At 43.8% G+C, this 115,343-nt stretch carries 98 protein-coding genes, 3 tRNA genes, 2 pseudogenes and 2 riboswitches (2 of these 105 cut by a window edge); of the genes and pseudogenes, 56 read left to right on the top strand and 47 right to left on the bottom strand.

Annotation, left to right across the window (positions count from 1 at the left end):
- The 4 genes from FCL46_RS02415 to FCL46_RS02430 all read left to right on the top strand — a co-directional run.
- On the top strand, positions 1-56 hold the 3' end of the coding sequence (locus tag FCL46_RS02415; RefSeq protein WP_136810841.1) for a DHH family phosphoesterase. 964 nt of this gene lie to the left of the window's left edge; the window shows 56 of its 1,020 coding nt (coding positions 965-1,020); its start codon lies off the left edge, out of view; the stop codon is at positions 54-56.
- 406 nt (positions 57-462) lie between these two features.
- The gene (locus FCL46_RS02420; RefSeq protein WP_136810842.1) at positions 463-1,716 is read left to right on the top strand and encodes a glucose-1-phosphate adenylyltransferase family protein; all 1,254 of its coding nucleotides are present in this window, start codon (positions 463-465) and stop codon (positions 1,714-1,716) included.
- Positions 1,713-2,999, top strand: coding sequence for a glucose-1-phosphate adenylyltransferase family protein (locus FCL46_RS02425; protein ID WP_136810843.1), 1,287 nt, complete (start codon positions 1,713-1,715; stop codon positions 2,997-2,999). The genes FCL46_RS02420 and FCL46_RS02425 overlap by 4 nt, the downstream gene beginning before the upstream one ends.
- Before the next feature lie 330 nt (positions 3,000-3,329).
- Positions 3,330-3,405: transfer RNA gene (locus FCL46_RS02430), tRNA-Arg, on the top strand.
- 119 nt (positions 3,406-3,524) lie between these two features.
- On the opposite strand, the gene FCL46_RS02435 is transcribed toward FCL46_RS02430, so the two are convergent.
- Positions 3,525-5,291, bottom strand: coding sequence for an AAA family ATPase (locus tag FCL46_RS02435; protein WP_136810844.1), 1,767 nt, complete (start codon positions 5,289-5,291; stop codon positions 3,525-3,527).
- A 62-nt stretch (positions 5,292-5,353) separates the two neighbouring features.
- Positions 5,354-5,971, bottom strand: coding sequence for a site-specific integrase (locus FCL46_RS02440; RefSeq protein ID WP_136810845.1), 618 nt, complete (start codon positions 5,969-5,971; stop codon positions 5,354-5,356).
- A 168-nt stretch (positions 5,972-6,139) separates the two neighbouring features.
- On the opposite strand from FCL46_RS02440, the gene FCL46_RS02445 reads away from it, so the two are divergent.
- Entirely contained in the window at positions 6,140-7,123 is a 984-nt protein-coding gene (locus tag FCL46_RS02445) for an IS30 family transposase (protein WP_136810846.1), read from the top strand.
- A 193-nt stretch (positions 7,124-7,316) separates the two neighbouring features.
- On the opposite strand, the gene FCL46_RS02450 is transcribed toward FCL46_RS02445, so the two are convergent.
- The 3 genes and pseudogenes from FCL46_RS02450 to FCL46_RS29005 all read right to left on the bottom strand — a co-directional run bounded on the left by FCL46_RS02450 (position 7,317) and on the right by FCL46_RS29005 (position 9,769).
- Positions 7,317-7,634 (bottom strand): hypothetical protein, encoded by a 318-nt coding sequence (locus tag FCL46_RS02450; protein ID WP_136810847.1) that lies wholly within the window; start codon positions 7,632-7,634, stop codon positions 7,317-7,319.
- Between the two features lie 10 nt (positions 7,635-7,644).
- Positions 7,645-8,286 carry a hypothetical protein gene (locus FCL46_RS02455; protein WP_136810848.1) on the bottom strand — a complete coding sequence of 214 codons (642 nt, stop codon included), beginning with the start codon at positions 8,284-8,286 and terminating at the stop codon, positions 7,645-7,647.
- 580 nt (positions 8,287-8,866) lie between these two features.
- Positions 8,867-9,769 (bottom strand): annotated as a pseudogene (locus FCL46_RS29005) (IS110 family transposase).
- Between the two features lie 698 nt (positions 9,770-10,467).
- Here FCL46_RS29005 and FCL46_RS28670 point away from each other — a divergent pair.
- Positions 10,468-10,593: a hypothetical protein gene (locus tag FCL46_RS28670; RefSeq protein WP_217909549.1), complete on the top strand. Its 126-nt coding sequence runs from the start codon at positions 10,468-10,470 to the stop codon at positions 10,591-10,593.
- A gap of 132 nt (positions 10,594-10,725) precedes the next feature.
- Here the strand turns inward: FCL46_RS28670 and FCL46_RS02470 are convergent, their stop codons facing one another.
- A complete protein-coding gene (locus FCL46_RS02470; RefSeq protein ID WP_136810850.1) occupies positions 10,726-12,270 on the bottom strand; it encodes a Fic family protein in 1,545 nt (514 codons plus the stop codon).
- Between the two features lie 744 nt (positions 12,271-13,014).
- Between FCL46_RS02470 and FCL46_RS28675 the strand changes: the two genes are divergently transcribed.
- The 5 genes from FCL46_RS28675 (at position 13,015) to FCL46_RS02495 (ending at position 18,851) form a co-directional block, all read left to right on the top strand.
- On the top strand, positions 13,015-13,269 hold the full coding sequence (locus tag FCL46_RS28675) for a transposase (RefSeq protein ID WP_167506111.1): 255 nt from the start codon (positions 13,015-13,017) through the stop codon (positions 13,267-13,269).
- Positions 13,270-13,612: 343 nt separating this feature from the next.
- Positions 13,613-16,804, top strand: a complete 3,192-nt coding sequence (locus FCL46_RS02480) for a toll/interleukin-1 receptor domain-containing protein (protein ID WP_136810852.1) — start codon at positions 13,613-13,615, stop codon at positions 16,802-16,804.
- A gap of 515 nt (positions 16,805-17,319) precedes the next feature.
- Positions 17,320-17,520, top strand: coding sequence for a cold-shock protein (locus tag FCL46_RS02485; RefSeq protein ID WP_136810853.1), 201 nt, complete (start codon positions 17,320-17,322; stop codon positions 17,518-17,520).
- Positions 17,521-17,607: 87 nt separating this feature from the next.
- On the top strand, positions 17,608-17,751 hold the full coding sequence (locus FCL46_RS02490; RefSeq protein ID WP_167506112.1) for a hypothetical protein: 144 nt from the start codon (positions 17,608-17,610) through the stop codon (positions 17,749-17,751).
- Positions 17,752-18,683: 932 nt separating this feature from the next.
- Entirely contained in the window at positions 18,684-18,851 is a 168-nt protein-coding gene (locus FCL46_RS02495; protein WP_153307154.1) for a hypothetical protein, read from the top strand.
- Between the two features lie 278 nt (positions 18,852-19,129).
- Here the strand turns inward: FCL46_RS02495 and FCL46_RS02500 are convergent, their stop codons facing one another.
- Positions 19,130-20,005, bottom strand: coding sequence for an AraC family transcriptional regulator (locus FCL46_RS02500; RefSeq protein WP_136810854.1), 876 nt, complete (start codon positions 20,003-20,005; stop codon positions 19,130-19,132).
- 225 nt (positions 20,006-20,230) lie between these two features.
- Here FCL46_RS02500 and FCL46_RS02505 point away from each other — a divergent pair, with 225 nt between their 5' ends.
- Positions 20,231-21,403, top strand: coding sequence for an iron-containing alcohol dehydrogenase (locus FCL46_RS02505; protein ID WP_136810855.1), 1,173 nt, complete (start codon positions 20,231-20,233; stop codon positions 21,401-21,403).
- A 130-nt stretch (positions 21,404-21,533) separates the two neighbouring features.
- Here the strand turns inward: FCL46_RS02505 and FCL46_RS02510 are convergent, their stop codons facing one another.
- Positions 21,534-22,319, bottom strand: a complete 786-nt coding sequence (locus tag FCL46_RS02510) for an NYN domain-containing protein (RefSeq protein WP_136810856.1) — start codon at positions 22,317-22,319, stop codon at positions 21,534-21,536.
- A gap of 226 nt (positions 22,320-22,545) precedes the next feature.
- Between FCL46_RS02510 and ggt the strand changes: the two genes are divergently transcribed.
- Positions 22,546-24,282 carry a gamma-glutamyltransferase gene (gene ggt / locus FCL46_RS02515; RefSeq protein ID WP_136810857.1) on the top strand — a complete coding sequence of 579 codons (1,737 nt, stop codon included), beginning with the start codon at positions 22,546-22,548 and terminating at the stop codon, positions 24,280-24,282.
- Positions 24,283-24,386: 104 nt separating this feature from the next.
- Here the strand turns inward: ggt and FCL46_RS02520 are convergent, their stop codons facing one another.
- Entirely contained in the window at positions 24,387-26,924 is a 2,538-nt protein-coding gene (locus tag FCL46_RS02520; RefSeq protein WP_136810858.1) for a transporter substrate-binding domain-containing protein, read from the bottom strand.
- 425 nt (positions 26,925-27,349) lie between these two features.
- Complete coding sequence (gene htpX / locus FCL46_RS02525; protein WP_167506113.1) at positions 27,350-28,210, bottom strand: protease HtpX; 861 nt, start codon at positions 28,208-28,210, stop codon at positions 27,350-27,352.
- A gap of 756 nt (positions 28,211-28,966) precedes the next feature.
- Here htpX and FCL46_RS02530 point away from each other — a divergent pair.
- Positions 28,967-29,692, top strand: a complete 726-nt coding sequence (locus tag FCL46_RS02530; RefSeq protein WP_167506114.1) for a M48 family metallopeptidase — start codon at positions 28,967-28,969, stop codon at positions 29,690-29,692.
- A 328-nt stretch (positions 29,693-30,020) separates the two neighbouring features.
- Positions 30,021-31,529 (top strand): IS1182 family transposase, encoded by a 1,509-nt coding sequence (locus tag FCL46_RS02535; protein WP_136810870.1) that lies wholly within the window; start codon positions 30,021-30,023, stop codon positions 31,527-31,529.
- Positions 31,530-31,989: 460 nt separating this feature from the next.
- Here FCL46_RS02535 and FCL46_RS02540 read toward each other — a convergent pair whose 3' ends face one another.
- Positions 31,990-32,196: a hypothetical protein gene (locus FCL46_RS02540; RefSeq protein ID WP_136810143.1), complete on the bottom strand. Its 207-nt coding sequence runs from the start codon at positions 32,194-32,196 to the stop codon at positions 31,990-31,992.
- 182 nt (positions 32,197-32,378) lie between these two features.
- A riboswitch (cobalamin riboswitch) is annotated at positions 32,379-32,640 on the top strand.
- Between the two features lie 133 nt (positions 32,641-32,773).
- On the opposite strand from FCL46_RS02540, the gene FCL46_RS02545 reads away from it, so the two are divergent.
- A complete protein-coding gene (locus FCL46_RS02545) occupies positions 32,774-34,675 on the top strand; it encodes a sodium:solute symporter family protein (protein WP_136810144.1) in 1,902 nt (633 codons plus the stop codon).
- A 585-nt stretch (positions 34,676-35,260) separates the two neighbouring features.
- Complete coding sequence (locus tag FCL46_RS02550) at positions 35,261-36,658, top strand: malonyl-CoA decarboxylase (RefSeq protein WP_136810145.1); 1,398 nt, start codon at positions 35,261-35,263, stop codon at positions 36,656-36,658.
- A 136-nt stretch (positions 36,659-36,794) separates the two neighbouring features.
- Here FCL46_RS02550 and FCL46_RS02555 read toward each other — a convergent pair whose 3' ends face one another.
- The 7 genes from FCL46_RS02555 to FCL46_RS02585 all read right to left on the bottom strand — a co-directional run bounded on the left by FCL46_RS02555 (position 36,795) and on the right by FCL46_RS02585 (position 44,012).
- Entirely contained in the window at positions 36,795-37,322 is a 528-nt protein-coding gene (locus FCL46_RS02555) for a hypothetical protein (protein WP_136810146.1), read from the bottom strand.
- A complete protein-coding gene (locus tag FCL46_RS02560; protein ID WP_136810147.1) occupies positions 37,297-37,731 on the bottom strand; it encodes a hypothetical protein in 435 nt (144 codons plus the stop codon). Before FCL46_RS02560 ends, FCL46_RS02555 begins: the two co-directional genes overlap by 26 nt.
- An 809-nt stretch (positions 37,732-38,540) precedes the next feature.
- Entirely contained in the window at positions 38,541-38,936 is a 396-nt protein-coding gene (locus FCL46_RS02565; protein WP_136810148.1) for an H-NS histone family protein, read from the bottom strand.
- A gap of 1,482 nt (positions 38,937-40,418) precedes the next feature.
- The gene (gshA, locus tag FCL46_RS02570; RefSeq protein WP_217909550.1) at positions 40,419-42,083 is read right to left on the bottom strand and encodes a glutamate--cysteine ligase; all 1,665 of its coding nucleotides are present in this window, start codon (positions 42,081-42,083) and stop codon (positions 40,419-40,421) included.
- A gap of 664 nt (positions 42,084-42,747) precedes the next feature.
- Positions 42,748-43,167 (bottom strand): VOC family protein, encoded by a 420-nt coding sequence (locus tag FCL46_RS02575; protein ID WP_136810150.1) that lies wholly within the window; start codon positions 43,165-43,167, stop codon positions 42,748-42,750.
- A 197-nt stretch (positions 43,168-43,364) separates the two neighbouring features.
- A complete protein-coding gene (locus tag FCL46_RS02580; protein ID WP_136810151.1) occupies positions 43,365-43,745 on the bottom strand; it encodes a redoxin domain-containing protein in 381 nt (126 codons plus the stop codon).
- 18 nt (positions 43,746-43,763) lie between these two features.
- Positions 43,764-44,012 (bottom strand): thioredoxin domain-containing protein, encoded by a 249-nt coding sequence (locus FCL46_RS02585; protein ID WP_136810152.1) that lies wholly within the window; start codon positions 44,010-44,012, stop codon positions 43,764-43,766.
- A gap of 764 nt (positions 44,013-44,776) precedes the next feature.
- On the opposite strand from FCL46_RS02585, the gene FCL46_RS02590 reads away from it, so the two are divergent.
- Genes FCL46_RS02590 through FCL46_RS02600 form a run of 3 tightly spaced genes read left to right on the top strand, consistent with a single transcriptional unit; the run spans position 44,777 to position 49,121 of the window.
- The gene (locus FCL46_RS02590; RefSeq protein ID WP_136810153.1) at positions 44,777-46,327 is read left to right on the top strand and encodes an ATP-binding protein; all 1,551 of its coding nucleotides are present in this window, start codon (positions 44,777-44,779) and stop codon (positions 46,325-46,327) included.
- Between the two features lie 20 nt (positions 46,328-46,347).
- Positions 46,348-46,788: a response regulator gene (locus FCL46_RS02595; RefSeq protein ID WP_217909551.1), complete on the top strand. Its 441-nt coding sequence runs from the start codon at positions 46,348-46,350 to the stop codon at positions 46,786-46,788.
- Positions 46,785-49,121, top strand: a complete 2,337-nt coding sequence (locus tag FCL46_RS02600; RefSeq protein WP_136810154.1) for a response regulator — start codon at positions 46,785-46,787, stop codon at positions 49,119-49,121. Before FCL46_RS02595 ends, FCL46_RS02600 begins: the two co-directional genes overlap by 4 nt.
- A gap of 193 nt (positions 49,122-49,314) precedes the next feature.
- On the opposite strand, the gene FCL46_RS28680 is transcribed toward FCL46_RS02600, so the two are convergent.
- Both FCL46_RS28680 and FCL46_RS02605 read right to left on the bottom strand, forming a co-directional pair.
- A complete protein-coding gene (locus FCL46_RS28680) occupies positions 49,315-49,587 on the bottom strand; it encodes a CBU_0592 family membrane protein (protein WP_136810155.1) in 273 nt (90 codons plus the stop codon).
- A gap of 23 nt (positions 49,588-49,610) precedes the next feature.
- Positions 49,611-50,021 (bottom strand): ACT domain-containing protein, encoded by a 411-nt coding sequence (locus FCL46_RS02605; RefSeq protein ID WP_136810156.1) that lies wholly within the window; start codon positions 50,019-50,021, stop codon positions 49,611-49,613.
- A gap of 1,111 nt (positions 50,022-51,132) precedes the next feature.
- Here FCL46_RS02605 and FCL46_RS02610 point away from each other — a divergent pair.
- The 4 genes from FCL46_RS02610 (at position 51,133) to FCL46_RS02620 (ending at position 54,735) form a co-directional block, all read left to right on the top strand.
- A complete protein-coding gene (locus tag FCL46_RS02610) occupies positions 51,133-51,822 on the top strand; it encodes a TVP38/TMEM64 family protein (protein ID WP_176371579.1) in 690 nt (229 codons plus the stop codon).
- Positions 51,823-52,012: 190 nt separating this feature from the next.
- Positions 52,013-52,849, top strand: a complete 837-nt coding sequence (locus FCL46_RS02615; RefSeq protein ID WP_136810157.1) for a sulfurtransferase — start codon at positions 52,013-52,015, stop codon at positions 52,847-52,849.
- Positions 52,850-52,852: 3 nt separating this feature from the next.
- Entirely contained in the window at positions 52,853-52,981 is a 129-nt protein-coding gene (locus tag FCL46_RS28405) for a rhodanese-like domain-containing protein (RefSeq protein WP_267313668.1), read from the top strand.
- Between the two features lie 5 nt (positions 52,982-52,986).
- Positions 52,987-54,735 carry a VTT domain-containing protein gene (locus tag FCL46_RS02620; protein ID WP_136810158.1) on the top strand — a complete coding sequence of 583 codons (1,749 nt, stop codon included), beginning with the start codon at positions 52,987-52,989 and terminating at the stop codon, positions 54,733-54,735.
- Between the two features lie 309 nt (positions 54,736-55,044).
- Here the strand turns inward: FCL46_RS02620 and FCL46_RS02625 are convergent, their stop codons facing one another.
- Positions 55,045-58,719 carry a carboxypeptidase regulatory-like domain-containing protein gene (locus tag FCL46_RS02625; RefSeq protein WP_217909552.1) on the bottom strand — a complete coding sequence of 1,225 codons (3,675 nt, stop codon included), beginning with the start codon at positions 58,717-58,719 and terminating at the stop codon, positions 55,045-55,047.
- Positions 58,720-59,116: 397 nt separating this feature from the next.
- A riboswitch (cyclic di-GMP riboswitch) is annotated at positions 59,117-59,189 on the bottom strand.
- Positions 59,190-59,523: 334 nt separating this feature from the next.
- Positions 59,524-60,201 (bottom strand): metal-dependent hydrolase, encoded by a 678-nt coding sequence (locus tag FCL46_RS02630; RefSeq protein ID WP_136810159.1) that lies wholly within the window; start codon positions 60,199-60,201, stop codon positions 59,524-59,526.
- Positions 60,202-60,766: 565 nt separating this feature from the next.
- Between FCL46_RS02630 and FCL46_RS29010 the strand changes: the two genes are divergently transcribed.
- A complete protein-coding gene (locus FCL46_RS29010) occupies positions 60,767-61,126 on the top strand; it encodes a DF family (seleno)protein (protein WP_476700520.1) in 360 nt (119 codons plus the stop codon).
- Positions 61,127-61,273: 147 nt separating this feature from the next.
- Here the strand turns inward: FCL46_RS29010 and FCL46_RS02640 are convergent, their stop codons facing one another.
- The gene (locus FCL46_RS02640; protein WP_136810160.1) at positions 61,274-62,086 is read right to left on the bottom strand and encodes a type 2 periplasmic-binding domain-containing protein; all 813 of its coding nucleotides are present in this window, start codon (positions 62,084-62,086) and stop codon (positions 61,274-61,276) included.
- A gap of 499 nt (positions 62,087-62,585) precedes the next feature.
- On the opposite strand from FCL46_RS02640, the pseudogene FCL46_RS28140 reads away from it, so the two are divergent.
- Positions 62,586-63,191 (top strand): annotated as a pseudogene (locus FCL46_RS28140) (substrate binding domain-containing protein); the annotation flags it as partial.
- A 56-nt stretch (positions 63,192-63,247) separates the two neighbouring features.
- Here FCL46_RS28140 and FCL46_RS02650 read toward each other — a convergent pair.
- Positions 63,248-64,273: a radical SAM protein gene (locus FCL46_RS02650; protein WP_136810161.1), complete on the bottom strand. Its 1,026-nt coding sequence runs from the start codon at positions 64,271-64,273 to the stop codon at positions 63,248-63,250.
- A 396-nt stretch (positions 64,274-64,669) separates the two neighbouring features.
- On the opposite strand from FCL46_RS02650, the gene FCL46_RS02655 reads away from it, so the two are divergent.
- A complete protein-coding gene (locus FCL46_RS02655; RefSeq protein WP_136810162.1) occupies positions 64,670-64,975 on the top strand; it encodes a hypothetical protein in 306 nt (101 codons plus the stop codon).
- Between the two features lie 190 nt (positions 64,976-65,165).
- On the opposite strand, the gene FCL46_RS02660 is transcribed toward FCL46_RS02655, so the two are convergent.
- Complete coding sequence (locus tag FCL46_RS02660; RefSeq protein WP_228723315.1) at positions 65,166-66,878, bottom strand: thiamine pyrophosphate-binding protein; 1,713 nt, start codon at positions 66,876-66,878, stop codon at positions 65,166-65,168.
- A gap of 283 nt (positions 66,879-67,161) precedes the next feature.
- Positions 67,162-68,082 (bottom strand): bile acid:sodium symporter family protein, encoded by a 921-nt coding sequence (locus FCL46_RS02665; protein ID WP_167506057.1) that lies wholly within the window; start codon positions 68,080-68,082, stop codon positions 67,162-67,164.
- 580 nt (positions 68,083-68,662) lie between these two features.
- On the opposite strand from FCL46_RS02665, the gene FCL46_RS02670 reads away from it, so the two are divergent.
- On the top strand, positions 68,663-69,340 hold the full coding sequence (locus tag FCL46_RS02670; protein WP_136810165.1) for a histidine phosphatase family protein: 678 nt from the start codon (positions 68,663-68,665) through the stop codon (positions 69,338-69,340).
- A 138-nt stretch (positions 69,341-69,478) separates the two neighbouring features.
- On the opposite strand, the gene FCL46_RS02675 is transcribed toward FCL46_RS02670, so the two are convergent.
- Positions 69,479-69,554, bottom strand: a tRNA-Thr gene (locus FCL46_RS02675).
- Between the two features lie 94 nt (positions 69,555-69,648).
- A tRNA-Tyr gene (locus FCL46_RS02680) sits at positions 69,649-69,733 on the bottom strand.
- A gap of 433 nt (positions 69,734-70,166) precedes the next feature.
- Between FCL46_RS02680 and FCL46_RS02685 the strand changes: the two genes are divergently transcribed.
- On the top strand, positions 70,167-70,607 hold the full coding sequence (locus tag FCL46_RS02685; protein WP_275942843.1) for a flavodoxin domain-containing protein: 441 nt from the start codon (positions 70,167-70,169) through the stop codon (positions 70,605-70,607).
- A gap of 165 nt (positions 70,608-70,772) precedes the next feature.
- On the opposite strand, the gene FCL46_RS02690 is transcribed toward FCL46_RS02685, so the two are convergent.
- Positions 70,773-71,642 (bottom strand): TraB/GumN family protein, encoded by an 870-nt coding sequence (locus FCL46_RS02690; RefSeq protein ID WP_136810167.1) that lies wholly within the window; start codon positions 71,640-71,642, stop codon positions 70,773-70,775.
- 326 nt (positions 71,643-71,968) lie between these two features.
- On the opposite strand from FCL46_RS02690, the gene FCL46_RS02695 reads away from it, so the two are divergent.
- Genes FCL46_RS02695 through FCL46_RS02705 form a run of 3 tightly spaced genes read left to right on the top strand, consistent with a single transcriptional unit; the run spans position 71,969 to position 74,126 of the window.
- Positions 71,969-72,553 (top strand): LemA family protein, encoded by a 585-nt coding sequence (locus FCL46_RS02695; protein WP_136810281.1) that lies wholly within the window; start codon positions 71,969-71,971, stop codon positions 72,551-72,553.
- A 12-nt stretch (positions 72,554-72,565) separates the two neighbouring features.
- On the top strand, positions 72,566-73,474 hold the full coding sequence (locus FCL46_RS02700; RefSeq protein WP_136810168.1) for a TPM domain-containing protein: 909 nt from the start codon (positions 72,566-72,568) through the stop codon (positions 73,472-73,474).
- A 1-nt stretch (position 73,475) separates the two neighbouring features.
- A complete protein-coding gene (locus FCL46_RS02705; protein WP_136810169.1) occupies positions 73,476-74,126 on the top strand; it encodes a TPM domain-containing protein in 651 nt (216 codons plus the stop codon).
- Positions 74,127-74,174: 48 nt separating this feature from the next.
- On the opposite strand, the gene FCL46_RS02710 is transcribed toward FCL46_RS02705, so the two are convergent.
- A complete protein-coding gene (locus FCL46_RS02710) occupies positions 74,175-74,381 on the bottom strand; it encodes an OprD family outer membrane porin (protein ID WP_136810170.1) in 207 nt (68 codons plus the stop codon).
- Positions 74,382-74,617: 236 nt separating this feature from the next.
- Between FCL46_RS02710 and FCL46_RS02715 the strand changes: the two genes are divergently transcribed.
- The 3 genes from FCL46_RS02715 (at position 74,618) to katG (ending at position 78,416) form a co-directional block, all read left to right on the top strand.
- Entirely contained in the window at positions 74,618-75,190 is a 573-nt protein-coding gene (locus FCL46_RS02715) for a TetR/AcrR family transcriptional regulator (protein ID WP_136810171.1), read from the top strand.
- Positions 75,191-75,437: 247 nt separating this feature from the next.
- Positions 75,438-75,881, top strand: coding sequence for a Fur family transcriptional regulator (locus FCL46_RS02720; RefSeq protein WP_136810172.1), 444 nt, complete (start codon positions 75,438-75,440; stop codon positions 75,879-75,881).
- A 360-nt stretch (positions 75,882-76,241) separates the two neighbouring features.
- A complete protein-coding gene (gene katG / locus FCL46_RS02725) occupies positions 76,242-78,416 on the top strand; it encodes a catalase/peroxidase HPI (RefSeq protein WP_136810282.1) in 2,175 nt (724 codons plus the stop codon).
- Positions 78,417-78,682: 266 nt separating this feature from the next.
- Here the strand turns inward: katG and FCL46_RS02730 are convergent, their stop codons facing one another.
- Positions 78,683-79,186, bottom strand: coding sequence for a lactoylglutathione lyase family protein (locus FCL46_RS02730; protein ID WP_136810173.1), 504 nt, complete (start codon positions 79,184-79,186; stop codon positions 78,683-78,685).
- A gap of 178 nt (positions 79,187-79,364) precedes the next feature.
- On the opposite strand from FCL46_RS02730, the gene FCL46_RS02735 reads away from it, so the two are divergent.
- The gene (locus tag FCL46_RS02735; protein ID WP_136810174.1) at positions 79,365-79,703 is read left to right on the top strand and encodes a winged helix-turn-helix transcriptional regulator; all 339 of its coding nucleotides are present in this window, start codon (positions 79,365-79,367) and stop codon (positions 79,701-79,703) included.
- A 263-nt stretch (positions 79,704-79,966) separates the two neighbouring features.
- Here the strand turns inward: FCL46_RS02735 and FCL46_RS02740 are convergent, their stop codons facing one another.
- The 4 genes from FCL46_RS02740 to FCL46_RS02755 all read right to left on the bottom strand — a co-directional run bounded on the left by FCL46_RS02740 (position 79,967) and on the right by FCL46_RS02755 (position 83,206).
- On the bottom strand, positions 79,967-80,581 hold the full coding sequence (locus FCL46_RS02740; RefSeq protein ID WP_136810175.1) for a DUF2284 domain-containing protein: 615 nt from the start codon (positions 80,579-80,581) through the stop codon (positions 79,967-79,969).
- A gap of 33 nt (positions 80,582-80,614) precedes the next feature.
- Positions 80,615-81,040, bottom strand: a complete 426-nt coding sequence (locus tag FCL46_RS02745) for a QcrA and Rieske domain-containing protein (protein ID WP_136810176.1) — start codon at positions 81,038-81,040, stop codon at positions 80,615-80,617.
- 242 nt (positions 81,041-81,282) lie between these two features.
- The gene (locus FCL46_RS02750) at positions 81,283-81,957 is read right to left on the bottom strand and encodes a nitroreductase (RefSeq protein WP_136810177.1); all 675 of its coding nucleotides are present in this window, start codon (positions 81,955-81,957) and stop codon (positions 81,283-81,285) included.
- A gap of 172 nt (positions 81,958-82,129) precedes the next feature.
- Positions 82,130-83,206, bottom strand: coding sequence for a uroporphyrinogen decarboxylase/cobalamine-independent methonine synthase family protein (locus tag FCL46_RS02755; RefSeq protein WP_136810178.1), 1,077 nt, complete (start codon positions 83,204-83,206; stop codon positions 82,130-82,132).
- A gap of 376 nt (positions 83,207-83,582) precedes the next feature.
- On the opposite strand from FCL46_RS02755, the gene FCL46_RS02760 reads away from it, so the two are divergent.
- Positions 83,583-83,864 (top strand): hypothetical protein, encoded by a 282-nt coding sequence (locus FCL46_RS02760; protein ID WP_136810179.1) that lies wholly within the window; start codon positions 83,583-83,585, stop codon positions 83,862-83,864.
- A 39-nt stretch (positions 83,865-83,903) separates the two neighbouring features.
- Here FCL46_RS02760 and FCL46_RS02765 read toward each other — a convergent pair whose 3' ends face one another.
- From FCL46_RS02765 to FCL46_RS02790, 6 genes are all read right to left on the bottom strand, one after another.
- The gene (locus FCL46_RS02765; protein ID WP_167506058.1) at positions 83,904-85,787 is read right to left on the bottom strand and encodes a DUF3592 domain-containing protein; all 1,884 of its coding nucleotides are present in this window, start codon (positions 85,785-85,787) and stop codon (positions 83,904-83,906) included.
- 79 nt (positions 85,788-85,866) lie between these two features.
- Complete coding sequence (locus tag FCL46_RS02770) at positions 85,867-86,526, bottom strand: alpha/beta hydrolase (RefSeq protein ID WP_136810181.1); 660 nt, start codon at positions 86,524-86,526, stop codon at positions 85,867-85,869.
- Between the two features lie 145 nt (positions 86,527-86,671).
- Complete coding sequence (locus FCL46_RS02775) at positions 86,672-87,283, bottom strand: plasmid pRiA4b ORF-3 family protein (protein WP_167506059.1); 612 nt, start codon at positions 87,281-87,283, stop codon at positions 86,672-86,674.
- A 319-nt stretch (positions 87,284-87,602) separates the two neighbouring features.
- Entirely contained in the window at positions 87,603-87,914 is a 312-nt protein-coding gene (locus tag FCL46_RS02780) for a hypothetical protein (protein ID WP_136810183.1), read from the bottom strand.
- Between the two features lie 4 nt (positions 87,915-87,918).
- Positions 87,919-88,626 (bottom strand): ParA family protein, encoded by a 708-nt coding sequence (locus tag FCL46_RS02785; RefSeq protein ID WP_136810184.1) that lies wholly within the window; start codon positions 88,624-88,626, stop codon positions 87,919-87,921.
- Between the two features lie 514 nt (positions 88,627-89,140).
- On the bottom strand, positions 89,141-89,491 hold the full coding sequence (locus FCL46_RS02790; RefSeq protein WP_136810185.1) for a DsrE family protein: 351 nt from the start codon (positions 89,489-89,491) through the stop codon (positions 89,141-89,143).
- A 531-nt stretch (positions 89,492-90,022) separates the two neighbouring features.
- Here FCL46_RS02790 and FCL46_RS02795 point away from each other — a divergent pair.
- From FCL46_RS02795 to FCL46_RS02805, 3 genes are read left to right on the top strand one after another with little or no spacing between them, the layout of a single operon-like run.
- The gene (locus tag FCL46_RS02795) at positions 90,023-90,694 is read left to right on the top strand and encodes a hypothetical protein (RefSeq protein WP_136810186.1); all 672 of its coding nucleotides are present in this window, start codon (positions 90,023-90,025) and stop codon (positions 90,692-90,694) included.
- Positions 90,695-90,716: 22 nt separating this feature from the next.
- A complete protein-coding gene (locus FCL46_RS02800; RefSeq protein ID WP_136810187.1) occupies positions 90,717-90,968 on the top strand; it encodes a hypothetical protein in 252 nt (83 codons plus the stop codon).
- Positions 90,969-90,995: 27 nt separating this feature from the next.
- Positions 90,996-92,195 carry a lytic murein transglycosylase gene (locus tag FCL46_RS02805; RefSeq protein WP_136810188.1) on the top strand — a complete coding sequence of 400 codons (1,200 nt, stop codon included), beginning with the start codon at positions 90,996-90,998 and terminating at the stop codon, positions 92,193-92,195.
- 387 nt (positions 92,196-92,582) lie between these two features.
- Here FCL46_RS02805 and FCL46_RS02810 read toward each other — a convergent pair whose 3' ends face one another.
- From FCL46_RS02810 to FCL46_RS02820, 3 genes are all read right to left on the bottom strand, one after another.
- Positions 92,583-93,233, bottom strand: coding sequence for a YiaD family glycine zipper/OmpA-like lipoprotein (locus FCL46_RS02810; RefSeq protein WP_136810189.1), 651 nt, complete (start codon positions 93,231-93,233; stop codon positions 92,583-92,585).
- A 172-nt stretch (positions 93,234-93,405) separates the two neighbouring features.
- Positions 93,406-94,494 (bottom strand): hypothetical protein, encoded by a 1,089-nt coding sequence (locus FCL46_RS02815; RefSeq protein WP_136810190.1) that lies wholly within the window; start codon positions 94,492-94,494, stop codon positions 93,406-93,408.
- Positions 94,495-94,910: 416 nt separating this feature from the next.
- Entirely contained in the window at positions 94,911-96,296 is a 1,386-nt protein-coding gene (locus tag FCL46_RS02820; protein WP_136810191.1) for an aspartate kinase, read from the bottom strand.
- Positions 96,297-96,612: 316 nt separating this feature from the next.
- On the opposite strand from FCL46_RS02820, the gene FCL46_RS02825 reads away from it, so the two are divergent.
- The 16 genes from FCL46_RS02825 to selD all read left to right on the top strand — a co-directional run bounded on the left by FCL46_RS02825 (position 96,613) and on the right by selD (position 112,905).
- Positions 96,613-96,861, top strand: a complete 249-nt coding sequence (locus FCL46_RS02825; protein ID WP_136810192.1) for a hypothetical protein — start codon at positions 96,613-96,615, stop codon at positions 96,859-96,861.
- 529 nt (positions 96,862-97,390) lie between these two features.
- Positions 97,391-97,750: an NADH-quinone oxidoreductase subunit A gene (ndhC, locus tag FCL46_RS02830; protein WP_136810193.1), complete on the top strand. Its 360-nt coding sequence runs from the start codon at positions 97,391-97,393 to the stop codon at positions 97,748-97,750.
- Positions 97,741-98,253 (top strand): NADH-quinone oxidoreductase subunit B, encoded by a 513-nt coding sequence (locus FCL46_RS02835; protein ID WP_136810194.1) that lies wholly within the window; start codon positions 97,741-97,743, stop codon positions 98,251-98,253. Before ndhC ends, FCL46_RS02835 begins: the two co-directional genes overlap by 10 nt.
- A gap of 2 nt (positions 98,254-98,255) precedes the next feature.
- A complete protein-coding gene (locus tag FCL46_RS02840; protein ID WP_136810195.1) occupies positions 98,256-99,971 on the top strand; it encodes an NADH-quinone oxidoreductase subunit D in 1,716 nt (571 codons plus the stop codon).
- Positions 99,968-100,474 (top strand): NADH-quinone oxidoreductase subunit NuoE family protein, encoded by a 507-nt coding sequence (locus FCL46_RS02845; RefSeq protein ID WP_136810196.1) that lies wholly within the window; start codon positions 99,968-99,970, stop codon positions 100,472-100,474. Before FCL46_RS02840 ends, FCL46_RS02845 begins: the two co-directional genes overlap by 4 nt.
- Positions 100,475-100,487: 13 nt before the next feature.
- Positions 100,488-101,768, top strand: a complete 1,281-nt coding sequence (gene nuoF, locus FCL46_RS02850) for an NADH-quinone oxidoreductase subunit NuoF (protein ID WP_136810197.1) — start codon at positions 100,488-100,490, stop codon at positions 101,766-101,768.
- Between the two features lie 8 nt (positions 101,769-101,776).
- On the top strand, positions 101,777-103,339 hold the full coding sequence (locus tag FCL46_RS02855) for an NADH-quinone oxidoreductase subunit G (protein ID WP_136810198.1): 1,563 nt from the start codon (positions 101,777-101,779) through the stop codon (positions 103,337-103,339).
- Complete coding sequence (locus tag FCL46_RS02860) at positions 103,326-104,612, top strand: complex I subunit 1/NuoH family protein (protein ID WP_136810199.1); 1,287 nt, start codon at positions 103,326-103,328, stop codon at positions 104,610-104,612. Before FCL46_RS02855 ends, FCL46_RS02860 begins: the two co-directional genes overlap by 14 nt.
- A gap of 11 nt (positions 104,613-104,623) precedes the next feature.
- The gene (locus tag FCL46_RS02865; RefSeq protein ID WP_176371581.1) at positions 104,624-105,148 is read left to right on the top strand and encodes a NuoI/complex I 23 kDa subunit family protein; all 525 of its coding nucleotides are present in this window, start codon (positions 104,624-104,626) and stop codon (positions 105,146-105,148) included.
- A 4-nt stretch (positions 105,149-105,152) separates the two neighbouring features.
- Positions 105,153-105,662, top strand: coding sequence for an NADH-quinone oxidoreductase subunit J family protein (locus FCL46_RS02870; protein WP_136810200.1), 510 nt, complete (start codon positions 105,153-105,155; stop codon positions 105,660-105,662).
- Positions 105,659-105,955: an NADH-quinone oxidoreductase subunit NuoK gene (nuoK, locus tag FCL46_RS02875; protein ID WP_136810201.1), complete on the top strand. Its 297-nt coding sequence runs from the start codon at positions 105,659-105,661 to the stop codon at positions 105,953-105,955. Before FCL46_RS02870 ends, nuoK begins: the two co-directional genes overlap by 4 nt.
- A gap of 4 nt (positions 105,956-105,959) precedes the next feature.
- Positions 105,960-107,879, top strand: coding sequence for an NADH-quinone oxidoreductase subunit L (gene nuoL / locus FCL46_RS02880; RefSeq protein ID WP_136810202.1), 1,920 nt, complete (start codon positions 105,960-105,962; stop codon positions 107,877-107,879).
- Positions 107,880-107,889: 10 nt separating this feature from the next.
- Positions 107,890-109,410 (top strand): complex I subunit 4 family protein, encoded by a 1,521-nt coding sequence (locus FCL46_RS02885; protein WP_136810203.1) that lies wholly within the window; start codon positions 107,890-107,892, stop codon positions 109,408-109,410.
- 16 nt (positions 109,411-109,426) lie between these two features.
- Positions 109,427-110,839 (top strand): NADH-quinone oxidoreductase subunit N, encoded by a 1,413-nt coding sequence (locus FCL46_RS02890; RefSeq protein WP_136810204.1) that lies wholly within the window; start codon positions 109,427-109,429, stop codon positions 110,837-110,839.
- Between the two features lie 125 nt (positions 110,840-110,964).
- Positions 110,965-111,405, top strand: coding sequence for a CBS domain-containing protein (locus tag FCL46_RS02895; protein WP_136810205.1), 441 nt, complete (start codon positions 110,965-110,967; stop codon positions 111,403-111,405).
- Between the two features lie 510 nt (positions 111,406-111,915).
- Positions 111,916-112,905, top strand: coding sequence for a selenide, water dikinase SelD (gene selD, locus FCL46_RS02900; protein ID WP_136810206.1), 990 nt, complete (start codon positions 111,916-111,918; stop codon positions 112,903-112,905).
- Positions 112,906-113,011: 106 nt separating this feature from the next.
- Here the strand turns inward: selD and FCL46_RS02905 are convergent, their stop codons facing one another.
- The 3 genes from FCL46_RS02905 to mrcB all read right to left on the bottom strand — a co-directional run.
- Positions 113,012-113,410, bottom strand: coding sequence for a bacteriohemerythrin (locus tag FCL46_RS02905; RefSeq protein ID WP_136810207.1), 399 nt, complete (start codon positions 113,408-113,410; stop codon positions 113,012-113,014).
- A 226-nt stretch (positions 113,411-113,636) separates the two neighbouring features.
- Positions 113,637-114,125 (bottom strand): tetratricopeptide repeat protein, encoded by a 489-nt coding sequence (locus FCL46_RS02910; protein ID WP_136810208.1) that lies wholly within the window; start codon positions 114,123-114,125, stop codon positions 113,637-113,639.
- 23 nt (positions 114,126-114,148) lie between these two features.
- On the bottom strand, positions 114,149-115,343 hold the 3' portion of the coding sequence (gene mrcB, locus FCL46_RS02915) for a penicillin-binding protein 1B (RefSeq protein WP_136810209.1). The gene runs 1,106 nt beyond the window's last position; only the last 1,195 of its 2,301 coding nucleotides appear in the window; its start codon lies off the right edge, out of view — the gene reads right to left on this strand; its stop codon occupies positions 114,149-114,151.

Consider the following 115,343-nt stretch of genomic DNA (forward strand, 5'->3'; position numbering starts at 1 on the left):
GAGACCGGGAGTTTTCTTCGGCAAGTCTCAAACGGTTTATTATGAGACACATCTGATTTTTGAAAAACATTTTTTACAGATGTCAGCATTATATGGACATTTTAATATTCGTCATTGTACCTGTATGTCTAATGTTAAAATCTCCATATGCCTCCACTGCGATCTCCAAACATTATTGTTATAGCAGGAATTTCCTTAGCAGATAAACCTCTCAATATACAGATATACAAAGAGCTGCAAATTTACAGATAATATCGCAAGACGTATTCAAAATTCTTAATTCCGGTAATTCTTTATCAACAAGCATTAAAAAATCACCGCCAGTGCCTATCTCATTGCTGGCACGGATTGACACCACTAAATAAAAATATTAGTAGTATTTCTAACAATGTGTTTGGCGTATGCCGGCAATAAAACTCAGTGAAATCTATCTGTAGTCTGGTATTTCCAACAGGAGAACCGATGCTGAAACCAACAACACTAGCAATGATCCTGGCTGGTGGCAGGGTTGATGAACTCGACGTTCTGACTTATGGCAGGCCGAAATCAGCCTTGCCGTTTGGCGGGCTTGGTCGGGTTATCGATTTTCCGCTCAGCAACCTGATGAATTCGGGCATTGAGCAGGTTGCTATCCTTAGCCAGTACCGTAGTTATTCATTAATAAACCATATCGGGACAGGTGCTGCCTGGGATATGCTTGGCCGGAACCGGGGAATTTCTATTCTTCCGCCATTTATCGGTTCTAATCATAAGGACTGGTATCGCGGCTCTGCCGATGCAATTCATAGAAACCTCGATTTTGTCCAGTATCATGACCCAGAGCAAATACTTATTCTCTCGGGCGACCATATCTATCAGATGGATTATGCTGATATGATCTCCTATCATAACGAGAAAGACGCTGATCTTACCATGGCCTTTATCAAAGTAGATAAGGAGAAGGCACATCGTTTCGGTATTGGTGCACTTACTGAGGAGGATGGTATTCGTGGAGGTCAGCTCACCAATTATTGGGAAAAACCGGCAAACCCGGAATCGCAATGGGCATCGCTCACTGTGCTCTGTTTTAAGCCTGAAGTGCTCTATAAGATGCTTACCAGTAATCAGGAGAAGACATCTTTTGAGTTTGGTAGAGATATTGTTCCTGCCATGATGGAGGAAGGTTATAAAATTTATGGGTATAAATTCTGTGACTATTGGGGATACACCCGTACAATTGATGAATACTGGCAGGCTAATATGGATTTACTTGGCGATGATCCGGTATTCAAAATGGATGGCTGGAATTTCCGCACGAACCTCGATCACCGTAGTATCCGTGATTTTCAGCCGACTATCGTTGGCGATTATGCAACGGTCCAGAACAGTCTTGTTAATAACGGGTGCCGCATAGAGGGGACTGTACGTAATTCTATTTTATTTCCCGGAGTCGTCGTTGGGAAAAACAGTATAGTTGAAGATTCGGTACTCTTTTTTAATAACGTGGTAGGCAGAAACTGCACTCTTAGTAAAGTGGTGGCTGATGTGAACACTATTTATGGCGATGGTGTTGTTATCGGTTCTGAAGTAGGGCGTCAGGCCCGAAATGTAAGCGTAATCGGCTGGAACAATAGGATTCCCGGACAGGTAAGAATAGGTGACGGCGCAACAATATGGCCTGAACTAAAACCTGGTGACTGGAAGAAACATATAGACTCAGGGGAGCTGATACGATGAAACGTTCACCCGAAACTCTGGTTCTTCTGCTCGCTGGTGGTGTTGGTAGCCGTCTTAATATACTTGTGCAGAGCAGGGCAAAGCCTGCAGTCCCTTTCGGCGGGATTTATCGCATTATCGATTTCAGCCTCAGTAATGTCGCAAACTCAGGGCTGCAAAAGGTTGGTGTGCTCACCCAGTATAAACCACTCTCACTCATGAGCCACCTCGGTTCAGGAGAAGCGTGGGATCTTACTGGCCGAACACGCGGTGTCAAGATTCTGCCCCCTCGGACAGGCTCAAAAGAGTCGGACTGGTATCAAGGTACTGCTGATGCTGTGCGTCGAAACATTGATTTTATTCAATCAAATCCATCTGATGAAGTGCTGATTCTCTCAGGAGATCATATCTATAATATGGATTTTGCGGTCATGCTTGAGTACCATCGCAGCAAAAAAGCAGATCTTACCGTCGCCATGATGGTCGTGCCGAAAAGTCAGATTAACCAGTTTGGCGCAGGCATAACCGATAAAGATAACAGAATCATTGAGTGGGAGGAGAAACCTGCAGTACCACGCACCAACCTCGCATCAATGGGCATTTATGTATTTGATAGGCAATACCTGCTTGATACACTGGAGCGCGACAAGGCTGAAATCGATTTTGGTATGCATTTGCTCCCACATGCAATCGAGCATGATAATGTTTTTGCCTATCCCTTTTATGGATACTGGCGCGATGTCGGTACAATCCAGTCCTACTGGGAAACCAATATGGATCTTCTCAAACAGGATAGCGGTCTTGCACCGCAGGAATGGGGAACAATCACCAATATTGAAGCTGACGATCAGATCTCTGACAGGTTGCCTGCACGGTTTGGCCAAAAAGCAGAACTGCAGAATTCACTGATCCCGGCAGGCTGTAAAATCTTCGGCACAGTAGTGAACTCAATTCTCTCTCCCGGTGTCGTGATAGAAGAGGGTGCCATAGTGAGGGACTCGATCCTTTTTCAGGACTGTCTCATCAAGAAGAAGGCGGTTGTTGATCTTGCAATCTTAGAGAAAAACGTGCAAGTCGGAGAAGGTGCTGTGATTGGGGCTGGTGATGGCCATAATGTGATAAACCGCGAGTCGCCCAAGCATCTCTACACTGGCATTAGTGTGATAGGTAAGAGGGTGCAGGTTCCAGCAGGTAAGAGCATTGGTCGGAACTGTATCGTGCAGGGGTATACGAGTGAGGCGGCTTTCCCTAAAGAGGATATTAGTCATGGGACAACGCTATATCCTAATGGTGAACTCCAATAACCTGGGTTCTCATGACTTTTGGTTTTGTATTGATGGGATGTTGTTCGGTGTAAATTTTCGTAGATAATGGTGAGAGTGAGGAAGTAGTAATACAAGTCACCCTGTGGGCAGACAGATTTTGGCGCAGCTGCTTCGTTTAAGGTAAATCGCGGAGGCTTTACTACAGCTTCATAACCTGCGCCTCTCATTTGCACCAAACTTTGCCAGTGAGAAACAAGGCTGGCGCAACCGAAAGATACGTAGGGACGCGGACAGGGATGTATTAGAACGAAAAGATATTGCGAATTTCAAAAACTCGGGTATTATTCCGTCCACTCAAACGCTACTGATGGCCCTGTAGCTCAGGGGATAGAGCACAGGATTCCTAATCCTGGTGTCGCAGGTTCGAATCCTGCCAGGGTCACCATCTGTATATAAAGGACTATCAAGTGATTTCAGCTTGTTAGTCCTTTTTTGTTTATAGAGTTTTGAGCAGTTCATTTCAATTCCGTCATGTTTGTGTGTGAATTTGTGTGTGAATTTGTATCATAAACTTTGGTTAGCTTTAAGAATAAAGTCGTTGAGTTCAGAAATTCTCGCCTCAAGATCAAGTATTGACAAATCAGGTTTGTTGGTTTTCACGTAGTGCTTAGCGACTTCAACTTTATTAGCGGTTACAACTTTACTAGTCCGTTTCTTTTTATATTTTAATAGATTTGACCACTGCCCCACTGCCTCAAGTTGAGAGGCCGATGGGTGAACACTCAGTACACTCTTCTCAAGGAAGTCTTCATTTAGGTAATTTTCGACTTCTCTTCCTTTTGTAATCCAAGCAAACCCAGGTCCTTGGTTGAATTCGTTTTTTAATCTAATCTTAGTCTTATTTATTTTTGCATGGGGGCTGCTTTTGTCACTATCAAAGAAAATGACACTATTTCTATTTAAGCTCCTCAGTGAAATAAAGTCATCGATTTCGCTTTCATCAGGGTCAAGAGCGGATAAATGGCTAAACAGCCTACCACCAAAAAACATTATTGAGTAGTGTATGCCATCATGTAAGTCTGAGTTATAATGGTGTAGCCAGTGTTTTAAATAGATCCTGTCTGATGGACCTTCAACCCATATTATACAGTTAGATTGCAATATATCAGATGCCCTATAACCAAGGTCGTTGCAAATTTCTGATTTTTGTTTGGTTTTAGATATTGGCACTACCTTTGTGAATTCTGTGTGTGAGATTACATGAAAAATTTCGGAATCGACCGCATCGAGAAGATGAGCTGAATGAGTTGTAAAGAAATACTGATTGCTCGTTTTCTCATACATGTAATGAATTAATTTACGCTGTAGCAATGGGTGTAAGTGCAGTTCAGGTTCTTCAACACAAAGAACTGAATTGTCTAGAATAGTAGATGCAGCTGCTAAAATTATTACCTCATGGACTCCTGTCCCTAATGATTCTAATGGTAGGGTTTTGTTGTCCATGTGGACTAAAATCATATCTCTTCCATAAGGAATTTCGATTGTTGCTTCTTGGTTGTCTAAAACGGTACGAACAAAGTTGTTAATATCACGGAATTTGTTTTTTGCTTGTTGTTGTTCAAGTGGAGGGTTTTGCAATTGCGACAACCTATCTATGATTCCTTCTCCAGAAAAATCTTCCGCCTTGCTCCCAGCTGATCCAACTTTTCTAATAGCTGGTACAACTAATATTTCGGGGGTTGTTGTAGGACTATGTGAGAGTGAATTTAGTGTTTGCGGTATCCATGCTTCATCCAGATTCCCACCCGTTTTACCAGTTAGTTGGCCCCAGAGATTACGCCACTCACTTGCATTTAAACATTTTTTGACACGTTCAGAATTATATTCTAAATGAAATGGAGTGCCAGGCTTAAGGCCTGTATAAGTAAACCAGGTTAGATTGTTATGGTCTCGAAATTCATCTGATGACAAAACTCTTAATGCTAGCTCTTTAAGAGCTGGAACATGAGGCTTGGTTGATAGACGTTCGTTAATAAATTTATTTAATTGATCAGGATCTAAACAGTATGCAATTCTATGCTGAATTTGAGAAGATGATATTGGATAATCCGTTGTTGTAAAAGAATTTTTAATATTACCACGTTGAAATTGATTGTTCGATTGTACGTTTTGAGTAAAGGTAGGGAATTGTTCAGATAAGAAATTGATTATGTTTGACTTTCCAGAGTTGTTCTGACCGATAATGAAATTTATTTTCTTTAATGGTGCAATTTTTACTAGATCATTTCCAATATTTCTATACCCTGAAAAGCCAAATCCATTAATAAGCACTTTGAACCTCTATCGTTAAACTAAATTGGTTATTATGTATTGTCAAGGTTGTGCAATCTCGACTAAGAGTCACTTTGTTTGTCGATTTGTGTTCTAGCGCATTCAAACCGCTCCATTACCTCATATTTACTCTTGTTGATGGCATGAATGTAGGTCTCAGTTGCCTTTCTATTTTCATGACCTAGGATTTCTTGAATATGAGCTATAGGGATATTGATGTTTTCCATGAGACTAGCACCAGCGTGGCGTAGCGGGTGAAACCTAAAATATCTGACCCCTGCTTTTTCACAAAGAGAGCGCATAAACTTTTTACGATCTTTAAATGGACCAATTACTACTTTACCTTCTTTTCGAGAGAAATACTTATGCCAGAAAACCCATGGAATACCTTTTCTACGCTTTGAATGCAGTCTATGCCAAAGAATATTACAAAGTTTTTTTGTCATAGGAATTTTACGAGGTGTTTTGGTCCCATATTTTTTCTTACGGGTATATAGTGTTATTGTATTATTAAGGAGGTCGATATCTTCCCATTTAAGCTGGTTGACTTCTCTAGATCTGGCAAGAGTATCTCGTAAGCACCAAAGGTAATCAAGTTGCTCTGTGTTAGCGGCTGAGAAAACCTTTTCAATATCGTTCTGTGAAGGCACATAAACTTTCTTTATTTCTACTCTCATCATGTCTACAACTGAAGCGGGGTTGGTGTAGACATATCCCTTTTTGATTCCCCAGTTAAAGAGAGAACGAAGGTGTCGGCTGGAGTAGTACAATAAGTGCAACAGACTGAAATTGAAAAGTGAGTGAGTTGAAAGTATGGTGTCAGCTCTCACACTTAACCAAGGTCTGTTATGAACAAACAAAACAAACACTACAATCAACTCACTCAAGAACCAAGATACCAGATTTCTGGGCTTCGTAAAGCAGGGATGTCATTGAGGGCCATCGCACTAGAGGTTGGCGTTCATTCTAGTACAATAAGTCGTGAACTTCGAAGAAATGCCACTGTCGACGGTTATAATCCTAAAACGGCGCATCAACTGAGTGACACTCGGCGTAAATCAGCTTCAAAAGCTAATAAACGGACAGATAAAACGAATAAAATCATCAAGGAATCGTTGGTACTTGGTTGGTCACCAGATGCCATTAGTCAGCGATTAATGCTGGAAACACCACCAGATGAACATATCTGCCACACGACGATTTACAAACGAATAGAAGAAGATCGACTGCAAGGAGGGACGCTTTATCGACAACTGCCGAGATTTGGCAAAAGGCGCTGGAAAGGTGGAAAACGCAATAAGAAAGCTGGCGTTAAACTCATTCCTGATAGAATTGACATCTCAGAGCGACCAGAAGTTGTTGACAAAAGAGAGCGAATTGGCGACTGGGAGGGAGATACAGTTCATGGCCAAAATGCTCACCTGGTAACACTTGTAGACCGATCAACCCGCTTCACGTTGGCCAAACGTGTGCTTAAGAAAACAAAAGAAGCTGTAGCTGAGGCCATGCTTGAGATGCTTCGGAAAGTTCACTCTGTTAAGACTATAACTCTTGATAACGGTGGAGAATTTGCGGCTCACGCTCGTGTTGCAAAAGGAACTGGGGCAAAGGTCTATTTTGCAAAACCTTATGCAAGTTGGCAACGGGGAACTAATGAGAATACCAACGGCAGAATCAGACGTTTTTGGCCAAAGAAGTTTGATATGGCCACCCTCACAGATAAAGAAATTGACGATCTTATTTTGTTATTAAATTTAACACCAAGAAATGTTTTGGGAGGTTTAACCCCTCTGGAAGCTTTTACTGGTAGGCGTGTTGCACTTATTACTTGAATTCAGCCGTAACTCTTTGTTTGCTGTTTGATTAGATATTTTACTCCTTTCATCTCTGAGCTCTGTAATTAGTTCAATTGTTATTTCAGCGCAAGTTAAACCAGACCACTTTTTTGCCCATCTCCTGGAGTGATAGATTGTGTCCATGTAATGTTCGTAAGAAAGACGTTGTTTAACCTCATCCAAACGAAGGTTAAGAAGCTTCAAAAAGGCCATGTCTGTTGAGATCGGTTTGTTCAACTCTGTTCTTTTTTTCTGCTCGGCCTCTTTTGCTTCTCGTTTCGTTTTGAACCATGTTTTGGTGTGTCTTTCTCCCTTCACCATGAAATCGTACCGCCATCCCTTCTTCTCTACAAAATAAACGCTCATACAATGTCTCCTTTGGAGGAAAGAACATTCGTCCTCCAATTTTCACTCCACCAAGTTTCTTGTGATTTTTGCTAACCCATGCAAGACTCTGATTAAAAATCTCTGCGATGTCAGTTGGCTTTAATGGTCTGTTGTCTGACATATAATTCCTCCTAAGATTCTAATTGGAGGGTAGGGTGTTCAGTCTTGTGGTGATGGAGAGTTGAGACAGTTTCAAATACTTCACGCTTCTTTTTATCTAATCTTCTTACAAATTCGGTTTCATCATCTCTGTAGAACGAGTGAATGTCTTCTTCGAAAATCGTCTTTCCGATATCTATAATATGATCTAAATCATCTGAATGAACATCGTGAAAGGCAGCAAGAGTCATTCCCAATCCGATATATTGTTTTCGTAGAGCACCATAGTCTTTCTTAGGGCGGGATATCTGTTTTGACTTTATTGAATTCCCTTCCCACTGAATATTAGAAACTATGTTCCAAAAATCTGAATTTGTAGCTCTGGATTGGTGATTGTTTTTGTAGTCGACTTTTTCTGAGCAGTGTCGGGCCCAATGTGAAGTGCAATGAGTCCAAATGGATTGGAAAGAGTCGCAAAGGTCTTCGAAAGTATCAACACCTGTTTCTGAATCTTCCGAAGATTTGATGTCTTTCAGAATCGGGCGTCTAAGCTGGAACTCAACTCTTGTGACTGGCTTTTCAGCGTAGAATGTAACTCCCCAGGCTTCTGCAAAGGTAGCTTGTTTAGGAGCTGATCTTTTTAGCTCAAGAATCTTATCATATATCCTGAGCATGATGTCACCCTTGCCAATTGAGACAGTTGCTAGTTGCCTAAATGTATCATGGGTTGTGATTAGTTGGGATCGAGTTATCCAGCGTTCTTTAAGAAAAATAAGGGGTCACCCATTAAAAGGCCCCGGTCAAGGAATAATACTCCCCCATTAAGGGAAAAATGAATTTCCCTTCGTAAGGTACATAGTTGCCATGGAACTCTAGCTTTACAGAATACCTGTTCTTTATTGCACCCGTTATTTCAACATTATGTGTCGGCAATATCTTTACCGCACCAGTCACCCATCAGGATCAAGGCGAAGGGAGAGATTAGGATTGTGGAACGAAGAGATCCTCAAAAAATCTCGTAGTGGAACAATTCCAATCTCGGGTCCATGCCCCTGTCCGCTTCAGCGAACCCAGAAAATTATTGGTGCCATACTATGTCCAAATGTTTGTACAAGTCTCATGGTTCTTAACCAGCCCTTTGGTGGTTCACAGTATAGGCATTAAAGAAAGTGGTATTCTATCAGACGGAACGGTTACCAATCAAATCCAGTGGTTTTACCAACCCCTTTCCGAGTTCTCCGTTCCGGCTGAATTTCAGGTAAAGAGTTTATTGCTATCAAACTCAACGTTGTCTTTCATAATGTAAAAGGCGGCCCGTGCGAGTTTGTGGGATAATGCGGCATAGGCAACTGTTGATTTGTTTTTTGCTGTTACCTTTTCCTTTACGCTTGTTATTGCTGGTCCAACTCGTTGGTACTTTCCGGCAATATGAGGAGTAGTCACCGACTTTCTTGAAGCGCTCAATGGGACCAGTCTCCAGCATTATGGTTAAGGCTAAGATCTTGCCAACTTCAGGAATGGTGAGAAGCCCGCTATATTGAGGGTTGAGTTTCATTCTTTCCTGGCAGATATTTTCTATTTTGACAATTTGTTGACTGAGGTAGTCTATACTCTGTTTTGAGACTTCACCGCTGAGTGCTAAATCTTCATTGTCTGCGAGGAGAGGTTCCACATGGTTAGTGCTCGTCTGCTTCATATTCTTACCACTGAGACTGTGACCACAATTCCTGGCAATAATTCCTTGCAGACTATTGATGAGCGATGTCCGCGTTTTCGTAAGAGATCACGTATAGGTCGTATCTCTTTGGGGTAAATGTATCCTTGTGGAAGAATGCCAAGTCGGTCCATATGTGCCAGCCAAAAGGCATCGTGTTTATCGTCAAGGAACTTTAAGCCTGAATACTGTTGCATAGCAGCAGGGTTTGCTAGGTGAACGGTATATCCAGTATCAATGAGACAATCCACAATCCAGTACCAGTTGAAGGTTGATTCAATCGTGATACTCACCATTTCGCCCCTGAATGGTTCCAATTCAGCAAGGATCACATCTTTTTGATTCGGTAACTTCTTGTGATAAACTCGCTTGTCCTCTTGGTCAATTATCCCAATGTGACTGTTGTTTGAATGTAGGTCAATTCCTGTATATAATTGTCTCATGAGGCACCTCCTCTTTGTGTTGCATTCCTCTTTAATTATACCACCATTGCTTGTAGTGGTATTGGGAGATCAACGGTGGTCTCCCGGAGGTGCCTTTTATATGATTATCAAGTCCGTTTTTGACTTTTGATAACTTTTCTTTCAATAATGTTCAGTTATTTTAGCAAGGTGCTGTTTTTCACAATGCGTCTTTTTACTCCCTGAATCACACACTACTCATGGTACTGTAATTATCGATGTCGAATGCTGCGCCCACATTTGATAATGTTTTACAGCATAGACGCCGGACAAGATGAATCGCATTATCCCGTACAGTATTCGTAGTACCCTTATTGGAATACAGCAGATCTTGTTGTGCCACGCTGTAATTCTCGTAAAAAACAGCTATCCATTTGTCAATCTCTGGTGCCAGCGCTTTCGATTCAGGTATTCCAACGCAATTAGCCAGAGGCATGAACTTTTTTTTGATGTACTCCTTGAAAGAGGAACTTCATAATATTGATGACGGGTTTTTCAGGGAATAAAATCTCCAAAGCTCTTTAGACTCTCCGAGTGAAACGAAATCTATATATGCTGATTTTTTTCTGGAAAGGACAGGATTAAACTGCGTTAATAGGTGTTCTTTCTTCAACCAGGACCATCCTTAAACTAGTGCCATTCTGGTCTGTCTCCGATAAGTTCATCTTCTCATGGCTGGCATGGATTTGAGAACGTTGGCGGAAATTCTTGGCCACAATACAATGCAGATGGTTCAGCGCTATACTCACCTCCTTGACGACAATAAACTGAAGGCGATAGATACGATTGAATATTTGGGCGTTTGAAGAGCGTCAAGGGAATCAGGAATACGTTAAACATTTGGCAAGTTATTAGTCCGGTAATACAGTATGTTGCAAAGATTTATTTTCCCGCCGGGTTAATAAAAGAGACAGAATTATTCTGGAATAACTGGATAACTAATGACCACCGAATATCTCCAGATATTTCGACTCAATGGCCTGGATTTCTTTCTCTGTCAGCTCTTCAAACTCTTTTGCTCGCTTGCGCTTCGAGAGTTTGCCGTCATTTTGGGATAAAAAGCGTATTAGCAAATCAACAAGCCTATCTGGCATGTCGATATAGTTTTTTATGAAATCGTTGAGGAGGTCGTATTTTCTAAGATACTCAACTTCTTCAGGCAGTGTTTGGGATACTGTCTTCTCAACACATTCAAAGAAGAATTCTGCCTGTTTCGTTGCATCAAAATAGCGGTACAGATCGAGCGTCTCGTTTAGGACCTCAACATTATTTTTCTCTGTTGGTCGCCACTCGATCAAATCAAGCCGTGGCTTTGAATAATGCTCCAGGGTTTTTCGGTACTCATTGATACGGTCAAGGATAACAGCGGATACCGGAAATATTAGCCCTTTGGGTACAAAACCTTTATCAGCGAGAACGTGGTGAAAGAGATAGCGGTGAATCCGGCCATTGCCATCTTCAAATGGGTGAATGAATACAAAGCCAAACGCGATGATTGTGGCCATGAGGATTGCATCAAACTCATCCTCTCGCAGTAGCTCGTAAGTTTCGATCAGTCCAGACATGAGCGTTTCCAGATCATCCGGGCGCGCTGAGATGTGAACCGGCATGGGCATACCTGATCCCCGGTCATGCTCACCGACAAAACCACCTTCCGTTCGCAAACCTGGCTCAATAAAGCGGCTATCCACTATCACTTGGTTTTGCAAGTGCTCAAGCTCTTCGAGACTGAGTGCGCGACTTCCCGCCTCACCGATAATTCTGCCCCATCGCTCAATACGGCTATGAGGCGGGGTTTCGCCTTCAATGGTGTAGGACGCTTTGGAATCTTTCAGAAGAAGAAAGGCGGCTGCCCGGCTTAAAAGATCGGGGTGCGTTTGACCGATATTTTTAACAGTTTCTTCTGAAAGTTTTTTGCTTAGAAATTGCTCAAGCTTCTTTGTTTTTCTGATCAAGGGGCAAAAGTTCCTTGTCCCGGGCAGGTTGTTCCGAACACGGTGGCGTTTGGACAAAACAGGTTTGCCTTCATACTGCAGTTTGGTATTGACTAGAGAAACGAAGTTACATTTAATAACGTCCCCAAGGTCTAATTGTTCATCACGCAGCCACTCCCACAAAAACCAGATTTTCCTGCTATAGATCCCAGTGGGCTCTGATCGAACTATGGGTTCAATCTCTTGCGCTTTAACTGCCTGGAACAAGGCATTGAGAACTGCTAAATCAATACCTTCATATTTTAAAGCAAATGTAAGATGGCCATAAAGTGTGTCATCCGGTTTATGGCGGGGCGTAAACACATTCCAACGTCCATTTACGTATTTTTTATGTATGGCCCCTATGATACAAAGGCTATCCGGCGCTGGTACTTTAAGCTCATGCGCTTCAATCAGTGCAGCGTAGCCAGCCAGAGAGGAACCTTTTTCCGGGCTAGAAAAGCCATGAAAAACGGTTCCAGTTTGTGAATTTTGATTATATATAGCCATTTTTGTGAATTCCTATTCCAGTAATTGAATTCACTATGCCATGAAAAACACTTCCAGGCCATGAAAAAAGATTGCAAAAAGTGCATTTTGTGAAAAATGATTGTGCATGGCAGGGTGTAATCTCACAGCAAGCTATACATGCACTTGTTGCACCCTGTTTCCACTGTGAAAATATCGCCGCCTATTTCCATGTCACGTTTCATGCAGTCATAGTCGATATCGAATGAAAGATGCTTATGCATTTCGCTTGAGCTTATCGTCAGCTCTTCAGCATAAGCGGGGAAGGATTCATAGCAACGAGACAATTCTCCTCTATGGCCTGTCTTACCTCTTCCAAATTGTCACAGAACTCAGACAGAAGGCGCCCCGTATTCCTGTGTGTTCTTCTAAGAAACAAGCCATTTGGGGTAATTCATAGATACCGTTCTATTCGCTGATTGAGTAACTCTCAAATCCTTCATAGTTTTGGATTGCGTACTCTTCTACATCTTCTTTTGAGTTGTTTACCAGCATTTTATTGATTTGGTCTTTGATGTTCGAAATGACAACCTAAAATTGACACCCTGTTTTTTGTTATAAGAGGTTGCTGGCTGGGGCCCTTCCCAGGTAATGGTTGGAACCCAGGTATATATGCCTCATCTCCGGTAAACCCCAACCGCATTCTGGCGCCTTTCACATAGCGGAGCACCGTCGGCTTTCAACCTGAGTAGTCATTTTCCGTCACCAATCAATTGTATGAGGGTTATGAAGATTGTTGGAATTAGTGTTTTAACCTCATATTCTCTGTTTTCAGAGATCGGTCCTGATCTTTCAAAATTCCCCTCGGCCAACCATTTCTGTTCCTGGCTCGGCCTTTGCTCTAATAATAAGATCTGTGGGGGAAAGATTTTATCTTCCAAAACTCGTCCAGGTGCAAGTAGAGCTACGCAAGCCCTAGGCTTACTGCACGTGTATTATGGAAAAGCCAATCGTATTTGGGGCATTATTACTGACGGATGAGAGCACGTCATGGAACACCTAAAGCTATCACAGCAACAGCTCATAAATTGGCCAGGATAGCTTTTCATTGAATAAAAACGGGCAAAACCTTCGATGAAACTGTATTTGCTGAACAAGAAACTCTTCATACGCAAAGACGTGAGAGAACACTTTAAAACACGCCAAATCAATGGGCTTCGAGCTGGTCCCAACAGATGTCTAGTTTTTGTTATTTAGAAGTCTATTTGACGAGTTGAATACGTTTGACTCTTTGGAATTGAAAAAGGTTTAATAGGTGAAGGTGTAATATTCGTTAGGCGTGTCTGGGGTGTAGTGCTGAGGTTTTGCATTGGGAGGATAGAATATGCTTTACAAAGCGTTTATTTCCTACAGCCACCAAGCCGATACACGACTTGCTCCTGTTCTCCAATCTGCTTTACGATCTTTTGCTAAGCCGTGGTACCGGCTTCGTTCCATGCGCGTGTTCCGCGATACAACAAACCTTGCCGCAAACCCGGCGCTATGGGATTCAATACAGAATGCACTTGCTGAATCTGAATATTTCCTTTTATTGGCCTCGCCGCAAGCGGCGCAATCTTTTTGGGTAGAGCGGGAGATAAAGTGGTGGCTTGATAATCGTTCGATTGAAAAGATGCTCATTATCGTTACTGACGGTGAGCTTGTATGGGATAGAATAACGAATGATTATGACTGGGAACATACAACGGCCCTACCAGATAATCTCCGTGGCCAATTTGAGGATGAACCACTTCATGTGGATTTATCATGGGCGAAATCTGAGGAGAAACTTTCACTCAGGCATTCTCAGTTCCGAAGTGCAGTATTGGACATTGTAGCACCTCTTTACGGAAAAGTTAAAGATGAACTGGATGGTGAAGATGTTCGTCAGCTGCGGAAAAATAAACGATGGGCCTGGTTGGCTGTAATTGCATTACTCATTACGACGGCGTCTGCTCTTGTTGGGGCTGTTATCGCTGTTAATCAGAAGAATATAGCAAAGGAAAATGAACAAAAAGCGATTTCCCGTCAGCTTGCAAGTCAAGCTGAACTACTCGGCAGGCAACAGGCAAACCTACTGCCTCAGAGTGTATTGTTAGCAACCGAAAGCCTGAAGAGATACTCAACGTTCTCTGCAGATCAGGCACTGTATCATGGGCTGTCACTACTCGGTCCAAAGCCTCTAACACAGAAATCCTATCAAGGTTTAGCGGACCTTGTTCTCAGTCCTCATGGAAAGTATTTAGCGCAACGACCATATGACGGCCCTGTGGTCATAGAGGAGACCGTGAGCGGTAAAGTAATCGCCAATTTGATAAATGTTTCATTTAATAACGAACCACTTCCGAGACTGAGCAGCGTATCATTCAGTGGTGATGAGAAGCGCGTAGCCACGGTGGGGGCTGTAGGAGTATCAGCTTTCGTTTGGGAACTACCTGGCGGGCGGGAAATCTTTCGGACACCAGTGGATCGGATGGCAATAATGAATGCTGTTTTGAGTGATGATGGTGAAGTGCTGGCAACGGGGCATGCCGATGGGATACTTTCGTTATGGAATATTTCCACTGGTAGAGAGTTGTCGAGGAGTGTGCATGCTGATCCTCAAATTAAAATGGTGTTTAGTCCGGATGGAAAATATTTGGTGACTAGCAGTAGTCAGGATCTAGACTATGGGCCAATATCTACATCAATATTTAAACTTTGGGATGTGTTGAACGGACGAGAAATCGCAATACTTCAGCATGTTGGTCCGGTTACCAAAGTGGCTTTTAGTGCTAACGGGAAATTTGTAGCCACCACAAGCAAAGAACAGGCGGGAAAGGGGGTATACGTTTCTATATGGGATACAGAAACAGGGAAAGAAGTAACTCAAGTTGAACATGAGATGAGTGTAAACGCCATTTCTTTTACTCCCAATAATCGGTTTCTATTGACTGGGAGTTCCGATAATACAGCACGGTTGTGGGATGTGAACAGCGGTGAGGAACTGCTTCGTATTGATCATGGAAACTCTGTCAGCTTAGTCGATGGGCTTATGGCAGGGGATAGCTCTTACATGATAACTGCAGGTGGGGATGGAGTATTACGGTTATGGGGTTTTCATTTCCCAACCCAGGAGTATTTACGTCTCATGGAAAGCCCAAATGTCTTAGCATATGCAGAGGATATTAATGCGCGATATATGGTAACAATCAGTCATGATCTCTATATCGATCTGGAAACTCCTCCTGATCAATATCAAAGAGACGTTCGGGTATGGTCGATTGACAGTATCGAGGAAAATCTTCGTTTGAAACATGAGAATGCTGTTGGACGAGTCAAGTTTAGCCCGGATAGCCGTTATCTTGTCACTTTTGATTTTCAATTACCAACCTTTAAAGAGATTCCCAAAACAGCAGTTAACGATTCGAGGGTGGATTTTACCGATCTGGGAAGTGGTAATGTCTACGTTTGGGATGTATCAACGAGAAAGAGGCGTATGCACCTGGAGCATCCCGGAACTGTGATGGAGATGGACTATGATTCCACCGGGGCCTATTTAGTTACCGGGTGTGTTGATGGGGGCGCGAGGGTTTGGGAAATAGCAGATGGAAAGGAGATAATAAATCTTCAACATAATGGATGGATATATTCAGTAGCATTTAGCCCGCACGGTCGGTATGTGGCAACAATTAGCGGTACGCCAGAGATGTTGGGAGGTCAGGCAGGAATTGGCATGACGACGATATGGGATTGGCAAACCGGCAGAGAGGTTGGGCATCTGCAAACCGATAAGGCCAAGACCTCAGTTGCATTTAGCCCGGATGGAAAATATCTTGCGGTTGGAGGACATGATGGAATTGTTCATGTTCTGGATGCAACTAACGCGCATGTGGTTAAAGAGTTGCAGCAGGAAGATCCGATAAAGAAAAACGAAATCATCTATAATTTAGTCCAAATCACCTTCAGTTCAGATGGTCACAGTATAGCAGCAGCAACTGGTCGGGTCTCAAAGGACTCAGTCCTGACAATAGGGGAAACAACGTTGTGGAATATTGATAGTGGTAAAAAAATTGTTTCAAAGAAACATGAAGGGCAGGTAGAGCGTGTCGCTTTTTCGCGTAACGGAGAGTTCCTGGTATCAATAGATCAAAAAGGCATGGTTAATGTTTGGGCAACGACTGATGGTAGCGAGATAAGGACTATGAAACATGAAGAGCGGATAACTAAAGCGACCATTGATTTCAGCCCTGACGATAAATATCTGTTAATTGCGTTCGATAATAAAGCGAAAATTCTGGAGGTTGCCACAGGAAAGGAGATCGCACGTAGAGAGCATCCCTCTGGTGAGTTGTTGGATGCAATCTTTAGCCCTAATAGCAAATATCTCGCAACAGCAAGCACAGATGCAACCGCTGGCTTATGGCTCTGGCGTCCTGATGACCTTATTGAGGAAGCATGCAACCGATTGTCCAGAAATCTGACACAAGAAGAATGGCGACAATTCATGGGTGATGAGATAGCTTATGAGGTTATCTGCGTAAATCCTGCAAATTGAAATCTTCCGGGTTTACTATAAACTGCATCAGTTTTGATACAACTATGACTGATAATACCTGTACTAATACGTAAGAAGTGAACATTAAATTCGCATTTTTTCGCGAAGTATTCTGAGATTGGGACGGAGCATTGTGATGTAGTGCAATTTTTTTTAAATTGTATCTGACAGATACCTAGAGCGGATTTCTTCGGAAAACTGGTGTTTTATCAGGCTGGAATGATAAGAAAGCCATGTGCAACTCTAAGTTTATTTGCCTGTATTGTAGATATGCCTAGCTTTTTCTAGGTTATCAACTAAAGTGTGGTGAATATGTCCGAAAAGATAATTATCAGGCAGGGCATAATTCCTTACCTTTGCAGTAAGCTTCCTTCTTCGATTTCGACATAAGTAAGGCTGTGCAATGATAAGCTAATTAGTCTGGGCACCCAGACTTCAAGTCGAAGTATAAGAAATACCTCGGCGCTATAACTAATAGGTTCCCCAGGGTTCCAAGTACACAGGAGTATTACACGATGGCTGAAGGTACAGTAAAGTGGTTCAACGATGCAAAAGGTTTTGGTTTTATCGAGATGGACGGCGGAAAAGATGTATTTGTTCATCATTCCGCTATTCAGTCTGATGGTTTCAAATCTCTTGCGGAAGGCGCACGTGTGACCTTCGATGTTGTTGATGGACCAAAAGGACCTGCCGCAGAGAACGTTGTCCAGCAGTAGTAATTGCTAGATATCGGATATTGAAAAGGCCTAGCAATATGCTAGGCCTTTTTTTGTTTAAGATGAACCAATCATAAGGATGCAATCTTGGCTAGACAAAATTACTCATATGAAAAACGCCAGAAAGAGTTAGCAAAGAAAAAGAAAAAAGAGGAAAAAAAGCAGGCAAAGCTGGATAAACAGAAAGAAGCTGGCGACGAAAAGGACACTCTTCCTCCTCAGGAAGATTAATAGTTACACATAATACTGTGCTTTACTGCTCTCACGCAGGACTTACGCGAAGCATGTTCCAATAGAGGCTGAAAGCTGCCTTTTTAATGTAAATCTCTATATACAATACCAGCATGTTACTATTTAACAGATGGTTCCTGAACATCGTGAAGAGTGGATGCTCAGGAATTGTCTCGGATCAACAGGCGTTATCGAAGCAACTATAGTACACGTCTGATTCACCTTATTTTCCTCATGTTTTTCTATTAGCAGTTTTTTCTACAGCTCAGCGGTGATCGCGGCCCAGCCGAGAATGAGTACCTGATTAATGTTACAATACTCAAATGTAATTGTTTGAAGCTCTAGATTGTAAACGTTACCACGGCATCCTTATCACCTTCTTTCAACTGTTCTCTCAGGTCAGCACATTTGCAGCATATTTCAGGAGCATTGACACTATGGCACCTGGGGTGCGTGTTGTAATGAGACGAATCTGTACGAGCAATCATAGTTTCCTAAAGTCTGCCATCCTGACTCACGTATATGACTCTCTTCTTTGGTAGTCTCTATCCGAATACGGTGCTTTTTATCTTACTCTTCGTAGCTCCCAAAATTTTATTCTCGTAGATAAACGAACGAAGTGAGAATTAGATACCATGCATATGGCTGTGGCGAAATCTATCGAGAGCCTCAATTTAAAATACAACTCGTTGTTTCGGGTTGAAAACCAGATAATAAGAGAAGATGGGAATTGGATTGTACTCTTCGTGATTTCGTAAAAAAAATTAATGAGGGATTAGAGGTGAATAGTACAAATGTTCTCAGAATCCATGCTGCCAAAAACAATTAGAATTGACATGCTACTATGTAGCATTATTTTTTATAGCCTGGATGTAATGTTACACATGATTTGGGTGTATGTTTTAGACATTGTTTAGAGAAGGTAGGATGGTATGGATTTAGATACAGCAATATTGTTGGCTTTGACTGGATGTGCTTACATCCTCTATGTTTCAATAGGTATTTTTGAACAAAAGAAAGAAATTAATGCTCGCAGGGAAGAAGAGATATTCCGTGAGAAGCAGGCTAAGCGAATAAATAAATTATTTGGTCGTTCATAGCAGCCTGACAGGTGGCAAAAGGTAGGTCTTTGCTGGAGTTGCTGGATTATTATCCTTTAAGGTTGAGAAATTACGTTTAACACGTACTGTTGCTGCAAACTGCAGTATGTGATTCCTGCCAAAAGTTAATCTGGGTCCCGTCAGAAAAATATCTATTCGGCCGATATCAGCGTCATGCTCAAAAATATATCCTCAGAATATTGAAGATATGCCTGCGGTAGAATTTTTCGAGTGCCTCGTTATCGACCGAATACTCGACTTTTCTGATGGAAATTCACTTAACGAGCTCCATTAATGCATTCGACAGGGCTGGTGCCAAAATATCGTTTGAATTCTCTGCTAAATTGAGCTGCACTCTCATAACCAACTTCTGTTGCAGCCTCATTTACCCGTGAACCTTCTTCGATCAATAGCGCTTTGGCTTTGCTCAGGCGCACTTTCTTTAAATATTGGATCGGGGATGAAGCTGTTACATCTTTAAACGCCCGATGAAACGCCGAAGGGCTCATGTTTACAAGCGCCGCTAAGCTATCCACATCCATCGATTCTCGATAGTTTGAGTGGATCAACTTAAGTGCCTTATCTATTCTGGCGAGGTTGGTGTTTTTCATGGCCAGCGCATAGAGCGAAGACGCATTCTCACCGCACATGATCCTAAAGATGAGTTCGTGAACAATACCTGGACCGATAACACCACAATCAAGAGGCGATTGGAGAGCGTGCAGGAGACGTTGTACGGTGTCTTGTATTTGCACGGTTGTCGAGGCGAGAAATAACCCTTTATGCTTATCCCGCTTCTCCAGTAAATCGAGATTGATATGACTATCCATCTCGGCAATAATCCGGTTAAGCATACCGATATCAAGATCTACTGTCATTGCCAACATCGGTTTATCTTCTACTGTAGATGTTTCACATTCCGCCGGGATTGGAACCGTGAGTACCAGATAATTGTCCGGGTTGTATTCATAGGTACTGTTGCCAAGAAAAACACGTTTGGATCCCTGTCCAACTATAATCACCCCCTGCTGGTAACAGAGCGGTTCTCGTGGTTTTGGCTGGGAAGCCTTGAATATTCCTACCCCTGGTAATTCAGTTGTATTAAAGCCTTCCTCTCTGGCGAGTGTATGCATTAGCCTGGCGATTTCTGTCATGGTGATCTCCTTAAAATTCGTTCTGTTCAAATACCATAATCAGGCTGTATCATTTTCGTACTCATTTTGTCGATCAAAGCAGGAATAGGCATGAAATCGGCAGGAATGTGTCTTCTCAATACGAAGTTGTGCCTTAAATTACCATGCAGTCAAAGGCGGAATCCCATCCTTAACTGGATATATAAAATAGAACATCATGCCATTCCAGCATGAAAGGAGAGCACCATGTTGAATTTCAGCTTTTATAATCCTACCAACCTCGTATTTGGTAAAGATCAGCTGCAGGAGTTAGATAATCTTGTACCTAAAGATGCCAGGGTCCTTATCACCTATGGTGGTGGCAGTGCCAAGAAAAACGGTGTGCTCGACTCGGTACAAAAAGAATTAGCCAAGTCGCCCAGAAAGGTTTTTGAATTTGGGGGTATTGGCGCCAATCCTGAATTTTCTGTTTTGATGGACGCAGTAAAGATTGCGCGGGAAGAGAACATTGACTTCCTCTTAGCGGTCGGTGGCGGCTCTGTAATGGACGGCACTAAATTTGTGGCGCTTGCAGCTTTTGCTAAGGAATTTGTCGGCAAAGAAGAGGAGCTGTTGCGTTTTGGCTTTATGCCGGTTCCGGTAGACGGCGCAGTGCCACTCGGTACAGTAGTGACTTTGCCTGCTACAGGTTCTGAGGCCAATACCTTTGCGGTTATCAGCAATGGTGAGGATAAACTGCCTGTTAACAGCCCATTTGCCTATCCTAAATTTTCTATACTTGATCCGGTACTCACCTATACACTCCCTGAACGTCAGATTGCAAACGGTGTTGTAGATGCATTTATTCATGTTTGCGAGCAGTATGTGACCTATGGAGTAGAAGCGCGTGTGCAGGATAGAATGGCTGAAGGTATACTCCAGACTCTTATTGAAGTTGGTCAAAAGACTATTGATAATCCGAAAGATTACGATGCGCGAGCCAATCTTGTCTGGGCTGCAACCATGGCGCTTAATGGACTTATTGGTATGGGAGTACCTGCCGACTGGAATACACACATGATCGGTCATGAAATAACTGCCCTTCATGGGATAGATCATGCCCGTACACTTGCCGCAGTAATGCCTGCAGTCTGGAAAGTACGTAAAGAACAGAAGCGCGAGAAACTTCTGCAATATGGTGCCCGTGTCTGGGGAATCACTGAAGGCAGTGAAGATGAGAGAATTGACCAGGCTATCGCCAAAACAGAAGAATTTTTTCAGGGACTGGGCATGAAAACCAGGCTTTCTGATCACAATCTGGGTGAAGCGGATATCGAGAAGATTGTCGCCTCATTGGAAAAGCACGGTATGAGCGCGTTGTCGGAAAGGGGAGACGTTACCCCTGAGATTTCAAGAGAAATTTTGAAAGCCGCTCTGTAATAGCAGTAACTGTAATTATCTACGTAGAACCCGCTCTTTTCAAGTATGTGTTTGAAAAGAGCGGGCGCTATTCAATTATCGGGTAGCAGCGCTCTCCTTTCAATTGTTCACTGCTTTGAAGGACTTACCGTCATGCCCGCTTATCTTTCACATAGATGTTGTGCGTTTTGCTTTTTTCAGATTTACGCCTGTCAATTTCGAAGAGTTGTGTGGCCTCAATAAGCGATGTCAGCGTGCGATACCCATAGGTTCGTGAATCGAAATCAGGGTGTTGTCGTTTAATCAATTCACCGCAACTGCCGAGTGCTGCCCAGCCGTCGTCATCAGCATATTCCTGAATTGCGTTTCTGAGCAGTTTTATAAGTTTGGTGTTTCCGCATAGTTGCTGCCGGGATTCTTTTCTCTTCGAAGTGTCTTTTCGTATAGATGTAACTTCCTCATTTTCCTCTATGTTCTCATCATCTTCTTCTATATCTTTTAGAACCTCGGTGAAGATAAAGTCATCACATGCGTTGCGAAAGGCCAGTGGTGTTTTCTTTTCGCCAACTCCAAAAACATAAATCTGAGATTCTTTTAATCGCGAAGCGAGTTTGGTGAAATCACTGTCGCTGGAAATGAGAGCAAAGGCATCAAATCGTTTTGAATAGAGCAGATCCATTGCATCAATGATCATTGCTGCATCAGAAGAGTTCTTTCCTTGAGTATAGGAGAATTGTTGTACCGGGTTTATTGCCAATTCGTTTAACGGCAGTTTCCAGTTTTTTAAATGATTTGAACTCCAGTCACCGTAAGCCTTTTTGACAATAATATGACCATGTTTGGATAGCTCTGAAAGAACTGCACCTAAAACGGCGTATTGAGCATTTTCAGCATCTATCAAAACAGCAATTTTTTTTACAGCATCAAGATCTTTCACTGAATATCTCCGGCGGTGGTGATATGTGATAAAAAGTATGTAGATATAGATGATTACCCTAATGTTTATGATAAATCAATTACAACGAAATTCCATTTTGCGCAAACACCTCTAAAGTGTTAGGCTTCATTCTTATATTCATGCGTTGGTAAGAGGACTACGCAGAATTTCATGTTGAGTATTTCATTTTGGATTTTATCAAATCAACATTACATGAGGAAGAACTATGAGCAGACCTGTATTACAGAAGAGTTGTAAGCGATTTGCGGTGATTGTAGGTGGCGCACTGGTATTATTTTCGCAAACTGTTCATTCTGCCGCAATTCTGGAGGGCGAACGAATGAATCCGGTGCAGGGAAAGGAGGGAATGGTAGTTACCAGCCATTTTCTTGCTACAGAATCTGCACTGGAGGTTTTGAAAAGTGGTGGAAATGCCATTGATGCAGCGGTCACTGCGGCCTTTTCACTTGCTGTTACCCAGCCTCGTTCGGGTAATATAGGCGGTGGTGGTTTCATGCTTATCTCTTCTGAAAAGAAGGATGAGGTCGTTGCTATTGATTACCGTGAGAAGGCACCGTCAAAGGCTACTGTTGATATGTTCTTAAATGAAAAGGGTGATGCCGATAGCAACAAATCACGCTATTCGCACATTGCTGCCGGTGTTCCGGGCACTGTCGCCGGGCTTGCTTTGGCGCTTGAGCAATATGGAACTATAAGCCTTAAGGAAGCAATGGCACCGGCCATTAAGCTTGCTGAAGAGGGTTTTATTGTAACACCTCGATTTAGTAGCGGGGTAAAAGACAAAGAGGATCGTCTTAAGAAGTGGAAATCCAGCGCTCAAATTTTTTATAAAGCGGATGGCGGCTACTATGAGCCGGGTGATCTCTTTGTGCAAAAAGATTTGGCAGCAACCCTTAAGCGTATAGCTGATCTGGGAGCAAGCGAATTTTATACAGGAAAAACCGCTGAGTTACTCGTTGCCGAAATGGCAAAACACGGCGGACTTATTTCCATGGACGACATGAAAAATTACTCGCCGGTCATGCGTAAACCGGTACATGGTAATTACAGAGGACATGATATCTATTCTATGTCACCACCAAGCTCTGGCGGGGCGCATGTTATTCAGATATTGAATATTTTGGAAGGTTATCCTATAGCACAATATGGTCATAACTCGTCAGTCACTATCCATTTGATGGCTGAAGCAATGAAGCGTGCGTATGCAGACCGTTCAATGTATCTGGGGGATGAAGATTTTGTAAAAGTTCCTCTTAAAGGCATTACATCAAAAGAGTATGCAACTTCAATCCGGGCCCAAATAGATCCGTATAAAGCGATGCCGAGCAAGATGGTTATGCCGGGGAAACCGCTTCCATATGAAAGCAATGAAACTACACATTTTTCTATTGTTGATAAGTTTGGGAATGCTGTTTCGAATACCTATACCATTAACTTCAGTTATGGTTCAGGAATTGTGGTTGAAGGTGCAGGTTTTCTGCTCAATAACGAGATGGATGATTTCTCGGCAAAGCCCGGCGTGCCTAATGCCTATGGTTTGATCGGCGGTGATGCAAACAAGGTTGAGCCGAATAAGCGTATGCTCAGTTCAATGTCGCCTACAATCGTTAAAAAGGATGGTAAAAACTTTCTGGTAACCGGTAGCCCGGGTGGTTCACGTATTATAACCACGACACTTCAGGTTATCATGAATGTTATTGATCATGGTCTTAATATCCAGAGTGCCGTAGCAGCACCACGTATTCATCATCAGTGGCTTCCTGATGAGATTCGAATAGAAGAAGGCTTGAGTCAGGACACAATCGACGGGCTTAAACAAAAGGGACATGATGTGCAACAAAAGTCCTCAATGGGTGCTATCCAGTCAATTATGATTTCAGATGGAGTTATGTATGGTGGTGCCGACCCTCGCAGGTCAACCGCACTGGCAGCAGGTATGTAGGTTTTAATTGATTATGAAGTTGCTTGTCCCTCTGAGATTTCTTCCTTTCTGGAAGGATCAGAGGGGCAGGCGTGTATTTGTGTAGTACCAACCTGTTGAAACGATTAAACCGGACAAGCCAGCGACTGATTTACAGCCTCTTTGAGATCGTCCAGGCTATATGGTTTTTCTAGAAAGACCTGTGGCTTTTCCGTGTGGTTAGAACTCATAACCTGATCTTCGCTGTAGCCACTGGCAAGGATAACCGGTATTCCTGGTGCTATTTCTCGTAGTGGAGACAGCATTTCAAGGCCATTCATTTGTGGCATGGCATAATCAGTGAGGATCAGGCTGACGTGATCTTTATGCTGCTTAAATGTTTCAATGGCATCTATACCATTAGCCTCTGTAAGAACATCGAACCCCATTCGGGAGAGTAGTTCAGCAGTAATTTCGAGGACTATCGTATCATCATCAACGAGTAGTACAGTTCCTGAGTTTTCTCTTGTCATTGTCTTTGCCTGATTCGCGGGCTTTGCTGAAGGTTGTTTTGAAGATTGAGGAAAAAATACAGAGATGGTTGTTCCCCGGCCGGGGGTGCTCTCTACAGTTGCAACCCCGTTGTGTGCCTGAACGAGGCCAAGGACAACAGATAGTCCCAGTCCACGACCTGTAAATTTTGTTGAGTAGAACGGATCAAACGCTGTTTCAATATCCTTGTCCTCAAAACCACAACCGTTATCAGCTACCTCTATGCATGCGTAGTTTGTAGTAACAGGTGTCCAGTTGACAGGGAAACAATTGTGTCGGGGAATTGATGATGCGGAAACATTAGCGATACGTAACGCGATGGTACCTTCATTCGTATCTATTGCTTCCCAGGAATTTCGTATAATATTGAGAAGAATAAGCTGAATATGGTGGAAGTTCGCCTGAATTGACGGTCCCGGAGAGGGTATACTGGTGCTCAGGTTTATATGTTTGGGGATTAATTCATTGATAGTTGATAGGCCTTTATTACAGATTGCTGATAAATCGTAAACAGACTGCGGATCTGATACTTTGCCTAAGTACGTGAGCATTAATTTGCTGATTTCAGCAGCCTGTTCTGCCGCTTTTCCTGCATCTTTAAGGTATTTATCAATATTTTTATCGGTTGTGAGAGTCTGCCTGGCAAGATCAAGCTTACCCAAAACAACATGCAGCTTATTATTGAAATGGTGTGCAGTTGCACCAGCCATGCGATCAAGGCTTTTAGCTTTTTGGAGTTTACGATTTATTTCCTCTAATTCCCGGCGTTCTTTATCCGCTTTTACTCGGGAAGTAATATCCTGTACCATCGCTTGCTTCGAGATACTATTATCTGAGTTGAAAATGGGTGTGTTGACGACATAATACCATCGCTTGTTCTGATGCAGTTGTATTTCAAAACGAACTGTTTCTCCTTGCATGACTCTGTCGTTAGCGCAGTGTTGGCAAGGGGTATCCCTTTTCATTATAGCTTCGTAGCAGATTTCGCCGGTTGCATCGTGAGAAATAGCATCAATGAGGTTTTGATTCATAAACTCAATCCGGTAGTCTGCTGAGCAGATATAAATCAACCCGTCAAATGCTTCGACAATTGCACGATAGCCCTCTTCGCTGTCTCTAAGAGCCACTTCCATTTTTTCGCGTTCAATTATTTCAGATCTCAGATTTTCATTTGTCAGTGCTAAGTCGGCTGTACGTTCCTGTACTCTCTTTTCCAGCTTTGTCTGAGCCGCAATGAGGTTCTGTTGGCTTTCGTTCAGTTCTGTTGTACGGATATTTACCTGTTTTTTTAGTGTCCATGACCAAACAAGGCTGAAAATGAAGAACCCAACTATAAGTAACATTGCGAAGACATATAATTTTAATGAATCCCACAAGCGCTTTTCTTCGTATACGCCAAACCACTTGTTGTAGATATTCTGGTATGTCCCGTTTGCTTTGAGTCGAATAAGTCCACGGTCAAGTTCATTGATAAGAAGTGTGTTGCCTTCCGCCACAGCAAAACAGTAGTTTTGCATAGGTAGACCAATATCTATATTCTTCAGATCACTGAATACTGGATCCTTTGAGAGATAATATTTGTGCACCTCGGACGAGAGAAGAGCTCCATCATGTTTTCCTGTGGCAATGAGTTGAAGTGCTTCAGGAGGGTTCTGTACAGTGATAATATGGGTGGTGGGAGATTGCTGAACCAGAAAATTGTGCATGATGTCATCAAGCTGAACGACAATTTCTCTATCGTGTATATCGTTAAGGCTTTTGATGGGGGAGTCGGCTCTGGTAAAGAGTCCAGGAGATATTTTTGTATGGGGAACGGAGAAATCAAAGGCGAGATCACGAACTTCTGAATAGGCCATGCCTGTAATTAGATCAATCTTTTTCTGTTGAAGATTGTTGAGAGCCTCATTCCATGGACCGAGACGGATCTCAATTTCAAGCCCCATTGTTTCAGCAACCGCACGGATCAGGTCAATATTAAAACCGGTAGGCCGGCCATTTTCGAGGAACTCATACGGAGGGAAATCATGGTCACCCATTACAACAAGCTTAGAAAGACTTGCTCCCTTAACACTGCTAATGAGTAGCAGGAAAATAATGGATATGCTGGTGAGTAACCCTGTAACAGTTCTCATCTCTATGCCTCGGAGAAGTATTTGTATAAGTTTACGGTATCATAAAGAAAGTGTTAGGAAAAAGCCACAAGTTTAGACAGATTTAGCGAAATATCAAATGCTCTTTCATCTCATTGAAATGCTCTGAAAAAAACTACGTGTATTGAAATGCTGTAGGCAAACTGATATGTCAGGCAGAATTAGTCAAATGACCAGATTGCAATTGTTGCTATAACGTATAGCATGATGGATGGTTACATATCGAGGGCGTTTGCATCTGGGAGTTTTTTGGGTTTTAAAAATGAGGGGTATTTCTGGTTTTACGGCAGGTCGTTGATATAGGGGCGTCGAAAAGGTAAAAAAAACTCCCGACTCAAGTATGAGACGGGAGTTCTATTACGAAGGGGGATAAATCTCCCCCTGTCTGTAGCTAAAGTCCATTGTGATTAGAGTTTTTCAAGAGCAGCAATTCGTTCTTCAAGCCTTGGGTGGCTCCTGAAAAAATTAGCCATACCACCTTCTTTAGGTCTGATGCCAAAGGCAGCGACCTGATCAGGAAGTGCTGACGGTAATTGATGAGCCTGCAGTCTGCGAAGAGCTGAAATCATCTTTTCTTTACCTGTGAGATAGGCAGCACCCTTATCAGCTACAAATTCACGACGCCGTGAAAACCACATTACAATCAGTGACGCAAAGAGACCCAGAAACATCTCGAGTACGATTACTACAGCCATATATCCGAAGAAGCCGAGCCCTTCACCGTCATCATCGCTTAAGAATGTATTGATTGCGTTGGCCGCAAGCCGGGAAAGGAAAATAACAAAGGTGTTCACTACACCCTGTATGAGTGAGAGGGTAACCATGTCTCCGCATGCCACATGAGTTATCTCGTGTGCAAGTACCGCTTCAGTCTCATCTTTTGACATATTCTGCAGTAGTCCGGTGGAGACGGCAACCAGGGCAGCATTCTTGTTCATACCGGTTGCAAACGCATTGATATCGGGTGAGTCATAAATAGCAACTTCCGGCATTCCGATTTCGGCTTCTTTTGCCATTCCGGCTACTGTGTCATAAAGCCATTTCTCAGTAGGGTTACTCGGAGTCACGATAACGTGAGCTCCAGTTGATTTCTTGGCGATCCATTTGGAGATTGCCAGAGAAATCAACGAGCCTCCCATTCCGAATAGGGCCGCGAAAAACAGAAGGCCTGAAGTCGTTCGTGTGTCGATTCCTAAAAGGCTCATGATGATGCCAAGTAGAATGACGATGGCAAAGTTGGTCGCTAGGAACAGAACAATTCGTAACATTATTAACCTCTATCCGTGTTGTGATTGTTTGTGATAAAGGATGGCGTATCCTGTGCTGAAACGGTACATTTTTGTCATTCTCATAAAATTTAAAATATGTGCGATTTCAGACTATTGAACTCCATCTTTTAGTCTCTTTGGATTCAGTGAATCCATAATTTGTTTATATCAGGGTAGATAGTAATCATAATATTTTAGCATAGCATTAAAAAAACTGAGATTAAAAGCCTTACTAGCCTGGTAAATCAGATTTTTTTCAATTGGTCTTCGTAAAGTGTATGGGCGCTTACATGGCCGTGTTTGCTAAACCATTTTTAACATTATCAGAATATGGTATCAGTAACGTTGCAGTTATAAGTAGTTTCCATCCGAAAACGGTGTTTTTTATATAACTCTTCGTTGCTCTTAAGGCTTTATCCTCGCATATAGGCGAACGAAGTGAGGTTTCGATATAGCATAAATGGCTATAGTGAAATGTATTGAACGCCTCGATTTAGATGAAAATCCTTCGTTTCAGGATGAAAACGAGTTGAAGAACTATGGTCAGAGGTAGAATATCGATTGGTAGCACGATAACATTATTCTTACTAATCTTTGATCAATCTTGATCTGTACATGTTTAACGGCACTCCAGTTCCGCAAAAGCAGAATGTGGACATGGAGTCGTCCAGTTGCATACTTCACAGGTCGAGCGTGTGCGCATCCGAGATGCTGAATAGTTCAAACGAGTCTTTTATTATATGGAGTAAGAGCCGGATGGCTGGAAAAAAAGTGCTCAGCAGTGTTGTAGTGAAAATTGAAGATGTTGATGTGCTTGTAGAGAGAAAAGCTATTAAAAACATTAATCTCGCGATATATCCTCCTGATGGTCGGATTCGTGTCTCTGTGCCTTACCAGATAGCAGATCAGCAGGTTTTAGAAATCCTGCAGTCACGTCTTTCCTGGTTACGGAAAGAACGACAGCGCATCGTTTTAGGTTCGGGGGAGCAGAAGCCTGAACCTCATTCTATTGATGATGTGTATCTCTTTGGTGTCTCTCATGATGTTAAGCGTGTTACCGGGAGGCGTAGTGACGGGTATGCTGTTACTGAATCTCACACCTTAACACTCTATTTTAAAAATGATGATGAGATCAGCATATCAAAAAGCCTTATCTACCATTGGTACCGCCAGGAACTGAGAGCGCGTATTCCATCAATGATTACATATTGGCAATCGATAATCGGCGTGGAGGTCCTTGAGTGGCGTATTCGTCGGATGAAGACCAGGTGGGGAACCTGTAACATTACAAAACAACGGGTTTGGTTAAATCTGGAACTGGCAAGATTTCCAGTTCAATGTCTTGAATATGTAATTGTCCATGAGATGGTTCATTTGTTGGAGCGGTACCATAATGCCCGTTTTAAAGCGCTTATGGATTCTTTTCTGCCAGAATGGAGAAGCACCCGGAAATTGCTTAATGATTTAGGTAGAAGAATCTAATGTCCTGTCATGTCTCAGGTGTCTAATCCTGCTCGCCCTTTTTGCTTCCTGACTTCGTTACTCCTTCAGTTACATAGCGCTGCTATGCTCCATCAGTCATGCCTTGCAGGAAGAGGAAAAGCTTCACATTATTACCTCAACTGACACCCTCCTAGGAGGCTGTCCGACAATAATTAAAGAGAATAGTTAAATTGTTTTTATCGTAGCTGAATTTCCTAGCAAATGGCAAACAGGTTGAGATGGAATGCTTATATATAACAGCATGATAAGCTGCATATTCTTGTTTTTTGTGTTAATTTGTATTCAATAAAACAAGAGAGGTTTCCTTATGTCACCCCCATTCAAAAATCTGCCATTAGAATTCAAACAACGGCAAATGTTTCCGAGCAATATCTTTGATCTGCTCCCTGACAATCATGAATGTTATCTGTATAACGATATTTTTCAGCAGCTTGACACCTCAAGTATTGAAAAACAGTATAGCATGCAAGGACAGCGTGCCTATCATCCCAAGTTGATTATCTCGATTCTCATATACGCATACAGTCATGGCCTTTTCAGCTCAAGACAGATAGAAGGACGGTGCCATGTAGACCTTGCTTATATGTATATATCAGGGATGTCATGCCCAAATTTCCGAGTGTTAAGTGACTTTAGGAAAAATAATGCTGAATTTTTTCATGAATGTTTCAAGCAGAGTGTCCTGATAGCCATGCAATTGGGACTTGCGTCTCTTGGCCATGTAAGCTTAGACGGTTCAAAATTTAAGGCTGACACTTCTAAGCATAAGGCCATGAGTTACAAGAGACTCAAAGAAAAAGAACATGAATTACTAGCGGAAATTGAGAGCCTTATAGCGAAAGCAAAAAACTGCGATGAAGAAGAGGACAGGGAGTATAAGGAACCTACCGGATATGGTATTCCCGAAGATTTACAGTTCAAAGAAAAGCGATTAGCAAAAATACAGGCAGCCAAAAAAGCCTTAGAACAACGGGAGCAAGAACTACACCCCGGCAAAACCATTGAGGACAAAAAGCAAATTAGCTTTGCAGATACGGATGCCCGTATTATGGGAAAAAATAACGTCTTTGATTATCAGTACAATGGGCAAATATGTGTAGATGAGGATAAGCAAGTGATTGTTGCCCAACATCTGAGTCTAAATGCAAATGACAAGAACGAGGTTGAACCTGCGTTAGAAAATATACGGGAAACGACTGGCAGTTTTCCTTCAAAGATGAGCTTTGATAATGGTTACATGTCAGGTGATAATCTTGAGGCAATAAGATCGGCAAAACTCGATGCTTATGTAGCAACAGATAAAGCTGAGAAGAGAAGTGAAATTCCGTTAAATGATTCGGACCGCAAGCTCATAAAGGCTGATTTTATTTACAACGAGCGGGGTGATTTTTTCACCTGTCCTGGAGACCAATCCCTCGTTTTAATACGTACATCAAAATCGGGCAGGAAAACATATCAAGGCGACTCTGATGTGTGTGTTGAGTGCGATTATAAAAGCAGATGTTGCAAATCAACTCAGGGTAATGCTCGAACAATTAACACGGATGACAAAGAGCCCTTACGGCAACAGATGAATGAGAAAATGGAGAGGGTAAGCTCTAAAGAAATATATGGAAGACGAAAAGTTATCGTTGAACCAGTATTCGGACAGATAAAAAATATCGGTTTCAGAAGATTCAGTGTCAGAGGGTATGAGAAAGCAAGTGGTGAATTTTCCCTTGCATGCACTGCTCACAACATGAGGAAGTTACTGAGAGCGATCATAAATGGGGTAGTACGTTCAGAGGACGGCAAATTGTTGGCAAATCCTGCATAGTAATGATGGAGAGCCCTGATTCTCAGTATAATTGCATTATTCAGGCGTTTTTCAGGTGCATATTATAAGATTTACCTTTGCGCAGAGATATAAAGCTCCAGCGATTGCTAGGCTTTATGATTTGTCCGATTTAAAATTCCTGTTCTCGGACAGCCTCCTAGGAGGCTGTCTGAGAATGGCCTTTTCTCAAACTCTTCGGAATTTTCAAAAAATAATGCTCGAAATATCAAATATATGTCTGCGCATATTTTTTGAAAATGTCTCGATTTTAACCAAAATCCCTATTCTCGAACACCCTCCTAGTAATTCCCATACACGCAATTGGCGAATATATACATGTATACGTATTGGTGTATTGGTGTATTTGCGTATTTACGTATGAGAGTTTCAGGGTATAAATGATTATACGTATATGTTTTTGTTGGTTGTTAGGTGTTTACGCTTGCGGAAAGAGTCAGTTCTACTCTCCGTTTGTGAATGAGAGTTCTAAATCAATCATTTCCTTTGCACGTTCCAATGCCCTTTGAACATTATGCCCACCCATGCTGACGTGTTGTGCTTTGCCACTTGGGTCAGCGATACTAAAGCTGAAATGGGCGCACATTGTATCTTCTGCAGTGACGGTAATCGACCACCCCTTATACGAATCTGTTATCTGCTCATTCATATTTTACCCTTATGATTTCTATATATTGGTGATAATAAGGGAGAGATTACGTCAATTGAGGTCTGTTTGCAACTCCTGCTGATTGTAACAGGCAAATGGAGCTTGACACGATATCAATATTACAATAAATAACTGTTATGTCGGATGATTGAATCGATATCCGGTAAATCTAATGGTAATGCTAGCTGATGATCCGATAGGATTCGGATGAGAGTGCTGCAATGTATTCTTATCCGCAGGGAATCCGGTGTGAATCCGGAACGGACCCGCCGCTGTATGTGAAGACGAAAGCTGCGTAGAGCCACTGTGGTATGTGTGTGATTGTATATGATGATCGCCTTGAAGCTGATAATTTCAGTCTGTGAGCAACAATCTAATTCACTACTAACCATGGGAAGGTGCAGCCGGTAGGATGACTCACAAGTCAGAATATCTGTCAGCTATGTACTTTCTCTCTCGAGGAGATGGCAAATCCCCGGGCTGACATGCGTCGGTTCGGGTTTTTCATTTGTAGCCGATGCAACAACATGCATAGAAGCCGGGCCATAACGTTTACGGTTTGTATGCAGGAGGTGGTATGAACGGTTATCCGATTTTTATGGTATTACTTGTAGGCTACATCTCTCTTCTTGTCGCAACAGGTTATTATTTTAACAGTAAACAGACATCTCTGCGTGAGTTCATGCAGGCTGGGAAAAGAGCTGGTGCATTTTCTATCGGGTTTTCAGCAGCGGCATCCTGGCTAACCGCAGGCGCTTTGCTGGCGGTTATCGGTTTCTTCATGTTATTGGGAATGGGCTCAATCTGGGGTTTTGTAGCACCTAATATTCTTGCTTTGCTCATAATTGGACTCTTTGTCAAAAAGATACGTTCAGTACCTGCAATGACACAGCCTGAACTTCTTGAGGTTCGCTACGGATCGTTTCTTCGAACACCCGTGGCGTTAATCATAATAATGGTCATGGTGCTGTTCGCTGTTGCTGATATAAAAGGTTTTGCCCTGGTGTTACAGATATTTTACGGAATCAGTAACGTGCAGGCTGCACTTATTGTGGGTTTATCCGTGGCGGTTTATGTCTCACTAGGCGGATTATCTGCTGTCATAACAACGGATATCGTTCAGTATTTGTGTTTAGCATTTTTTGTTTTGTGTATGTCTTTTCTGGTTGTAGAAGGCGCAACAGACGTGTCTGGTTTAGATGTATCTCAGATGGCTTTATCTCTTGAAGGAAATTGGTGGAACCCTATGTCTGTGGGTATTCCTATGGCGGTTATATTCTCACTTGCCATCATTCCCGGCTGGATCACAGAGCAGGATCCCTGGCAGAAAGTCTGGGCTGCAAAGGACAACAGGTCTGCACAATTGGGAATGGTTTTCGGTTCGATGCTGGTGCTCCTGGTTTTTGGTGGTTGTGCGATTATCGCGCTTGGTCTGCAGTATATCTATCCAGATATATCAGCACTCGGTTTCCCTATGGGTATGGCCAAGGCCGAACCTGCTTTGCTCAGCTTTATACTGGCACAGAACTACTCTGAAATTGTCATTGCTTTTTGTGCTATTGCATTGGCTACTGCGGCGATGTCGTGTGCTGATACATTTGCAGCATCGGGGGCAACGTGTATAGCCAGAGATCTTTTTCAGCGTCAGATAAAACCTTCTGCATCAATGAAAGAAATGGTGATGGTGAACAGGTTAGGCGTTCTGTTTATTATTGGTTGCGCGACTATCGGATCATTTCTTATCGATTCAATTATCGATGCAATCCATATTGCAACATTCATTGCAAGCGCTTCATACTTTTTCCCACTTATTGGTGGAATGTACTGGAGGGGCGGGACAGCGTCCGGTGCTGCAGCTTCTATGATTACCGGATTTCTCTGTCAAAGCGGCTTTGTTATTTATGATCTTGTAAACACTTTGGCAGGTGGTCCTCCTGCACTGGAAATACTTCATCCTGTCCTTATGGGACATGGAGTGATTGTTTCGATGGCTTTAAGCGGGATTACATATGTAGGGGTCTCATTAATGACAGTTCCTGCAGAAACGTTCAGGCTTGCACCATTCTTTAAGGATAAAGCGGCAGAACTTGTTGCTGATTTCATAGACGCCGGAAGCTCAACAGGTATTCCTTCTGAGCTCAGTGTTCATGAAGTTGTCGATGATAGTAGAGCGTACCTGCAGGTTGCAGTAAAGCTGCCGGAAGATTTAGAATGGCATGACTGTGTTGAGCGAATGGCACTGGCTCACAGTCATTGGATATCATTTTCTGGAAAAGATTCGATACGCCGCTGCACTCGTGCGGACATGTTGTCGTGTGTTTCACTTATACGCGGTAATGGCAGCGCACACGCCTGGCTAGAAATTGAAGGAAGTAGTTTCGGGTTGGAGGATCTGAAGGCCGAAGTCGGTGCAGCATATAATGAAATACAAGAAGCGCTGGTGCTTGAACCTGTTTATGTGAATCAGCAAATCAGGTAGAAGGAAATGTTGTGAAAAAGACTGTAAGCGCAGGCTAAAGGCTTGCTGATTATTTGATAAAGTCAAAATTTCAAATGATACAACAGGAAATAGTAAGCAACTTTCCTCGTGTCCGTAGTTTCTCCCGACAACACATGTTGTTGTCGGGAGAACGTCCAGCTCGGCTATGTTTTTTTATTTGAAGGCTTACCTGAAAAATCGAAAATAGGGGAGAAGATCCCTTTTTTGTGACCAGTAAATACACTGGAAATGATCGAGGTCGCCGATGCTCTGTGGTGTCTATTCTGCTAGATATGAATGGAAAGCAGCGTAGACTTAGCCCTGGAGGTTGTTCGAGAATGCACTTTGCCGTGAATCTTCGTTATTTATAAAAAATAATCATGGTAGGTACGCGAAGACTCCGATATTACTTATATGACAATGTATATTTTTGAGCAATTCCTCGATTAGAGACAAGATTCCTATTCTCGGACAGCCTCAGAGATGATACGATAATCTGTAATTGAACCAGATACCGAATATCTGAATAGCCATTTTCGGCAGTTCGGATAGTTTACCTTTTTTCACGCTGATAAAGGGGGATATATGTTTAATGCCGAAGAACCTTTCTGGGGGAAGACACTACGCATAATACGGGATATCTGGCCTCTGGGAGAATCTGATCAGCTGAGTGGACGGGTGCGTGCAGATTTGCCTGATGATGATGTCAGGCTAATAAAAAAGGCCATAAATGCATGTCTGGAAGGGCGTGGTGGCGAGGTATCTGCAAGAACTCGTGCGGCAGAATTGGGACATGTATACAGTGGATTGAATAGCGAAGGGTGTAGACGATTTCTTGAGTTGCTGGCCTATGACTATGATGTGGATAATGTAGCTATTGAACGAACTCTTGAAGCGAGAAGTGAAATAACCAATCCTCAGGAATTGCAGCAATCGAATCAACGCCTCAGGGAAATGCTGGAATCCCCGCGGACAAAGCTTCTCAGGCAATTTACAGAGCTGAATGAAGGAGTTAAATTCCTTGTGGATTTACGGGCGGATCTTCTCCCGCACTCCAGAAAAAATCCGCAGCTGAAAGCGCTGGATAGTGATCTGCACAGTCTGCTGGCCTCATGGTTTGATATTGGTTTTCTTGATCTGCAAAGGATTACCTGGGAAACACCTGCAGTAATTCTGGAAAAGCTTATAAAGTATGAGTCAGTACACGAGATTTCTTCGTGGGATGATATGAAAAACAGGTTGCGCCCTGATCGTAGATGCTACGCTTTTTTCCACCCGGGAATGCCTCAGGAACCGTTGATATTTGTTGAGGTGGCGCTTGTTGCTGGAATTGCCGGTAATGTTCAGGAATTGCTTGATGTTAATGCTCCTGAAGGAGAACCTGAAAAAATTGATACAGCAATTTTCTATTCCATATCAAATTGCCAGAAAGGGCTGGCCGGTGTCAGCTTTGGAAACTTTCTAATTAAGCGGGTAGTTGCCGATCTGGCAGGAAAGTTTCAAAATCTCAAAAACTATTCGACGCTTTCTCCTATTCCAGGCTTTATGGGTTGGCTGAAGAACAATGCGGTGACGGTAAAGTTAAGTGGAAAAGAAGGTGAACTTTTACAATCCATTGCATCTGCGGATAATCCTATCGTAACCTTATTAAGTATGTTTGAATCCGCTGAAGTTGAAAAGAAATCCTCTAATTCTGAAGTTTTCAAAAACATGTTGCTTAAATTATGTGCTAAATACCTTGTAGAGGTCAAGCGGGGAGAACAGGCATTCGATCGTGTTGCACATTTTCATTTGTCTAATGGCGCACGTATTGAACGAATCAACTGGAAAGCTAATAGCAGCGATTCCGGGGTAGAGCAATCAGCAGGATTAATGGTGAATTATCTGTACGACCTTTCTCAGATAGAGCGGAATCACGAGTTGTATAAAGGGGCTGGGGAGGTAAGTATATCTTCACGTGTGAGCCGGTTATTGAAAATGTAGATAGTTTCCATCCGAAAACTACCCTTTGGCTCAATCTCAAGCGTGCCTTGATCTTTAATCGGGTAAGCGTAGATTCCGAATACTACGTTTCGGGATGAAAATCAGATCGAATAGACCTGTGATACGCTTCCATTATTTATGGTCGTATCACAGGTTCTCCGACGTCGAGTTTATGAAGTCGTCGGAGTCTTTTGATACGTCGATGAATGGATCTCGGCCTTTTAAAGTGATAAATCTCCACCTCTACCGAAATATTATCTCCAGAAGAGAAAACTTCCTGCATTGCGGCCAACCGACCATTACCTTCGTAAGCAACTATTTCATCATCAGAAAGCCGCACCGCTTTAATGGCAGATATTGAAGGAATACATTCTTTCAGCGCTTCATTGGTGAGGATTTTTTTCGTTAACAGTTCTTCTTGCTTGTCGTGTAAAATTTTAATTCGTTGCGAGGTTGAGGTAAGAGATCCTTCTCGATTTATTGGGTGGATAGGAAGTAAATGAAAAAGCGGGACAATTTCTACTGTTTTGTGTGAGCGTTTTCTATGGATATCAAGCACTACTTTTGACAAAAGGAGGTCTTTTTCATCCATGTCAGTAAGTTCAGATTTCTTTCCCCACAGGTATGCAGCAAATTGTTTAATCTTTTGAATGAGTATTTCCATTGAAACTTTCCTGATAAGTTTTTGTCACGTCGGCCTGTTCATCTGGAGTTAACGGTTTATATCCTCTTAGCCAGGGCCATCCGTATCCCCATCGATATGTGGTAGGAAAAAAGGGTGAGCCGCCTAAACGGACACCTTCGACCATGAGCTGCGCAATAAATGGGGCCCCTGCGTCATGAACGCATTGGCGCAACTGTTGATCCGCCTCAAGTCGCTGGTTGTAGGTACCTCCCTGCCAATACGCACGATCATGCTCAGTACAACAATGTAACCAGAGAGCATTGCTGTCGAAGGTGCCGTTAGGAAACAGACTGCAGCCATCGGTCCTGAATTTGTCTATTGCATACACGTCAGTGCAGGTGGTTTTGAAGCAGCACAAGAGCATGAATAGTAAAAAAAAGTGTTTCATATTTTGAGACTGAACTCCAGTAATTCGAGTTTGTAATTTTCTACATGTATATACGGGAGTTGGATTGAAAGCAATGTGATATTCATACAATGCACCATATATAGAATGATTGCATCATGCGAAGCACGTCCCTTTTGTACCCTGATAGAATAAGCAAAAAAGCCAGATAGTTCAAATTGTCGAGTGAGCAGTATAGAGTGAAGACTATCTGACGCTCATGGTCTCGTCTATGATATTAAAGTGCCAGGTTTGATGAATGGATATTGGATTATGCGATGCGTGGTTCTGATGTCAGGTGAGCTGAAATATCGCTAAAAAGAGAACGTTTGTATTACTGAAATCTGCAATCAGTAATAATAAAAATCTATGACACTCTTGAATTAAAATTTCGTGACTACCACAAATTATACGTTCACGCACATTTGGGAATGGTGGAAATACACAGAATGAGATGAGTATAATCTGGTCAATAGCCGATAACTCGTCGTAGGAGCCGTGGGATTTTAAAAGGAAGACGATTTTACCTGCAGGCTCATTGAAAGTACATTAGTCAAATATGTAATTTACGTTTTAGATGAAGACAAAAGGGTACCGAGGACGGGGACAGAAAAATACCGACGAACTGGTTAATTATTATTGGATGCAATTTTGCTACTGATGCAAAAGAATGTTGTTACCGATGGAATAAAATACCACACACAGTTGGTGGGTTTTAGAACCAGCAGTTCCGGTCAGGTTGTGTTAATTAAAATGTGGATAAAAAGGCTTTCTATGATGGAGCTGAAAGCCTTTTTTGTAGGGTCTATTGATTACTTAATAAGAAAAGTATCAATAGATTGACCAGCATCGACTTTGGTCTTAAAAACGTTTGGCATACGTCCCTGACCTGTCCATGTAATATATTCACCTGCGTCGTTGGTGATTCCATACTTAGGTGGACGTGGAGCACGTTTTCCTTTTTTGACAGGAGCCTCATCAGCAAGATCTTCAAGCTCAATTCCGTCAGCGGCCATCATTTCACGATACTTTTCGATTTTTTCGATTTTCTCGGCGTTAGCGCGTTTGGCCTCTTCTGCTTCTGCGATACGATCGTCAATAATAGTGTCGAGTTTGGTTTTTACTTCCTGAAGCTGCTCAAGTGAAAAACCTTTAGTTGCACTTTTAAAACGTCGTGCATGGGTGATGATCTTTACGAAGTCTTCCATTGAATTTCCTTTTATGAATTGAATATTGGAGTGGTACGGGGGATATTTATTAAATATATAATATAGATTTTTAAGTGTGCAACTAAATTTATGATCGAAGTTTAATCGTATTAAAATATATATTGCTCTATAAAGCATTTTTGCGAGTAAATGCACACTAAGATTTTATTAGTTAATAGATAGTTCCAGGGTGGTAAATGCATTAATTTCTAGTTAGTTGCGTGATATGCTATTTTTGTTAGGGCTGGTTGGGTGTTGTGTTTTTATGCACATTTTATTCATATTTGCTAACAATACATCACCTGAAAAAAATCATTCATCTAAAAAAATACCTGCAGCTATCGCATCTTCATCAACAAAAAGTGAGGCATGATAGGTTACGTGTTAAGCGCAATAACATAAACTAATACTCAAATATAGTTATCGAAAAGTAAGAGCAAAGTCAGCGTTATCCTCATCCAGAAAATTACCTTAATGAGAGAATTTGTATAGAGCCAGGCTGAGATACAGGGGCAATTTGAATATCTTTTGAAAATGAACCTCAGGTGTGTCGTATTATCTTTCTTGGATATTTGCTGGGCTCATGCCATAAATTGGTTCTGAAAATTAGATTGTCTGGTGCAGGGGGAGGGCGGATATTGTGAGTGCTGTAAGAATCGTGCTCTTTCCAGAAGAAACTCAGAGCGATAATAGAATATAATAACGTTTATTATTTGTGGTTAATCGATCTCGTTAGCTATTACACAAATCGGTGCGGTATCTAATCCGAAATTCAAATCATAAAAAATGCACGTGACACTAGAGGTGTGTTAGGTGGCGTCGTTCATGAAATCAGATAGTGAGAATCGGTGTGAAGTTGAACATCACACCCACCTGACCTGACATAATTTAACCAGGAAAAGGTATCTGAAAATCTGTTATTACGATTTTAGCGACCACAATACAAAGTCATAATACTTAGCCAGCCTAACCGTTTTATGCGTTAATTTGAAAGGCTTCTAGCCGAGATTAATCGTGTTCGAATAGTACCAGTTGGCTCAATTACAGCGTTGCGTGATATGTTTAATTCTCAGGTAGGCAATATAACCATAACGCGGAGTTATTAAAAATATGCATGCGCTAAAAAATTATACCGTGCGCGACAATGCCAGAAGTATTTCCTGATCTTTAAATACGGGAACCCGGTAAGGGGCTATTGTTACATGCTGATTTGCATCAGCAGTGGCAGGCTTAAATGAGGAAAAGTCGTGATAGATTCAGGAACAGGTGATGGCATCTGAATTTGCAGCGCTTGAGCAGTCAGGATCAGCCTTTTATCTTCAAGGATAATCTATCCTGCAGATTTCTGAGCACTCAAGGCTCAGGTACTACTCATTCGATGGTCCCTTGTAAGAAAGCAGAGGTCCTCATGGGGGGAATTGAATGGCAAGCACGCACTTTCCGCAAAGAAATACAATGATCATGGTATGTCTCAGTGATGCGCTATGAGCAACTCGCAGGTTGGACTACGCAGTTCTTCCGCAGGGTCGAACATTGAAAACGAGTCCCCAAGCATTGTGGTGAAGGTGACGGTGCAAGGTTGCCAAATGTGAGGCGATGAAAGTCGTCAAATCGTAATGTCTCTGATTCTTCAAGTGTCTTTTGCTTTTGCAGGGAAGCCTTTGCTTCTATTGAAAAATTACAATCAAGCGTCTGCGAATAGTCAGTTTCGTAAAGTTTCTGACGATGTTTTTTTGCAATGCTCAATACTAGCTCGTTGACGTCAAGATTTTGTTCTTCCATATCCTTTAACATCCGAGCAGAGGGTGTCAGTGAAGGATTTGCGACTTTCTGATGCTGGTAGTCCAACGCCTCTTGAAAATTCTCTCCGTGGTTTGCTGTATCAAGTAATCGTGCGACCTCGGCCAGGTCTGAAAAAATATCATCGGCCCATTCCCCAAGGGTTCGCGTTTTTTCGTCATCCAGCAGTTCCAGAGATGTGTCTCGTCCGCAGGTTGTTACCTTGTTCTGATTTTCTTTGGCGGTGCGTTGCTGTTGTCGTGAAATATCGGGGCTGTCTTTTAACAGGCAATAGGTAAGGAAAACATCCAAAAAGTGTATCTGCTCAAGGTCGATCCCTGTTACAGCATAAGGATTGACATCTAACGAACGGACTTCGACATATTCGATGCCTCCAGTTTGCAGGGCGTCCGAAAGCTTCTCTCCTGACTTGAGGGTTCGTTTGGGGCGAATCGGGGCGTAAAGTTCGGCCTCCTGCTGCAGAGTATTGGTGTTGAGTTGCTGATATTCGCCATTCAGTTTAACGCCGATTTTTTCAAATACCTGATTAGATTGATGTACCGCCTGGCGTAATCCACTGATAAACTCGGGGAGACTGTTGTAGCTGATATCGAGATTGTCCTGCTCTTTAGAGTTATACCCGAGATCGCTCATCCGTAATGAGGTGGCATTGGGTAAATAATGGCTGGTATTGCTTAGGGTTTTTAATGGTAACGTGCTTCGACTATGCTTAAGAAAACTCGAGTCGACAGCAGGTGAGGCACCAAAAAGATACGGGATCAACCAGCTAAGACGGAAAAAATTACGAATCAGACCGAGGTAGCTTGCCGAAATAAAGTCCTGAAGCGGTTGCTGGTCGCCTTTCAGTTGCTGCCACACTGGCCAGAAGTTGTCCGGCATTGAAAAATTGTAATGTACTCCGGCGATAACCTGCATCATGCTGCCGTAGCGATTTTTCAGTCCACGCCGATAAATGGTTTTCATTTTGCCGACATTGGAGTTGCCATAGTCTGCCAGTTTAATATCATTCTCTGTTTCAATTGTGCAGGGCATGCTGGCAGGCCAGAGCAGTTCTTCACCTAGATGCTGATAGACATGGCGATGGATGTGTGTCAGAGCTTCAATGGTTTTTGTCGCATCAGTATCCGCTGGTGTAATAAACTCCATCAGCGTTTCGGCATAGTCAGTGGTTATAGACGTATGGGTCAGTGCCGAACCAAGAGGGGCCGGGTGACCTGTAGAGGCCAGACTTGCATCACTCTTAACTCGCAAGGATTCTTTCTCTATCCCTCGGCGGATGCCCTTTAAAGCGGATGAAATTTCTGGGCGTGCAAGTGATTCCAGTGTCTTTTGCCATGATGATTTCAATTTCATACTCCTGTACAGCGTGATCGTCTTGCCAGCATCCGTTCGATGTTGTCCATTATTTTACTTCTGCTTTTTATAATATAAGCATTGTTTATGTCGCGAATACCGATCGGGGTTCTGATATTGTTCTGCCCGTTAGGGCTTAATAAATTTCAGTTTTGATATCCCTGCAGTCGGTTATTCCAGTGGTGTTTGGTACAGCAACATCTTGTCAGCTCTTTATTATAAGTCGAATTTCATTATTTGGTGGTGGTTGGAAAAAAAAGTTTGGGTGCTATCTTGCAATATGATTCAACATTCGCCTCTGAGAGTCTGCTGGTTGGCCGTTTTTGGGTGGATTTATTGTGGAATCGTAGGTGCTTATCTGATTAATGTTTTTTATAAAAGGTCTTTGGTCTTGTTTCGATGTGTTCTGTTAAAAAGTGAGATCTGCAAAGAAATAGATCTCACTTTTTACGAGTCCATCAAAATATGTATCAAGTATCCCATGCCATCACTATTTCTGGTGTAATATGAATTACAACACGAGAGATTGCGGTGGCAAATATGAAGAAATCGTCAGTAGCTTGAACTCAGTAGTAGTGAGATCGTGTCTTAGTGTCTTGTATGCAGTTAATCTCACTGAAATACTATTGAATACGAGTTTTGTCGCAATGACAAATCTCTACCATGTCCCTTTGTTTTCCATGGAGGCCCATGGCTCCTGGACAGGCAATTTTTCTCCCTCTTGCAGGAATTCAATGGAAATGTTGTCCGGGGTACGAATAAATGCCATATATCCATCTCTGGGAGGCCGTGAAATAGTAACACCTTTGTCCATTAACATTTGGCAGTAATCGTAGATGTTTTCGACGCTGAATGCTAAGTGACCAAAATTCCTTCCTTCGCTATAGGCTGAGTCCTGGTCCCAATTGTAGGTGAGTTCCACTTCCGGTTCTCCAGGTGCTGTTGCGAGATAGAGAAGGGTGAAGCGGCCATCTTCATAGTCATTTCGTCGTGTTTCGACAAGGCCAAGTATTTCTGTAAAAAAGTTAATTGATTCATCCAGGTCTTTTACCCTGATCATTGTATGTAAAAATTTCATATTCCTCTTTCCATGTAAGTGTCTGTTAATAATATATGATATCGTAAATTGTTACCCGAACCATTGGAAGGGGGGGACTTGAAGGAAGTTCCAAATTTGAAGCGCAGTCTCTGATTCGACAATTGAGTAGTACATGCGGTATAGCACATTGTCGATTCAGATCGTAAACGCTGCAGGTCGATCTTTTTACAAATCTACTAAGCAATTGATTTCAGAAGATCAACGATTTCTTTTGGTTCCGGCCTGATGGTATGGTCCGGATGCACCTCAGTCGATCTGATAATACCGTCGCTGGCAATGATAAACCTTCCGGACATTGGGAGCTTCCATGAATTGTTACCATTGAAGCGCTCAAGATCAATGCCGAAACCTTTATACACTTCCTTGAGTTTTTCCGGCAAGGGGAAAGTCAGGCCAAGTTTCTCAGCATACCCGTTATCTGCATCGACCAGTACCGGAAAAGTGAGGTTATTCTTTTTTACAACCTGTTGTGTATATTTACTCAGTTGGGGGGAAATAGCGATGAATGAACCTCCGAGTCCCAGTACCTGACCGTAGACTTCCTGCAGAGCTTCCAGCTCAACGTTACAGTAAGGTCACCATATACCCCGATAAAAACTGATGGCAAGAGGGCCTTTTGCAAGAAGATCTCTTGAACTGATCAGATTGCCATTTGCATCGGGAAGTGTAAACTCCGGTAGAGCTTCACCAACGCTGATCGCCTTATCAGCGATTCCTGATTGTACCAGTTCTTCGGTGCTTTTAAGCATGATTGCAATCAATTCAGGTGGTATATTCGCTATAGACTTCTGCTTAATTTCATTGAGTTTTTCGTATAATTTCATAATGACCTCCAATGTGTTTTTGAGATGTGTGATATCAAAATCTTCTAATATCGCAGCGTCATCAGGTTGATAAGCGCATGGTCTCCAGGTCTCCAAATAAATGTGTTTGAATGTTTGTTCAAGCTAAGCTTGGAGCGGGACATTGTCAATGTTGTTTTTTGAACGATTGTTCAAGTAGTGGTGAGTATTCTGTGTAGTGAAACGAAATTTCGGAAAAATTAGAACATGGAAGTGCTTGCGCTGGGGTGCAGGTGATTGTCTCTGGCAAAGGGGAAAATAGTTTCACGCCGTGTTGGACCACTTCGATCTCACGGAGAATAGCAGTCAAGAACCTGATTTACCAATGTAAAAAAGGCCTGGATCTCTATTGGTCAAACTCATGTGCTTGCATCCTAAACTCACTTGAACAAACCATATCACCAAGTAGCCGATGCTTTTCATTCTCAACAGGTTTCTCGTTCTGTTTGTCTGTGCACATTCTATTGTTGTCGTTACAAACGTTGTGGGAGGAACGAACTTCTTTTCTGGGATATCATGAATATTGCGCATATACTAATAAAAATAACCCTGCCTTCAGGGTGTATATTCCGGATTCATTAGATAGTTATACCGTTCTTCGAGTTTGAGTTTACATAACTTCATAGTGTGTATGTGTTGTGTTCTAAAGTGAATGACGTGAAGCTTATTCTTATAATTAAAGTCGCTTATAGAGTCGTGATTGACTGCACAGGGGTAATAGGGTGAAAAGTTCAGGGGAAATACTCATGGCTGAAGATCAGGATCTGGTACGACAGGCCTTTGTCGATTTCCTGGAGATGCTCGGCTATTGCGTCAGAACCGCAGTAAATGGTCGAATGGCCTGGGAGGAATGTCAACAGAAACTCCCAGATCTTTTACTGACTGATCTCTTTATGCCGGAAATGGATGGGTTTGAATTGATCGAGAAGGTTGTAACGTTGTCGCCAATAACACCGATCATAGTTATATCCGGTGCAGATTCAGTGGAGGATGTTGTGCGGGCGTTGAGTGCTGGAGCCTGGGATTATATCGCAAAACCGATTAGTAGTCTTAACTTGCTGAAACATACGTTGAGCAAAAATCTGGAACGCCGTGAACATCTGGTGATGGCAACAAAATATCAAAAATTGCTGACGGCCGTTGAGCGGGAACAGCAGGACGAAAACATCACAACACGGAATGTTTCCCCGGAGCAGTTAAAAAAACAACTTCGACAATCCCAAAAGGAGTGGCGGAGAACTGTTGATATTCTAGAAGATCTCATTGTCCTCTACGATACAGAACACATTGCTGTGCGCCTTAATCGGGCCATGGCTCAGAAAATCGGCATTTCGATTACTGAAGCTATTGGCAGCCGTGTTTGCCTTTTTGACCAGGATGATTTTGCGGTGAGCGAGGTGTCCTGTCTGCATGAAAAGGTAATGCTGTCAGGGAAAGAACAGCAAGTCAAAGTAACTGATAAAACGGGAACAACCTATGAAATTCGTGTCTTTCCATTTCTCGATGAAATATCTGGCGATATCACAGGTTCTGTGTTTCATGCCAGAGATATCACCCTGCATCAGGAATTGCAGAGCAGCCTTGCTTCCAGAACCTTGGCTCTGGAAGCTCGAACAAAGGAATTGGAGACATTCACCTATTCAGTAAGTCACGATCTCAAGGCACCTCTGAGAGGCATAGATGGTTATAGTCAGCTTCTGAGCGATGAGTATACCGATAGCCTCGATGATGAGGGCAAGCTGTTTCTGAAAAATATCCGGAATGCAACCATTCAAATGAATCAGCTCATTGAAGATCTTTTGTTGTACTCGCGGGTTGAGCATAGGGACTTCATTTCCTGGTCAATCGAAATACAACCATTGCTGGATATCCTGCTTCAGGAAAGGGAGCGGGACCTTAATGTTAACAATACTCAAGTCAAAATTACCGTGCCGTTCAAACAAATAACCGGGGACAAAGAGGGGCTTCGGCAGGTGCTTGGGAATCTGTTGGACAATGCTATTAAGTTCAGCCAGAAATCAGTATGCCCGAGTATTGAAATCAGTGGAGAGGAGACAGAAGATCACTGGATTTTACGGGTAAAGGATAACGGTGTAGGGTTTGATCCTAAATTCCAAGACAAAATATTTGGTATTTTTCAACGATTACATGTTGTTGATGAATATCCAGGGACAGGGATTGGTTTGGCTATTGTCGAAAAGGCCATCATGAGAATGGGGGGTACTATCTCGGCTGAGGGAGAACCTGGCCTGGGAGCGACCTTTTCTGTTAAGCTTCCGAAACCTAATGGCAGCTAATGGTTGAATTGGGGGATGGTATGAAATTTGACATGACAAGTGAAAGGCCAATCCTTTTGGTGGAAGATACGCCGTTGGACCTCGATCTTGCTTTGAGAGCTTTCAAGAAAACGCAGCTGACCAATCCCATCGAGGTTGCCCGTGATGGTGAGGAGGTTTTGGCAATGATAACAGAATGGGATCATGGCAGACCGCTACCTCTTATTATTATACTTGACCTCAAACTCCCTAAAATAAACGGATTTGAGGTGCTTCGGGCTATTAAACAGCATCAGGCCTACCATGTTATCCCTATCATAGTAATGACATCCTCAGCAGAGGATAAAGACATTCGGGCCGCATATAAATTGGGCGCTAATTCATATATTACAAAGCCGGTGAGCTTTACAAAGCTCATTGCGTTGGCAAAAGAAATAGAGGCATATTGGTTGAAAACCACAACATTGCCGAGGAACCCATGAAAGTGTTGTATATCGAAGATAATCCAGTTGATCTTGATCTGACTTTGCGTGCTCTCAAGAAATCGTCACCTCAAATTGAGATAGTCCCAATGGCTTATCAGCGTGAAGCGTTGAAATTTATGAAGTCGCCAGAGTTCCGGGATTTCAATCTTGTGTTGACCGATATGCATCTACAGGACGGCGATGGGATTGCTGTTCTTTCTCACATACGTGGTAATTCGCTTCCGGTTGCTGTGGTCATCCTTACCGGGCAAGGTGATGAAGAGTCAGCGGTAGCTGCCCTGAAGGCCGGAGCCGATGATTACGTTGCCAAGAAACAAGGCTATCTTGCTCATTTGCCAAAGATACTGGAGAGTGCGCTGGAATCGTATCTGGGCACAACAGAAAAAAGCGTGAATACTATCAAGGTTCTTTATCTTGAATCGGATACGGCGGATGTCGACCTTACAAAGCGTCATTTCAAAAAACACGCCCATCATATACATCTTGATAGCCTGGGTAGTGTGGCCGAATTCTGTACAATGCTCGGGGACAACGATAACCGTCTGGGGCAGTATGATGTTCTTCTGCTTGACTATCGCTTGCCAGGTGAGAATGGGTTGGAACTTCTGCATAAACTGCGCTTGTCACAGTATACTGCCCTGCCGGTAGTGTTGATAACCGGAAAGGGTGATGAAGAGATAGCGGTACGTGCTTTAAAGCTGGGGGCAAACGACTATGTAACAAAACATCAGGGATATCTTTTCAAACTGCCCTCAATGATAGAAAGCGCCTATGCCAGCAAACAATTCCTGCGGGAACATCAGGCTCTAAAGGAGAGTGAGAGGCGTTACAGGAGTTTGTTTGAGGATAACCTGGTCGCTATGCTTTTGATCGATCCTGTCACTGAAGAGATCATTGATGTAAATAGTGCAGCGGTTGATTTTTATGGATGGTCAAAAGAAGAATTTAGACACAAGACTATTGGTGATATCAATATCTTGCCGCGTGTTGAAATTCGGAAAGAACTACAGGCGATGGAGATTCGGAAGAAAAGCCGTTTCCAGAGTAAACACAGATTGGCGGACGGCTCAATTCGTGACGTAGAGTCTTTTCGCAGCCCAATTGTTGTCGACGGGAGGAAGCTGCTGTATTCAATGGTGTATGATGTGACCGATAAAGTACGGGCACAGCAAGAAAAAGAGGAGTTGCATCGACAGCTGATACAGGCTCAGAAAATGGAGGCTGTTGGTCAACTTGCTGGTGGGATAGCGCACGATTTCAATAATATTTTGATGGTTATTCTTGGTTATTCAGAGTTGGCAAAGTCAGAAGTTGAAAAGGGAACTAGCCTGGAAGAAAGCATTGCAGAAATTAATACAGCAGGAATCCGCGCTAAAGAACTTGTTAACCAGATACTCACATTTGCCAGACAAGGTGACGGTAAATTGGGACCCATCCAGGTTGATTTGGTTGTCAAAGAAGTGTTGAAGTTTCTTCGCTCATCCATCCCCTCAACTATCAGCATCAGGCAGACACTCGATAGTAAGGCATTGATAATGGGTAATTCTACGGAAGTGCACCAGATATTGATGAACCTCTGTACCAATGCTGCATATGCTATGAAAAAGGGTGGAGTACTCGATGTTTGCCTTAGAGAGATCGATTTATCCGGCTACAGTCATCCCGCATCAGGGCAGTTGCAACCGGGAAAGTATCTTGAGTTGACAGTTGCCGACACAGGCGAAGGGATTCCTGCTGAAGTAATTGATTCGATTTTTGAACCGTATTTTACTACAAAGGAGCGAGGGGAAGGAACAGGTCTCGGCCTGGCAGTGGTTAATGGGATTGTTGCCAGCTATGGCGGGACGATTTCGGTCGCGAGTGAAGTGGGAAAAGGAACTGTCTTTACGATCATTCTACCAAGGACTTCAGAAGCAGAGATAGTTGCTTCGAGTATTACCGGAAAATTACCTTCCGGGGGTGAAGAGATCCTGCTCGTTGATGACGAAGTCACAATAATCAAATTACTAAGGAGAATGCTGGAAACCTTGGGGTATACAATAACTGCAGCAACTGGAAGTCAACAGGCGCTTGCGTTTTTTCGGGCCGAACCCAAGCGCTGGGATCTGGTAATTACGGATATGACTATGCCTGGGATGACCGGCGATATATTGGCTAAGGAACTTTTGAAGATCAGATCAGAACTTCCGATTATACTCTGTACAGGCTACAGTAAATTCATATCCGCTGAACATGCACGAACAATAGGAATACGTGCATTTATAAATAAACCTGTTAGTCACTGGGATCTGGCTAAGACTGTCCGGAGAGTACTTGATGAGAAGAAATAGGAGACCTTGATAATTCTACTTCAGGAGATTGTCGGATTGATCCCCGGGAATATTATTGGATATATGACTCGTTGAGAGCGAGTAACGCTGCTTTAGAGCCTTCTGCTGGAGTTTACAGATGTAGTATGTGCCGATCAGGAGTGGTGTCAGGTGGGGAGGTTTGGGTATCGTATAGTTTCAGTGTTGGCTCATATTATTTCTGCGGATCTCGTAAAACGTGCTCTTGACGTAACCACTTGTATATGCCGAAAATACTTATCAGAAGCCAGAAGAACTCGATAACAAATGCTGAGAGATTGAAATCAAAGTATAACGAAACCATTATCAAAAATGCCCCGCAAAAATTCATGAGGCAAAAAGAGAGTGAGTGGGTATTGATCCGATTTAACTGCAGCATGAAATAGGCAATCAGAATCATGAAAACCCCGATGTTTCCTATCAGGTCGTACCAGTGATATCCATTCATCGGGGGCGATCCTTTGATGCCTTTTAGAATGAGTTTTCTTCTACAGCAAACTCGTTTAATGCCGAGAGGGCAGCATCGGCTTTTTCTGATGGTACAAAAACATGGTCGTGATAAAAGGCGGCAACAACATTTGCACTTATACCATACGATGAAAGTTTTGTAGCAACAGCGGCAGTTAAACCAACTGCGTCTAAACTTGAATGTACTGTTAACGTTATGTGTTTGAATGTGCTTTCGTATGATAATTGGGCTTTCTCTGCCGCTTCAACTGAAAGAATTACAGTTAAACCTTCTGATTCCACAAAGAATGCCAGTGGATTAAGATGTGTATAATCGGTGCATTTCCCATCCACTGCACAAAACACAAACTCACCACGTTGAATTTCTGGTGTCATGGATCTCAGCAACTCATTTAAGTCAACAATTCCAGCCATATTTTATCCTTTGTTATGTGATTCGGCCTGAGAAACGTCGTGCTCCCAAAACTGACACCTTCATTTACCCTCAAATATGTTATGAGCGAGCCGGGGAGACTCTGACTTGCTGAACAATAAGATAACGCTGCAGAAATGTAAAATTAATGTATTTTGTCTTCTATAAAATTTACTAATGATTTGAATGGTCGTAATTTCCGGAATCAATCGAAAATACGAAAAAACTTCATGAATTCGATTTTATTCATATTTTTGAGATTCAGATATCTCATCCCCAAATAGCTGATAAGCTGAAAGCGCAATAGAGGAGTAGTGTGAATAGGATAAAATTTGCTATTTTTCGTGTACTCTCAATGTATAAATATTGTTGCATCTGAACACCTCAAAAAGCCCACATTGACAGAAAAGGTTTTTTTGAGAAATTTGTTGTGGAGAATGTGAGATATATGGTCTCAAAGGTAAATGCAGGTGTGAATTTTCTTCATTCTTGATCTAGTTGTCAGATGAAAAAGGCAGGGGGCACCCATCTCTAACAAGCGGATTCGAAATCGGTAATACTCATAGTGGGCTTCCTATCTTCTCCTTTAAACACGTATAATTTCTTCCTCCCAATGTATATATATTGGCATAACTGAGTGTCCACTCTTTTATCGCAGGATCCTTTTCCTATGAATCATTTGTTCTATATTACGTACTCGCAGACCTACTTATTGCTCGCGGTCTGATTCACTCTCGATGTCCGTCAGTTCGAGCTGTGGCTAGAGCGGGCGGCCGTGTCCACTTCTTCTCATGCGTGTTTCTAATTTCAAGACCCAAGGTAATTCTCTCTGATTGTATTCATTGTCTCATTTTCTGGGCTCACATAACGTAAAGAGATTTTTTGAGCAGAGTATCTGACTCTTCCGCTTACCAACTGAGATGGTATCGAAACATCCTATATGTTCCATGGAATTTATAGGTATTTGATATTTGACTTTCTATGTAGTTCCAATTAGTCAGCACTACATTAACTCCCTGCGCATGTAATAGAATTCTTTGAAGGTTTTTCCTGAAAATTCTGAAAGTGTTTGTTGCGTCGGAATGATTATATCTACTTTCTAAGGCATAAAATATGACTATGACAAAAACGGCAAAAGCATTTCCTCCATTCCTTGCTCTTGTGGCTATCTGCGTTTTTGTGGAGCCTGTGCGGAGCACTATAGAACAGCTGATTTTTCTCTTTGGAATCTGCGATGTTGAAACAATAAAGGGCTATATCCTGAGTTTTGGAATCTGGGCACCTGTTGTTTCATTTTTCCTGATGGTTTTTCAGTCAATTATTGCGCCACTGCCTGCGTTTCTCATTACTTTTTCTAATGCGGCACTCTTTGGTTGGGTAAAGGGAGCAGTTCTCTCCTGGTCAAGTGCCATGGTAGGCGCGGCACTCTGTTTTGCAATTGCACGATTTTTGGGTAGGGAGGTAACTGAAAAACTCACCAGTCGGTATGCCATGCAAAATGTGGATAATTTCTTCAAACAATATGGTCAACATACCATCCTTATTGCCAGGCTCTTGCCATTTATCTCTTTCGATATCGTCAGCTACGCAGCGGGTCTGACCTCAATGAGTTTCTGGTCGTTCTTCTGGGCAACCGGGCTAGGCCAACTGCCTGCCACCGTTATTTATTCGTATGCTGGTGAAATGCTCACTGGAGGAGCGAGGACATTTGTAATTGGTCTCCTTGTGCTTTTTGCCTTTTCAATCCTGGCAACCTTACTCAAACAGGTCTGGTCCCGAAAGAAGATTCGTATACAATCGTAACGCTTCCGCAGCATTGTGCCTGCCCACTATCAGACTTTACTGCATACCCATGTATTGAAGTTGGAGTTTATGCTTCTCCCGATTCGTGTCTGTGATCCCATCTGTTTCTGGACATGCAAAGCGCTGACAAGCCGTTACTTTCCTGAATAGTTACAAAATATCGATAAATACCATTTTAAAGAGAGGACTAATGAAAAAAAATCGTTTTATTCTCGGGAGTATTGTGCTGTTGATTGCTGTTGCAGCAGTCTACATCTTCAATACAAACAATAACCAATCTGAGCAGATTCCAGCATCAGTCACCATTGCACCTGAGGTGTATAAAAATGGTGAAGATATATTCATTACCCCTGCCGAGCTCAAAACACAACTTGGTAACAAGGAATTGATCATTCTGGATGGCAACCTGCCCAAAGTCTATGCCAAGGGTCATATTGCCGGTGCGATAAATATTGGTTTTAAGGGGCTTTCCCGCTCAGCAGGGAAACCAGGCGATCCATTATGGGGAACTATCTTACCAAAAGCAGAACTCACGAAAAAGCTGGAGTCTTTTGGGGTAACCAATGATTCACTTATCGTTGCTTACTCCGATACGTTCAAAGGGCCCGGTGCAGGGGGCAGGGCAGTCTGGCAGCTTCGAATGGCGGGACTTAACAATGTCAAACTCCTCTATGGCGGCCTTGAGGTCTGGAGACGGTTGGGATATGAGCTCAGCAAGGAGGTTCCGCAACCTCTGCCATCTACTGGATTACTCTTAAGCGATTACAAAGAAAGTCATAGAGCGAACCGCCAATTTGTCGAGGATAATCGAGGCAAAATAGCACTATTGGATGTTCGCAGTAAAGATGAGTTTACTGGTGATAATACTACGCGCGGTGAAAGCCGTGGTGGACATATCACAGGGGCACGTTGGCTTGAGTGGACGGATCTGCTCAATGAAGACAGCACGCCGAAGCCACCTCAGGAGATTATCAAACTGATGGCAAGTTATGGGGTGCGGCCGGACGATGACGTTATTCTCTACTGAACTATGGGAATACGATCCGGCTATATGGCCATGATCCTCAAAGCAGTTGGCTTTGAAAAAGTAAGAAACTATGAAGCTTCCATTTATGAGTGGTCTGCCGTTGCTGACCTGCCAATGGAGACTGGTATTTAAGAGATATGGGTGCAATACACAACATAGCTGCAAAATGCGTCAATTGTAACCGTTGCGTCAGAGAGTGTGCCTTTCTTAAGGAACATGGTACCCCCGGCGAGATCAGTGAACGGTTTATGTCGCAGACAGTGAGCGGAGAGAAGCACCTCCCTTTCCAATGCAATCTGTGCAATCTCTGTCAGGCTGTGTGTCCACAACAATTGGATTGTTCGGATTCTTTTCTTGAAATGCGAAGGACAATCCAGATAGGTCCTGAGAAAGAAATTGTCGAACACCGGAGTATCTGTGCATACGAGAAGTTGGGAAGTTCATCGCTTTTCTCGTTGTATGTAATCCCCGAAGGATGTACGACAATTTTTTTCCCCGGCTGTACTCTTGCCGCTACACGAGCATCGGCCGCGGAATCAACCTATCATTACCTTGAGACAGTCATCCCGGATATTGGGATCGTTCTTCATTGCTGTGCCAGGCCCTCACACGATCTGGGGCGCCATGGTATTTTTCAACAACGTTTTACCAGCCTTGTCGACACGTTGAAGGGAAAGGGTATCAGCAAAATTATCACCGCCTGTCCCAGTTGTTATGATACCTTTAAACGCTATGCACCCGAATTGGAAACAGAGACTGTCTATGAGGTACTGGCAGAAAAACCGCCGGAAGCAATGACAAGATACCCGGAAACGGTTGCAATCCATGATGCTTGTGCGACCAGATTTATACCAGAGGTTCATGACTCGGTACGGAAGTTGGTTGCAGGTAGTGGGGCCACCATTGATGAGATGAAACATTCCCGGGAAAAGGCTCTGTGCTGCGGGGAGGGGGCAGCTGCCTCCTATGTCGCCCCGGTTATAACTGGTAAGTGGAAAGATATTCGCAAAAGCGAGACAGGCGGAAGACATATTATCACGTATTGTGCCGGTTGCTCCGCAACATTCGGTAAAGCTATACCGAATACCCATCTACTTGATGTGTTGTTTTGCCCGGATAATGCCATAATCGGCAAAGAAAAAGTGGTAAAGGCCCCTTTCACCTATTTAGCCCGACTTCTCCTTAAGAAGAGGCTAAAGCGTGCAGATAGAACCGTCAGAAATTGCAAGCAGCGAAAACCTGAGAGAAAAGGCGTTGCTTTGCGCATTATGCTGCTCCTGAGCATTCTCGGAATAGCCGGTGCACTGCGTTGTGCAGGCGTCGATCAATACCTGGATATGGTGCATATTGAACACCTTCTTACCCTATGTAAAGAGTGTCCTCCTTCCCTGTATATCCTTATCCTGTCACTTGCCCCTGTCTTTTTTATGCCTGGGTTTCCATTTGTTATGGCTGGTGGCATCCTGTATGGACACACATGGGGATTGGTGTATGCCATGGCAGGTGCCACTCTGGGTGCTGGCTTGTCGTTTCTGCTCTCAAGATATATTGGCAACCAATGGGTGAGTTCAGCGCTTTCTGAAACGAAATGGGCAAAACTACAGGAGATGACCAGAAATCATGGTTGGAAGATAGTTGTGGTTCTCCGGCTTGTACCGCTTTTCCCGTATACGCCCCTCAATTACGGTCTAGGCCTAACCAACATAAAGTTCTCACATTATATAATTGCGACGTTTCTCGGTATACTTCCTGCCTGCACAGCCTTTATCCTGTTTTCAAGCTCACTTATGGACCTGCTGAAAGGAAGCTTGTCCCCCCATTTTATAGCCGGTACGTTCTTGCTCTTCTTTGTCTCACTTATTCCACTCATCTATAAAAAAAGTTAGGCTTGTTGAATAGTTGTTAGGCTGATCATCCACATGTTCAACTGAAAATCAGGCAGAATAAAAGCGACTGGGGTCTATGCTGCATTATCGCGCAACTTAGTTGGTGCGGTGAAGATGTTACGTATATGTATAGTTTAAAGAACGGGTAATTTGTAAGATTGGAGTTACATGTCGACCATGTATGTTACTAAGGAAAAATTACTTTTTCTTTAGTAACATACTCTTTTGCTTTTCAAGGGATGAACAGAAGAAGCCCCCCGGAGAATCGTAGGGAGGCTTCAAGTAAACGATGTGACAGTTTAGCTTCATCTATTTAAAAAGAACCAACCCTCCCCCGTGGTCGCTGACATAAAGACGACCGTTGGAAATTTCAACATCGACACATTCTGATGCTGTAGGAACAGCCTCTAACAACACTGGATTCGCTGAATCTGTGTAGTCAATCTTCACAACGCCGTAGTGGCCAAAAGCAGCGTAGAAGTAGAGGTTTTCATTTTGTTGGGTGTAGGCCATTTTGACCGCGCCACCGTCAATATCCTCGTAGCCGACGACTTCCTGCAGCTTGAATTTACCAAGGACTTCAGGACGATAGTCGTAGAGCACCGTACCGTCAGCTTCTTTCTTGAAAAGTTCTGTCGGATCGACACCTTCCGGTAACGGGGCGATTAGATCAGCCATGCTGTAGGAGATAAGGCCGAAGCTGTCATAACCGAAGTAGGCATTTGTGCCGACTACTTCAAGATCAATAGCCTGACCGTCAGCAGAGCCAACGTCACCGTCTTCGTATTTGATTGGTTCGAAGACTTTTACAATCTGCATGTGGTTTATGTCGGTGACGTCAACCACTCCTACTCCGTATGGACCACAAGCGAGGACTGCATAGCGTTTTCCCGTAGTCGGGTCAGTCCAGAGTTCAATCCCTGAAGCGGTACCAAGCAATGGGCTGCCTTTGTTGTAGCCTATATTGCCGACAAAGAAGCCACTTTGAGCATCGGTCGGATCTTTGGTGGTATCGTAGATTGTCAGACCGTTGGTGCCGTCGGCGACATACGCGTAGTTACCTAGGAATTCAACGTCATATGCCTGATCCTGGTAATTGAGCTGATTGACCACACCCCAATCACCATTATGTTCAAAGCTGTCGTCGATATGCAGCTTCAACAACAGGGGTGAGCCAACCTCACCGAGTCCTTGCTCGACTTCAGCAATTGGTACGCGACGTATGCCATTGCTGACAGAGAGTGCCCATGTGTAGTTGCCGCTTGGATCAATGACATTGCGAACTGTGTGTGATGCCGGATAGATCAAATCACCATCGACGTCTATGGGATATTCATCCTGTATGGTGTTGGCGACGACATGAACAGTATCAGTCGGATAACCATCTTCATCGGTGATTTTCCAGGCTGTGATACCGTGGGGACCATCAGAGACATAAATGTAGTTCTCGGTTGAGGCAATCCCGTCGGTGTGGCCGATAGCGATGGTATCGGTCGCAGAACCATCTGGAGCTGCACCAATCTCATCGGTTGAAGGGAAATATACCGTGATATCGAAACGGTCGATCATAGAGGGTGCAGTAATATTGACAACATCAACAAAAACGAATCCACCGGCAGTTGAACATTCGAGCACGTCAATCTGTCCAGGAGCGGTCAGGTTGATATCATCCATCAGAGCCAGACCGTAACCGTGTCCATTCAACTCACGGGTTGCCAGTTCACATGGCGTCTGATAATAGGCCCTGGGGAGTGATTCGTTGTCGCTCAGGTCCCATGGAGACATGTCGTAGGAGGTTACATCTTCATATTCCGGCACATTGTTGTTCGGAATCCCATCGGTGTCATTGTTGTATGGAGGTGCATCACCCTGCCAGAATTCAGGGTTGTCTGCACTGTTGAGGATGACCATTCCGGCAAAGTGGTCGGTTAGAAACAAACGGTCGTCTTGAACGTTGACACTCAAAACACCTGATTCTTTCAACATGCCGGCTCCCTCATATGGCAACAGGCTGGAGGGATTGGAGTCGGTATCGTATGGACCGTTGGCGGGTACCGCAACAAAGTAACCAAGGTAGGGAGCAATTAGGAAATTTGCAGCTGTAGCTTCTTCGAAACCTGTGATATCGACTGCGATGACACCACCGAGAGAGTAAGCGATATAGGCGATGGTGCGCGATCCTTGTAGAGCAATATCAACATCAACCGCCTCATAATACCACTTGCCTTCACGTTCAAAGTCAGCCCAGGGGGTATCGCCTTCGGCACTGTTGTGCATGATGTCGGTGATTTCATAATTGACCTGGCGATAGTCAGGCATGCCTGTAAAGTCATCAAGAAAAAGATCTCCTGTAATTGAATCGCTATGCACCGTTTGAGTCAAGGCCATGGCACCAAAGTAATCTTCCACACGTAGTTCATCAGTGTAAAGATTGTAGCGCCCAATTTGCTCTAAGGTAGTTGGGTCGAAGATTCCCATGCCGAGAGCACCTAAACCTGCAAACAGTTTTCCTGCGTAAAATTTCAGAGAGAATGGGCCACCCCAGGCATGCTCACCTGCGTATTGGACGGTTACCACTTCCTTGTCGATTAGCAACGTAAGATCAGATTCTCGTTTATTGCCGAAGACATTTTCAAGAGCTGTTTTGTGGATACCATAATCGTGATCCCCTATGTAGAGATCAATACCATCGGTGGCCAGAGCAACTACAGGGCCTGCAACACTTTCGAAAACATTGTCATAGAGAATTGCACCACCACCCTCGGCGAAAATAACACCGTCGAAGTAAAAGTTAACCGGTAGCACATTGACAATGTACATCGAACTTGGATATGTAATATTTACGATAGTAACACCTGCAGTGCCATTAGCGATCAGGGCATAAGAGTTACCTTCGTAATCATCGATGATTTCAATATCAAAGACAGAACCGGGTAAGGTGATCTCATAAATAACGCCCATGCTGGTGTCAACAGTGGTTGCCCTGAGAGCTGTGCCAATATTGAAAAGACACCATTCGGTGTCATTGTATTGGAAGCGGGCAACGGCAGTCGTTGACCCACCGATCTGAACATTTGGTCCTGGATATTGCAGGATGTCTAACGGTTGAACCAAAACGGTAACCGTTGCAGATGCTGAATCGCTTACACCTTCAACTGTCAGTTGAAAAACCAGTTCGCACTCTGCGGCGACATTGAGGTTACTGACATCGGCGATTGCTGTTGCGTTATTGGCTGTTAGAGAGACTTTAGGCCCGGAAAGTTGTGTCCAGATATAATTTGTGGCCGCTCCTTCTATCGTTGCAGTAAGACTGATTTCCTCAGTGGAGGCTTCTTGAAAGGAATCAGGGGTTGCAATCAATGAAGCAATGCTCACTTCTGTAGAAAGTTCATTCAGGACAAAGTCAGTTATCGCGATCTGGTTTGCGTCAACCATTGCGGTTTGCGTAGCATCTTGATAGCCATCAAGAGAGGCCGTCAGACTGTAACTGCCTGCTACAACATTCATCGAGTATGAGCCCATATTGTTTGTTAGGCAATTGTAACCGCCATTGTCGGTTGCAACCAGTACACCGATTAACGGATTTCCGCTTGTCGCGTCAGTCACAGTTCCTTCAAGGACTCCATTGGTTGTAACGACTTCGGAAAGGGCAAAGCTGACTTTTGTTCTTTTTCCGGATCTAACTGTCGCCGAGAATGTCTGGTTGTTGAAACCTTCAGCGGTCGCGGTGACGTTGTAATCGCCGGCGAGCGGCGTCATCGTGTAGGTTCCGTTGCTGTCAGTGGTTTGGGTGTGAGTTTCGATGGCGCCAATAGCAGTGACTGTTGCGCCTACAATGGCGGTTCTTGTACCGGCAATCCTTACTTGTCCAGTAAGGGTCCCGGTTCCATCCGGAGGCGGGGTCGGTTTAGCGGCAAAGGAAATAATAGAGGTAAAGAATAGAGAAAGGGTGAGTAGCATCCAGATTAGTCGAAGCTTTTTCATATGAATCTCCTCTTATTATGAGTGATAAGAATGATTCTCCGTCGGTGTCACACTGGTCACCTGCCGGTTTTGGATATAGTGCTAATCTTCTCTATAGCTGGGCTCCTTTTTTCGCCGAACGCTAAGCGAGTTTAAATCATGAAATGTAGAATTTTGTCATTATCACTTGCTGTGCCAGGTACGCCAGTACTAAAAAGTATCCATGACGCATTAGTTGGAATAGATATCTGGATTGTGATCATTATAATCATATTTCTGCCCCCACACCTCAAGTGCCCAAGGCTTTTGCACAAGCAAAACCACGCAACCAACAGTATCAATAAAATGTAAAATGGATGTCGTATTCCCCCCCTCTGGTTGTGTAGGTTAAACACAAGAAAACGGACTACCTGTTATGGAAGGCAGCCCGGCTATCTAATAGACCCGTAGCTTTCCGTCCCCGTCTTTCAACGAGTTTGGCTTTATCTTTTTGGGTAAAATATTTTTACTACTAACTATGTTAAGCGATCACCTCCAGTCAATGCCACAGGGTCGCAGAGGGGCAAGTTTGTTAGGATACAACAGAGGGGCACCCATTAAAAAGCACCTATGGTTTTGATATGGGTTGTTAAAAAAGTTGTGCTGAAAATCGTAGGAACTCATGAAAATATCGATTTACACAAGCAGCAGTGGTGAATTGTGTCAGCAGGCAAATTTCTTCCTCATCACAAACTGAAAGAGGTATTGGCTGAGAAAGAGGGGGAGCCCTCATTTCTCATGATCCTTTTGATTACAAACTCAACGGTTATGAATTTCAGATGGCTTTTACCAGAGCGTCACGAGAGCATTACCGTAAAAATCATATCCCATAAGTTTGAGAATCGGCAAGCCGGTAATGACGACCAACATATAGACAGAAATGGTTGCGATGATCGAGTTGGATTTTAATGTTAATGCCGACCCACTGGAGTTTTTTGCGACTGGCAGAAATCCCCATTTCCATACAATGGAGTGAAATTCATCTAAAATAAGATGAATCATAGCACCAATAAAAACTGCAATTCCCGCAGCCACAGCCATATCTTTTCCAGATGTGAGAAAAACCAGAGCTCCGGCTTCCCCGCAAAACACAGCAAATGGAATACTATGCATAATTCCTCTATGTCTAGTAACCCGTTTTACTCCCTCCAGGATTACGTAGTTAATTAGAAGATACGCCAGGACAAAGTAGGCAATAAGAAACTCCGGTGTAACGACAAAATAATCTGAAACATATTTTAGAAAGGTGACGGGAATAATGACGGAAATGAGGCCAAACAACATTGCTAAAGGTTTTCCTGTATCGCTATCAAGATCCGGTAACAAACCTCCTATTGCACCGCAGAGAAAAACTGCCGTCAACTGTGTCGGGTTGAGAGTTCCAGGCTGGGAAATAAAATAATATGCAGAGGTTGCAACGCCAGCGGTAAGGCCGCCTAAAAAATGGGTTTTGAATTCGGACATAAATCTCGTGAAGGTGTAGTAATGGTATCGAATCGGATTTTGGTTTGTAGAGTGGTCAAGCCAGAGAGTTTATATGACTAAAGCATGCTGCTGAATAGTTAGGTCGTGATGATTTCAAAAAAGTACAATACGTATGCTCATGTTTTGAATGATATGGTTATAAAATGTATTCCATTTCATAACAGATACTTTCCCAACGTCAACATTTTCAGAGGAATTATTCATGTTAATAGAGAATTTTGATGTAGTCTTACCCCGTATTGCTGGTGTTTTCGACAAGAGACTTCTGGAAATACAAAAAGTAGTTGGGCGGAAAGTACAGGGTGAGTCTTTGTATGGCTACTGATCTGTATACTTGATTAATAGTAATTGCAGAGCATGGATGGATATTAGTAGGTAGGAAATATCCTGGGGTAGAGATTTCCAGTCTGTATTAGTGATAAAACATTGGTCTGAGGATCGCTGTTTACAGAGTACATCTTAAGCCTAGTCAATTGTCTCCAGCCAGGTCACATTTAAGACGACTGTCAATCATCTCGATAATGGTTAATATGAATTATTAGCAGTGGAAATATGTAGATACTGGTACGGGACATTTCGTCAGGGGAACTCAATGCATATAAGAATCATTTCACTAGTTAACTGAAACGCAGCTACTGAGATCAAGGAGTTGATCGAAGACACATTAGTGAAGCTAAAGGTAAATGCTGATATTGAAATTGTAACAGTCGAAACCTCTGAGGAGGCAATACGGTATCGTCACATTGGTGGACCTACTATCCAGGTGAATGGATTAGACATTGAACCCAATGCTCGAACAATTGAACAATTCGGTATTTCCTGACGCAGATATGGGGTGTCGTCGATACCTTCAGAAGAGCTAATAACAGCAGCTTTAGAAGAAGCTGCTCAAACTGGCCAATAAGAATTTCCGGGGAGATTGTCCGAGAATAATAATCTGTGTAAAAACGAGACATTTTAAACAATAAGCATAGCCATATAACTGATGTCGGAGTCTACTATTACCTGCCAACATATTTTGGTAGGGGGAGTGGGCAGTATTCTTTAGACCTTAATCGTCACTGATGTCGAAAGCTATCTTATGATAGTGTTCAATAAGTCCTTCCGCCTTGATCTCTTTAATTGCATCAGCTAATTGGGGAACCAACGAAGTATGTCTTTTATGCACATACATGTACAGCGGGACTTCTTGCATGATGCCAGCCAAATGCACCTTGCCTTGTAAGTTATAGGTTCCATTTTTCAAAAAGGGAATTACGGAATTAACATCATCAACATACAGATCAGTCCGTTTTAAGGCCAGCATTTGCAATCCCTGTGAGGTCTCTGTAATGTCGGTGAGGCGTCCAGCTTTGACAACTTTCGACAGATTGTTTTCACAGATTTTCATCCCTCGTGGGTATTGAACAACGTATTCGGTATTTTTTAGACTCTCCCAGCCATTCAACTCAGGAATGGATGGGTCTGTTGTATATGCACCGACAGTCATGGGAAAGACAGATTCATCAATCCGTATCAGATTTGGATATAACGTACCGTAGGCATGAATGCGCGCAGGTTCGCCGTCTGCTCTCCCCTCATTTGTTTGTATACTCGCACGTCCCAGTGGATAGTATTCAACTATGAGCTCCATATTGAGGCGCCTGAATACCTCTTTATAAATAAGATTCACCCATGTATACAAAGGAGTTCCTTCAGGCCTGTTTATTGACATGTGAAAGGACCTTTCATTAACCTCGGAAACAGACTCTCCACATTCCCCTCTTTCTGTAAGAACTATTCCGGCTATGAAAAAAGCGACGAAAGCCAGTGAACCTACAAAATAACGATGATAGTTATAGGTTCGTAATACATCTGATTTCATAGAAGAATCTCCAGCTGTCCCTAAAGACAATCCTCTTACAGTCATTAGACATCATATCAATTACAGGTTTTCATAATTATCTCATACGCATTAGCTTTTGTTAAAAGAATTTAATCGTAATTCAATCCCTGAGCGATCCAATTAATTATTATGCAAAAACTGGAAATCTATCTGCCGAAGCTGATCTAACAAGAGCATTGTGTTTCTCAATCAGTCAGATAGAGATGTTTCCTGGTAATCATCAGATTGGAGGTGGAACCTGAATGTCGTGCACTTGGGTGTTTGAGGTTTGTAATTTTACTGTGAACAGTACGTTGTAGGAATTTCCATTGCCATTATATCAATAGCTTTCAACTCAAATCGAGAATTTCGGAGTCAGTGCTTACCTTAATGGATAAGCATCTGAGCCGTTGCACGGAGTTGGGTAAAAGGGTGTCCAAGATTATTGTCACAATACATACATTTTGTCACAATGAACAATCGTCCCAAATACAGAATAATGGCTGGCTTTTTATCACGTTATCCTGGTCTTTCTATAGATTTGCACTTGAGCGATTCAATAGTGGATTTGGTTGAGTGATGATTTGATATCGCTATTCGTAATGCCGATCTGAAAAACTCAACATTGATTGTCCGCACGTTGGCACCCGACAATCGAATTGTATGTGCATCCCCCAAATATCTGGCGGAGTTCGGCGAGCCCCAATCACCAGATGAGTTGCGGGATCATCAATGTATCAATTTAATGGGCCTTGAAAATTGGGTGTTCTAGACCCCCAAAGGGCAACTGAGCATTAAAACGAAAGAACGATTTCGAACAGACAATGGCGAATCGGTCAGAGATGCCTGTGCTGATGGCGTAGGTATTACGATGGCGTCTACATGGAGTGTCTATAAGCACTTTGAGCGTGGGAAACTGGTGCAGATACTGCGAGATTACCCCTTAGTCTCAGAGACCGCAATCTGGGCCGTCTATCCCATCTCGCGATTGTTGCCTCCAAATGTCCGGGCTTTTATCGACTATTGTGGTAAGTGTTATGGTAGCCCGCCGTATTGGGATCAGCACCGGGTAGCTGAACAGCAACCTTATTACAAGAGCCTTTAGTAAACTGTTTTGACAGGAAATGCACAGATTGAGGCTCAAAGATATTCTCGTTTTCTTTAAACGACCTTTGCCCTTAGCGAGTGGAAAAGGGTTTCAAGATCTTCACGAGTCTTGCAGCCGATTTTAGTGAATTGTGTTTGAACTGTTTGGTATCGTTTGATATCACTCAGGTCATCCAAACACGTGTATATTCCAAGCCTTCTGCCCAGTATGAAATTTAACGTATCATCCTCGGGAAGGTTGAGGAAGCGGTCCATGATGGAAATCAGACGGTCCTTGTGCTCAGGAAGCTTGCCTCGTGCCTCAATAAGCAAGTCGACACCATGATGGTTTGCGTAGTGGCTGGTTATTCCATCAAGGTTTTCAAGCATCAACTTCTGTTCCTCAATGATATTCTTTTCGGTCTGCAAGGTGTATTCTCCTGCGATGAGTTTTTTCTCCAACCCTGAGCCTTCTTTTACCCCAATGGTCAGAACCCTGATTTTGTCCGGGTTGATTGCGTTGAGCGCTAAGGCTGTGCTGGTTGCATGATCTCTCCAGTGAAGAGTTCCTCCAAGGCCTGATATCACGAATTCTGATAGAGACATTCCTGCCTGTTTTGCATGTTGACCGGCACTGATGATTTCTTTGGATGTCACCCCCTTGTTCATAAGCTTCAATACGGCATCAGAACCTGACTCCATACCGCAATACAACAGGTTCAAGCCAGCACTGCATATTTCCTGTAACTCCTCAGGACTCTTTCTGTTAATGGACCATGCTCTGCCATAACTTGAGATTGTTTGAAGCGTGGGAAAACGCTTTTTTAAGTGGTTGAGTATCACTAACAGATCTGCGGTCCTCATAATGAGGCTGTCCCCATCCTGAAGGAAACAGCGAGTGAACGGATGGCTGTTGAAATAGTCTGCGGCTTTATCAATGTCGCGTAGTATTTCTTCGACAGAGCGTATTGAAAAGCGTTCACCTTCGTAATTTACGCAGAATTCACACCTGTTCCAGGGGCAGTTCCGTGTCGTTCTGATTAACAGGCTGTCTGATTCGTCAACCGGGCGTATTGGCCCGAGTTCAAATGGGTAATTCATTGATTCGTCCTAATAATCATCATGGGAAAAGGCCTGTCTTCGCAATTGATCGTATACTCGGAAATACTAGAATAATTTTCATCTTCCTGCCAGCTTCTAGGGGAGGTTCTGGATGAATCAAAACCACGGCAGGTCGTAGCGTATATTAACGCACGATTGTCCGTGGCACCTCATATTATTACATGTTCCTATAACGTATCTTCGGCGCATTTAAACAACCTGTCGATGTGACTGATTTGTATACCAATATTCTATTATTTTGTAACCTTCCAGCGCTGGATACGTTTTCCAGGTAGTTGCGCAACTCTTCATATATTTCTCTTGTACTGTTGAATGGCCGGAGTTTTTCAATGGCTGAATTTGTATCAAAATAGCAATCAAACAAGGAGTATCTACATGAAGATTAGAAAAACAATAACGAAAACGTTGATAGTTCTTGGAACTATCATGATGTTTACCACTCCAGTACTTGCTGGAGATAATGGTTCAGGACGTGGAGGTCGTTATGACTGTGACCGTAATAACGGAAACAGTGGTGACGATGGTATCAGTGTAATTCTTGACCAGGACACCAGCATATTATTGGCAAGACGTGGAAACGATTGCGATCACACCCATGACCATGATCACGACAATGATAAAGCTGGTAATGGTAACAGAAATGGGCAGGATGACGATACCAGTAACTCTGCAACAGGATAAGAGCACACTACTGACAAGGAGATAAGACCACAATGAAAATTGAGTTCATCGCTGAGTCATTCCCCGTATCTCCTCCCCCTGGATACAGTTCAACTCAGTGAAGAATACGCTCAGTGCACGTTTTTTTCGAACGAGCACTGAGCTTTTTTACTGCAATTAACAGGAGTAACCCTGATTAGAACAGATTGAACTATTTTACTGCAGAAATATAGGGGCCCATTTCCATTTCTTTATATCCCTTTCCGGGGGCGACAACGGGATAGACCATTTCTTCCATGTCAGTCATTACTTCGAGAAAAACTGATCCTTTACTCTGTAGCATTGTCTTTAAAGCGGCTTCGAGTTCATCTCTATGGCTGATCTTAATGGACGTGTCAAACCCGCATTCGGAGGCGATGGCAGCAAAACTGACCTGATTCTCAGGTTCTTCAGTAGCAACTATACGATTACCATAACGGGCTGTCTGGATGTTCCGAACCATTCCTGTACTGCGATTATTTAACAGGAGAACTTTGATAGGGAGTTTTCTGGTGCCAATGGTGTACATTTCTCCCATATTCATCCTGATACTGGAGTCTCCGTCAATGGCGAGGGTGAGCGTTTCAGGGTTTGCAAAATGCGCCCCGATAGCTGCCGGCAGTGAAAACCCCATTGTTCCGAATCCGCCGGATGTAATAAACGATCGTGGATGTTTAATTTTTAAATGTTGTGCTGCGAGCATCTGATGGTTGCCCACTCCGGTAGTTACGTTTATGTCACAGGGGAGAAGAGAAGATAGTTTTTCCATGACTTCGGCTTGCTGGATATATTTGCTATCAGTGTTATAGGTCAATTGACAATCATCCTTCAAGGTAATTACCCTTTGCTGCCACTTTTCGATATCCAGTTCTACCGGGTGAGATTTGGCATATTGAATCAGATCGTCAAGCGCTGTTGCAGCGTCTCCGATGAACGAAAATTTTGGGTATCTGCTGGTCCGTACTTCCTGAACTTTAATTGGATTAATATCAATATAGGCAATGTCCGCGTTGAGTCCGGATTCTCCTACCTTCTGTGCAACTCTGTCATCCCATCGGATTCCCATGCCGATAAACAGGTCGGTCTCCTGAATTGCGATATTGGCATAGGGGGTACCAAACATACCCAGCATTCCTAAAGATGTTCTGAACGATTCATCGAGAATTCCTTTGCCCATAAGGCTGTTAATTGAAGGAATACCAAAAATCCGGTTGAATTCACGTATCCTTTCACTTGCTGCCCTATTGTTCAGGCCGCCTCCAATATAGAGCAGTGGGCGACGGGAGTTTTTAAGCAGCCGAAAAAACTCCTCGCACTGATTAGCACCCAGGTGCCGTTCATCTTCGTATTTATGGGAAAAGGTAATGGGGTTTTCTCCATGATATTCTCCGATTTCAAATTGCACATCCATTGGCAGATCTATTACTACCGGCCCGGGTTTCCCTGACTTTGCAAAATAGTATGCGTCTTTGACAATACTTTCTATGTCATCGGCTTGAGAGACCAAAACCACCTTTTTCGCCGCTTTGGCGAAAACATTGCTTACGTCGATATGTTGAAATTCGTCGGTCCCCATTTTCCCGGAAGATACCTGCCCGGCAAATACCAGAAGAGGGATGGAGTCGGCATTGGAGTCGGCAACGGCTGTAAGGGTATTGGTGATAGCAGGCCCGGAGGTAACGATTGCAACTCCGACCTTATTACTTGATCTTGATATTCCTGCGGCACCAAAGGCACAGGATTGCTCGTTGGAGTTGATAACAATATCAATCGAACTTTTTCCCAAAGCATCAAATACCGGGAGGATCGCTGCACCTGAGTAACCGAATATTCTTTCAACACCAAGGTCTTCGAGGCTTTTTACAAGTATTTCTGCACCGTTCATATTTTTTCCTCCGGTATATAGGGCTGTTAATGAGTAATTGCCGTATATATTATGCCATATTTGAAATATAAACATTGCTATCTGCAAGAAGAATTGAAGTAATAAAGCAATAAATTAAATGAAATATTTGAAATTGAGCAATAAGTGGGTGGTTGAGGTGGGGAAGGCTGTTGGGGCGCTATAGTCAGGAATTGGACTACGTCAAAGTCGTATCGTAATCCGAATCACTCATATGAAAAGGGGGAGTGGGAGGTTCAGATTGATCCCCCTTCAAATCGACAAATCATTTTGCAACTAATGCGGGCTTACGTCTATTCGCCATCACTGAAAAAAAGACAACAAAACCGTAGTATGGGATCATGTAAAAAGCACCTAATGTCGCCGCCAGGGGTTGATCTATATGAACGGCCAAGGCAATGATGAGAATATTATTGATCCAGATCTGACTGCCTGATGCGGCTATCTGGTCGGCCCAGTTCCGGCTTCGGGTGGAATACCATCCCAGAGGGGCCATCGCCAGGGCGAAGACAATAGAACAGATTGCGCAGTAAAGAATTTGCTCCGGATTGGCTTTAAGGTAGGGGACGTACCGACCGAGTGCCCCGAAATTTATCCCGGTAATTACTACCAGTGAAATTGGATAGCTCATCCGGTTCATCGGCTTAAGCAAGCCCGGCACCAGTCCCCTCAATACAAATGCCGCACCAAGTGGAACAAAAATGATCATGGCCAGAAACATAGCCATAGCGGTAAGGTCAAAGTTTAAAGTGGTATCGGAAAGTACCTTAACCATAACGGGGAGGCTGAGTGGTAGCAGCAGGCTGGTTGCTATGGCCATGACCAGACAATAGGAAATATTTCCCCGACTGATAGAGGTGAAGAACGGAGAGGACACTCCGGTGGAGGCACCGGCAAGTAAAAGAATGGGAAGTGCTAATGGCGGATACACTGCCAGGGTAACCCAGTATGCCACTGCCGGTGTGATGATCAGACGTAACAGGGTGCCCCAGATCATCCCGACCCAGTTGGACATCAGGGCCCGGCCAACATCAGCAGGAGATATTTTGATAAAGGCCAGAAACAGCATGGTCATCATCAGGTATTTGATGCTTTCAGAAACAGTGGAAGAGGCTTCGGGAAACACGACACCGGCTAGAAGAGAACCGTAAAGTACAGCAATCAATATATAATCTTTTTTTCCCATGTATCTTTTCCTAAAAGTTAAGCCCCATTTGGTACGATGTAATCTGGAGATCTCAAGATACAGGATTTTCCTTGGTAAATGAAGATAATACCTACGTGTGGGCGTCAATCTGTTGTGCATTGATAAGCGACTTGGAGTTGTTACAAATTATTGTAGGTACTGCCGATATACCTAAAGTACTTCCAGTACGATTTGTGAACATTAACCTGCTTGCGAATTGTAGTATCGTGTAGTCTTACCAATCCTTCCTGCTCACTTAAGGCAAGGTTTCTGCTTGTAATTGAGCCCGGTGTTTTGGGAGGGAAAAGAGTATATTTTGATCCTTTGATTGATCATGTATCTCCCCTGTTTTATCTATGCAGACGAGATGTATCCTAAATGGCCGTTCGAATTACATCTTAAGAGAGGTGTTTTTAATAATGGTATTGAATGAGTGTTCAAGGCGGTGTTGTATGGATTCTGTGCAGGCTTTACATTATAACTTCAATAAACACGACAACCTCCTGGCAAGAGACCTGTTAGATAGAGATCATTGTTACCAATGATTTGATCGCTCTTTGCTGAAAATGAGCTGGTATATATGGGAAAGAATTACAAGGACTGTCAGACAATGGAAAATATACAACAACCAGGCACTAAGATCATACTGGTCAGGCATGGGGAAACTGAATGGAATAGACTTCACCGCTTTCAGGGCTTGAGCGATATACCGCTTAACGAGAAGGGGAACAGCCAGGCGCGCAGTTTGGCTTTGGCTTTAAAAGATGAGGTAATCACGTCTATATATTCAAGCCCTTTAAAGCGCGCCATGGAAACAGCATCTCATATAGGCAGCTTTCACTCCAAAACGCCTTTGATTAAAGAACCAGGACTGATGGAGATGGACCTTGGAGATTTTGAAGGTATGGAAGGTCGGAGGTGGAAAGAAGAGCATCAGGATTTTCGCAAGGCCTGGGAGGAAAAACCGGCCACATTGTCAATGCCTGGAGGAGAAAGTCTTCAGGATGTCCAGGAGAGGGCAGTTGCTACGCTGATGAGGATATCGGAACTCTATGATTCTGGCAGCACTCTGCTGATCTGTTCACACAATTTCGTTATTGTATCTCTATTATGTTTTGCTTCAGGGATCTCGCTGGACCGTTTTCGGGAAATGCGCCAGGATACAGCGGCCCTAAATGTTATGTACACAAATGGTGCAGATTTCCATGTTGAAAAGGTAAACGACCGCCAGCATCTATGTTTAAATAACCAAAGTTGATGGGGGGAAGATATACTTTGGGCTTCTGTTTCTCTCTTCAAGTATAAAACGAGAAATTTGGCTGGAAAGAGAACTAAGTTGTCACCTGTTAAAAGGCTATTTTTCTATGAAAATACTACCTTTTTTCACTGACAAGGATGGAGCCCACGACCGGATTTGAACCGGTGACCTCATCCTTACCAAGGATGCGCTCTACCAACTGAGCTACGTGGGCACCAAAAAGCTTTTTTTGACAGCATCGAGTGGAAAACTCAGTCTAAACTCGCATATATCAGCTTGTAAGGATTTTCATCTTTACCAATACAAGATGGTGGAGGGGGGAGGATTCGAACCTCCGAAGGCGTCGCCGACAGATTTACAGTCTGTTCCCTTTGGCCACTCGGGAACCCCTCCTTCATGCAAATAGCTCATCAAAAAAAGAAGGCATTTTCTACTCTTTTGTAGGCGCCTTGTAAAGGATTTATATAACAAAATCTACTTGTGCGGCCTGGTAAGATAAACCAGATCGCGCCATTTTCTGGCTAGGTATATTTCTCAACCTTCATTCCTGGATGCCCCTTTTTTCTTGTAAGATATACGAATGCTAAGCTTACACTCTGCAGCGTTCTGGTTTTTAGCACTTTGCGAACATCTATATCCTTGTTCTATATGTAGTAAAAATTCTTGTTCACGTTAAGCTGAGGATGTATGATTCATGGTCGTAATTGACTCCGTTGTATTCTTCTGTTTTAAATTGTGAATCTCGAAAGGTGTGTTTCTCATTCAACGAGAGAGTTGATCCTCTTTTTCGCAATCCTTACAACCACTATTAAGGGAGTACACTATCATGAAAGCACTCATCGTTTATTCAACTCGTCTCGGTCAGACACGTCATTTAGCTGAACTCATTGCAGAGGGAATACGCTTTTCTGCAGCAGACGTAACAATAAAGGATGTAACAGATATCAAACGAGAGACAGATCTGACTGGCTATGACATCTATGTGTTCGGTTCCTCAACCTACCATGGCATGATGATGGAGCGAATGAAGACGTTCCTGTTTTTGGCAGAGCGTGCAGAGCTCAAAGGCACTGTCGGCGGATCATTCGGCTCCTTTGGTTGGAGTGGTGAGGCGGCTGAACGAATATATGACACCATGAAGAATGTTTATGGCATGAATATGGTCAGTGGGCCGCTTATGCTCAAAGGTGGGAATGTTGACGGTGGTGTAAAGGTTGCGCAATCGTATGGAAAGGAACTGGTATCAAAAGCAGCTGAGCAGGGATAGGTTGGCCGTGCCGATTCCGTACTGTCTGAGGAGGGGGGACGAGGCAGGAGGCTTCATCATGTAAATTGGGGACAGAGTAAAGTTAAACATAAACTATTTTACTCTGATCTCTTTTATGCTTCGATGATCAATTTTTGATTAGCACAACTAGAGGGATGTTATTCATTATAGCCGTTCAATGTCACAACCTCTCTTCTGCAACTGATTAAGAATACTTTCTTTACCAGCTAAGTGGAGTGCGCCAAACAAGACAAATTCAACGTCTTTTGTTTTTAACATTTGTTCAATTTGTGGTACCCAATTAGTATTTCGTTCTACCAAAAGTGAGTTATATAATTTGGGGAAGCGTTCAGCCAAGGGGTCCAAGGCGATTTTTTGCAATTGTTCAATATCTCCTTTCCTCCAGGCATTCTTCATCGCTCCCATCATACTGGGCAAATTTTTCATGTCATTTAAGGTGTGCTCTATAAACTCATTTTCATTACCTACCCCCATTGTTGACAGAAATTCCAATTGTTCATACACAGTTTCCAAATGTTTGATTTCCTTTGAGTCATTTAAGGCTCTTGAACTAAATGATTCGTCAACACCTGCTCCGGATAACCCAAGATTCTGAAGTTCAATCATCGTAAGTATAACTGATAACATTCCAGGTTTAAATTTCGTCATAGAGGTCATTGGAATCCCTCTTTCAGCGAGATATATTTCCAGGGTATGCAAGGTGTCAGGCGTCAAGAACTGAGTAATGTTCTGATCATCAGGGTAGGTAGTATGTTGTAATATTGTCTGTTGAAACTCAGGAGCACCAAATTTCTGTATGTCAGTTTCTAAAACTACTATCATTGAATCAGTATAGGCTCTCTCGAAGGCATTGGGTAAAGGATAGTCAGATTGGGTTAAGAGATGGAATGTTCCTCCAAGAAAAAGGTGGTTCCCATCCTTACTGACTTTCCAAACCGATGACTTCGCAAAAACATGAGTATTTACAACCAAACACCAGAGAAGCAGAACACAAAAGAATCTTAGAGATTTCATTAGGAACCTGTTTGTGAAATGTAACACTTCGTTAACAATGGAAATATTGTTGACATATTATTTGAGAAGAGAAAGTAGCCAACTCTATTTCTCCCAATTTTACTAGTGTCTTCTGATTTTTATCTGCTCTTTGTTACTTCTTTCGAAAAGTCGGAAATCAATGGCGGTAATTGAAGTAAAGGTCCAGTAATGCGTTTTTATCATACTTTTTCCCACTCGTTGTGGACATGTTTGGTGATTCGCTATACCATTTTTAAATGACGGTATTCTCTATATATCATGTGCGCTAAACTATGCGCGCTATCCCATTTTTCGGAGGAACCCTAATGAAACGACTTGCAACGCTGTTTACACTTTTACTTACAGTGTTTCTGCTGAATGGATGCGGTTATAACTCGCTGCAGATGAAGGAGGAGACGGTTTTCAAGGCGTGGGCTGATATTGAGGCAGCGCTGCAGCGTCGGGGCGATCTCATACCAAACCTGGTGGAAACAGTGAAGGGGTACGCAGCGCATGAGCGGGAAACCCTGGAGGGGGTAATTAACGCTAGAGCCAAGGCGACCTCGGTCCAGATTTCTCCATCGGATCTGAGTGATGCAGCCAAGATGCAAGAGTTTAGCGCGGCGCAGGGCGGGCTTGGGTCAGCCCTCTCGCGCCTGATGGTCGTTGTCGAGCGATATCCGGATCTGAAAGCGAACCAGAACTTTTTGGATCTGCAGAACCAGCTGGAAGGAACCGAAAACAGGATCAACGTCGCCAGGCAACGCTATAACGAGACGGTGGAGGAGTTCAACAGTTCAATTCGCAAGTTCCCTGAGAGCCTAACCAATAACTTTATCCTTAATCTGGATAGAAAGGAATATTTCAAGGCCGATGTTGCCGCTAAAGAAGTCCCCGCTGTAAAATTTTAGCAGGAGTTGGTGATGAGCACATTGACTCACAGGCAATTCTTACGAGGCCTGTTTCTCCTCCTATTCGCGCTGCTTCTGCCTGCAGCAGATGTTTCGGCGCTCGAGGTGCCACCACTTAGCGGGAGGGTGAATGATTACGCTAAGATACTCTCCTCATCCACTGTGAGACAACTTGAGGGCTCACTGCAGAGCTTTGAAACCGCGCAGTCCACCCAGATCGTTGTCCTGACCATACCCTCTCTTGAGGGAGAGGTGCTGGAAGAGTTTTCTATTCGGGTTGGGGAAACATGGAAGATCGGACACCAAGGGCTGGATAACGGAGCCATTCTTATCATCTCACGCAGTGATCGCAAGCTGCGCATTGAAGTGGGTTATGGCCTTGAAGGCAGTCTCACCGATCTGGTCTCAGGCCGGATTATCCGTAATGTTATCCTTCCACAGTTCAAAAACGGCAACTTTGATCAGGGAGTCATTGACGGTGTTTCCGCGATGATGGCAGCAGTCAACGGCGAGTTTTCAGCTAAAGAGGTCAACAGTAGCCCAGCCGGATCAGATGAAGAGACAGGATTTACCGTTATGCTAATCGCCTGTCTGTTTTTTGTCGGTAAGGCATTCGGCAGAAGTAAACCGCTTGCAGCAACCATAGGCGGCATTGTATCGCCGCTACTCTGCTTTTTCATTCTTGGGCCGAAGTGGCTCATCATCGCCGCCATGGTTCCCGTTGGTATCGTTGGAGGCCTGATTGCTTCAGTCCTGGCGGCAGCGCGGTTCTCTGCAGGCTCGAGCGGATACCGTGGTTCCCGCTCCCATGGCGGTTCCGGAAGTAGCTGGGGGGGAGGTTTTGGAGGAGGCACGGGAGGTGGCGGATTTGGTGGTGGCGGCGGAGGATTTGGCGGGGGCGGTGCCTCTGGAGGGTGGTAATATGGACAGACTTTCAGCAACGTTTCTCAGTATAGCAGAGCAGCAGGCCGTAACCGCTGCCGTGCAGGAGGCAGAAAAACAGACCTCAGGCGAGATCGTACCCATGGTAGTCTCGGCAAGTCATCACTACCCGCTCGCAGCGGCCACCGGAGCGACACTCATCTCGCTGCCTCTTGCCCTGCTGCTGACCTCAACGTTCGGTACTGCGCTCTGGCTCGGTACACAGAATATGTATCTTTTTCTCACTTTTTTTGCCCTGCTCTATTTTCCAGCCCGCTGGCTGGTCAACCGCTTTCCTACACTTAAACGGCTTTTTCTGAGCGTAAGGGATGTGGACGAAGAGGTCGAAGAAGCGGCGATCACAACTTTTTATGGCGAAGGGCTCTACAAAACCCGGGAACAGAATGGTATCCTGATCTTTATATCGGTGCTGGAACAGAAAGTGTGGATATTGGGTGATTGTGGCGTTAATGACAGGATCGACCCAGGAACCTGGCAGGAGATTATCGAAAAGCTCACTGCAGGAATTCATTCAGGAGAGAGGGGCCCGGCACTCTGTCGTGCAGTATCCGCCGTGGGAGAGATCCTGCGGCACCACTTTCCCATTCGCGCAGATGACCATAACGAACTCCATAATATCATAATTAAATGACCATACAGCACCGATGTGCTTCGGCATCCGTGCTCGAATCAGACGAGCTCAACCCAAAATAACAGAGGACTCACCAATGGTACGACGTGCCATTATCTTAAGACCCGGTATGGCTGAGAGTTCATAATCTGCCCTGATCTGCAGGGAATTTTCGTCCTGTCGGTTGAAATCAGGAGCCTGCACTGAATTGTTTGTCATGAGGCTATTGTCATCACCACCACCCCAGCCAAATCCATAACTGCGTTCTCCTGACACAGTTTGAAACCCTACTGATAATTTAAGAGTATTTCTACCATATCAAACGCGAAATTGTCGTTCAGCGTATACCCCGCGTTCAGATACACCTGTTGCGAATAAAAAGATACGTTGAACGAATGTTCAAAATGAGGTGTACGAAGTTGTCTGTTAATAGTGTTTTGAATGACTATTCAAGATAATGTCGTATAGTATCTCTATATTTAAAACCTAAAGAGCAAAAACGAGGAAAATCTATGTCACGAGCTCAGTTTGATAGAGACGAGATTATTGATAAATCAATTGAACTATTTTGGAAAAATGGCTACAGCGCATCGTCGATGAAGCAAGTTGTAAAAACCACGGGCCTTAAACCAGGATCACTCTATCTGGCATTCGGTAATAAAGAAGCCTTGTTCCGTGAAGCCCTGGAAAGTTATGCCCAACAATCCATAGCACGCATTCGTAGCATACTTGATAACGCTCCAAGTGTCGGGGAAGGCATTTGTGCGATTCTGGAAAAAAATATTGAAGATTCGACCAGTGAAAACTACTCTAGTTGTTTCCTTGTTAAAACCCAACTCGAACTCGCTGCTGAAGGGGGGGAGCTCCATGAATTTGCATCTGCAAAGTTGACTGAGATTGAAGCGCTGTATCAAAGCTATCTAGAAAAAGAATTTGACACGGAATTGAGTAACCAACGTGCAGTCAGCCTTATGCTGCATATCTTTGGTATGAGAGTTTATGGTTATCATCACGGTGCAGCGGAACGAATGCGTCATGGACTGCGAGAAGGGTTGCCCTGGCTACCCTGGAAATACAATGATTAATGTGCAGTTGATTGTAGAAGTCTGTAATGATAAAGACCAGAATTTGGAGTCAGACTCCTGTTCTGTCTCCATCAATTGAGAATACGTTATTGGCCCTGCCGTGATTGGGAAATACTTTTACCATATGAACCCTAGGTTTTAAGAATAATCATATCGTTGATGTACGCATAAAAATTTATCCATTTGACAAATAGATCTTTTGGGATAATGATTATTAATAAACACCAGATACTGAAAGGCCGTTGTAATGAATTCATCTCATAATTCACCAGAAAAGCGTCTGAAAGAGATGCTTGAAAAGTTAAAAGAAAGTGATTGCAGAATTACACCGCAACGTTATGCGGTGTTAAATGTTCTTGCTAATAGCTTTGAACATCCATCAGCAGAAAGTATACATTTGGAACTCATCGAGAATTATCCTACAATGAGTTTGGCAACGGTGTACAAAACAATCAATCTTCTTAAGCGAGCAGGAGAAATTCTTGAGCTGGAATTCAGTGATCTGAGTAATCGATACGATGGGAAAAAGCCATATCCGCATCCCCACGTGATCTGTTCTCAGTGTGGAAAAATAGTTGATCCTTCTCATTTAAACCTTGAAGAAATCACCAATAAAATGATGGAGGAAACAGGTTTCAAGATTTTAACACATCGTCTTGACTTTTATGGCCTTTGCTCGGATTGCCAGTAGCAGATTTTTTTTGCGCAAAAGCGGATAATGATTATCTATAGAGAGATGGTGTTGCAACTTGGCTATTTTACAAAATAATCACAATCACCAAATTGAGAGGGTTTGTTTGGGGTGTGTTAGTTGTTAGATTTTATATGCGCGTCTTCATTGTTGTTGAATAAGTATCGAATGTTGGAATGTTCTGGGGTGCTTTGTGGCATCTGTACTATTTGTAATGCATCTCATAGCATAACATTTGCGCCAACCTGGGAGAGTGTCGGATTAAGCAGTAATTTTTCGACAATAACGCGGGTTGATGAAAAAGGGTTCAGTCCGACAGTCTCCTAACGGGGAAATACCTACAACGAAAGGAGGTACATGATGAGCAGTGAGAGTAAGTGTCCTGTAACTGGCAAAACACGTAAACAAAGAGCAGGTGGTACAAGGAACCGTGACTGGTGGCCTAACCAGTTAAAGCTTGAAATTCTGCGCCAGCATTCGAGCAAATCTAATCCAATGGACAACGATTTTAACTATGCTGAAGAATTTAAAAGTCTTGATCTCAATGCTGTAAAGAAGGATCTTCGTACCTTGATGACAGATTCGCAGGACTGGTGGCCAGCCGATTGGGGGCATTACGGTGGTTTTTTTATCCGTATGGCCTGGCATAGTGCCGGTACCTATCGGTCAGCAGATGGTCGTGGTGGCGGAGGTACAGGTAATCAGCGTTTTGCTCCCATCAATAGTTGGCCCGATAACGTAAACCTCGACAAAGCTCGTCGACTCCTGTGGCCGATCAAACAGAAGTATGGCAGAAAGATTTCCTGGGCAGATCTGCTCATTCTCACGGGTAATGTTGCTCTTGAATCCATGGGATTTAAGACCTTTGGTTTTGGCGGTGGCCGTGAAGACATCTGGGAGCCGGAAAAAGATGTCTATTGGGGATCTGAAGATACCTGGTTAGGTGATGAACGGTATACAGGCGACCGGGAACTTGAAAGTACACTTGCCGCAGTTCAAATGGGCCTGATCTATGTAAACCCTGAGGGGCCGAACGGAAACCCGGATCCTGTTGCTTCCGGTATTGATGTCCGGGATACTTTTGGTCGTATGGGCATGAACGACGAAGAGACTGTGGCGCTCGTTGCAGGCGGTCACACCTTCGGTAAATGTCATGGCGCGGGAGACGCAGCAAACGTTGGACCCGAACCTGAAGCTGCGCCTATTGAGGAGCAAGGGCTCGGTTGGAAGAGTAGCTTCGGTTGTGGAAACGCTGGTGATACTATCAGTAGTGGCATTGAGGGAGCCTGGAAGCCCAATCCTACAACATGGGATATGGGTTATTTGAAAGTACTTTTCAAATATGAGTGGGAACTGGTCAAGAGCCCGGCTGGTGCTAATCAGTGGTTGGCTAAAGACGTGGATGATGAGGATATGGTGGTTGATGCTCATGACCCATCAAAGAAGCACAGGCCGATGATGACCACGGCGGACCTATCACTTCGCTTCGACCCAATTTATGAACCAATTGCGAGACGCTATTTGGCAAACCCCGAGGAATTTGCGGATGCGTTCGCCCGGGCCTGGTTCAAGTTGACGCATCGTGACATGGGCCCTTGCGCACGTTATCTCGGACCGGAAGTTCCTGCCGAAGAGCTTATCTGGCAAGATCCAATCCCAGCTGTTGATCATGAATTGATCAATGAGAGTGACATTAAGGCATTAAAAGAGAAAGTTTTGGCCTCTGGCCTCTCTGTATCAGAATTGATTTCCACAGCTTGGGCTTCGGCATCCACATTTCGCGGGTCTGACATGCGCGGTGGTGCGAACGGTGCTCGAATCCGTCTTGCGCCGCAAAAGGATTGGCAGGTTAATCAGCAGAATCAATTGCCCAAAGTGATTGAGACTCTCGAAGGTATTCAAAAAGCGTTTGGCAAGAAAGTCTCAATGGCCGACCTGATTGTATTGGCAGGCTGTGCAGGTGTTGAAAAAGCCGCAAAGAGCAGTGGGCATGAGGTTACGGTGCCATTTGCGCCAGGACGTATGGACGCTTCACAGGAACAGACCGATGTTAAGTCTTTTGCTGTTCTTGAACCTGAAGCTGACGGTTTTCGCAACTACATGAAAGCCAAATACACAGTCTCGGCTGAAGATATGCTGGTGGATCGGGCACAATTATTAACACTGACTGCTCCGGAGATGACTGTTCTCGTGGGTGGCATGCGAGTTTTAAACGCCAACTTCGGCCAGACGAAACATGGTGTTTTCACGGATAATCCTGAAACACTGACAAATGATTTTTTTGTGAATCTGCTTGATATGAACACTGCCTGGAAACCGACCTCTGCAGATGCCGATATTTTTGAAGGGAGCAATCGAAAAACAGGTGAACTCAAGTGGACCGCCACCCGTGTCGACCTGATCTTTGGGTCAAACTCTGAGCTTCGCGCATTGTCAGAATTTTATGGATGTGCGGACTCTAAAGAAAAATTCGTCAATGATTTTGTTGCTGCATGGAATAAGGTTATGAATTTGGATCGTTTTGACCTCAAATGATCAGAAACTACTCTGCTTCCAGATTCAACGGGCGTTTTTAATAGTGCTGGAATCAATACGTGATGTATGAGAGCCGTATTTAGAAAACCAAACCTTTCGAACCGATGTCGAGTGTCACAATATGCATATGTGCTCTGTAGTTCGAACATGTATCGAGAGCTTCGATTTGCTCATATGAAAGGTTTGGTTGAATTTGATTGCTTGAAGGTCTTACTCAATCTGAGGCAACCTAGCCCACAACATTGTGGGCTAGGTTGCTTCACGATTCACTGCTTATCTTGATATGCCCCTGCTGAGTAGGTCAACTCATAACTATGGGAGTAAATCTCGATAAGATTTCCGAAAGGGTCTTCGCAATACACCATCCGATAGGGTTTTTCCCCAGGGTAATATTCCCGTACCGGCATTCTCTGCTTACCACCATTTGCTACAATTTTAGCTGCAAGACCTTCAACATCAGGATCTTGAACACAGAAATGGAAGACACCGGTTTTCCAATATTCAAAATTGTTTTCTCGCTGCTCTGAATTTTTGAACTCAAAAATTTCAACTCCGATTTTGTCACCAGTTGACATGTGTGCAATTTTAAAGCTGCCCCAACCTTCACCGAAAACGTCGTTACACATGACACCAATTGCAGAATCGTCAGCTACGATTTCTGTCGGCGGCATGATTACGTACCAACCAAGTACCTCTGTGTAAAATTTAACTGCTTTTTCGAGGTCGGTTACAGATAAACCTATATGTGAAAATGTTCTAGGATATGTCATTTTACTGCTCCTTGGAATTATATTGTTGTTTACGTTATCCCGGGTACAGTGACACTATAGTGTTTGGCGCTGCCATAACAAGAAGGCACATTTTTGTTCGACACGAACCAATTGGTTCGCCTTGTCTGGATTGGCGAGATCTACGTTAATATTTTTTTTGAGGGTGAAACGATATACTATGATCAAGTGGAATGAAAAGAACTACCACTGTCCTGTTGAAGTTTCTATGGATCTACTGAGTGGAAAATGGAAGTGCCTGATGCTTTGGCATCTGAATGAAGGGACAAAACGCTATAAAGAGCTTGAAAGAATAGTGCCTGGAGTTAGTCAAAAAATGCTGACACAGCAGTTAAAAGAATTAGAAAAGGACGGGTTGATATTACGAACAGTATATGCCGAAGTTCCTCCACGAGTTGAATATAGTTTGACTGAACTTGGCCAAAGCGCCTTTCCTATTTTAGAGATGATGCACTCCTGGGCTGTTAAACAATTGGGACTGAGTGATCCCGATGCATAGGCCCAAAGGGGAAACACATAAAGAATGCAATTTGCCTCAGATTCGGTAGTGTTCAAACTGCTTTGCCATTTTCCACTACACGTTGTTCCTGCAACGTGAGTTAACGTGTATGCGTCTTCTTTTTCCCCATTTCCTGAAGACTTCTACGGTTTGATTTTTCAGCATACATTAAAAGCAGCATTGTTTTGTCATGTATCAATGTGGTGTTTTCGATACCGTCCGAAACTTGAACTGCAGGTGATTATTGTGAGAGGCTCTGAATTTCAGGCAAGCAGGATGAGACCAGCCACCCAACTCATATTGTCACTTTCTGATAGAGTCGATTTATTTGCAATTTCTGCTGACCATCCAGAAGCTTTCATCAAAAGAGAGACATCGATACCAAAGCCTGACATAGAAGGGCGGGCAACAGTAATGTGACGGCAGGGTTTGTCTTCTTTTAGAACAGCGCAGCTGATATGATCGGCACAAAACAGATTTTTGCATGATCCTCCAGCAAAGCCTTTTGATTGAGTAAATCCGGTCTCAATGGCTTTCTGTTCTACAGCCGATACTACCTGATGAAGCAGTTGCATCACTTCATTTCGGTCGCTTGAAAACATTACTGACGTCGGTATTTCTATTTTCACGGTTATGGAATATTGACTGTTGGCCTGCCACTTTTTGAATTCAGCAGGACCTCCCACATAGGGAGGACATCCTGCTGCAAGACCATAATTTGGACACCGATACTCTCCGTTGCATAGCGCTGCCAGTGCCTCTTTAACTTCGATCTTATCAGAGGAGATAATAGCAGAAGATGTCGCACCACGTTCAATAGCTTCCCAGGTAAGGTGTACAAGGTGCTCCTCAGTTACTGCAGGTGTATTCTCAGGCATGGCTTCACTGTAGGTATATGTGTATGTATTATCTTACTTTGAGAGAGTAATGATGAGCTTGTCATCAGCCACTTCTACCAAATAACAATGGATCGGGTGAGGAGCAGGGCCCAAAAGAGTTTTCCCGTCAGAATCGAATGTTGAAGTATTGATACTGCAACACTGCACTGTATTTGTCCCGGGCACAGGGTCCAAACGACGATGCCCGAGGTGTGTACACTGGTTACGATATGCGCGATACGTTCTGTCTTCACCAAAAACAACGAGAACCCGTGTCGGGAGATTTTTCCCTTCTAATCGAATTGCACCTCCAGGCATCTGCAATTCTGGTACATTTTTAAGCTCGATAGCAATTTTCCCATTGTTATATTCCCAGCACTCTGGTTGAGCGGGTTTTTCTGTTTGCGGTATTCCGAGTAAGCGTTGGAAAAAATTTCTTTGTATAAATTTGATACTCATCTGATCAGATCTCTATGATAACTATTTTACAGGCAATGATCTCTGGTGCTTTATAAACCTTTACCCATCTGGTCTTGTTCGGAGTCTGCACTATGCTCCTTCACTCAATCTTTGCAGTGCGATAAAATGCAGAACAATCGTTACGGCATGTAATGATCTACAGAGCACGTGTAACTGCTACGCCTGTAGTGGTTTTGAGTGATCGAATGCAAATTGTAGTTTCAGACCGACAACAAAGAAGATCAATCAAACCCGTGCCATGTGGTAATGCTTTTTATTGGTACACGGGTCGTTTTAAGTCGGTTTGCCGGGAAGTCCCAGTTGGGATATCCAAGAGCAATAGCAATGATGATCTGTTTACTTTCAGGGATGTTACAGAGTTCTCGTAATATTTCAGGATACATAACGCCTTGATTTTGGATACACGTTCCAAGACCATACTGTAACGCCGCTAAACAGATAGTCTGAGTGACCGAGCCTATATCAAAGATCGGTGTTCCTTTTGCAAGCATTCGATCAACGGAGATTATAATTGCCGCGGGAGCATGAAAATACTGTAACCCTCTTTCCATCCATTCCGACCGTTTATCTGAATCTTCTTTATTTATCTCCATGAGTCGAAAGATTTCTCTGCCAAGATCAACCTGACGCTGACGATAGACACTTTCTTTAGGCCAACCAGCTACAGCATGTTCAGCATGTGGTTTTTCACCGGATTGTAACTTTTCAACGGTGGCTGCCCTGACTGAGTCTAAAATGTCTTTTGCAATGACTGTAAATTCCCATGGTTGAGTATTCATTGCTGATGGTGCACGACATGAAATCTCGAGTATCTCCTGAATGATGGACTGTGGAACTGCATCGTTTTTGAAATCTCTTATGCTTTTTCTTGTTTGTATCGCTTCGATAACATCCATAACAACCTCCACTGTAAAGTGCTTAAGCAGTTGGAACTAATACTTTTATACGTGACGCTAGGAGCCTGTCGGGTTATAGCATTTTCGAAAAATCAAGCACAGCCATATAGTTGATATTGAGAGGATTGATTTATTGAAAATAACGCCGAGCTGCCTTCATTCCGGCTAAAACTTAAATGTTCTCAAGATATTCACGACATTTAGCTGATACTGATTCGTTCATTGAGAGTACCTTTAAGGCAAGTTCGATCGGTAAAGATCCGGTGCCGCAGGCAGGTGCAATCAGTGTTTGTTCCATGAGTTGCTTTTCAGTAAATCCAAAACTTGTCAGCGTTTTCAATTGTTCTCGGAATTTGGCATAGAGACCTTCGGCTGTTTCTTTAGCTACAATGTCTGGGTCACCTGTAGGAACTATTCCCCAGGCTAAAATGCCGCCACGCTGAATAAAATGAATAAGCTGATCTTTAAACAAAATGAAATTATCAAAAAACGAGTATGCATCAAAGCTGATGATATCTGTAGCAGACTCAAGTGCCGGGCCCCAATCTCCATTGGCACAAATATGAAGGCCTGCCAACGCACCACCGTGTTGAATAGATCCAACAACCTCACCAACAGATTCAATAACCATTTCTCGTGAAATACCGGTAAACGCGCTGGAGCCGAAACTTACGAGGGCCGGTTCATCAATAAATACTATCGGTGGAGTGTTACCTGTAAATCTCTGTAATTCAATAGCCTGCCAGCGCCCTTTGAGGGCAAGAAGTTTTACCAGCATATCTCGAAGATTATCGTCGTAAATAATGCTGTTTCCCTGCATGTCCTTTGCACCGATTCCTGTTGTAATCGGTCCTGTTACCTGGCCCTTAACTGTTTGCGACTGGTGACCGGTTGACTCAAGCAGTTCCGTGAAGGCATGAAATCCTGCGGCAGTATCATCTTTTAGTGCAAATCGTGAATTGCGCAGAATCGTGTTGTCGGCTTCTGCTGCAAGGTAGTCTGTATAGAATTCGGTCATTTCTTCGGCAAAGTCAACTCGTGATGTGTCGATAACGAATCGTTTGCCTTCGTCTACCAGGCCGGGAAAACCTGAGAGAAACTGTCTCACCATGCCTTCTTTGCTATGTTTTGGTAATTGCGGCCAGAGCGGAATTGAGGGTGCGTATTGAAGTATTAGACCGGCAGCCTCTGAGTGGCTGGTAATTGGAAGACTGCCTATCAGAACAGGAAGACAACGTGGAAGAAACATGATGATCTTACCTCCTTCAAACTGCTGATGTTGATTACATTTCTGTGTGGGTAAAACGCATTACGAATAGGTATACACTGGAGAGAATGGTTAATGCTTGATATTTTATCTCAGAATCCCGTCTGTTAAACGTCATTTTTGTCTGAAAAGAGTACGTTGTTGAAAGGAGTTAGTTGCCAAAATCCACTCCAGTCGCTGGCTAGCCGGTTGGCATCATGGAATTTCCGGGCAGAGACGTTGCAACTATTAATGATGTTCGACGTTTGCAGTATAGCGTACATCAACTCAATAAGGTAATATACATTTTGGATACGATTATGGTAAATGCCTGATATTTACTCAGTAATGCAGTGTATATCATTCAAGGAGACGAATCATGACCGCTAATTTCCTGGAACTTTTTTTACTGGCTTTTGTGGTAATCGCAATCGGCTATTCTGGGCTGGCAAGCTGTACTACGTTATTGTATCGTCGCAAGTCCTGGGGGCAGTTACGACCGAATGAACTCAAGGTTAAACAGGGTTCTGCTTCAATAGAAAACAGGTTGGATCTTTTTATGCGTACCTTCTTTACCTGTGTTTTTACCTATCAGATATATCTGCTCGCACTGGTTTTGGGTGGCCTCGCCTATCTGGCACTTACCTATATTGTTCGCTGAATCAGGCGAATACAGTATAGGCTCCTTCGGCTAACGTACTTATATCCCTGAGCGAATCCGTTGCCATAAATACTCTTTTAACTGGTTGGCCAGGTCCTCGCCATCTATGTCTTCTGCGATAGTGTATGATCCTGCTGATTTTGCGTGCATCAACACCTTGAAATGGACAATCTGTTTACTGCCCTGACCAGTGCTTCCTGTGCGTTTAATTGTGAGGCCTGTTATGTCATTGTGATTCAGGCTCTTCATGTAAATTGGTAGAAAGAGAAGTCGTCGTTGTATTCGGATTATTCCTTTGCCAATGGTCACCTTAAGGTTGTTGAGTGGCAGATATATAGCTCCGGTAGTTCCAACGAGGGCAACAAGTGCAAAGGGGATGGAAAAGGTCCCGGAAAGGATTTTGGTGAGTGTACTTGTTCCGAAAATTGTTATGATCTGAAACGTTGCAAAGCCGAATCCACCACCAAAAATGATAGCGAAAGCAGTAAGCATTTTATTTCGGAACATAGGAAAATAGAGTTCAAGCATCCTTCCTGTTTTCTTTACCCGTATAACTCTCGAAAGTTTCGTATTATCAAAATCACCCCGGCTGATAGCCATAGCGCTTTTGGTCGCTTCATCTTTACGACGCTGTTCGACTTGTCTACTTATATCATGGTGTACAAAACGGGATTCTTCGGCTGTTGCAAATACCGGAATGATGTAATTTCGTTTGAAATCAGTTCCTGGAATATTACCTGTGACCGTAATTCGCCATAAATAGTAATTTGTCTTCTTTTCAACATCCGACTCCGGCAGGGTATCCGGTATGTCGAATCTAAATGAAAGGCGTGTACCTCCGGATATACTTTTTAATTCAGGTGTACCTGATTGGCCCCATTTGATATCCTCGTGTCTGCGACGGCTGTCACCGCTACCAGACATGTGGCTGTAGATACAATTCAGTTCTATCGTAAACATGCTGCTGTCGGTAAATCTCTGTTTAATATCAAGAGACCCTCCAACATGCCCCCCGATTGAACCCGGATATGGATCAAGCGATAGCGTAACAATACCGAATCGACGATATTCAAGACTTGTGTTGATTGCCTTGTAGAGAAAGATTATTCCAATAAGAGGGAAGGCCAGTGCAAGCAGAATAAGGTGGTTGCCTTTATGCAATTCATCTTGAATCGCAAACATTAAAGGCCAACTGACAATATTGGTGACTAGCGCAATACCCCACATAAGTTTGATGCGTGATTTTGCCTCAGAGGTAATGTGTGAATCAGCCCATTCTGGTTTGTTTTTCCAGGATTGATTGCTTACGTTGTTTGACTCGCCTGATTGGCCCGCTGCATCATCTGTAGTTTTCCGCAGATATTCACTGAAGCTTTCATTCTTTTCCCCATCAACATGTTGATTCAACCATGTTTTGCGCAGTTGTTTGAGCTGTGCTCTTGGAATTGAAGATTTGGTTCGGGCTTTAAGGCTGAACCAACTTACCGTTAAGCCTATCACAATGAATATTGAACAGAAAATGGACATCAGGGAAAATAAGCCCCAGCGCATCTCTTTATCTATTATAGCTTCTGCAGGGTTATCCGGGTTTATCCAGATAGGTATTGGAGCATTTGAGGCCAGGCTGCGATTGAGTTTCTGTTTAAGTTTTTGCTGATAGCTTCCTATCGAATCATTAAAATCTGCAACATAGACTCGTGAGCCTGAATAGATAAACCCATGGTGGTCGTATCGATATAGTGCGGTTGTGTTGGATTGTGATCCCCCGACTTTTAACAGTTCTGCCTCAGCGGGTTGCCACTGTCGCATTTCCTGCCAGTTCAGGTAGGTGGGGATAGATGTCTGCCAAATAAAGAATGTACCAGCACCGGCAAAAACGAGACCAAAGAGGAAACCGAAAAGTTTACTGATAAAACCGGCCATTGTACACCTGTAGATGGAGCCCCGGTATGAATTGCGAAATACAATACCGGGACAATATTTAAACGTGGAATAGGTCGTGTTACGAGAGTACTGAGGATATCCAGGTAGAAATATCGGATATCTGCTGTGGGCAGACATTATGTTCCATCGGGTAGGTTTTGTAGCGTACTTCATAGCCTTTATCGCCAAGAAACTTCATGGCCTTTTGGCCAAGGTGTTCAGGCACCACCGGGTCGAAGGTGCCGTGATGGATTTCTACGGGGATATTTTTGTTGGTGTCGTTCAGGTTGATGGAGTTGCTGGTGGCAAAGTATGTAGACATTGCCAGTAAGCCAGCAAGCTTGACTGAAGAACTGAGCGCGGTCTGGTAGGCTACAGCGCCTCCCTGAGAGAAACCGGCAAGAATAATCCGCTCGCTGGGGATGCCTTTATTGATCTGATCTTTTATGAACATTGCAATTGAATCTGCAGATTTGAGAAGCTGTCCTGAGTCTACTTTTCTGTCAATTTTCATCTCAAGGATGTCGTACCAGGCAGGCATCACATATCCATTGTTTACCGTTACAGGAATACTTGGAGCATGCGGAAAAATAAATCTAATACCCAGTTTTTTAGGTAAATTGAGCTGTGGTACTATGGGGGCAAAATCGTTACCATCTGCACCAAGCCCGTGGAGCCATATGACTGATGCGTTGGGATTGGGGGTAGTTTCGTGTTCTACGGCAGGAAGCAGGACCATATATATTTCTCGTTTGTGTAAGTATTTATACTATTAGATTATGACTTTAAACGTTTATGTGTTTTTGCGCACATATGTATAAAATCTTTACTAGAGGTGAAAACTCGATAATTTGGCAACAGTGAAAAATGTGTTACTTAGCCAGTCAGTATGTCTTGAGCCTGTTGTTTATGGCTTTAAGATCAAACTGGGCAGGGTCGTAATCTCCTGAAAGATTATATGACCCCAATATTTGACCAATATCCGCATTCTCGCGTTCCAATTGTTGCAATACATCCTGATATTCATGGATGTCATCAAAACTCTGAGGTGGGAATGCACGATCTGCAGCAATAAGTTGAGGCGTCGGGATTGTTTTAGCATCCTTGATTTTATCTTCCAGAGTAATCTCACACTCCCAGCCACTGCCACCGTCATAAATGTAGGAGAAGATAAAGCCCATGCCTTCTTCAAGTTCATGGAGCTGAAAATCTGTTTCGCAATGGTTGTTTTCATTGCATAGTGGCGGTGGATTGTAGAAAATTTTACCAACGAGAAATCGATGTGTGGCATCATCATCCCAGCCAAAACAGATCTGAATGATTCGATGAAGATCTGAGAGCGTGGCAGTGCCAGGAACTTTGATGGTTCGCCAGATTGATGGAGAAGAAAAACTCAATTCAAGACGAAGCTGGTATCCGGGAATAAGGACCTCTTTTTTGTCGTCTTTGTTGGTAGTATCTTCAGTGTTTTTGAAATCATGATGTATGAGCGTCACAATTATCCTCCCTTATTGGTAGAGTGGATTAATATTTTCTTTCAGATCAGAAGATACTGTCATAGTAGCAGTCGCGCTTAAGTGTCTATTATTACATGCCTCATCTAAGATTTGCGCTGCCTGCCGTTACGATAGATCATGCCTGATGAGAAATACAGGATATCCATAAAATAACGATACTAACTACACATGTAATCATTACATGCTTTCATTAAATGGTTGATCCTGAAAAAAAATCTGTGATGATATGTTTTCGGGCGACCTCAAAACTGTATTTATCCATTGCTGGTTACCTGGCTGCTGAAGGAATGATAGCCTTTCAGGCATCATTCTTATCGAGCCAGGCAATAATCATTTCTTCAATAAACAAAGACTTATCAAGTTTTTTACCCTCTTTCCTTCGTTTGATCTGCTCTCCGGCATAAGCCATAGTCAGCCTCTCTGCAGTATCTTCACTTAACAGAAGGGTCTGGCGCACACTGTTACCTGAGCGCGGGCTTGGTCGGCCTCCTTTATTGGATGCAGAACCTTGAGGATGCTGTGCAGCTGCTCCGGGAGTTGTTTCAGCTGCACGTTTTACTGCCGAACTAATATCCGGTACGATTTTCTTTTTCGTTTTTGGAAGCGCCATCAGGTTACTCCTGTATGTACGAAATGACTTCTTTGGCTATCGATTCTATATCCTTAACAGCATTATTAGCCTGTTTGGCGAGGCGAGTGTTAGAGCGAACACTGGTTGCATATTCTTCGAGCATCATTCCTTCGCGGTTAAAGTTTTCGAAGGTTGTTCGTGTCGGTAGTGCATTTTTCAGACAACCGACCTGATCAGGCATGATAGAGCTGAAATAGCTGTTAACTTTCTCTTTGTTGGTTTGAGGATGGATGAAGGTAGGGATAATAGCGAACTGGGCGTGATTTATTTGTAAACCTTCCTGGATGACAGGCCATAAATTCCGACCAAAACTTGCTTCATCATTTGTTGACGTCCGCATAGGTATGAGAACAAGGTCTGAGAGGTTGAGTGCAAGTTTAGTTGCAAAACCACCAATAGATTCACCTGGTACATCGAGAATTACGGCTTCATGTTCAGCAATAATCTTTTCAAGTTTAGCGGTAATGTTATCAATATCCATACCTGCAAGCTGGAAATATGAAAGATTTTTCATTTTTCGTTTGTTGGCAATTCGTTCGCCAATCCAGTCTGCAAGAGATCCCTGGGTATCAAGCTCAACAAGTGCAACCTGGCCGAATGTTTTTTTGAACGCTTTAGAACATGCAACGCTAAGAGAAAGGGTTGTTTTGCCTGTTCCGCCTTTAGTCTGTACGAATGAAAAAATAGACATCAGAAAAGTAATTATGTTGAAATTTTAGGTATATGCTTATGCGCGTTTATGTGTTTTTGCGAATGGTGGTAAATACGCATAAACACAACAACGTATAAACGTTGGGGCGCATAAACGTATTGGGGTATCGGTGTTCATATTCGGGCGATTATATGTGTATCCGATGGTTTGTGCAAGATGGAAAGTAGGAGTAGGGAGGATATGGAAAAGTCCCGCGCAATGAGAGTGTGATGAGCGCAGGACTTTGTTTTTAGATCAGTGTCGAGAATGGCCACAGGAAGCAGTGTCCTGTCATGCATCAGATATCTAATTCTGCTCGCCCTTTCGTGACTCCTTCAGTTACATAGCACTGCTATGCTCCATCAGTTATGCCTTGCAGGAAGAGAAAAAGCCTCACATTATTGCGACAATTGACACATGACATGACACTAATACAGGTTGCCAATGATATGGCTGTGCTTGATTTTTCGAAAATGCTTTGATCTGTGAAAAAATGCTATAACCCGACAGACTCCTAAAAATTGAAAACTTTAGATTCAGCTGCCATATCTATTAAATGAGGACCGCCATCAAGTGCCATATTTGTATGAAACATGGCTTCATCAAGTTTTCTGTTGTTTGCGCACGGGGTGCAGATTCCAACGCGTACATCATTTTCGATAAGGTACGGCAGGTAGTCATTCACGCAGTCACCAGTAACAGTTTTTTTACTTCCATCGCGATCTTTAACTGCCCAATCCACTCCGCTATCAATAAAAAATAGATTTACATGGTGTCCCTTAGTGTGGGCAATTTTAGCAAATTGAAAACATCTGGTTGCTTTTTCAAAGTTATTATCTCTCAACACAAACAAAAAACTTGCCATGAGTATCCTCCTGGTTCTGGTTGAAATGAATAGTAATGATTATAGATAATTCTGAACTATAGATAGTTCTCATCGGAAAACGGTGCTTTTCATCTAGCTCTTCGTTGCTCTCAAAATTTTATCCTCGCGGGTAAGTGAAGACTCCGATATCAACACTGTGACTATGGTAAAATTTATCGCGCGCCTCAAGTTGGATGACAATCCTTCGTTTCGAGATGAAAACCAGAAAAAACAGCAACACCTATAACGTGTACAGCAGCAGCTAAATCGATAATTTGACTCTCTGACTATAAAGAAAAGAACAAATAAATTCTATAATAAAATCCACAAAAACAGGTAGATACGACTTTGTGATATCGAATTGAAGGGGCGGGTTATGATGAGAGACTCAGAGCCTCCCTATAAAGGTTGGGTTGTATTGGTAATTTTACAATGTGAATGGTAAAGGTTACGTTCTGGTTTGAAAACCAGAGCAGGTGCGTTGAATGGCTATAGCAGGTTAGCTTAACATATACGATTGGTCGGGGTGGTATGAGCAATAAAATAAAAGCAACAACAGGCAAGAAACGAACTAAAGGTTCAATGCAGGATAAGTACTGGCGACAGGTTATGGTGCTTGCGGAGGGTAAGCAGTGGGCTGAATTGACAGAACTCGTTACCAAACAACCATGGTTGGCAACAGCTTCAATAGGTCGTTCTATTCTTCCCGATTATCTTGCGGGCGAAAAAGATTACAGTTTATTGAGACTGCTCTGTAATGCTGAAGATGTGCCGATTCAGCTAATGAGAGATCTTATAGCACGAGGAGCCAAAGATGCACAGGGTCGGGCATATCTTGAGCGCTTGCTGGTCGGTGCTGAGATTGGTGATGAACCGGAAGAGCCAGGTGATGTGGACGAAGATATCTCCCCTGTCGTTGCAGCAGCTGTGCTTGCAACCTGTAATGATCCTGCAGAGGTTATTGGCAGAATGCAGCAGGTACTCGAGCAGGGACTTCAGGATGAAAGTGAAGGCAGGCGTAAACTTGCGGAAAAATGCATTGGTCGTTCCCAGGTGTTTTATGATCTGCTGATGCTGCTTGAAGAAAACGATGCACTGGACAAACTGAAAGCATGTCTGGCAAATGAGTTGATTGTTGACTCGGTAGCATCCGGAAAATTGGATAGTTTACAAGCGATAGAGAATATGCTTTCAGGAAACTAATGAGTTTGGAACAGGAATTGAAATGAGCAAGCAGTTAGCAAAGCCAGTGGCAGTCTGTTCTGACTGTATTACCTATTCGTTTGATGTGAACGATATCGATAAACCATGCGTTGTGAAGCGCGGTGATTATCAATGCCAGGGTACCTATGTTGATGTAACGGATCCGATTAACTGGAAAGAATGTACTGCTTGCAGCGGTACTGCCGTTGCATTTGACGGAGCGAGTTGTCTGGCATGTCAGGAAAGCGGTTGGTTGTTGACGAGAAGACGTTAATTTTTAGTGCTGGAGTGTGGCGATCGCATGAAAAGGTATTGTTTAGCGGTTTTACTTGTTCTTGTATTGGTTAGTAGTGCTGTTGCTGCGGAGACTGATATCACGTTTGATCAATGGCTGAAGGATTTTCATTCTTTTGCACTCAAAAGGGGAATTACTGAAAATACCTGGAACCTTGCGTTTGGAAATGTTGTTGAACCAGACACCACTGTTCTGAAACGGGCAGCATATCAGCCTGAGTTCGTGCAGGAAGTGTGGTCGTACCTGGACACCAGAGTTAATCAGTTGTCAATTCGTCGTGGTCTTGAAATGGCCGAACACCATATGGCAACTTTGGCGCTGCTTGAGAGATCGATGGAGGTTGATCGTTCAATATTACTGGCGATCTGGTCTATGGAGACCAATTATGGCTCTGTTTTAAAGAAACGTGAGAGGCTTCACTATGTGCCTCTGGCTCTGGCAACACTTGCATGGGGTGATAGCAAGCGGAGCAAATTCGCGCGCCAGCAGCTCATCGCAGCACTGGAAATTCTCCAGGCCGGAGATATCACTGCTGATGATATGCTGGGTTCCTGGGCTGGTGCCATGGGTCATACCCAATTCATCCCTACAAGTTATCTTTCCTATGGCCTCGATATGGATGGCAATGGGAAACGCGATATCTGGAACTCAATTCCTGACGCGCTTGCAACAGCTGCAAACCTGCTGGTGAAAAACGGCTGGAGGCCAGGTAAGACCTGGGGATATGAAGTTGTTCTGCCTAAAGGTATAGGAGAATATGCAGAGCAGACCAAAACACTTGCAGAGTGGGAACAGCTCGGGCTAAAAAGACCAGGCCAAAAAGCGTTTCCAAGACCTGAAGAGAAGGCAATATTAAAAGTGCTGGCGGGAGAGAATGGTCCTGGATTTTTGATGCTGAAAAACTTTTTTGTGATCAAGCGCTATAATAATTCTGATAAGTATGCTCTGGCGGTAGGGTTGCTCGCAGACAAGATCGCTGGTTGGGATGGCATGGTTCAATCCTGGCCACGCCCGGTAGACTCACTTACAGCAGATGAAAAAATAGAGATGCAGCAACTGCTTAAAGCAAAAGGGTTCTACGACGGAGAGGTCGATGGTTTTCTGGGCAAAGGTTCTCGGGAGGCAATTCGGGAGTTTGAAAAACAGTCAGGACTTACTGTGAACGGGATGCCCACCAGAACCATACTTGATGCACTTAATAAGTAGTTTGTAGCGTTTCGATCTTTCTGATCGTGGTGTAAGTGAATCAATGTGAGGCTATAGGCGCGAGGAGCAAACAATAATTGAAAATACGTACGCCAAACACCTTGTTTTTCCTGGTTAATTTTGGGCACTAATTACATTGAACGTAACTATTCAGTCGAGACCTCATATGTGCCCTTGTCTGTAGGCCGTAACTGTTTAGCAGTGCTCCAGATGGCCTCAAGCGGGACGATTGGCAGTAGTATGCCTATGCGAAGCGTCCGGGATCGGGGGTAGGTGGGGTGCTGCTGAATAATTACCATTGAGCAATAAAAAACCCCTTTCAGGCCGCTGATAAACTTCGACCTGAAAGGGGTTTGTGTTTGTAGGCTGATGGGATAGTATGCCGTATTAACCTTGAACTGGAACGATGATGATTTCAACTCTTCTGTTCATTGCATCATTGGAAGAGATTGGAGAGGTTTCGCCATAACCGATGGTTTCAATCCGCATCGGATCAACGCCACGTTGAACAAGAGCATTTTTCACGGAATCTGCACGGTCCTGAGACAGCTTGAGGTTGTAATCTGCTGACCCCCTGGAGTCGGTATGACCAGCCACCTGAATTCTGGTGTGCGGGTACTTATTAAGTACATTAGAAACTCTTGAAATTTCTGTATATGCTCCCGGCTTCAGTGTAGATTGGTTGAAATCAAAAAATGCTTCGCCTTTAAACGTAGCTGTTAGAACATCCTGTTCCCTTCGGATACTGGCTGCTTCTGAGGCACCAATTGCGCGACGGAGTTCCTGCTCCTGCAGGTCCATGTAGCGGCCCATCTGGTTTCCTGTAATTCCACCTACTGCTGCACCAATTCCTGCGCCAAGTACTGTCGCTTCAGTATTACCGCCAATGGCCTGACCAAGTATGGCGCCAAGTCCTGCACCTACGCCAGCACCAATAGCTGTTCCCTGTTGTTGGTTTGTCTGGCCGGCACAACCGGCGAGACTGATACTGAGAGCTATAACAACAACCTTCACTGCGTTTGATAAATACCTGTTCATGCTGACTTCTCCTGTAATTCTGTTAATAACTCATCTATAAAGTATTTTAATATCTTTGCATGGGGGGCCGGAAAGTATCCTGGCACCATCTCATGTCTGCAGCGCATGCTGAACCTGTAAGTTGATACCACATTTTTAATCGTTAGCAAGTGAAAAGTATAGGTAGGCGTTCCTATCGGGCTGATGTAACGAGTGACTGAATCTTAGTAACTGTAAAATCGCCACTTTCCCAGTTTGGCAGAATCCATACTTTACTGTTGTGTATATCTTTTTTAGACCAGTTGCCAGAAAGTTTGAGCGTTGTGTTAAGTGTTTTCCTGTGCTTGGCTTTTAAAGGATCAAGATAGATTGCTTTGGAGTATGTCTGCCCATTAATAGTGATACCAAACGTTGCGGAAACTGGACCATGGCTTTTACGCCTATTACCAGGACTAGCAGAAACAGTTATATCAAGGGAGCGAATAGTGGTGGTTTTAGAAAACTGATCGATAACGCGTGCATCTGTCTGTATGTAGAGTTGAGTGGGTTGATAACCTCGACGGTAGGTAGCCTTGCTCGTGGAGTCACAAATGGTATTTGGGTAGTCCCAGCCATCTCTGCTGTTATTTGATTTTTGTCCGCACCGCTTTTCACCCTCAATAGATGTTCCCCATGTTTTTGCAGGAAGAACCATTGGCAGGGGTGAATCGTTGCGATGTAACTTCTCTATGATTCTTTCTGAATAGAAGCCCGAATCTATCTGGCGATCATCGCTATTGTAATCAGGTGACCAGCCGTAATAGTTGTTGTGTTCACGTTTTGGTGAACTTCCCTTGTTATCAACTATTAGAACAATCTGGCGAAGTACGATGTTACCATTAAACAGCAGTTGCCATGGCCCATTGCTGCTATACGAGGGGCTGTCAATTTTCAGACGATCAAAAGTGTGCTTAGCTGTTGAGTGAAAGGCTTGAGGTGATCCGCCTATCTGTGCTTTTGAGGAAATGTTTTTGCCGACTTTAAGCTTAACGGTACCATGTCCTCTGCGACTTTTTGCAACCACTATTGCTTTACGTAAATCCAGGTGCGACAGGTCGACACCTGGAAAGCGTTTGCGCAATTCTTTTTTAAGAAAAACAGGAGTTGGATCGTTAAACCTTGAATAGATATGGCTATCCTCAAAATCCATAGTGATTCTTTCACGGTTAGTCGCAAGTGATGGGGAAGCTATTGTCAGCAGCAGTGCAATTACCAGGAAATGTATGTGTAATTTTTTGATCATGATGATTCTCCACTCTGTTGTGTATTACGTTTAATCCAGTTCAAATGACCTTATTGCATGTTCCCATGAACGTGATCAGGCATTGATCCGGTTGTTGCCTTTTGTGCTTTTAAAGTAGAGTTTGAGGTAGATAAATAATAGAGGATATAGGCCAATGTCAGCCATATACAGGCCGATGTCGACCATACATGATAGTTATTTCAGTGTGTTAGCTGATGTCTGTGTGTGAAAGGTCTCGGAGCGCAAGAAGAGGGCAGGCGGGATTCTCGTCGAATCTTAGAAGCTGATTACATAATAAAGAGAGATAGAAAACAAAAAAAAACCGGATGGCATGAAATGCCATCCGGTTGTCTGGGAGGTTGTGCAGGTGTATCCCGCATCCGTGATGAACACGGATGCGGTTTATCTATCAGGTGCTACATGCAGAGTGCAGCATGCAGAGCACGCTGTGCGTTGGCAAACTGTTCACGCTTAACTATAAACTGCATATTGGTTTGCCTTGAGGTTTGCGACACAGCAAGGATGTTAATCTTGTCATCGGCAAGTGCTTTGGCAGCCTTAGACATGATTCCCGGCTGTGCGATATTAGATCCAATTGCGCAGACAATGGCTACGAGCGAAGTTGTTACAGTTTCGAAGGTGTCACTTAGCTCGGCAACCAGTCGAGGTGTACAGTCTTTTTCATTTATGATGAGATCAATTGTATTGGCATTGGTCACCTTACTTATATATGACACCCGGTGATGTGCAAATATATTCATGATACTAAGATCAAAACCAACCTCACCAACCATACGTGTATCGTGAATCTCAAGGCAGGCTACAGAGTCTGAACCTGTAACAATCTCAACTTTGGATGTAGGTGCGATGAATTCCTTGGTAATGAGTGTACCTGGATGATCAGGATCAAATGCATTTTTCACACGAATGGGGATCGAATTAATCTCAAGAGGTTTTGAAGCTTTGGGATGAATTGCTTCCATTCCTACGTCCGCAAGCTGATCGGCCACATCATAATTAGTATTACAAACGGGGTGAGCATTGTTCTCGCCAACTGTAAGCGGGTCACCTGAGCAGAGATGATATTCTTTATGAATGATAGCCTCTGATGCACCAAGGAGTACAGCAACCTTGGAAAAGGTGACCTCCGAGTAGCCTCGGTCAAATTCTCGCATAATACCTTCTGTACCTTTGGTGTAACCGGTAGCAAAGCACATGGTAGAGAATGGGTCGAGGCGGTCAAACGAGTCTTTGATCCGGTCGTCGATGGTGAGCTGGCGACCGTCCTCCCAGCCGCTTAGGTCAACAAACGTTGTGTTGTATCCACGGTTCTTAAGGATATTAGCTGAGTTGAAGGCACTGTGCATTTCACCAAGAGATGCGAGCAGTTCTCTAGCGGCAAGAAGTAACTCTCCTCTGGTGACGTATCCGGATGCGAGTACATTATCCATCGAGCGAAGAATATTTATTGCGAGATCAATGCGATTGCCGATAAATTCGTTTGCTTCTTCTACTTCAAGGCCTGCATCTCTAAAACTTTCGTTGATTCGAAAAAGGTTATCCCGGAGGGTGAGCATTTTGATGGGGTAGTTTTCCTGCTCTTCAAAAAGCTTGTAGATTCCTGGTTTGCCAGTTTTTTTGTGTTCAAGAAGTTCGTTAGTGGTGCCAGCATAGGCTGACACGACATAAATACGACCGTAAACGTCATCTTTGTCGTGCAGAACAACGTTATCAATGATCTCAGGGAAGCGGGACATTGACGTTCCGCCAATTTTTTCAATACGTAGATTGTGCGTTCTCATAAGCTGCGTCGCCGGGGTAGAATTACAAAATAACCTGATTTTTGAGAAGAAAAGGGTACTTATCAGGCTACTCGAGGATGATCTCTGGATGGGACTTACAGGGGAAATAGACGTGTTTTCAATGTGTTTCTAATATATGGAAAGCGCCTGTAAATTCAGAGCAATGCTTAATTATCATATTTAAAAGTGACATTGCAAGCGGTTTTTGTAATGCGTGAAAGTGTCTCATAATATCTGAATTCACCTATTTAAATTCAACCCGAAAAGTCGGTAATTTGGTCGATATCGGGACATTCGAAAAACTTACCGCAGACATATGCCTGATATTCTGAGAATAAAAATCAGGGAAGCAACGCTGATATTGGGTAAACGGCTCGTTTTAAAATGGAAACTATCTGCAATTATCAGAGAATTAATATCAAAACCTGTATTTGGGCAGCTTGTTCACGCTACATCCGGTGAAGCCGAAAAATCTCATACTAAATTGGTTCATAGGTTGAACCATGAAACGGTGGAACTACAGTGGCTTCCAGTTTACGTAAAGTATTTGTTTGGTGATTCATAGTGCAAAAAGGTCAGTTGCGAAGGGTGCTTGTGCATTAAACACCTTGGATTTATAAGGGGTTTTTCGAATCTGTATATGTATTATTTATATACCACGAATAGGAAAAAAATAATATGTGCGATCTGTGCCTGCTGGTCTAAAGGTGACCAGGAAGTGCTCTAAGGTGCCTAGCATAAAAATGCCTTGACGTCGTCGCATTTGTGTTGTTAGTTTGATTTTCATGAGTGATTGTCGTGCAGTAGCGAGTGAGGGCGTAGTCTTGTTTAGGAAACCATGTTTCGCTGGAGAGAACTGGGGTTCATGGTGTTCTGCATACAATGCACAAAAAATACATTTTTTTTGCACAATTTGAAACTGCATCAAATCTGTAAGTAGTTGAAAACGCGTTTTGTTTTTCTTGACAACGGCGCGTCCTCCTTGGTAATTGATGCTCATTCAGTTCGCTATGGCTCGGGTTTCAAATTCTGAAACCAGGGTTTATAAAAACGTTACCATAAAGAGTAGTTGAACGTCGGAGGGAGATGCTCAGATGTCGACAGAAATGGTCCTTTCCTCAGTAATTTTTTTTGGCCTGGCAGTTATTATACCAGCGATCATGCTAGCAACGGCAGTGTTTGGCCCTCGGTCTGGCGGCACTGCTAAAAATGACCCGTACGAAAGCGGCATCAAGCATGTCGTGGGTATGGCCGACCAGAAGTTCAGTGTAAAATTCTACCTTCTGGCAATTCTCTTTCTCATCTTTGATATTGAAGCAGTTTTCATGTACCCGTGGGCAGTAAGTCTGCGTGAACTCGGTATGTTCGGGTTCCTGGAGATGGTAGTTTTCATCCTGTTGCTTCTTACTGGACTTATTTACATTTTAAAGAAAGGGGTGCTCAATTGGCGTTAGGATTGGAAGCCGGTCTCGGCGAATCGGTAATTACCACCAAGTTGGATGAGGTAGTCAACTGGGGGCGTCAGTACTCGCTCTGGCCCATGGTTTTCGGTACTGCGTGTTGCGCAATCGAATTCATGAGTGCCGCTGCCAGTCAGCACGATATCTCCAGATTCGGAGCGGAAGTTGTGAGATTTTCTCCACGACAGGCAGATCTTATGCTGGTATGCGGAACGATCAGCTATAAGCAGGCCCCTATTCTGAAACGAATCTATGATCAGATGCCTGAACCAAAATGGGTAGTGTCTATGGGAGCCTGCGCGAGTTCGGGCGGTATCTATGATAACTACTGCACGGTTCAGGGTATTCACAACATCATTCCAGTAGACGTTTACATTTCAGGATGCCCTCCAAGGCCGGAAGCTGTGCTGGATGCGTTAATTAAAATCCAGGAGCAGATCCAGACAGAGAGCGTACTGGTTGACCGACATAAAGACTACAAAGGAATCCTTGACTGATCATGAATGCGAAAGCTATTGAGAAAATCTGTACCGCATTACCGGGCATAGAGTGCAGGGAAGGCCTGGGATGTGTGGAGCTGACAGTGCAGCCGGAGAGTCTCGTTGATACTCTCTCGAAGCTGAAATTGTATCCTGAGTTGGATTTCGGGTTACTGGTCGATGTAACAGCCATAGATTACATGGATTATCCTGTTAAGCAGGATTGCCGTTTCTATGTGGTGTACACGCTCCGTAACTGGAAAGAAAATATGCTCGCTCAGGTGCGTATACCTGTTGCAGACCCTGAGGTAGGTATCCCAACCTGCAGTCATCTCTGGGATTCTGCTAATTGGGGTGAGCGCGAAGTCTACGATCAGTATGGCATCAATTTTATTGGCCATCCTGATATGCGACGGATACTTAACCACTGGCAGTTTACCGGGCATCCCCTTCGAAAAGATTACGATATTTTCAAACGCCAGATCTGTGAAGAAACCTACAGCATGGAACAGGAGATCAAAGATCGTCTTCTGGTAAATGGTGTAGATGAATCCACGATGCAAGACATCAATACCGAGATTATGTATTTAAATCTCGGACCTTCCCATCCGGCAACACACGGTGCAATTCGAATTTTCACAGCACTGGATGGTGAGACTATTCTGGCCAATGTGAACGAAGTAGGCTACCTGCATAGAGGTTTTGAAAAGACCGCAGAAAACAGAACCTATAACCAAGTGGTTCCACTCACTGACCGACTCAATTACTGCTCTGCAATGATGAATAACATCGCGTATATAAAAGCGGTGGAATCCTGGATGGGTATTGAAATTACTGAACGGGCTAAATTCATGCGGGTAGTTCTTTCAGAATTCTTCAGGGTTCAGGATCATCTCGTCTGTATCGCAGCAAACCTTGTCGATATGGGTGGCTTGACCAACTATTGGTACCTCTATAACGAAAAAGAATCTTCCTACGATCTGATCAGCAAATTGACAGGTGCCCGCCTGACAAGTTCTTTCACCCGTATCGGTGGTATGTACAGGGACTTTTATGAGGGTTGGGAAGGGGACATGGAATTACAACTCAAAGCTATTGAGAAAGGTGTTTCTGATTCCCTTGGACTTGTCTTAAAGAACAGAATTGTACATGACCGGACCCAGGGAGCATGTGTGCTTTCGGCCGAAACTGCTCTCTCATACGGCTTTACCGGCCCGTGCCTGCGCGCTAGCGGAGTGCCGTTTGATCTGAGGAAGGACAACCCCTACTACAATTATGAGGCGTTTGACTTTACCGTACCGGTAGGCAGTAATGGCGATATTTATGATCGGATCATGATCAGATTTGAAGAAATTTTCGAATCGATAAAAATAATTCGGCAGGCCATGAAGTTCATCCCCGAGGGTCCGGTTTTCATTAGTGATCATAAGAGTGTGCTTCCTCCTAAAGAGCAGGTTTATGGCAATATTGAAGGTCTTGCCAATCACTTCAAGCTGATTTTCGACGGTGTCAAAGTACCTGCGGGTGAGTGGTATGACAGTTATGAGGCGGCTAACGGAGAGCTTGGCTTTCACTTTGTCTCAGACGGTTCAGGAAAACCATACAAGTTAAAGGTACGTCCGCCATGTTTCTACATAATGGGTGGATTCCATGAGATGGTTGAAGGCGAGATGATTGCCGATGCTGTCATCAATCTTGGGAGTATCAACATTATCGGCGGGGAGTTGGACAGATGAGCGACCGATCAGATCTGATTATCACAGGAAAAGAGTTTGCCTTTGATGCTGAAAGAGATGCGGAGTTCGAGCGTCTTATAAAGCGCTACCCGACAAGGGAATCGATGATCCTTCCTGCATTGTGGCTTACTCAGGAGCAGGAAGGATGGATCAGTGTAGAGGCAATGGCATATATCGCCGATCGCATTGGGACATTTGCCGCAAAGGTGTATGAGGCAGCTACATTTTACACAATGTTCAATCTCAAACCGATGGGGAAATATCACATAGCGGTATGTCGTACACTTTCCTGCTGGTTGAGGGAAAAACAGGAAATCGTCGACTATCTTGCTAAAGAAGTCGGAGTGGTTCCCGGGAAAATGACAGACGACGGCAAATTCAGCCTCGAAGAGGTTGAGTGTCTCGGCCATTGCGGTACTGCACCGGTTATTCAGCTTAATGGCGAGTTCCACGAGGAAATGGATGTCGATAAATTGAAAGCACTTCTGGCAACGCTGGAATAGGAGGCGTGAGGAAATGGAAGTAAAAATTCTCAGCGAAAAATTTGATATCGAAAACGCCCACCTCCTGGAAGTTGCTAAAGAGCATGGTGCGTATTCGACGCTGGACAAAGTATTCTCCATGACACCTACAGACGTGATTGAAGAGGTTAAGAAGTCTGGTCTGCGTGGACGTGGCGGTGCTGGTTTTCCGGCTGGTGTAAAATGGAGTTTTCTCCCTAAAGGCCTTGATAAACCAACCTATCTTGCCGTTAACTCAGATGAATCTGAACCAGCGACATTTAAAGATAGATACGTACTGGTTAAAGATCCGCATATGCTGATTGAAGGAATCATCATCTGCTGCTGGGCCATTGACTGTCACGATGTCTATATCTACATCCGTGGTGAGTATACTTCACAGGTTAAGGCGTTACAGGCCGCAATCGACGAGGCGTATAAAGCCGGGTATCTGGGTGACAAGGCCGCTGGTCAGGATTTCCGCATTGATGTCACTGTTCATCGTGGAGCAGGCGCCTATGTCTGTGGTGAGGAGACTGCCTTACTCGAATCAATTGAGGGTAAAAAAGGTCAGCCTCGTTCCAAGCCACCGTTTCCCGCTGTTGAAGGACTCTACGGTTGCCCGACCATCATTAATAACGTTCAAACCATCGCTTCTCTGCCTTTCATCATGAAAAACGGGGCAGACGCCTATACCGCACACGGGACTGAAAAGAGCCCTGGAACTCATCTTTTTGGTATTTCAGGTCATGTTGAGAAGCCGGGAATGTACGAGTTACCACTGGGCCTGCCATTGATGGAAGTCATAGAGCAGGTTGCAGGCGGTGTCTGGAAAGGCCGAGGACTTAAAGGTGTAATCCCTGGTGGAAGTTCAACACCTGTATTGACCCCGGAAGAAGCAAAGACCGTGACACTTGATTACGAGTCTATGGCTGCCCACGGAACCATGTTTGGTTCCGGTGGAATCGTGGTACTCGATGAAACTGTTGATGCGGTAAAGCTCGTAGATAATCTTATCGACTTTTATCATCACGAGTCGTGCGGGCAATGTACACCATGCCGTGAAGGTCTCGGCTGGATGAAAAAAATTACCAAAAAGCTGCTCGCAGGCAAAGGAACACTGGAAGATATCGATCTGCTCCGCGAGCTGTGCGATAACATCGAAATGAAAACCGTCTGCGTACTCTCGGCTGCCTGTACTATGCCGGTGCGTAGTTATCTTGACAAGTTCCGGCATGAGTTTGAGGCATATGCCATTGACAACGTTTCTGCAGATGTCGCGCTGGAACGGAATTAGGGGTGATCATGGCTGAAATGGTAAAACTGTTTGTGAACGGCGAGGAGGTAGAAGTCGAGGAGGGTAAAAACCTCATCGATGCTATCGGTGCAGTTGGTATCGAAATTCCTCACCTCTGCTATCATCCTGCCCTTGGCGCGGACGGCAATTGCCGAATGTGTCTGGTTGGGATAGAGGAAGGACGGCCCCCAGTGGTGCCGGCATGTAAAACTCCTGCCAGGGAAGGTATGCGGGTTCAGCTGGATACTGACGTAATTAAAAAAATCCAACGCGATATCATGGAGTTTGAGCTGATAAATCACCCTACTGACTGTCCGATATGTGATCAGGCCGGTGAGTGTAAGCTCCAGGATTATTACATGGAAGTTGATCTGCAGGACAGCAGGATGCGTGTTCCGCAGGTGCAGAAAAGCAAAAATCTTGACTTTGGTTGCGGGGTTGTACACGACCAGGAACGCTGCGTTCTTTGTGGACGTTGCGTCAGGTTTACCCGGCAGATTACCAAAACCGGTGAACTTGGCATCGTCAATCGTACCGATACAGCACGGGTAAACATCTTCCCAGGGCGTCCATTAAATAACAGATACGCATTGAATATTGTCGATATCTGTCCGGTCGGTGCCATGACCAGTAAGGATTTCCGCTTTAAACAGCGGGTCTGGTTCCTGAAAAAAGATAAAGGCATTTGTCACGGTTGTGCCAAAGGGTGCAATATCTTTATCGATCATAACCGTGAGAAATATAAGGATGATATCATCTACAGATTCAGGGCTCGTCAGAATGATCTGGTCAATGGTTACTTCATATGTGATCAAGGTCGAATGAGCTACAAACTGGAAAATGAGAATCGATTGACTGTAACACGTATAGATGGAGCTGAAGCTGATTTCGCGGACGGTGTCCAGAGAATTCAGCAGCAACTCAGTATGGCACAAAAGCCGTTGTTGCTTGTCTCTCCAAACTCTACTCTTGAACAGCAGTGGTCAGTTAAGCGGATTGCAACCCTTTTCGGAGCAACATGCTCTGGTTATAGCGATGCCTATATCAAAGAGGGTGACGGTGACGATTATCTCATCAGTGACGATAAGTCAGCGAATCGAAAAGGCCTTCAACTTCTTGAAATCGATAGTGATAAAGAATCATTTGAAAAAGCTCTGAAGGGATGTGATCTGCTGGTGAGCTTTGATAATGACCTCTTCATGTTCGACAAAAACAGTGAATTCAAAGCGCTGGTTGAATCTAAGAAACTGCTGTCTATATCCAGTCATGATAATGCAATGACCAAGGCGAGTCTTGTTGCTCTGCCAGTGTTATCCTACTCAGAGTATGACGGAACAATTGTCAATGAAGACGGTGTACTGCAAACGTTCCGCAAGGCTGTTCGGAAAAACGAGGAAGCAGTCGATATACTCGAAGTAACCCGAATGCTTGGTGGCGCAGTTCGCGATAAAGAGCAGGCCTGGCCGGGCATGAGAACCACAGTAAATGTTCTGGCTGATATTCAATCTGATCAGATCCCTGCAGAGGGGTTGCAACTTCCAGAAAGCGAGGAGGCCCATGTCAGCGCTTGATTTTCTACTAGTCATTGTACGTATTGCCTTCGGGGTTTTCGTTCCACTCAGCTTTGTGGCAGTACTGGTGTGGATGGAACGTCGTGGAGCAGGATACTTCCAGGATCGATCCGGCCCTAACCGTTGTCATGTGATGGGGTTCAGGGCAGGTGGTCTGATTCAGAATATCGCTGATGCAGTAAAACTGATATTCAAGGAAGACATCGTTCCGGGACATATAACACATAAATTCTACTTTATACTGGCGCCGACGCTGGTGTTTATCACCGCTATCCTCTCCTTTGCAGTTGTGCCGTTTGCTGACACACTGATTCTGGGCGAGAACAGCTATGTCATGCAGGGGATTCCTACAGATGTCGGTATCCTCTGGTTCCTTGCTGTAGTCGGTTTCGGCGTGTACGGAATCATCCTTGCCGGTTGGTCATCTCATAACAAGTACGGTGTGCTGGGTGGTCTTCGCGCTGCAGCGCAGGTTATTAGTTATGAAATCCCGATGGGCTTGGCGATTGTATCTCTGTTAACCATTTACTCGACAGTAAATCTCAGCGAGATGGCACAATATCAGGGACAGCTACTCTTCGGATTCATCCCGATGTGGGGTGTGTTCCTGCAACCTCTCGGGGTTATCATTTTCATCGTGGCTGCCTTTGCCGAGACTAACCGGACACCCTTTGACCTTGCAGAAGGTGAGAGTGAGATTGTTGCTGGTTTCCATGTTGAGTACAGTTCCATGAAGTTTGCTCTCTTCTTCATGGGAGAATATGTAGCGATGTTTGTCTCCTCAGCCCTGATCGTAACGCTCTACTTCGGTAGCTACCAGATTCCATGGTTCAGCACCGAGACACTTGCTAATAACGCTAAACCTGTTGTTATTTTTCTGATGCTGGCTATCCCTGCAGCCGCCTATCTGTTCAACAACTGGATGAAGAAGAATAACCGCAGCCATTATAACCGGCCAAACGATCCACGAATTCGTGAGACTCAGGTTTACTCGGCGGTTCTCTGGAGCATTGTTGTGTTCCTTGAGGTCATCTTTATCGGGTTTCTGATTTTCTCCACGGGTGGAGCAGGAGCACGAATTCTTGTAGCTCTGCTGCAGATTAGTTGTTTCCTGTTCAAGACATTTCTGATGTGTTTCGTCTATGTCTGGGTTCGATGGACATTACCCCGGTTCCGTTATGATCAGTTGCAGAAACTCGGTTGGCAGAAGCTCCTGCCGCTGGCTCTGCTGAATATTTTCATTACCAGCGCAGTTGTTGTGTCTCTGGCTTAAGGGGAACTGTAATGAGCATAAAAGTTAAAACAATTGAGCGAAAAGGCGCGACGTTTCTCGAGCAGCTATATCTGGTCGAGATTGCCAAGGGAATGATAGTAACTCTTGGTCACTTCGTACGAAATGTACTGGATAATTCGCGTCTCTATGTTCGGCATTATCCTGAAGTTAAACCTGAGATATCTCCTCGCTGGCGCGGACGTCACCGACTGACAACACACGAGGATGGAACCGTTAAATGTGTCGCATGCTATATGTGTCAGACTAACTGTCCATCAAACTGCATAATGATTGAGGCCGGAGAACGTACAGATGGCAGGACTGAAAAACTGCCTGTCCGGTTTGATATTGATCTGCTGGAATGCATCTACTGCGGCTACTGTGTTGAGGCCTGTCCAATGGACGCAATACGCATGGATACAGGGATCTTTTCAGTGACCAGTTATAACAGAGAATCGATGATGATAGGTCTTGATGAACTGCTAACAACTCCTGGTGGTTTTACAGAAGAAGACTACAAGAAGGGAGGGTGCTGATATCATGGTTTCCACAATACTCTTTTCCGCTTTTTCAGTACTTGCTGTAGCGGGTGCTGCAGGGCTTGTACTGCTCAGGCATCCTATGAACGGGGCAATGAGTTTCATCATTACCCTGATCTCGCTTGCAGGATTGTATGCGTTGCTCTCGGCAAAGCTGATATTTGCAATTCAGCTCATTGTCTATGCCGGTGCGATTATGTCCCTGATCCTCTTTATCATCATGTTCCTGAACATCGGTGAAAAAGATCTTCCTGATGAGTCAAGTCGCTGGTTTTACTTTGCAGGTGGTGCGGTAGTAATCGCTCCGATGGCGATATTTCTGCTCAAGGTTGTCAATAAACTGCCAGGTGTCGAGGCGACAATAGTCGGCAACGGTTTTGGTAGTACGAAAGAAGTGGGTAAGCTCCTGTTTAGAGAATGGCTGCTTCCATTTGAAATTGTATCAATTCTCCTGCTGGTGGCACTTGTTGGTGCCGTTGTTCTGGCAGGTAAGAGGGAGGGCGGAGCGTGATTGTAAATTATCTTTCATTAAGCGTCATACTCTTTTGCCTCGGGCTACTTGGAGTTATTTCCCGTCGCAACGTGTTCACCGTGTTCATGTCTATTGAGCTGATGCTCAACGCAGCGAACCTGACATTTGTTGCGTTGGCCCGACTTCACGAAAGTATGGACGGACATGTACTGGCCCTGATGGTGATGGCTGTTGCCGCGGCTGAAGCAGCGCTGGCACTGGCGGTCGTAATTCTTTTGCATAAGCATAAAGGCAACCTGGATACCAACGTATTCAGCCTGTTGAGAGGGTGAAACGATGGAACACAATGTGACATTTCTCGGAATGATCCCCTTGTTGCCACTGTTTGGGGCAATAATCCTCGGACTGATGCATTTAATGAAATGCAAGGGTGTCAGTTTTTCTGAAAAAACGTATGGAATTATCGCCTGTGTGGGACCCGGCCTAGCAACACTTATGGCCTTAAAGGTCTATTTTAATCTTCGGGGACTGCCTGAAGAAGCACGGTTTCTTGTACATGACGCATTTACATGGATGCAGGTTGGTGAACTGAAAATAACCATGGGCTTCTTTGCTGATCCACTCAGCTCGCTCATGCTGCTTTTCGTCACCTTCATTGGTACACTGATTCATATCTATTCAATAGCGTACATGTCAGAAGATGAGAATTACGGAAAATTCTTCTGCTACCTGAATCTGTTTCTTGGTTCCATGTTAATACTGGTACTTGGTAACGGACCTGTCGTAATGTTTGTTGGCTGGGAAGGTGTGGGGCTCTGTTCATATCTGCTTATCAGCTATTACTCAACCGATACGAACAATGTTATTGCAGGCAATAAAGCATTCATTGTTAACCGAATTGGTGACCTCGGCTTTGTACTTGGTATGTCATTTCTTTTCTGGGCCATCGGTTCAGGAGGATTTGATTATATGTCACTTCGGGAGAATGCACATCAGCTGACTCCTGCTATAGGATTGACTGTCTGTCTGCTGCTCTTTGTTGGAGCCACAGGCAAATCTGCCCAGATTCCGCTCTATGTCTGGTTGCCTGACGCCATGGCCGGCCCTACACCTGTTTCCGCCCTGATCCATGCGGCAACAATGGTAACTGCCGGTGTCTATATGGTAGCCCGTTTCAGCTTCCTCTATATTGAGGTTCCGCTTGCAGGTTCGATCATTGCCTGGACCGGTATCCTAACGGCGCTTCTGGCAGCAATTTTTGGTTGTTTTCAACGTGATATTAAAAAGATACTTGCTTACTCAACTGTGAGTCAGCTTGGCTATATGTTTGCCGGTGTTGGTGTTGCAGCATATTCAGCCGGTATTTTTCATGTTTTCACTCACGCATTCTTCAAAGCACTGCTCTTTCTCGGTGCCGGTTCAGTTATCTACGCTATGCACCACGAGCAGGATATCTGGAAGATGGGTGGTTTGAAAGATAAGTTACCTGTCACCTATAAGACTATGTTGATTGGTGCGCTGGCACTTGCAGGCTGTCCGTTATTCTCAGGGTTTTTCAGTAAGGATGAAATTCTCTTTATGGCACTGGCAACAGGTCATTGGGGAATCTGGTTAGTCGGCCTTCTGGTTGCAGTGATGACCGCTTACTACACCTTCAGAATGTTTTTTATTGTCTTTCATGGCAAGCCACGTGATCAGCATGCTTACGATGAAGCCCATGAGCCACCAAAGGTTATGACTGTACCGCTCATTATTCTTGCAGTTGGCGCGCTGTTTGCCGGTTACCTGAATGTACCGTCAATTCTTGGTGGCGATCTGGAAGTGTCTCACTGGCTGGCTCCTAGTCTCTCCGAGCATCATCCACATGTGAGCGCATGGGTAGCAGTGTTTGCTGTGCTTGCAAGTATTCTTGCTTTCGCCGGCGGTATCTATATCGCCTGGAAGAAATTTGGTGTCGAGGATGCCGAAGAGCCGATTTACACAGGTCTTAAGAATTTTGCTTATAACAAGTTCTTTGTAGATGAGCTGTATCACTACCTGCTGGTTGTTCCATATAAGTTTTTTGGAAAAACCATCTGGAAGCAGATCGAACCCTTTGTAACGGATGGCCCGGTTAAAGCGATTGTCTGGCTGTACGGAGCATTGGCTAACGCTTTCAAAGTCGTACAGGCAGGGTATGTACGGGTGTATGCGATATACATGGTAATAGGGCTCAGTATCCTGAGTATTATGATCTCCCGTTCACTGAATCTGTAAAGGTGGAATAATGTTAGAGAATATCCTGTCACTAATGATTTTTCTCCCCATTGTTGCCGGTTTTGGGGTGCTCCTTCTACCGATTAAGGAGGGGATGGCCAGACTTATCGGCTTTCTGGCATCAGCATTGGTTTTCCTGCTGGGCTTGAAGATTTTCTTCAATTTCTCCGGAACCGGTGGCTTGGAGTTTGTGCAAAAAGTACCGTGGTTTGAGTCTGTTGGTATCAGCTATCATCTCGGTGTAGACGGCATTTCACTTCTTGTATTGCTGGCTGGTTCATGTCTGTTTCCTATGGTGTATATGCTTCTTACCACCAAGAGCAAAGGGTTCTACGCGAACTTACTTATCGCTCAGGGTGCCATGCTGGGAGCTGTTGCAGCAGCGGATATGATCCTGTTTTATATGTTCTGGGAAGTTATGCTCTTACCGATCTTCTTTATGATCGGCCTCTACGGTGGACCAAACAGACTGTCTGCAACATTAAAGATTACTCTCTACACTATTGCCGGTTCGCTCTTTATGCTGGCGGCAATAATATATGTAGGTGTGGCGTATCATGCTCAGACAGGCATCTGGAGTTTTGAGATTGCAGAAGTGACCAAGATGAGTCTTACAGGTGGTGCAGCTACTGCAGCATTTGTATTCTTCATGCTGGCCTTTGCGATAAAAATTCCTCTGTTTCCATTCCATACCTGGCTGCCTGATGCCTACACAGAAGCTCCTACAGCGGCGACCTTTATGTTATCCGCTGTTATGGCCAAAATAGGCGTCTATGCTGTAATCAGGTTTGTACTGCCGGTTTTTGGTGAGGATCTGGGACGTTACGCAATCATTCTCGCTTATTCAGGTGTTATCGGGATGATGTACTGTGGAATCGCAGCGATTGCCCAGAAAGATTTCAAGCGCATGCTGGCATTTTCTTCAGCTTCGCATATGGGAATTATTGCAGTTGGCGTCTTCTGTATGAATGTTCAGGCACTGACCGGAACTCTCTATCAGATCGTCGCTCACGCAACCAGCACAGGCGTACTGTTTCTCCTGCTCGGTCTTATCGAAGAACGTATGGAGACGAGAAAGATCGCAGATCTTGGTGGTATTGCCTATAAGGCACCAATATTTGCAGTGTTCTTTGCTATCGCTATGCTCGCTTCTGTAGGTCTGCCTGGAACAAGCGGGTTTATCGGTGAATTCCTGATTATCCTCGGCGCGGTGAAGTTTAACGTAGTAATAGGCGTCCTTGCAGGAACGACTCTGATAATCGGTGTCTGCTATATGCTCTGGATGTTTCAGCGCGTATTCTTTGAGAAGAATAACGATCGCACCGATGGTTTCAAAGATCTGACAGGTCTTGAAACTGTGACCATTCTGCCGGTAATTGTGCTGATTATTGTTATGGGAATTTATCCGCAGCCATTTCTGGCTAAAGTGACTCCTGCGGCGCAGAAGCAGATCGCATCTATCAATACTGTACAGCAGGCACTGGTAGATACAAACGTTCCGGTTTTGGAACAAATACAGGAAAAGAATTGAGGCCGGGTGACTGACTATGCTGGATTTTATCATAATACTTCCGTTACTTGTGGTTGGTGCAGGGGCAATCACGCTCATGCTGTTGGCTTCGATGGAGAGCCTGAATGAAGGGAATACTGCTCTGGTCGCCATGGGTATATTCGCGTTTGCCTTCGCTGTACAACTGATGATGAGCGTTACCGGCAGTGTGACTCCTTATGGCACTGTCTTTAATGGGATGCTGGTAGCCAACACATTTACCAAGGCTGCCGGTCTGATTATTCTTGCATGCGGATTTGTCAGCTGCATGATCGCTCAGACATATTTCTCCCAGAACAAACTGAAGACTCCGGAGTTCTACAGTCTGGTCATGTTTGCTGCATGCGGAATGTTGCTGCTGACAATGTCTGCTGAACTTATAACGCTCTTTATTGCTCTTGAGATCATGTCGCTGGCAATTTATGTTCTGGTCGGCTATGACCGCTCAAGCATAAAGCGTTCTGAAGCAGTTTTGAAATATCTCATGCTGGGTGCGTTTGCAGGTTCATTCTTTACGATGGGTGCCGCACTTATCTACGGCGCTGTTGAGTCAACACGCTTTGTGGCTATTTCAGAGTACCTCTCAACCACAAACTTTTTGAATAGCCCCGCTATGGCAGCTGGTGCTTTCCTGGTGATTGTTGCCTTCCTGTTCAAGGTTGCAGCATTCCCATTTCACGCCTGGGTTGTCGATGTATATGACGGCGCTCCATTACCGGTCACTGCCTTTATGGCAACTGCTGTTAAAACAGCAATATTTGCAGTTTTTGCTAATTTTCTGGTGCTTGATGGTGGTCTCAAAGAGGTGTGGATAGACTATCTGTTCTACATTGCAGTGTTTACAATGTTTGCCGGTAACCTGATCGCCATAGGCCAGAACACCTTGAAACGCATGCTGGCAGCATCGGGTATCGTTCATTCCGGTTATCTGATTATCGCCCTGGTTGCAGTCGGAACCGAAGATTTCACCGGCGGCGTTATCATGTTCTACCTGGCTGCATATTCAATCTCAACACTTGGTGTGTTTGCTGCGATAACATATCTTTGCGGCAAGGATGAGAAACGAGTCAGCTTTGATGATTTCAAAGGTCTGGCAAAGGTTCGACCATACTCAGCCGCGGCTATTACGATTTTCATGCTGTCAATGGCAGGAATTCCGCCGACGGCAGGTTTTATGGGTAAGTTTTATATTATCGCTGATGCGATCAGAGCCGGGCATATGGCACTCGCAGTGCTGGGTATTGTCTCAAGTGTCCTGTCAATGTGGTATTACCTGAGACTGGTTGTACTGATGTATTTCAAAGAGCCTGAAAATACATTTGAGTCAGAAGGAATGTCACTGGCACCTGTAGGTACAGTAATTCTTGCCTTCTGTGTGTTTGCGATCGGTTTTTACCCGGTCCTGTTGTAGGGATGGCAAAACAGTTCTGACACTTCCGGAGTGCGCTGAAGACTGCGAGAACAACGAGCTAATCATTATCCAGTTTTTAAACGCCGGGAACTCAATATAATGGTAATCAAAGGAGTGAATTACATATGAAAGTAAAAGATATTCTGGCTTCAAAAGGTTCCAGAGTAATCACAACGCATGAAGATAGTATGATAGTTGATGTAATGGCTATCTTCTTTGCGAATAAGGTTGGTTCCTTGCTGGTTGTTGATAAAAACGACAAAATTCTCGGACTTGTTGCACCGTCTGATGTTCTCAAGGCTGTGCATCAAAAACTGGATAAGGTTCCGGTGATGAAAGTCAAAGAGGTGATGGTTACTGACCTCATCGTTGCTACTCCTGAAGATGATATTGCGTATATTCAGAATATTATGACTGAAAATCGAGTACGTCATATTCCTGTTCTCGAAAGTGGCAAACTGGTTGGCCTTGTTTCGATCGGTGACGTTGTTAAAGCCCAGATGACCGAAAAGAACGTCGAAAATAAGTATCTTAAAGATTATATCGAAGGTAAATATCCAGCCTGATTGACCCGTTCTACCAAAAGATCCTCTGCTGCACGCTTTTCCCTCCTTTGCTGTGCAGCGAGGATCTGATTTTTTAGTAACTCTTTCTACCTTCCTTTCTCTGATAGTTCTTCTTCCCACAGAAACTCATAATTACCAGCCTCAAAAGTGAGCATTTACAATTCCGTTGTTTGAAATTTCCTGTGCTACGACGAGTTGACGACTCTATCTCGACCAATGCAGCAAACATCTCAGACCTTACTCCTTACCCGAAACTTTACCTGGTTGAGTTTGAGAGGGTATTTGAAAAGATAATCAGAAATGTGGGCTCAACATTTGACCGACAACAGTGGTCAATTTAAATTTCATGTCCTTTAAAAACAGATAGAGTATGATTACTGTCCAGTTTTACATGACTGAATTGAGAGCCTATTATTTCTTTAATTGAACACATATAAGGTGATGCACTTGAACTTTTTTAAAAAGAAGACACTGACTCGACTCGCACGCACCTGCGGTTGAGCTGCTAAAATCGGTCCGACGGACTTGTCGGACGCACTTGCAGGATTTTCTCAGCCTGATGACCCTAATTTGCTGGTTGGTATAGAGACATCAGACGATGCTGCGGTATATCGGGTGACTGATGATATCGCGATGATTAATACTGTCGACTTCATCACACCACCGGTTGATGACCCGTACTGGTTTGGTCAGATTTCTGCAGCAAACTCTATCTCAGATGTCTATTCTATGGGCGGCAAACCGCTTACTGCACTCAATCTTGTTATGTTCCCCTCGAAACATCTCGATATGGGTGTGCTTCGTGACATCCTTCGCGGTGGACACGATAAGGTACATGAGGCTGGTGCAAGCCTAGTGGGTGGGCATTCGGTTGATGATAACGAGCCGAAATACGGTCTTTGCGTCAATGGAGTAGTTCATCCTGATCGAATTCTTACCAATGCTGGAGCTAAGCCTGGCGATGCGCTTATCTTGACTAAACCCCTCGGATCAGGAGTGTTGTTTAACGCCGTTCGTGCAGGTAAATATGAATTTAGCGCGCTCGAACGCGAGACTTTGCCAACAATTGCTTCACTCAATCGCACGGCAATGGAACAGGCGCTTAAATATGATATTCATGCCTGTACCGATGTGACCGGTTTTGGAATTCTCGGCCATTCACTCGAAATGGCTCTGGGCTCAAACACTAATATCTATATTGATTATAGATCATTGCCGTTTTATACCGGAGCACCCGAAATGTATAAGCGCGGTGAGACAACAGGGAGTAATAAGGCAAATAGGGCACTGGTCGCCAGAAACAGGCTGGCGATGTCTATCGAATTGCGCTCGTTTGAAGAAGAGTTGCTTTATGACCCTCAGACATCAGGAGGTTTACTTTTGGCTTTGCCTGCAGAACAGGCCGGACTGCTGTTGAAGGATCTTCATGATAACGGTGTCGGAGTTGCCGCTCAGGTTGGAGAGGTAACTGATGAGCATGTTGGATTGACAGTAAGGTAAGTTGCTGACAGACCCGGCAGGTATTTTACAGGTACACTGTTGGGTCTGTAGCTTTTGTCTCAGTAATATTCCTATCTCATTTTCACCCAAAACTCACTCAGCTTCTTTACTGAAATTGCCGTATCTTCATGTCTTCTTTAAGTATATGTTCGATTAACCAATCCCTCATTACAGTAAGTAGTTCCGAATGGAGCAGTATGCCGCCAGACTCAATCTGGCGGATGAGTTCGAAAACTTTATAATCAAAATCCTTATGCAGTCGCCAATGCCGGGGCAGATCAGGGTAATTGATTTTTTTCATGAAGTTCTCTTCATAACTGAAATGATAGAGAGCGTATTGCTTCATTTCCTCCAGTGCCTCAACTTTCATTTCTGCAAATTCAGTTGGATTGCTCTCAAGAAGCATTTTATCGACTTTATTATAGAGAGCTATCCACTTCTGATGTTGCTTATCGATAGTCTCATCACCTATTGAAAACGAAACTTCCCACTCTATTTGAGGCATGTGTCCAGCTCCTGTTGGATGAGGTGGCTGTCAATGAGGCTTCTCGTGATGTTTTTCTCTCAACCTATATATCGAATCGTATCACATTAAATCCTAAATTCTCATAAAAATAGGTTGACGTCGGCGTTGAATAAATAAGAATGCCAAACCATTCAATGAAAGGTTTGGCATGTATTACTCGTGTTTGATTGGTAGGCGGTGGTTGTATCAGACGCAGATGTGGGTATTATTTGGCATTCATCTGTTCTCGTGCTTTTTTCATCAGGACATCGTTTAAAATCAGTAAATTCTGATCATTGCCTGCAAGGCTTTTAGATTTGAGACATAGATGAACTGATTGTGCGTACTGTTGCTGCTGAAATTTGATCTGGCCCATTGTGTACCAGTAATGTCCGTTTTTCGGTTCGATCCGAAGTGCTCGCTCCATGGTCATTTCCGCCTTTTGGGTATCACCTGAACCAAGAGACTTTTTAGCTGAATAATAAAGTGAGCCTGCAGGGCCGATTTTCGGGGTATAGATGGTAGTTGGAACAGTAACAGGTTGTTGAGGTTCAACTTGTGGCTGAGTCGCGGGCGGATATGAAGGATATGAAGGATATGTTGGCTGGGGCACAGGGCGTTTTACCCCGCAACCGCTGAGTATAACAAGGCTGAGGACAAGTATGGTGGATATACGGATAATTGGTAAAATCCCGGTGTGTTTTTGTAATTCCATGGCTGGCTCAGGTCTCGTTGAGTTTATCTGAAAATGGAGTTTATAGAGTCTAGGAGTTGTTTTGCTTTTTCTTCAATGTCTGGAATACGTATCCCCTGAATACCGGTAGATATAACCGGTTCCGTTCCGGAAATAAAGGGAAGCAGTGTGCTGTTATGACTCAGGGCAGTTGTCGGACGAAGGGTCTCTGGATCAATTCTAGCCCATGTTATATTTGCCGGTTCAGGCTGCTCAAGTTGCTCGGTATCATGATCTATTTCACCCATAATCGCACCCCAGACTGTGAGGGCCCCTGTAGAACCAGATAGAGCAGTTGGGCTGTTATCATCATTACCTAACCAGACTACACTGGTATGGTTTGTTGAGTAACCTGCAAACCAGCTGTCTCTGTAGTCGTTTGATGTTCCTGTTTTACCGGCATATGTGTTGTTTTTTGAAAATGGGTGCCTGCTGCCTGTGCCTTCAGACATTACTCGTTGCAGTGCATGGTGAAGCAGATACACATGCTCAGGGGAGAAACGCTGTTCAACTTCAAGGCCATATCTCGATAATAACTGGTTATCCGAATTCATGACACTGACAATTGAACGGAGAGGCTGATAAAATCCGCCTGAAGCGATAGTTTGGTACATTTGGCCGACTTCCAGTGGAGTCATATCTACAGAGCCAAGCAGCAAAGACGGGTAGGGAGTTAATTGTTTTGCATAACCCAGGTGTCGCATGGTCGAAATGATAGTATCCAGACCAATCTCCAGGCCTACTCTGACAGCAGCAAGGTTGAACGATTTCGTTAACGCTCTGTAAAGAGGAATAGTGCCATGTTCGACCTTGTCGTAGTTTTCAGGTTGCCACATCTTACCGTCATTCTCGAGCTGAATAGATGTATCCATTACCGGAGATGCAAGAGTATACCCACGCGTTAAGGCGGCGAGATAGATAGCTGGTTTAATTAATGAGCCGATGGGTCTATGTGCATCCAGAGCCCTGTTAAATGAGCTCGTATGCGAATTCGTTCCACCTGAAATACCGAGAACTTCACCATTTTCGCGACCCGTGACTACAACAGCTGCCTCAAGGTTTTTTTGTCCGGACTTAGCCTTAAGCACGGTGATTGACGATTCGAGTTGTTCTTCAATCTTCCACTGAACCTGCGGATCAAGAGTTGTTATGATTTTAAGACCGTTACTTCGAAGATCATCTTCCCGGTATTCAGTTTTC

It is taken from the genome of Desulfosediminicola flagellatus, assembly GCF_005116655.2.
GTDB classification, from domain to species: Bacteria; Desulfobacterota; Desulfobulbia; order Desulfobulbales; family Desulfocapsaceae; genus Desulfopila; species Desulfopila flagellata.

Bases quoted from the DNA above. Each gene is read 5' to 3' on its own strand.
- FCL46_RS02420 (WP_136810842.1), top strand. From the start codon at position 463: ATGCTGAAACCAACAACACTAGCAATGATCCTGGCTGGTGGCAGGGTT.
- FCL46_RS02425 (WP_136810843.1), top strand. From the start codon at position 1,713: ATGAAACGTTCACCCGAAACTCTGGTTCTTCTGCTCGCTGGTGGTGTT.
- FCL46_RS02440 (WP_136810845.1), bottom strand. From the start codon at position 5,971: ATGATGAGAGTAGAAATAAAGAAAGTTTATGTGCCTTCACAGAACGAT.
- FCL46_RS02445 (WP_136810846.1), top strand. From the start codon at position 6,140: ATGAACAAACAAAACAAACACTACAATCAACTCACTCAAGAACCAAGA.
- FCL46_RS02450 (WP_136810847.1), bottom strand. From the start codon at position 7,634: ATGTCAGACAACAGACCATTAAAGCCAACTGACATCGCAGAGATTTTT.
- FCL46_RS02455 (WP_136810848.1), bottom strand. From the start codon at position 8,286: ATGCTCAGGATATATGATAAGATTCTTGAGCTAAAAAGATCAGCTCCT.
- FCL46_RS28670 (WP_217909549.1), top strand. From the start codon at position 10,468: ATGGATTTGAGAACGTTGGCGGAAATTCTTGGCCACAATACAATGCAG.
- FCL46_RS02470 (WP_136810850.1), bottom strand. From the start codon at position 12,270: ATGGCTATATATAATCAAAATTCACAAACTGGAACCGTTTTTCATGGC.
- FCL46_RS28675 (WP_167506111.1), top strand. From the start codon at position 13,015: ATGAAGATTGTTGGAATTAGTGTTTTAACCTCATATTCTCTGTTTTCA.
- FCL46_RS02480 (WP_136810852.1), top strand. From the start codon at position 13,613: ATGCTTTACAAAGCGTTTATTTCCTACAGCCACCAAGCCGATACACGA.
- FCL46_RS02485 (WP_136810853.1), top strand. From the start codon at position 17,320: ATGGCTGAAGGTACAGTAAAGTGGTTCAACGATGCAAAAGGTTTTGGT.
- FCL46_RS02495 (WP_153307154.1), top strand. From the start codon at position 18,684: ATGGATTTAGATACAGCAATATTGTTGGCTTTGACTGGATGTGCTTAC.
- FCL46_RS02500 (WP_136810854.1), bottom strand. From the start codon at position 20,005: ATGACAGAAATCGCCAGGCTAATGCATACACTCGCCAGAGAGGAAGGC.
- FCL46_RS02505 (WP_136810855.1), top strand. From the start codon at position 20,231: ATGTTGAATTTCAGCTTTTATAATCCTACCAACCTCGTATTTGGTAAA.
- ggt (WP_136810857.1), top strand. From the start codon at position 22,546: ATGAGCAGACCTGTATTACAGAAGAGTTGTAAGCGATTTGCGGTGATT.
- FCL46_RS02520 (WP_136810858.1), bottom strand. From the start codon at position 26,924: ATGAGAACTGTTACAGGGTTACTCACCAGCATATCCATTATTTTCCTG.
- htpX (WP_167506113.1), bottom strand. From the start codon at position 28,210: ATGTTACGAATTGTTCTGTTCCTAGCGACCAACTTTGCCATCGTCATT.
- FCL46_RS02530 (WP_167506114.1), top strand. From the start codon at position 28,967: ATGGCTGGAAAAAAAGTGCTCAGCAGTGTTGTAGTGAAAATTGAAGAT.
- FCL46_RS02535 (WP_136810870.1), top strand. From the start codon at position 30,021: ATGTCACCCCCATTCAAAAATCTGCCATTAGAATTCAAACAACGGCAA.
- FCL46_RS02540 (WP_136810143.1), bottom strand. From the start codon at position 32,196: ATGAATGAGCAGATAACAGATTCGTATAAGGGGTGGTCGATTACCGTC.
- FCL46_RS02545 (WP_136810144.1), top strand. From the start codon at position 32,774: ATGAACGGTTATCCGATTTTTATGGTATTACTTGTAGGCTACATCTCT.
- FCL46_RS02550 (WP_136810145.1), top strand. From the start codon at position 35,261: ATGTTTAATGCCGAAGAACCTTTCTGGGGGAAGACACTACGCATAATA.
- FCL46_RS02555 (WP_136810146.1), bottom strand. From the start codon at position 37,322: ATGGAAATACTCATTCAAAAGATTAAACAATTTGCTGCATACCTGTGG.
- FCL46_RS02560 (WP_136810147.1), bottom strand. From the start codon at position 37,731: ATGAAACACTTTTTTTTACTATTCATGCTCTTGTGCTGCTTCAAAACC.
- FCL46_RS02565 (WP_136810148.1), bottom strand. From the start codon at position 38,936: ATGGAAGACTTCGTAAAGATCATCACCCATGCACGACGTTTTAAAAGT.
- FCL46_RS02575 (WP_136810150.1), bottom strand. From the start codon at position 43,167: ATGAAATTTTTACATACAATGATCAGGGTAAAAGACCTGGATGAATCA.
- FCL46_RS02585 (WP_136810152.1), bottom strand. From the start codon at position 44,012: ATGAAATTATACGAAAAACTCAATGAAATTAAGCAGAAGTCTATAGCG.
- FCL46_RS02590 (WP_136810153.1), top strand. From the start codon at position 44,777: ATGGCTGAAGATCAGGATCTGGTACGACAGGCCTTTGTCGATTTCCTG.
- FCL46_RS02595 (WP_217909551.1), top strand. From the start codon at position 46,348: ATGAAATTTGACATGACAAGTGAAAGGCCAATCCTTTTGGTGGAAGAT.
- FCL46_RS02600 (WP_136810154.1), top strand. From the start codon at position 46,785: ATGAAAGTGTTGTATATCGAAGATAATCCAGTTGATCTTGATCTGACT.
- FCL46_RS28680 (WP_136810155.1), bottom strand. From the start codon at position 49,587: ATGAATGGATATCACTGGTACGACCTGATAGGAAACATCGGGGTTTTC.
- FCL46_RS02605 (WP_136810156.1), bottom strand. From the start codon at position 50,021: ATGGCTGGAATTGTTGACTTAAATGAGTTGCTGAGATCCATGACACCA.
- FCL46_RS02610 (WP_176371579.1), top strand. From the start codon at position 51,133: ATGACTATGACAAAAACGGCAAAAGCATTTCCTCCATTCCTTGCTCTT.
- FCL46_RS02615 (WP_136810157.1), top strand. From the start codon at position 52,013: ATGAAAAAAAATCGTTTTATTCTCGGGAGTATTGTGCTGTTGATTGCT.
- FCL46_RS28405 (WP_267313668.1), top strand. From the start codon at position 52,853: ATGGGAATACGATCCGGCTATATGGCCATGATCCTCAAAGCAGTTGGC.
- FCL46_RS02620 (WP_136810158.1), top strand. From the start codon at position 52,987: ATGGGTGCAATACACAACATAGCTGCAAAATGCGTCAATTGTAACCGT.
- FCL46_RS02625 (WP_217909552.1), bottom strand. From the start codon at position 58,719: ATGAAAAAGCTTCGACTAATCTGGATGCTACTCACCCTTTCTCTATTC.
- FCL46_RS02630 (WP_136810159.1), bottom strand. From the start codon at position 60,201: ATGTCCGAATTCAAAACCCATTTTTTAGGCGGCCTTACCGCTGGCGTT.
- FCL46_RS02640 (WP_136810160.1), bottom strand. From the start codon at position 62,086: ATGAAATCAGATGTATTACGAACCTATAACTATCATCGTTATTTTGTA.
- FCL46_RS02650 (WP_136810161.1), bottom strand. From the start codon at position 64,273: ATGAATTACCCATTTGAACTCGGGCCAATACGCCCGGTTGACGAATCA.
- FCL46_RS02655 (WP_136810162.1), top strand. From the start codon at position 64,670: ATGAAGATTAGAAAAACAATAACGAAAACGTTGATAGTTCTTGGAACT.
- FCL46_RS02660 (WP_228723315.1), bottom strand. From the start codon at position 66,878: ATGAACGGTGCAGAAATACTTGTAAAAAGCCTCGAAGACCTTGGTGTT.
- FCL46_RS02665 (WP_167506057.1), bottom strand. From the start codon at position 68,082: ATGGGAAAAAAAGATTATATATTGATTGCTGTACTTTACGGTTCTCTT.
- FCL46_RS02670 (WP_136810165.1), top strand. From the start codon at position 68,663: ATGGGAAAGAATTACAAGGACTGTCAGACAATGGAAAATATACAACAA.
- FCL46_RS02685 (WP_275942843.1), top strand. From the start codon at position 70,167: ATGAAAGCACTCATCGTTTATTCAACTCGTCTCGGTCAGACACGTCAT.
- FCL46_RS02690 (WP_136810167.1), bottom strand. From the start codon at position 71,642: ATGAAATCTCTAAGATTCTTTTGTGTTCTGCTTCTCTGGTGTTTGGTT.
- FCL46_RS02695 (WP_136810281.1), top strand. From the start codon at position 71,969: ATGAAACGACTTGCAACGCTGTTTACACTTTTACTTACAGTGTTTCTG.
- FCL46_RS02700 (WP_136810168.1), top strand. From the start codon at position 72,566: ATGAGCACATTGACTCACAGGCAATTCTTACGAGGCCTGTTTCTCCTC.
- FCL46_RS02705 (WP_136810169.1), top strand. From the start codon at position 73,476: ATGGACAGACTTTCAGCAACGTTTCTCAGTATAGCAGAGCAGCAGGCC.
- FCL46_RS02715 (WP_136810171.1), top strand. From the start codon at position 74,618: ATGTCACGAGCTCAGTTTGATAGAGACGAGATTATTGATAAATCAATT.
- FCL46_RS02720 (WP_136810172.1), top strand. From the start codon at position 75,438: ATGAATTCATCTCATAATTCACCAGAAAAGCGTCTGAAAGAGATGCTT.
- katG (WP_136810282.1), top strand. From the start codon at position 76,242: ATGAGCAGTGAGAGTAAGTGTCCTGTAACTGGCAAAACACGTAAACAA.
- FCL46_RS02730 (WP_136810173.1), bottom strand. From the start codon at position 79,186: ATGACATATCCTAGAACATTTTCACATATAGGTTTATCTGTAACCGAC.
- FCL46_RS02735 (WP_136810174.1), top strand. From the start codon at position 79,365: ATGATCAAGTGGAATGAAAAGAACTACCACTGTCCTGTTGAAGTTTCT.
- FCL46_RS02740 (WP_136810175.1), bottom strand. From the start codon at position 80,581: ATGCCTGAGAATACACCTGCAGTAACTGAGGAGCACCTTGTACACCTT.
- FCL46_RS02745 (WP_136810176.1), bottom strand. From the start codon at position 81,040: ATGAGTATCAAATTTATACAAAGAAATTTTTTCCAACGCTTACTCGGA.
- FCL46_RS02750 (WP_136810177.1), bottom strand. From the start codon at position 81,957: ATGGATGTTATCGAAGCGATACAAACAAGAAAAAGCATAAGAGATTTC.
- FCL46_RS02755 (WP_136810178.1), bottom strand. From the start codon at position 83,206: ATGTTTCTTCCACGTTGTCTTCCTGTTCTGATAGGCAGTCTTCCAATT.
- FCL46_RS02760 (WP_136810179.1), top strand. From the start codon at position 83,583: ATGACCGCTAATTTCCTGGAACTTTTTTTACTGGCTTTTGTGGTAATC.
- FCL46_RS02765 (WP_167506058.1), bottom strand. From the start codon at position 85,787: ATGGCCGGTTTTATCAGTAAACTTTTCGGTTTCCTCTTTGGTCTCGTT.
- FCL46_RS02770 (WP_136810181.1), bottom strand. From the start codon at position 86,526: ATGGTCCTGCTTCCTGCCGTAGAACACGAAACTACCCCCAATCCCAAC.
- FCL46_RS02780 (WP_136810183.1), bottom strand. From the start codon at position 87,914: ATGGCGCTTCCAAAAACGAAAAAGAAAATCGTACCGGATATTAGTTCG.
- FCL46_RS02785 (WP_136810184.1), bottom strand. From the start codon at position 88,626: ATGTCTATTTTTTCATTCGTACAGACTAAAGGCGGAACAGGCAAAACA.
- FCL46_RS02790 (WP_136810185.1), bottom strand. From the start codon at position 89,491: ATGGCAAGTTTTTTGTTTGTGTTGAGAGATAATAACTTTGAAAAAGCA.
- FCL46_RS02795 (WP_136810186.1), top strand. From the start codon at position 90,023: ATGAGCAATAAAATAAAAGCAACAACAGGCAAGAAACGAACTAAAGGT.
- FCL46_RS02800 (WP_136810187.1), top strand. From the start codon at position 90,717: ATGAGCAAGCAGTTAGCAAAGCCAGTGGCAGTCTGTTCTGACTGTATT.
- FCL46_RS02805 (WP_136810188.1), top strand. From the start codon at position 90,996: ATGAAAAGGTATTGTTTAGCGGTTTTACTTGTTCTTGTATTGGTTAGT.
- FCL46_RS02810 (WP_136810189.1), bottom strand. From the start codon at position 93,233: ATGAACAGGTATTTATCAAACGCAGTGAAGGTTGTTGTTATAGCTCTC.
- FCL46_RS02815 (WP_136810190.1), bottom strand. From the start codon at position 94,494: ATGATCAAAAAATTACACATACATTTCCTGGTAATTGCACTGCTGCTG.
- FCL46_RS02820 (WP_136810191.1), bottom strand. From the start codon at position 96,296: ATGAGAACGCACAATCTACGTATTGAAAAAATTGGCGGAACGTCAATG.
- FCL46_RS02825 (WP_136810192.1), top strand. From the start codon at position 96,613: ATGCCTGATATTCTGAGAATAAAAATCAGGGAAGCAACGCTGATATTG.
- ndhC (WP_136810193.1), top strand. From the start codon at position 97,391: ATGTCGACAGAAATGGTCCTTTCCTCAGTAATTTTTTTTGGCCTGGCA.
- FCL46_RS02840 (WP_136810195.1), top strand. From the start codon at position 98,256: ATGAATGCGAAAGCTATTGAGAAAATCTGTACCGCATTACCGGGCATA.
- FCL46_RS02845 (WP_136810196.1), top strand. From the start codon at position 99,968: ATGAGCGACCGATCAGATCTGATTATCACAGGAAAAGAGTTTGCCTTT.
- nuoF (WP_136810197.1), top strand. From the start codon at position 100,488: ATGGAAGTAAAAATTCTCAGCGAAAAATTTGATATCGAAAACGCCCAC.
- FCL46_RS02855 (WP_136810198.1), top strand. From the start codon at position 101,777: ATGGCTGAAATGGTAAAACTGTTTGTGAACGGCGAGGAGGTAGAAGTC.
- FCL46_RS02860 (WP_136810199.1), top strand. From the start codon at position 103,326: ATGTCAGCGCTTGATTTTCTACTAGTCATTGTACGTATTGCCTTCGGG.
- FCL46_RS02865 (WP_176371581.1), top strand. From the start codon at position 104,624: ATGAGCATAAAAGTTAAAACAATTGAGCGAAAAGGCGCGACGTTTCTC.
- FCL46_RS02870 (WP_136810200.1), top strand. From the start codon at position 105,153: ATGGTTTCCACAATACTCTTTTCCGCTTTTTCAGTACTTGCTGTAGCG.
- nuoL (WP_136810202.1), top strand. From the start codon at position 105,960: ATGGAACACAATGTGACATTTCTCGGAATGATCCCCTTGTTGCCACTG.
- FCL46_RS02885 (WP_136810203.1), top strand. From the start codon at position 107,890: ATGTTAGAGAATATCCTGTCACTAATGATTTTTCTCCCCATTGTTGCC.
- FCL46_RS02890 (WP_136810204.1), top strand. From the start codon at position 109,427: ATGCTGGATTTTATCATAATACTTCCGTTACTTGTGGTTGGTGCAGGG.
- FCL46_RS02895 (WP_136810205.1), top strand. From the start codon at position 110,965: ATGAAAGTAAAAGATATTCTGGCTTCAAAAGGTTCCAGAGTAATCACA.
- FCL46_RS02905 (WP_136810207.1), bottom strand. From the start codon at position 113,410: ATGCCTCAAATAGAGTGGGAAGTTTCGTTTTCAATAGGTGATGAGACT.
- FCL46_RS02910 (WP_136810208.1), bottom strand. From the start codon at position 114,125: ATGGAATTACAAAAACACACCGGGATTTTACCAATTATCCGTATATCC.